General features: G+C 49.9%; 73 protein-coding genes, 1 tRNA gene and 1 pseudogene. 13 read left to right on the top strand and 62 right to left on the bottom strand.

From position 1 onward, the window contains the following. Positions 1-217: 217 nt before the first annotated feature. From recQ to KTH89_RS13715, 11 genes are all read right to left on the bottom strand, one after another. Positions 218-2,611, bottom strand: a complete 2,394-nt coding sequence (gene recQ, locus KTH89_RS13765) for a DNA helicase RecQ (RefSeq protein ID WP_238722091.1) — start codon at positions 2,609-2,611, stop codon at positions 218-220. 579 nt (positions 2,612-3,190) lie between these two features. Next, the gene (locus tag KTH89_RS13760) at positions 3,191-3,946 is read right to left on the bottom strand and encodes an N-acetyltransferase (RefSeq protein WP_238722090.1); all 756 of its coding nucleotides are present in this window, start codon (positions 3,944-3,946) and stop codon (positions 3,191-3,193) included. Positions 3,947-4,068: 122 nt separating this feature from the next. Then, positions 4,069-4,704 (bottom strand): ABC-2 transporter permease, encoded by a 636-nt coding sequence (locus tag KTH89_RS13755; protein WP_238722089.1) that lies wholly within the window; start codon positions 4,702-4,704, stop codon positions 4,069-4,071. Between the two features lies 1 nt (position 4,705). Next, positions 4,706-5,344 (bottom strand): ABC-2 transporter permease, encoded by a 639-nt coding sequence (locus KTH89_RS13750; protein ID WP_158348767.1) that lies wholly within the window; start codon positions 5,342-5,344, stop codon positions 4,706-4,708. Further along, positions 5,341-6,201 carry an ABC transporter ATP-binding protein gene (locus KTH89_RS13745; protein ID WP_158348768.1) on the bottom strand — a complete coding sequence of 287 codons (861 nt, stop codon included), beginning with the start codon at positions 6,199-6,201 and terminating at the stop codon, positions 5,341-5,343. The genes KTH89_RS13750 and KTH89_RS13745 overlap by 4 nt, the downstream gene beginning before the upstream one ends. Positions 6,202-6,346: 145 nt before the next feature. After that, the gene (locus KTH89_RS13740; RefSeq protein WP_158348769.1) at positions 6,347-6,724 is read right to left on the bottom strand and encodes a GntR family transcriptional regulator; all 378 of its coding nucleotides are present in this window, start codon (positions 6,722-6,724) and stop codon (positions 6,347-6,349) included. Positions 6,725-6,912: 188 nt separating this feature from the next. Next, complete coding sequence (locus KTH89_RS13735) at positions 6,913-7,344, bottom strand: PD-(D/E)XK nuclease domain-containing protein (protein WP_238722088.1); 432 nt, start codon at positions 7,342-7,344, stop codon at positions 6,913-6,915. Positions 7,345-7,414: 70 nt separating this feature from the next. Beyond that, positions 7,415-8,995: a putative ABC exporter domain-containing protein gene (locus KTH89_RS13730; protein WP_238722087.1), complete on the bottom strand. Its 1,581-nt coding sequence runs from the start codon at positions 8,993-8,995 to the stop codon at positions 7,415-7,417. A 64-nt stretch (positions 8,996-9,059) separates the two neighbouring features. Further along, entirely contained in the window at positions 9,060-9,758 is a 699-nt protein-coding gene (locus tag KTH89_RS13725; RefSeq protein WP_158348772.1) for an ABC transporter ATP-binding protein, read from the bottom strand. 1,091 nt (positions 9,759-10,849) lie between these two features. Further along, entirely contained in the window at positions 10,850-11,515 is a 666-nt protein-coding gene (locus KTH89_RS13720) for an acyltransferase (protein WP_158348055.1), read from the bottom strand. Positions 11,516-11,562: 47 nt separating this feature from the next. Beyond that, positions 11,563-13,701 carry a DNA topoisomerase gene (locus KTH89_RS13715; protein WP_238722086.1) on the bottom strand — a complete coding sequence of 713 codons (2,139 nt, stop codon included), beginning with the start codon at positions 13,699-13,701 and terminating at the stop codon, positions 11,563-11,565. A gap of 288 nt (positions 13,702-13,989) precedes the next feature. Here KTH89_RS13715 and KTH89_RS13710 point away from each other — a divergent pair, with 288 nt between their 5' ends. Together KTH89_RS13710 and trhA are read left to right on the top strand one after the other, a co-directional pair. Continuing rightward, entirely contained in the window at positions 13,990-14,811 is an 822-nt protein-coding gene (locus KTH89_RS13710; protein ID WP_238722085.1) for a MerR family transcriptional regulator, read from the top strand. 200 nt (positions 14,812-15,011) lie between these two features. Then, on the top strand, positions 15,012-15,725 hold the full coding sequence (gene trhA / locus KTH89_RS13705) for a PAQR family membrane homeostasis protein TrhA (protein ID WP_238722094.1): 714 nt from the start codon (positions 15,012-15,014) through the stop codon (positions 15,723-15,725). Between the two features lie 96 nt (positions 15,726-15,821). On the opposite strand, the gene KTH89_RS13700 is transcribed toward trhA, so the two are convergent. From KTH89_RS13700 to KTH89_RS13665, 8 genes are all read right to left on the bottom strand, one after another. Continuing rightward, positions 15,822-17,093 (bottom strand): redoxin domain-containing protein, encoded by a 1,272-nt coding sequence (locus tag KTH89_RS13700; RefSeq protein ID WP_238722084.1) that lies wholly within the window; start codon positions 17,091-17,093, stop codon positions 15,822-15,824. Between the two features lie 592 nt (positions 17,094-17,685). Further along, positions 17,686-19,494 (bottom strand): glycoside hydrolase family 36 protein, encoded by a 1,809-nt coding sequence (locus tag KTH89_RS13695; RefSeq protein ID WP_238722083.1) that lies wholly within the window; start codon positions 19,492-19,494, stop codon positions 17,686-17,688. A 7-nt stretch (positions 19,495-19,501) separates the two neighbouring features. Beyond that, complete coding sequence (locus KTH89_RS13690) at positions 19,502-26,104, bottom strand: Ig-like domain-containing protein (RefSeq protein ID WP_238722082.1); 6,603 nt, start codon at positions 26,102-26,104, stop codon at positions 19,502-19,504. A 13-nt stretch (positions 26,105-26,117) separates the two neighbouring features. Beyond that, positions 26,118-26,336, bottom strand: coding sequence for a hypothetical protein (locus KTH89_RS13685; protein ID WP_238722081.1), 219 nt, complete (start codon positions 26,334-26,336; stop codon positions 26,118-26,120). Continuing rightward, positions 26,309-28,138 carry a hypothetical protein gene (locus KTH89_RS13680; RefSeq protein ID WP_238722080.1) on the bottom strand — a complete coding sequence of 610 codons (1,830 nt, stop codon included), beginning with the start codon at positions 28,136-28,138 and terminating at the stop codon, positions 26,309-26,311. Before KTH89_RS13680 ends, KTH89_RS13685 begins: the two co-directional genes overlap by 28 nt. Before the next feature lie 60 nt (positions 28,139-28,198). Then, a complete protein-coding gene (locus KTH89_RS13675) occupies positions 28,199-29,029 on the bottom strand; it encodes a carbohydrate ABC transporter permease (RefSeq protein WP_158348039.1) in 831 nt (276 codons plus the stop codon). Then, entirely contained in the window at positions 29,029-29,925 is an 897-nt protein-coding gene (locus KTH89_RS13670; protein WP_158348037.1) for a carbohydrate ABC transporter permease, read from the bottom strand. Before KTH89_RS13670 ends, KTH89_RS13675 begins: the two co-directional genes overlap by 1 nt. Positions 29,926-30,078: 153 nt before the next feature. After that, positions 30,079-31,464 carry an ABC transporter substrate-binding protein gene (locus KTH89_RS13665; RefSeq protein ID WP_238722079.1) on the bottom strand — a complete coding sequence of 462 codons (1,386 nt, stop codon included), beginning with the start codon at positions 31,462-31,464 and terminating at the stop codon, positions 30,079-30,081. A gap of 212 nt (positions 31,465-31,676) precedes the next feature. Here KTH89_RS13665 and KTH89_RS13660 point away from each other — a divergent pair, with 212 nt between their 5' ends. Both KTH89_RS13660 and KTH89_RS13655 read left to right on the top strand, forming a co-directional pair. Beyond that, on the top strand, positions 31,677-33,452 hold the full coding sequence (locus tag KTH89_RS13660) for a sensor histidine kinase (protein ID WP_238722078.1): 1,776 nt from the start codon (positions 31,677-31,679) through the stop codon (positions 33,450-33,452). After that, on the top strand, positions 33,445-34,986 hold the full coding sequence (locus KTH89_RS13655; protein WP_158348033.1) for a response regulator transcription factor: 1,542 nt from the start codon (positions 33,445-33,447) through the stop codon (positions 34,984-34,986). The genes KTH89_RS13660 and KTH89_RS13655 overlap by 8 nt, the downstream gene beginning before the upstream one ends. Before the next feature lie 218 nt (positions 34,987-35,204). Here the strand turns inward: KTH89_RS13655 and gltA are convergent, their stop codons facing one another. The 19 genes from gltA to KTH89_RS13560 all read right to left on the bottom strand — a co-directional run bounded on the left by gltA (position 35,205) and on the right by KTH89_RS13560 (position 56,319). Continuing rightward, the gene (gene gltA / locus KTH89_RS13650; protein ID WP_158348031.1) at positions 35,205-36,593 is read right to left on the bottom strand and encodes an NADPH-dependent glutamate synthase; all 1,389 of its coding nucleotides are present in this window, start codon (positions 36,591-36,593) and stop codon (positions 35,205-35,207) included. Next, entirely contained in the window at positions 36,593-37,483 is an 891-nt protein-coding gene (locus tag KTH89_RS13645) for a sulfide/dihydroorotate dehydrogenase-like FAD/NAD-binding protein (RefSeq protein WP_158348029.1), read from the bottom strand. The genes gltA and KTH89_RS13645 overlap by 1 nt, the downstream gene beginning before the upstream one ends. Positions 37,484-37,759: 276 nt before the next feature. Continuing rightward, entirely contained in the window at positions 37,760-38,941 is a 1,182-nt protein-coding gene (locus tag KTH89_RS13640; RefSeq protein ID WP_238722077.1) for an iron-containing alcohol dehydrogenase, read from the bottom strand. 179 nt (positions 38,942-39,120) lie between these two features. After that, positions 39,121-40,056 carry a LysR family transcriptional regulator gene (locus KTH89_RS13635; protein WP_238722076.1) on the bottom strand — a complete coding sequence of 312 codons (936 nt, stop codon included), beginning with the start codon at positions 40,054-40,056 and terminating at the stop codon, positions 39,121-39,123. Between the two features lie 20 nt (positions 40,057-40,076). Continuing rightward, complete coding sequence (locus KTH89_RS13630; protein WP_238722075.1) at positions 40,077-41,438, bottom strand: MATE family efflux transporter; 1,362 nt, start codon at positions 41,436-41,438, stop codon at positions 40,077-40,079. A 34-nt stretch (positions 41,439-41,472) separates the two neighbouring features. Beyond that, complete coding sequence (locus KTH89_RS13625; RefSeq protein ID WP_158346889.1) at positions 41,473-42,837, bottom strand: PFL family protein; 1,365 nt, start codon at positions 42,835-42,837, stop codon at positions 41,473-41,475. 26 nt (positions 42,838-42,863) lie between these two features. Further along, positions 42,864-43,136, bottom strand: a complete 273-nt coding sequence (locus KTH89_RS13620; RefSeq protein ID WP_158346891.1) for an ACT domain-containing protein — start codon at positions 43,134-43,136, stop codon at positions 42,864-42,866. Between the two features lie 40 nt (positions 43,137-43,176). Beyond that, positions 43,177-43,974 carry an MBL fold metallo-hydrolase gene (locus tag KTH89_RS13615; RefSeq protein ID WP_158346892.1) on the bottom strand — a complete coding sequence of 266 codons (798 nt, stop codon included), beginning with the start codon at positions 43,972-43,974 and terminating at the stop codon, positions 43,177-43,179. Between the two features lie 25 nt (positions 43,975-43,999). After that, the gene (gene coaE / locus KTH89_RS13610) at positions 44,000-44,617 is read right to left on the bottom strand and encodes a dephospho-CoA kinase (RefSeq protein ID WP_238722074.1); all 618 of its coding nucleotides are present in this window, start codon (positions 44,615-44,617) and stop codon (positions 44,000-44,002) included. Between the two features lie 11 nt (positions 44,618-44,628). Beyond that, positions 44,629-47,295 (bottom strand): DNA polymerase I, encoded by a 2,667-nt coding sequence (gene polA, locus KTH89_RS13605; RefSeq protein WP_238722073.1) that lies wholly within the window; start codon positions 47,293-47,295, stop codon positions 44,629-44,631. A 461-nt stretch (positions 47,296-47,756) separates the two neighbouring features. Then, positions 47,757-48,764, bottom strand: coding sequence for a carbohydrate kinase family protein (locus KTH89_RS13600; protein ID WP_238722072.1), 1,008 nt, complete (start codon positions 48,762-48,764; stop codon positions 47,757-47,759). A gap of 15 nt (positions 48,765-48,779) precedes the next feature. Further along, positions 48,780-49,367 carry a 6-phospho-3-hexuloisomerase gene (gene hxlB / locus KTH89_RS13595; protein ID WP_238722071.1) on the bottom strand — a complete coding sequence of 196 codons (588 nt, stop codon included), beginning with the start codon at positions 49,365-49,367 and terminating at the stop codon, positions 48,780-48,782. Beyond that, positions 49,348-50,028: an orotidine 5'-phosphate decarboxylase / HUMPS family protein gene (locus tag KTH89_RS13590; protein WP_238722070.1), complete on the bottom strand. Its 681-nt coding sequence runs from the start codon at positions 50,026-50,028 to the stop codon at positions 49,348-49,350. Before KTH89_RS13590 ends, hxlB begins: the two co-directional genes overlap by 20 nt. A gap of 70 nt (positions 50,029-50,098) precedes the next feature. Further along, positions 50,099-50,527, bottom strand: a complete 429-nt coding sequence (gene rbsD / locus KTH89_RS13585) for a D-ribose pyranase (RefSeq protein WP_238722069.1) — start codon at positions 50,525-50,527, stop codon at positions 50,099-50,101. A 69-nt stretch (positions 50,528-50,596) separates the two neighbouring features. Continuing rightward, positions 50,597-51,562 carry a carbohydrate kinase family protein gene (locus KTH89_RS13580; protein ID WP_238722068.1) on the bottom strand — a complete coding sequence of 322 codons (966 nt, stop codon included), beginning with the start codon at positions 51,560-51,562 and terminating at the stop codon, positions 50,597-50,599. A gap of 12 nt (positions 51,563-51,574) precedes the next feature. Then, positions 51,575-52,534 (bottom strand): ABC transporter permease, encoded by a 960-nt coding sequence (locus KTH89_RS13575; RefSeq protein ID WP_158346900.1) that lies wholly within the window; start codon positions 52,532-52,534, stop codon positions 51,575-51,577. Then, positions 52,531-54,051, bottom strand: coding sequence for a sugar ABC transporter ATP-binding protein (locus KTH89_RS13570; RefSeq protein WP_238722067.1), 1,521 nt, complete (start codon positions 54,049-54,051; stop codon positions 52,531-52,533). Before KTH89_RS13570 ends, KTH89_RS13575 begins: the two co-directional genes overlap by 4 nt. Positions 54,052-54,072: 21 nt before the next feature. After that, a complete protein-coding gene (locus KTH89_RS13565; protein WP_238722066.1) occupies positions 54,073-55,140 on the bottom strand; it encodes a sugar ABC transporter substrate-binding protein in 1,068 nt (355 codons plus the stop codon). Between the two features lie 18 nt (positions 55,141-55,158). Beyond that, positions 55,159-56,319 carry a mannitol dehydrogenase family protein gene (locus KTH89_RS13560; RefSeq protein ID WP_238722065.1) on the bottom strand — a complete coding sequence of 387 codons (1,161 nt, stop codon included), beginning with the start codon at positions 56,317-56,319 and terminating at the stop codon, positions 55,159-55,161. A gap of 298 nt (positions 56,320-56,617) precedes the next feature. On the opposite strand from KTH89_RS13560, the gene KTH89_RS13555 reads away from it, so the two are divergent. Then, positions 56,618-57,397 (top strand): DeoR/GlpR family DNA-binding transcription regulator, encoded by a 780-nt coding sequence (locus KTH89_RS13555; RefSeq protein WP_238722064.1) that lies wholly within the window; start codon positions 56,618-56,620, stop codon positions 57,395-57,397. An 86-nt stretch (positions 57,398-57,483) separates the two neighbouring features. Here the strand turns inward: KTH89_RS13555 and KTH89_RS13550 are convergent. Then, positions 57,484-57,566 (bottom strand) — tRNA-Leu (locus KTH89_RS13550). Between the two features lie 237 nt (positions 57,567-57,803). On the opposite strand from KTH89_RS13550, the gene KTH89_RS13545 reads away from it, so the two are divergent. Next, positions 57,804-60,293, top strand: coding sequence for a DsrE/DsrF/DrsH-like family protein (locus KTH89_RS13545; RefSeq protein ID WP_238722063.1), 2,490 nt, complete (start codon positions 57,804-57,806; stop codon positions 60,291-60,293). A 139-nt stretch (positions 60,294-60,432) separates the two neighbouring features. Continuing rightward, positions 60,433-60,573 carry a hypothetical protein gene (locus tag KTH89_RS13540; protein ID WP_238722062.1) on the top strand — a complete coding sequence of 47 codons (141 nt, stop codon included), beginning with the start codon at positions 60,433-60,435 and terminating at the stop codon, positions 60,571-60,573. Positions 60,574-60,726: 153 nt separating this feature from the next. Here the strand turns inward: KTH89_RS13540 and KTH89_RS13535 are convergent, their stop codons facing one another. Then, the gene (locus KTH89_RS13535; RefSeq protein WP_158346906.1) at positions 60,727-61,377 is read right to left on the bottom strand and encodes a potassium channel family protein; all 651 of its coding nucleotides are present in this window, start codon (positions 61,375-61,377) and stop codon (positions 60,727-60,729) included. Between the two features lie 18 nt (positions 61,378-61,395). Then, entirely contained in the window at positions 61,396-62,787 is a 1,392-nt protein-coding gene (locus KTH89_RS13530) for a TrkH family potassium uptake protein (RefSeq protein ID WP_238722061.1), read from the bottom strand. Positions 62,788-64,082: 1,295 nt separating this feature from the next. Between KTH89_RS13530 and KTH89_RS13525 the strand changes: the two genes are divergently transcribed. Together KTH89_RS13525 and KTH89_RS13520 are read left to right on the top strand one after the other, a co-directional pair. Further along, positions 64,083-64,949 (top strand): shikimate dehydrogenase, encoded by an 867-nt coding sequence (locus KTH89_RS13525; RefSeq protein WP_238722060.1) that lies wholly within the window; start codon positions 64,083-64,085, stop codon positions 64,947-64,949. A gap of 81 nt (positions 64,950-65,030) precedes the next feature. After that, entirely contained in the window at positions 65,031-65,606 is a 576-nt protein-coding gene (locus KTH89_RS13520) for a xanthine phosphoribosyltransferase (RefSeq protein WP_158346909.1), read from the top strand. 291 nt (positions 65,607-65,897) lie between these two features. On the opposite strand, the gene KTH89_RS13515 is transcribed toward KTH89_RS13520, so the two are convergent. From KTH89_RS13515 to KTH89_RS13440, 16 genes are all read right to left on the bottom strand, one after another. Next, entirely contained in the window at positions 65,898-66,785 is an 888-nt protein-coding gene (locus KTH89_RS13515; protein WP_238722059.1) for an FN3 associated domain-containing protein, read from the bottom strand. A gap of 21 nt (positions 66,786-66,806) precedes the next feature. Next, positions 66,807-67,643 carry a bifunctional methylenetetrahydrofolate dehydrogenase/methenyltetrahydrofolate cyclohydrolase FolD gene (gene folD, locus KTH89_RS13510; protein ID WP_238722058.1) on the bottom strand — a complete coding sequence of 279 codons (837 nt, stop codon included), beginning with the start codon at positions 67,641-67,643 and terminating at the stop codon, positions 66,807-66,809. 21 nt (positions 67,644-67,664) lie between these two features. Beyond that, positions 67,665-69,335 (bottom strand): formate--tetrahydrofolate ligase, encoded by a 1,671-nt coding sequence (locus KTH89_RS13505; RefSeq protein ID WP_238722057.1) that lies wholly within the window; start codon positions 69,333-69,335, stop codon positions 67,665-67,667. Positions 69,336-69,369: 34 nt separating this feature from the next. Continuing rightward, positions 69,370-71,970, bottom strand: a complete 2,601-nt coding sequence (locus tag KTH89_RS13500) for an FtsK/SpoIIIE family DNA translocase (RefSeq protein WP_238722056.1) — start codon at positions 71,968-71,970, stop codon at positions 69,370-69,372. Between the two features lie 13 nt (positions 71,971-71,983). Beyond that, on the bottom strand, positions 71,984-72,859 hold the full coding sequence (locus KTH89_RS13495; RefSeq protein WP_158346914.1) for an undecaprenyl-diphosphate phosphatase: 876 nt from the start codon (positions 72,857-72,859) through the stop codon (positions 71,984-71,986). 516 nt (positions 72,860-73,375) lie between these two features. After that, on the bottom strand, positions 73,376-73,909 hold the full coding sequence (locus tag KTH89_RS13490; RefSeq protein ID WP_238722055.1) for a hypothetical protein: 534 nt from the start codon (positions 73,907-73,909) through the stop codon (positions 73,376-73,378). Positions 73,910-74,191: 282 nt separating this feature from the next. Beyond that, entirely contained in the window at positions 74,192-75,010 is an 819-nt protein-coding gene (locus KTH89_RS13485; RefSeq protein WP_330656692.1) for a ClpP family protease, read from the bottom strand. 457 nt (positions 75,011-75,467) lie between these two features. Then, entirely contained in the window at positions 75,468-76,751 is a 1,284-nt protein-coding gene (locus KTH89_RS13480) for an O-acetylhomoserine aminocarboxypropyltransferase/cysteine synthase family protein (RefSeq protein ID WP_238722054.1), read from the bottom strand. A gap of 34 nt (positions 76,752-76,785) precedes the next feature. Continuing rightward, positions 76,786-77,730 carry a CFI-box-CTERM domain-containing protein gene (locus tag KTH89_RS13475; RefSeq protein ID WP_158346916.1) on the bottom strand — a complete coding sequence of 315 codons (945 nt, stop codon included), beginning with the start codon at positions 77,728-77,730 and terminating at the stop codon, positions 76,786-76,788. Between the two features lie 110 nt (positions 77,731-77,840). After that, entirely contained in the window at positions 77,841-78,569 is a 729-nt protein-coding gene (locus KTH89_RS13470; protein WP_158346917.1) for a YebC/PmpR family DNA-binding transcriptional regulator, read from the bottom strand. 99 nt (positions 78,570-78,668) lie between these two features. Further along, positions 78,669-79,601 (bottom strand): AEC family transporter, encoded by a 933-nt coding sequence (locus KTH89_RS13465; RefSeq protein WP_158346918.1) that lies wholly within the window; start codon positions 79,599-79,601, stop codon positions 78,669-78,671. Beyond that, positions 79,602-80,963, bottom strand: a complete 1,362-nt coding sequence (locus KTH89_RS13460) for a hemolysin family protein (protein ID WP_158346929.1) — start codon at positions 80,961-80,963, stop codon at positions 79,602-79,604. 182 nt (positions 80,964-81,145) lie between these two features. Then, complete coding sequence (locus KTH89_RS13455; protein WP_158346919.1) at positions 81,146-81,493, bottom strand: type II toxin-antitoxin system PemK/MazF family toxin; 348 nt, start codon at positions 81,491-81,493, stop codon at positions 81,146-81,148. A 142-nt stretch (positions 81,494-81,635) separates the two neighbouring features. Further along, positions 81,636-82,805 carry an alanine racemase gene (alr, locus tag KTH89_RS13450; RefSeq protein WP_238722092.1) on the bottom strand — a complete coding sequence of 390 codons (1,170 nt, stop codon included), beginning with the start codon at positions 82,803-82,805 and terminating at the stop codon, positions 81,636-81,638. Between the two features lie 118 nt (positions 82,806-82,923). Then, complete coding sequence (locus KTH89_RS13445) at positions 82,924-84,411, bottom strand: NAD(P)H-hydrate dehydratase (RefSeq protein ID WP_238722053.1); 1,488 nt, start codon at positions 84,409-84,411, stop codon at positions 82,924-82,926. Next, the gene (locus tag KTH89_RS13440) at positions 84,412-85,074 is read right to left on the bottom strand and encodes a redox-sensing transcriptional repressor Rex (protein WP_158346921.1); all 663 of its coding nucleotides are present in this window, start codon (positions 85,072-85,074) and stop codon (positions 84,412-84,414) included. 303 nt (positions 85,075-85,377) lie between these two features. On the opposite strand from KTH89_RS13440, the pseudogene KTH89_RS25280 reads away from it, so the two are divergent. The 4 genes and pseudogenes from KTH89_RS25280 to KTH89_RS13425 form a co-directional block, all read left to right on the top strand. Beyond that, positions 85,378-85,830, top strand: a pseudogene (locus KTH89_RS25280) (ATP-binding cassette domain-containing protein); the annotation flags it as partial. A 69-nt stretch (positions 85,831-85,899) separates the two neighbouring features. Beyond that, positions 85,900-87,231, top strand: a complete 1,332-nt coding sequence (locus tag KTH89_RS13435) for an ABC-F family ATP-binding cassette domain-containing protein (RefSeq protein WP_456298706.1) — start codon at positions 85,900-85,902, stop codon at positions 87,229-87,231. Between the two features lie 158 nt (positions 87,232-87,389). Further along, a complete protein-coding gene (locus tag KTH89_RS13430; RefSeq protein ID WP_158346923.1) occupies positions 87,390-88,256 on the top strand; it encodes a DeoR/GlpR family DNA-binding transcription regulator in 867 nt (288 codons plus the stop codon). A 643-nt stretch (positions 88,257-88,899) separates the two neighbouring features. Continuing rightward, a complete protein-coding gene (locus KTH89_RS13425) occupies positions 88,900-93,630 on the top strand; it encodes a beta-L-arabinofuranosidase domain-containing protein (protein ID WP_238722050.1) in 4,731 nt (1,576 codons plus the stop codon). Between the two features lie 146 nt (positions 93,631-93,776). Here the strand turns inward: KTH89_RS13425 and yqeC are convergent, their stop codons facing one another. From yqeC to KTH89_RS13400, 5 genes are all read right to left on the bottom strand, one after another. Then, the gene (yqeC, locus tag KTH89_RS13420) at positions 93,777-95,003 is read right to left on the bottom strand and encodes a selenium cofactor biosynthesis protein YqeC (protein ID WP_158346924.1); all 1,227 of its coding nucleotides are present in this window, start codon (positions 95,001-95,003) and stop codon (positions 93,777-93,779) included. A 3-nt stretch (positions 95,004-95,006) separates the two neighbouring features. Beyond that, complete coding sequence (gene scpB / locus KTH89_RS13415; RefSeq protein WP_275061627.1) at positions 95,007-95,567, bottom strand: SMC-Scp complex subunit ScpB; 561 nt, start codon at positions 95,565-95,567, stop codon at positions 95,007-95,009. 25 nt (positions 95,568-95,592) lie between these two features. After that, entirely contained in the window at positions 95,593-96,333 is a 741-nt protein-coding gene (locus KTH89_RS13410; protein ID WP_158346926.1) for a segregation and condensation protein A, read from the bottom strand. A gap of 477 nt (positions 96,334-96,810) precedes the next feature. Beyond that, a complete protein-coding gene (locus tag KTH89_RS13405; RefSeq protein ID WP_158346927.1) occupies positions 96,811-97,395 on the bottom strand; it encodes a hypothetical protein in 585 nt (194 codons plus the stop codon). 768 nt (positions 97,396-98,163) lie between these two features. Continuing rightward, a partial coding sequence (locus KTH89_RS13400; RefSeq protein ID WP_238722049.1) for a hypothetical protein occupies positions 98,164-98,388 on the bottom strand: 225 nt, incomplete at its 5' end.

Raw genomic sequence — 98,388 nt, 5'->3', positions numbered from 1 at the left:
TCGGTTCCTGAACCCGGCTTTTCGATTTCACTTAGCGTATTCCAGCGCAAGCCCTCCGCGCTCCCAGGGAGATACAAAAGAACCCGGCCGCCCGGAGCGCCCCCGTATACCGCCCGCGGTTCCAAGCCCTAAGCAGCGGGCATACGAAGCCCCCAGGAAGGACGCTATCACTAAGTGAGTGCGACAGCCCCCGGCAGTTTCCGTATCAGTTCGGATCTTAATCCTCGGATAGCGGCAGGCGCCATTCATCCAGCAGCTTATCCACGATCGCTCTCTGGGCGGATTCGTTATAATACAGCACCTCGTATTCATTGCCCTCACGGCTTACTTTCTTTTCCATAAATATACCCAGACCTGCGCCTTTTTCCGTAATTATTTTGCGCTGGATATCATTGATTACCGTTTCCTGCACATATCCCCCGCCGATCAGGCGGTCCATGATCGTCTTATTTTTTATTTGTTTCATCACGCTGGCGTCCCGCTGATCGTTCATCTGCTGTACCAGCTCGGACAGCGTGCACTTTTCGGAATAATATATCTGTGAAGCGATTCGTTCACTCATCATGAACTCGGCCTTTAAGCGGCGTCCCGGTTTTTTGCCGGAATCCTGGTCGTCTTCTGACGCTAAGCCGCTATCACTCTTCGTCTCCACTATCACCGCTTTTGCCTGCGCACCCTTTTGATAACTCTCTACCGAAGGGGCCTTCCCATCTTCTTCCTCAAAATAAAAGACCTGATGCACCCCGCCGGTGAACTCCCGGATGAACTCGATAAATTGTTCTCCGTAGCGTTCATATTTATTTTGCCCCACACCGGTTACATTTAACATTTCCTCCCGGTTTAACGGCACCTTGACACACATGTCCGTCAGGGTCTTATCTGAAAAAATAATATAAGGGGGCATACCTTCCTGGCGGGCGATCTCCAGACGTTTTTCCCGCAGCCGATCGAACAGCTCCAATCCCCTGGAATTCAGTATATCGGATATCCGCTGTTTTCTTCTCTTCTGCCGCGTGCCGTCCGCTGACGCTGGCTCTTCCTGCCTGGGCTTATACTTCATGGTTACTTTTCGTTCACCGTCCAGGATCTCTTTCGCTTTGCCGGTTAATTTCAACAGCATATATTTATCCCGCGTCACCAGAAGGATCTCGTCCATCAGCATCTGATTGATTAGGCTCTTAAGCTTTGATTCGTCCATGCCCCGTCGCAGGCCGAAACTGGCCAGGCCGGTAAGACCGTAGGAGCGCAGCTTGGCCCGGTTCTCCCCCCTCAGCACGCCGACGATCACATTGATGCCATAGCGCTGCCGGCACTCCCGGATACAGGTAATCACATCCGCCGCGGCATCCGTCATATCGGTTTCCTCATAATCCGTCAGGCAGTTGGAGCAGTTGCCGCAGTACCCGCTGCCCGCCTCCCCGAAATACCGCAGTATGTAATCTCTCAGACAATCGTTGGTAAAACAGTAATAGGTCATTTTTCGGAGCCGGATTCTGTCCTGTTCCTGCACCAGCTCCCGCTCATCCTGGGAAAGCGCCTCATTTTCCGGCTCCTGATCCATCATAAATTCATGAATCCGCACGTCCTGGCCGCTGTAGTATAAGATACACTCCGACGGCTCGCCGTCCCGCCCGGCACGTCCCGCCTCCTGGTAATAGCTTTCGATATTCTTCGGCATATTATAATGGATCACATAGCGGACATTGGATTTATCGATCCCCATTCCGAAAGCATTCGTCGCGACCATAACGGGACTGCGGTCATAGATAAAATCATCCTGGTTCTCCTGTCTTTCCCGGTCGCCAAGCCCCGCATGATATCTGGTCGCGGCCACACCGGCCGCCCTTAGCTTCTCACATACCTCTTCCACATCTTTCCTGGTCAGGCAGTATATAATCCCGCTCTGATCTTCGTGTCCCACGACATATTCCTTCAAAGCGTCGAATTTATTCTTGGGCGTTTGTACGCCGAAATACAGGTTCTTCCGGTCGAATCCGCTGACTAAAACCGTAGGATTCCAGAGTTTCAGCATACAGATAATATCATCCCGCACTTCCTTCGTGGCGGTAGCCGTAAAAGCGCCGAGGACCGGTCTTATATCCAGCGTATCCACGAATCTGGATATTTTCAGATAACTGGGCCTGAAATCCTGTCCCCACTGGGATACGCAGTGGGCCTCGTCCACGCATACCATGGAGATCTGCGCCCGGGACGCAAACATCCGGAACTCTTCCGTCTCCAGACGCTCCGGAGCCACATAGATAATCTTATATCTCCCCTGCGCCGCGTACTGCATGGCCATCCGGTACTGGTTCACAGTCAGGGAGCTGTTCAGATATGCCGCATGAATCCCCGCCTGGTTCAAGCTACTGACCTGATCCTTCATCAGGGAAATCAGCGGAGAGATGACCAGCGTAATTCCCGGAAGCATCAGGGCGGGAATCTGATAACAGATGGATTTCCCGGCGCCGGTCGGCATAATTCCCAGGGTATCCTGCCCTTTTAAAAGGCTGTCGATCAGCATCTCCTGCCCTTCCCGAAACTCCGTGTATCCAAAATACTGTTTTAACAACTCGTATTTTTTTCCATACTTCGTACTGAACTGCTCCAATTGACAGCCTCCTTTGTCCTCTATTCTATTTCTTATCCATGGTGGGGCTCTGTAAGAAAAGTGATCAGAACTATCTTGATTTGTACTGAAATACTACCATATTTCTCTTAAAATTACAAGTTATGGGCTGTCGCACTAACTTTGCGTTCTTCTCCGTGGCTTCCAATGCCCGTTACTCAGAGCCTGAAACCGTGGGCGGTATACGGGGACGCTCCGGGCGGCGGGTTCTTTTGTATCTCCCTGGGGGCGCATAGGGCGGCTGCGTCTCCGCTTAGTGGAATCGAAATGCCGGATTCAGGATGCACGGCGGACTTCACGTCCGACGGGCAAGAGCCTCTGAACCGGGAACACATCAGGTGTTCCTGGTGAATAGGCTCGGTTCCTGAATCCGGCATTCCGATTCCACTTAGCGGAGACCAGCGCAAGCCCTCCGCGCCCCCAGGGAGATGCAAAAGAACCCGGCCGTCCGGAGCGTCCCCGTATACCGCCCACGGTTCCAAGCCCTGAGTAACGGACATAGGAAGCCCCGGAGAAGAACGCTAAGTTAGTGCGACAGCCACATAATTTATAAACGGCAGGTTACAATCCTTTATCTGCAAGGATTTTATCAAATTTCTTTTCCGATAGTATCTCATGGGTTACAAGCTCCCCATTATAGAACAGAGAAAATGTTGTAAATGGCGACGGGACGTTTTGCGCGTCTTCTTTTGTCCGGATATGCACGGTTTGAAGCTTCGCCTGTCTTTCTTGGGCCATTTTTTCAAGAAGGGGCACATACTTTGCTGTAAAAGGGCATTGGTCTGTGTAATACAGGACGAAGCCCTCCGGCAGACTGTTCTGCGTTTTTACAACCTTTTTAAAACACGGCTGATCCGCATTTTGGGCAAACGGAAGATACAGCAGTTCAAAATACGGCGCCGCCGCGTCAGCTCTTTCAAATCCTTTATATTTCATGTATTTTGGGTCCGAAAGGAAGCCCCTTTTCTTTTGTGAGGATAAGATGACAAGTCCTTTTTTCCCCTTCGCCTTACTGTCTCTGATACATTCCTCCAGCAAAAGGGTTGAATAACCCTGTCCCTTGAATTGTCCGGAAACCCACAGGCAGTCTATATACATGTATCCGTCTGCCTCGATCGGAACCCAGGCATACTCCGCCGGAATATATTCAATAAAGCACTTTCCACGCACATTCCCTTTTAAAAATACAAGCCCCTCGTCAAGTCTTTCTTGAATCCATGCCTTTTTTGTCATGACCTGAACGTCTTTGTTGTTTGATATCGCACAACAGATATGCTCCTGTTCAAGATTTTCGTGTGTTATTTTTATAAGTTCCATAAAGCGGTTCCTCCCTATCGTCCGATATACCGTATTACGTCTTATCGGTCTGCGTATCATTATAGCACAGATGAATCCGTTTGTATTGAAATATATGACACGAATGAGTTCCGCCACGGAACCTATATTTCTTTTCCCCTATATATCCGGCAGGAAATCAGATAAGAGCATGCCACCCCCGCAGCCAGCAGCGCCAAGGCAGCAGGGAAGATCCATTTCTGCCCGCTCCATCCGCTTATTAGCGCATATAGCTTTTTCAGCCAATTGCCAGATCTCACCATCAGAAAGGAGGGCACTACAAAGATCGCGATTAATGCCAACCGTCCCTTTTCCACACCCAGCTTGAATATTACCGGAAGCGCGATGCTGTATAGTATGATAGAAACGCCTGCTACCACCGTCTGGCTCTTCCAGGTAACCAGGATCTCCGCTAAGGGCTGATGCCGGACCAGCAAAAATATTAAGGCCGCCGCGCATCCTAAAAAAACGGCTATGCATTCAAAGAGTATCAGCATCACATACTTTTCCTTTACTGCTGTGTGCGGTTTCAAAGGCATAACCCTGGTATACTGATGCCAGTGATAGTAATCATCATAAGACATGGATGTGAGCACGGTCATGGGAAGCAGAATGGCCAGCATGCTGCCCATGATCCCAGGCGAAGCAAAGCTCAATGGGATGAAAATCACCATGGCAGCCAGTAATTGTTTGAAATATGTCCTGATCACCATCAGATCCTTGGTCAGTAAACCCATCATATCAATCCGCCCCCTGCTTTTCAAATATTTTACAGGATATCTGATAAGAAGCCCATACAATGAGTAAAATGATCAGCGGGCTCATGTATAAAAGCAGCTTTAACTGCCCCTCTGACGGAATAAATCCGGTCAGTTTATCCTTCAGGCTCAATAGCAGATAGATCGATGCGGTCAAAACGCCGATCAGGCCGATCATAATAAATCTGCCCTTTTCCACGCCAAATTTGTAAAGCAGCGGCAGCACAAAACTATAGAGCAGAATGGCGATTCCAACCGATCCCAGAGCGCCTCCCCAGATCACCGGTAATTTTTCCGCGGCCATGTTCTGAACGATACTCATCACAGAACCGACGACTCCGGCCACCGCCGACATGGCGGCGGAGAGCAGCACCAACAGGATATACTTGGATTTTACAATGGTGCGGGAGCCCATGGGCAAGGCTTTTGCATACCGGTTCCAATGATAGTAGTCGTCATAGGACATCGTATTGATCACAGCCATGGGGCTCATGACCGCCATCACGCTGCTTAAGACTTCCGGTGTTTTCAGAAAGCAGACTATAAAAATCAAATACATGATTCCGAAAGATTTGAAATACGGTCTCAGGCTGTAAAAATCTTTTAATAACAGGGCACTCATAATCTCACACCTTTCACATAGAATAAAATAATATTTTCAATATCCGCCTGATCGATCACCAGGTCACGGTATATCTTCCCGATCTCTTTGCGTTTACCGGTCAGCACCTCATAGCCGAACTGATTCTTCCGATAGGAAATACAAAGCTTGGGATCCAGTTTTCGGAACTGTTCCTCGCTGCATCGGATAATCCCGTATTCATAGAGCAACTCATCTTTGTTTTTCTGAAACAGGATTTTTCCGCCGTGAATGAAAATGATATAATCCGCTATCTTCTCCAGATCGCTGATAATATGGGAGGATACCAGAATGGTATGTTCCTCGTCCTGTATAAAGTCCAGGAACAGTTCCAGTATCTCATCCCGCACGATCGGGTCCAGCCCGCTGGTAGCCTCATCCAGTATCAGCAGTTTCGCCTTGTGTGACATAGCAACCGCGATGGATAGTTTCATTTTCATACCCCGGGAGTATTCCTTGATCTTCTTCTGTGCCGGCAGCTGAAAGCGTCTCAGAAACTCGTCAAACTCCCTTGGCTGCCATTCCTTATAAATCTTTGACATTACTTTACCGATCTCCGGGGCGGTCAGTTGTTCGTGGAAGCAGCTCTCGTCAAACACGACTCCGATCTGTTCCTTTATGGCTTGTTCCTGCTCCACATGATCCTGTCCAAACACCTGAATCTTGCCGCTGTCCACAGTGATCAGATTTAATATGGCTTTGATCGTGGTCGTCTTTCCGGCTCCGTTTTCCCCTACGAACCCGACCACACTGCCCTTCGGCACATTCATTGTCACATGGTCCAGTTTAAAATTATCATAATTTTTACACACATTTTGTAATTCAATCGCGTAGTCCATACTGGTTTCCTCCAATTATTTATTTTCAAATGATCGTGTTTACCACATTCTTCCGGCCACTCATATTTCCGGTCACTCATTCTTCCGGCATTTCATCCTTATTTCCTGCGCCCGGTGTTCTAGTATCCTTGGTATTCCTGCAAGATTATCCTTCGTCTTCATATAACATTTTCAAAATATCCTGCAGCTCCTGCAATTCGATATGGCTGATCCTTGCCGCTTCTACCGCATTTTGCAGGTTTTCTTCAATCCTGCGTAAATGTTCTTCCTTCATCAGTTCCATATTGGCGTCCGCTACAAAACTGCCTTTTCCCACCACGGAATATATATATCCGTCCCGCTCCAGATCTTCATACGCCCTCTTAGTGGTAATCACACTGATTCTGAGTTCTTTCGCCAGAAGTCTCATGGACGGAAGCGCTTCCCCCGGTTTCAATTCCCCAGCCACGATCATATTCTTGATCTGTGATGTGATCTGTTCATAAATGGGCTTTCCGCTGGAATTGCTGATTATAATATTCACTTGCTCACCTCTTATCGAAATGTATATATCGTTTATATACATTATTATACACAATATATACAATCTGTCAATAGTTTTTTTAATTGAAAAATATAAACTTGCTAGTTCTTTCTTGATAATAATAACGGAGAAAGATGGTGTCGTTAGCCATCTTTCTCCGTTTACAGAAAAATTGATTTGAGTTACAATTAATCCTTTCTTCCTGGTTCATCACCCATCCGACAGACAATCTCCACTCGTTTTTTGTAAAAAGCAATTCCAAATTTCATTATCTGCTGTACACCTTGCTCCCGCATAGAGACCGCATAGTTTTTTGTCTCGATCTGCTGGAGCGCAGCGTGGCACAATTTTTTTAGCCTTTCGGAAATTTCAGTTTCCGGCACAGTTTCGCGCAATACCTTCAGTTCGATCAAGATACCAGGGAGAACCTTATTATGCGGGAGCAGCTGCACATCATACCGCCCTGCACCGGACTCTCGATTGGAACTGACATAGTACATGTTGTTCATTATGGCACATAGCCCTATGACCATCCCATGATAAAAGCTCTCGCTGGCCGCGTCGTGAGAGCTGATGGTCTGAAGCAGGAACTTTTGCAGCTGTTTTTGAAGCCCTGACACATCCTGCTATCCTGAATCCGGCTTTCCAATTTCACTAAGCATATTCTCTGCCACCCTAAGCGTCCTAACGTTATTGCAGCGACTCCATCTTCGAGAACGCAATGGAACCGCCCCAGGCCACAAGCCCGGTCAATATCACGGAACTTAAGATCAATGCAAAAAAACCAAACTCCACATTTACCAAAAGTGTCCCGGCCACACAGGCCAGTACCGCTATCATAATAACAATCCCTTCGCCCAGCAGACGCATCATCTGCTTGCCGAAATTTCCAAGGATATTACCCAGCAAGGCTTCACTGAGCACATTGAAATACAGCTTCGTCGCCTGCAAGCACACATAGATCAGCACGGTAAGCACCGCCTGGACCGGTGTCAGGCGCAGTACAACCGCCGCAGGTATCGTTATCAGGCAGCCGTCAACCAGCGAACGCATGTGTTCGATCAGAGTAGCGTACCAGACTTTTCGTATAGTACTGTCCGGGATTAAATACGTATAGGGATTCTCTAACTCTTTAGACCATTTTGTGGCATAGCTGGTGAAGATAAACACCATATAGGCCATAACGCCGGGAACGATAAAAAACCGATAAGGGCTGGCTGACAAATGATTCAAATATGCAAAAATTGCAATTCCAACACCAAGGGCCAGGGATATCAGCGTAAATATCCCAAAAATAAATGTTTTATTTTTCTTATATTCCAGCAGCTGTCTGTAAAAAATCGCTTTCGCTCCGCTCCCTTTGTACTCCACCTGGGCTTTTCCGTATTTTTTCTTTTTCCCGATGGACACGCCTGAGGTTTCGCCCTTTTTCTTCTTCTGCATAATTTCCTGGTAATCATCGGCGAATTTCATAGCATCCTCATAGTAGTCGCCCGCACACCGCATCCGAATTGAAATCACTAACAGCAGAAGGGCGAATACCACATACAGAAGCGTACATACCACATTCAGCACCGTAGGCCCCAGAATCAACAGCCGGATAAACGCAATATTCCATCCGATAATCGGAATGCACTGCAGGAACGGGTGGTCCAGAACCAGCGGCAGCACGTTCCACGATGCTTCCTGCGTAAAGAACATATAGGCGGCGAACAGCACCAGCACCGCCACGACCAGCCACACCGCCCGGCACAGCAGGCGCACTGTCCTCTCTTTCAGCCGTTCATTTCCATATAACACAACCACCAGGCCGGCTTCCAACACATTTTCCACCACATAGGCCAGGACAAAATACAGCAGCATTTTCCAGACCGGTATCCCAAACAGCGTACATCCAAGCACTGTAACCACCAGTGTTAACACCAGATTCATCATATTGGATTTCATCTGTTCATACAGGAGAATCAGCTTCGGAGATATCGGCGCGGAGAAGAGGAAATGCACCTCGCTTTGCCGGAACAGAAGCCCTTTTCTCTTGGCGTACTGCAGCAGGCTGGAGGGAATGCTTAAAAATACCAACGCCGACAGCGCATAGACCAGATAGATGGGTGTATTCCAGTTATTGGCCATAACCAAGCTGCCGATGCCGGTCAGAATCATGGCCACATAGGCAATCCCCAGAATGATATAAATATAGGTCACCGGTTTGCTCAAAGCCTTTCGGATCCGGTTCACCATCGTTCTTTTCCAAAGATAAATTAATGATTTCATTGTATCCTCCACGCGTGCGTCATCCCGCACATATAGGCATCCCCATCAGTGTACAAGCATTTACTCAACCTTCATCACCGCCCGTAATATCGAAGAACAGATCTTCAATGTCCTGATCTTTTGCTTCCTCTTTGGTATACTGCCCGATGATCTTCCCTTTTTCCATGACAAACATGACATCCCAGAGTTCTTTTACCATCTCAAGCATATGGGTGCTGATCAGAATCGTCACGCCCTGCTCCCTCTGCTCCAGGATCACCTGTTTTAACTCCTTAATGGCTCTGGGGTCCAGTCCCACCATAGGTTCATCCAGCATCAATACCTGGGGACGAATCAAGAGGGCGCAGCAGATACTGACCTTCTGCATCATCCCTTTGGAGAGCTCGTTCCCCAGCTTATCCTGTTTATCCTCCAGCTCAAAGCGGGTCAGCAGATCCATGATCTCCTGCTCGCTCACCGATACTCCGTAAGCTCTGTGTATATACTCCAAATGTTCCCGGACGGTCAGCGCGTCGAACATGGCCGGAATCTCCGGCACATACCCGAACTGTTTTTTTGCCTCCAGTTCCCGATTGGAGATTCCCTGTATCCCCACACCGCCCTCGAAGCGGAGCAGACCGGCAATGCTCTTAATAATAGTAGATTTTCCCGCCCCATTGGGCCCCAGCAATATTCCCACTTTCCCATTCGGTACCGTGAAACTGACATGATCCACCGCCAGATTTTTCCCATATCTCTTTGTCAAATCCTGTATTTCCAGCATAGCAACTGCTCCTCTCATAATTGCCCATGTATTATTGTACTAATCCTTTAATACAATAATACATACCCTCAAGTTATTTGTCAAGATTTTATTTCACAAAGCGCTGGGGCGGGAGCACGAGGGCCGGAGGGGGCCGGCACGAGGGCAGTCTTGCGGAGGGCGTCAAAAGCTGCGGGAGCCAAATCGCTTCGGCCGGGTCTAAGAACGGGTAACTGCGAAGAGACCGAAACCTCCGATTAGCAGAACCCGGGGCAAACTCGCCAAAATGCGGCTCAAACAGTGCCCCGGGTTCTGCCCGGTTTCGATCTCTTCTCCGTAACCCGTTCTAAGACCCGGCCTCAAGCGATTTGGCTCCCGCAGCTTTTGACGCCCCCGCAAGACCGCCCTCGTGCCGGCCCCCTCCTACGTTGGTGATACTTCTACTACAAGACTTGTGGGCCAAAGTATTTGAGGCCGGGATTTTGAAAGGGTTATCCAAAAATAGTGGGGTTTTTACTTGGCATGAACCGGACTAAGTTGCCGGAATTCGGCTCTGACAGTACCCCGGGACGGTTCTTCCTCAGGGGGCGGGTATGCCCGCTTCTTAAGGCTGGGGACAGCGGCGGTATTCGGGGAGGCTTTGTTTGTCCGCTGCTTACGGCTTGGAACCGCAGGCGGTATTTGGGGACGCTCCGGGCGGCCGGGTTCTTTTGTATCTCCCTGGGAGCGCATAGGGCGGCTGTGAATACGCTTAGTGGAATCGAAAGGCCGGGTTCAGGATGCACGGCGGACTTCACGTCCGACGGGCAAGAGCCTCTGAACCGGGAACACATCACGTGTTCCTGGTGAATAGGCTCGGTTCCTGAACCCGGCTTTTCGATTTCACTTAGCGTATTCCAGCGCTAGCCCTCTGCGCTTCCAGGGAGATACAAAAGAACCCGGCCGCCCGGAGCGTCCCCAAATACCGCCCGCGGTTCCAAGCCGTAAGCAGCGGACATACAAAGCCTCCCCGGATACCGCCGCTGTCCCCAGCCTTAAGAAACGGGCATACCCGCCCTGAGGAAGAACCGTCCCGGGGTACTGTCAGAGCCGAATTCCGGCAAATTCCCCATTTACCGCTTTTCGGCAATTTCTCCTTGTTTTTTGTAGATTGAATTGCTTGGAATGAATCCTCGGACCATGGAGAGCGGATATATGTTGCTATGTCTTCCGATTACTGTTCCGGGATTTAGGACGGAATTACATCCCACTTCTACATAGTCGCCTACCATGGCGCCGAATTTTTTTAGTCCTGTGGCAATGTCGCCGTCTTCGGTGTGAAGGACTACCAGGGTTTTATCGGATTTTACATTTGATGTAATGGAACCTGCGCCCATGTGGGATTTGTAGCCTAGGATGGAATCGCCTACGTAGTTGTAGTGGGGTACTTGTACGTTGTTAAACAGGATTACATTTTTTAATTCTGTTGAATTGCCGACTACACAGCCTTCGCCTACCAGAGCATTGCCCCGGATGAAGGCGCAGTGCCGCACTTCCGTATTTTTACCAATGATGACGGGGCCGTTTAATGATGCGGTGGGCGCTACTTTTGCCGAACGGGCTACCCAGATGTTTTCTCCCCTTTTTTCGTATTCCTCTTCCGGCAGTGTTTCTCCCAGCTCTTTTATAAATGCTCCGATTTCTGACAGTACTTCCCACGGATATTCGGCTTTTTCCAGCAGTGAGGCTGCCTGGGTCTGGGTTAAGTCATAGAGATTCTTGATTTTCATTGCTTCCATTTTATGGTTTCCTTTCCGATGTTTGATTTTTCGGTGTGATTGTTACCTCATGTATTAGACGTTTCCATTTTCGGTTTCATTTCGGGCGGGGCTGTGTTGGCTGTTCCGGCTTTTTTCGCCCCGTTTGTGTCCTTCTGGTCCGCACTTTTTGGATCTTTGGCTTTTGTCTTGCCGGTTTGGCGGGTGGCGCTCTGCTTATAGAAGGCGGCGATTCTGTCGTAATTGCCCCGCAGCGCATACTGGTTCTGCAGCCCCAGCACGCCCTGGGTTCTGGATCGGATAAATTTATCCAGCTTCTCCATGTACTCATCCGGTGTTATGGTTCCCTCCGCCACGTAAGTTAATCCCTTTTCCCAGCTGGCCGTCAGCTCCGGGTTCAGCAGGGAGCGTATGGAGGCGTTCACCACATCGTAAATCATTTCTCCCAATTGTGTGGGCGTGATGATCTGTGTTTTTTTATTCAGCCCCAGATATTCGATATTGACCAGTTTTTTCAGTATCTCCGCTCTGGTCGCGCTGGTTCCGATGCCGCTTCCTTTGATCTGGGCACGCAGTTCTTCGTCCTCGATCAGCTGGCCCGCATTTTCCATGGCCAATATCATGGAGCCGGAATTGTAGCGCTTCGGCGGGGACGTCTCCCCTTCCTTGATGTCCAGGCTGCTCACCGGCAAGCGGGCGCCTTTTTTCAGCGCGTGAAGAATCGCCAGCAGTTCCTCATCGCTTAGGTTTTCTTCCTCCGTGCCGTCCTCCTCGGCCTTTTTCTTTTGCTGCGGCCGGCCAGCCACCTTCAGATATCCTTCCGATAACAGGACCCGGAAATTGGAGAAAAATTTTTCTCCCCGGATATCCGCAGTCAGCTGAACCTTCTGATATACAGCCGCCGGATAGAAAATACTGAGGAACCGGCGCACGATCAGCTCATAGACTTTAGCCGCGTTGGCGTGCAAAGACCCAAGCGCGCCAAATCCCTGGCCTGTCGGTATGATCGCATAGTGATCCGTGATCTGCTTGTCATTGACATAGCGGGTCTTGGCCAGATTCTTATAGGAGCCGTTCTCTAAGATCTCAGCCGCGAAGGCTCCTGTCCTGGCATAGTTTTTAAGCCCATACAGATTCTTCTGAATTACTTTAGCCACCGCTGTGGACAGCACCCGGGCGTCAGTTCTTGGATAGGTTACCAGTTTTTTCTCGTATAATTCCTGGGTGATGCGCAGAGTCTCATCGGGGCTTAACTTGAACAGCCGGGAACAGTCGTTTTGCAGCTCCGCCAGGTTAAAGAGCAGGGGCGGATTCTTATTTTCTTTCTTTTTCTCAATCTTATCTACGACCGCCGTAATAGGCTCTTGTTCACTCAGGAAGCGGATCAGCTCTTCAGCCTTTTCCCGCTCTTTGAACCCATTTTCCTTATACAGGTCCCGGGAGCCAAAGTAACGCGTGCCCTCTACCGCTTTCCATTCACCCTCAAAGGGTTTTCCTTCGTGGTCATAGGTTCCGACTACCCGGTAAAACGGCGTTTTTACAAACTCACGGATCTCCCGTTCCCGTCTTACCACCATCCCCAGCACGCAGGTCATCACCCGGCCTACGGATACCACGGTGCGGTTTACCCGCAGATAATTCGCTATGGAATTCCCGTATTTTAAGGTCAGCAGTCTGGAAAAATTAATCCCCATCAGATAATCTTCCTTGGCCCGCAGATAGGCGGACGCCGACAGATTATCATATTCCGACAGGTCCTTCGCCGTCTCGATTCCCTTGCGGATCTCTTCCTCCGTCTGGGAATCGATCCAGACCCTCCGGCGCTTCTTGCCGTGTACCTGTGCCATCTGTTCCACCAGCCGGTAGATGTATTCTCCTTCCCGCCCGGAGTCGGTACAGACATAGATCGTATCCACATCCTGCCGGTTTAACAGCCCGCTGACGATCTGGAACTGCTTTGCTACCGACGGAATTACCTCATATTTGAATTCCTTCGGCAGAAACGGCAGGGTTTCCAGACTCCATCTTTTGAACTTGATATCATATACCTCGGGATAGCTCATGGTTACCAGGTGCCCCACGCACCAGGTGACGACCGCTTCCTCTGATTCCACATACCCATCATGCCTCACCGTTCTAAGATTCAACGCTTTGGCAAATTCCTGGGCCACACTGGGTTTTTCCGCTATGTATAATGCCTTCGACATGTACTTCCAACTTTCTTATGTATCCGTGCAAGGCGTGCCCGCGCTGCAGACAGGCGCTCACATCCTGCAAAACCGTACCGGTTTTGTAATGTTTTGCAATTATGATATTATTTTTCCTTTCATTATATTACATCCTCCGCTTTTTTGGCAACTGATTTTGAGATCCGTTCCGGGCAATGGTTCCCGGCGGTAAAACAGACAGGCATAGCGGTTGTCATTTGTGTTATACTGGTAATGTTGATAAACAGGCAGATGAATCATACGGAAATATTGAAGAGGGGATACATTATGAAAGAATTGTTCACCGTGGGGGAACTATCGAAATTATTTTCCATGAACATCCGGACGCTCCGTTATTATGACCAGGCCGGTATCCTGAAACCGGAAAAAACGGACAGCAAAACCGGTTACCGTTATTACTCTACCAGGCAGTTTGAGCGTCTGAATACGATTAAGTATCTTCGGGCGCTTAATATGCCTATTGAAAAAATCGCTCATTTTTTTGACAATAAAGACACGGAAACAATGGTGGATCTTCTGCGGGGACAGCAGGAGGATATCTGCCGTAAAATCGCCGATCTTCAGATTATCAGCCAGAAAATAGACAACCGGCTCACCCAAATCCAGGATGCCGTATGTTCCAGCATGAACCGTATTGAAATACGCCGTATGAAAAAGCGGGCGGTCTTAAGCCTGCGTAGGGAAATTTCCCGGGATACGGATCTGGAATATCCAATCCGGGAGCTGGAGCGGCTCAATGAGTTAAGTCCGGCCATGTTTCTTGGAAAAGTCGGGGTATCGATCTCTTCCGCCGATCTGCTGCTCCGGAAATTCGACCGCTTTTGCGAAATCTTTGTCTTTGTGGAGGATGAAGACCGCTATGAAGGAAAACTGGACTTTCTAAAGGAACAGGACTATCTCACTATCCGTTTTTCTGGAACCCATGCAAAATCCGATGACTCTTATAACCTCCTGCTGGATTATATGGAAAGGGAAAATCTTCGGATTACAGGCAGTTCGGTTGAAGTCACCCTGATCGACTCCGGGCTTACCAATAATCAATCTGAATTTGTCACGGAACTTCAGATCCCCTTTGCGCGCGAAATATAAAATGAAAGGTCTGCACAAAGAATATCCTTTTATGCTTTCACATATATCTCTTGATACTTCTATGTTAAATATCGGAAATTTCACAAAAAATTATTGATTTTTTTGAAAGATGGGTATAGTATTAGTATATGCCATATGTAGTTTTTAAAACTATATGTCGTGATATCATTTCATTATCAGGAGGTTTTTATATGAGCACAATGACTGCTACTGCGTTACCCGAACGAACAAAAGAAATACAAAAAACAAAAGATATACGAAAATCAAAAGAGCCCGGCAGTGCAATCACGCATTTTATCGGTATGGTGCTGGCCCTGGCCGGAGCCATCCCCCTTTTAATCCGGGGAGCCGGGAATCCGAATCCATATCATGAACTTTCACTGGCCGTCTTTATCATCAGTATGGTGCTCTTATATGGCGCCAGCGCCACCTACCACTCCCTGGATCTGTCTACCGACCGGGCGAACCGCATTCTCCGCAAAATGGATCATATGATGATCTTCGTCCTGATCGCCGGTACTTACACCCCTATCTGCGTCATCGTATTAAAAGGAGCGACCGGATACGGCATGCTGGCTTTCGTATGGGGCATTGCCCTGGCCGGCATGATAGTCAAAGCCTGCTGGATCACCTGTCCGAAATGGTTCTCCTCCGTTATTTATATCGCCATGGGCTGGGTTTGTGTCCTGGCGTTTAGCCAGATCTTCCATACGCTGACTGCCGCAGCTTTTGGCTGGCTTCTGGCCGGCGGTATCATTTACACGGTGGGCGGAATCATCTACGCCTTAAAATTGCCGCTTTTCAATTCCCGGCATGAGAATTTCGGCTCCCATGAGATCTTTCATCTGTTCGTAATGGGCGGAAGCCTCTGCCATTTTATCCTCATTTATCAATACCTTGCCGTTATGGCATAGATACCGAAGCTCCCCAAATAAGAATCCGTCTTCTCATTTGGGGAGCTTTCGCTCATGTTCACCGGCACTCCGGCATTGAATGCTAACCCTGACTTGTCACGCTCCACCGTCCTTCGTTTGCTGGACGATATTGTCCATAATACTTCTGGTCAGTGTCCCACGCACATAACCGAACACCTGTCCGTTTGCGCCGATCATAAAGGTGGTCGGGAACGCCTGGATGCCATAAGCCGCAAACACCTCCCCTGTGGTGTCCATTACTACCGGATAATCGTAACCTCCCTCTTCCAGGAAAGCGCTCACTTCTTCCACCGTACCGTCCTGATTTCTCGGATTCTCTGCCGTTTTCGGATTTGCCACTCCAAGAACAATCAGATCCTCTTTGTTTCCTCCCGATTCCTCATACAAAGCCTGGATATCCGGCATCTCTTTCTTGCAGGGTCCGCACCAGGTCGCCCAGAAGTTCAGAAATACTACCTTACCCCGATAATCCGACAACGTATGCTCTTCCCCGAATTGATCCGTCAGCGTAAAGTCCGGGGCGTAATTCACCTCCTCTGACTGCGCATCCGGATTATCCGCGCCATCCGCGTGATCCGATGCAGATCCATTTTCCGATGCAGAAGCGGTATCCGTAATCTTGCTGTCAGAAAGATATCCGGTAACCCCATTCATCCATCCGGTAAACATCATGACTCCTATAAAAATCATCAGAACTCCGCCAATTTTTACCGTATACTTCACAATTTTCTGGTGTTTTCGGAAGAAGTCCAGGACCGTACCTGTGAACAGTCCTACCGCCAGGAACGGAAGAACGAACCCCAGCGTATATACGCCGATTAATCCAAATGCTGCTGCAGAGCTTGAAGCCGAGGATGCCATCAACAGCACGCTGGCCAAAGCCGGCCCGACACAGGGCGTCCAGGCAAAACTGAACGTAAATCCCAATACCAGGGCAACCAACGGGTTCATGGCAAACCGGTCCAGGCGGATCGGCAGCCGGTGTTCCCGCTCCATTCCCAGGCCCCCGAACAGGCCCAGCTGGAACAGTCCGAACAATACGATAAGCGCCCCGCCCACCCGAGCGATCAGCACCCGGTATTCGGAAAAGAACTGCCCCGCGGCCGTAAAGCCGAATCCCAGCAGGAAGAAAGCAAAACTGATACCGATCACGAAGAATAATGTATTGAGCAGAACCTTTCCTTTCTTATAAAATATCCGTCCGTTTTCATCCACACTCTTCGTACCGCCGGCCAGATACCCTATATACAGGGGAACCAATGGCAAAACACAGGGGGAGAAAAAACTCACGATTCCCTGTAAAAATACCGTCAACGCTGAAACTCCCACATTAATATTAAATCCCATTCACCGTCACCTCATCTTTCCTGTCAGGCAAAAACTGTCAGACAAAAACTTTCGGGCAGACATTTTTTTATCCGCTGAAATCATTTCTCTTATCTGTTGGAATTATTCCTTTTAATCACGAAAATCATTCTTACATCTTCCGAAATCATTTCATTCTCTGCCAGAATCTTTTATTTCACATTTTTTAACAGCCAGCTTATGTGTTTATGTGCTATGCCTGATCCTTATATCTGTATTATTTTTTTGGTTTCAATCTGTAATTGCTTTAATTACAGTTAGGAATAGAATTATAATATCAGTAACGGTTCGTTTTGTCAACAATTATCTAAAAATCCCCCTCCCCCGGACATTGAAGCGGGAAATGTAGTAACAGTTATTTTCAAGGATATGTCACGTTTAGGCCGTGACTATCAAAAAAAGGCGCCGCACGGAAAACTGCCAAAAATTTATTCCGGGTACGGACGCCTTTCTCTATCTTAAGTTTTATTACCTCATCACAGCATCTTGTTATCCAATTACATTACCTGCATACCATCCCCTATACTCCTTCTAATATGCACTTTCCATGACCTAACGTTCTTTTTACGGATTCCTATAGACGTGTCATCACAACCGTCCCACTGGGCGTAACGTCGATCACATGGACTCCCGGTTTGATCTCTATTTCCGCTTCCCGCTTCACCTCGCCGCAGCAGTCATATACCGTCGCCAGGTATTTCGGATTAATATCTCCAACGGCGCCGGTCTTCCCTGCCATACGCTCCCTTTGATCCGCACCTCTATATTCCAGATACAGCTTATCTCCAGCCGACCCATTCACAAATACCATGTCGTCATACAGAGTTTCCATAAGAATCACCTCACGGGTATGCCAGGTGCACACAAACTGTTCTTTAAAACTTCCCTGCACCACATTATATCTGGCGATGGGATTCAGCGGTTGAAAGGTTCCTCCGATAAACGCATCCCGGTATTTTTTCCATAGGCCGCAGTAAAATCTGAGCATCCTCCGGTGATCCTCCGGCAATTCGTTAAGCCGCATGGAGATCTGCGGAACGCTGAACAGGATATTGATGATCTGCAGCGCCGCGCTCTCTGCCGTATCCTGCGGATGCCACATGATCATATCCGAATGCACCGCGCTGTCCCCGCAAAGGAGCCTGATATCCGTCACCCTTACATGATTTTCCACCGCGTCAAAGGGGCAGTCCACCGCACGGAAAATATTTCCGTAGCTTCTCATCAGCGGCCCATTGTAAGTCTGCCGGAATTCCAGCAATATATCCGGTTTCCGTTCTTTGAGTCTGGCGATGCAATCCGTCATCAGCCGGTCCGCCGCATCATGGAAGGATACGGTATCTCTTCTCTCATCGGTTTCTCTCCCGCTGAACGGAGTAACAACGAATTCATCCACAAAATCCATCTTAAACCCGTCCACATCCCAGTCCAACAGGGCATTCTCAAACAGCGAGATGATAAACTCCCGGACCTGGGGATATCTGGGGTCCAGCACATGCCAATCCCGGTCCGCGTCCGGATCGATCAGCATATCCGCAAACCTTTGGAAATTCTTAGACTTTTCGCCGATAAACGGCAGGGAGTACCAGGGAATCACCTTCATCCCCAGACTGTGGACTTTTTTTACAAAAGCCGCCATATCCGGAATCTTGGATGGCGCGGGTTCCCAGTCCCCGCAGTAAGCATAGCCCCGGCTGCTGTCATCCGTCTGCCACCCGTCGTCCAACAGAATCGCTTTGCAGCCCAGTTCTTGGCAGAGACGGCATTGGGTCAGCAGCGCCTCCTCCCCGATCATCTGATGGTAACTGTACCAGGTGGAGTACATAGGTTCTCTGGCTGGTCTTGGGACAAAAGCCGGCCTGTTCCGCCCGTCCTCTTCCCACCAAAGCGCCATTCCCCGCAGGACGTCATAATACGGGATTTCACGCTGATCCAGCCGCAGGGTTACATCGTATGATGACCTGGCGGTGTGTTCCTCGCCGAACATTTCCACGGTAAACGCGTACTCCCCGGTTTCCTCCACCGGAACCACCTGGAACCCAAACGTATTCAGGGTGTCGGACAGGCCAAGCGCCGCGCAGTTTTGATTGTTCATGCCGATCAGGGCCTGCACCGGCGCGCCGGTAAATCCGTTTGTCTTTTTTAAATATTCAAACCAGTCCTGGTTCAGCGCCTTGATCAGGTGTATCTTAGGATTCCATATCTCATGTACTTCACAGGACGAAACGGTCACTGTACACGCCACAGGCTGGAAAATCTGTTTTCCCCCGCTTTCTACATGAATCTGAATGTAGGTGATACCGCCGTCTTCCGTTATCTCGTGGGAAATTGTTAAATTTCCCACGTTTTTTGCTACGGCAAATTCATAAGCCCGTCTATTCATAATCCTGCTAAACCTGCCTTCTCTTTCTTAAAAGTAACACGATACCCGCTGTCAGGCTGAGCAGCATTAATACTGCCAAAGCCGCCGGCTGCGCCGAATCCCCGGTATTCGCCCCGCCGCTGACGGTATTCGCGTTCCCGTCGCCTGAATCCTTATTCTGATTTGTATCTTTGTCCGAATTGTTCTTATCCGTATCTTTGTCCGGGTTTTTCGGATCATCTTTTCGAAGCGCTTCCGCCGCATCCTTTAGTTTCGCAAGGGCTTCCTTGTAATCAGCCTCAGAAGCCTCCTGATTATTCAGTACGGCTTTTGCGTAGATCAGTGCATCCTGGAAAGCCTGTACGCTCTGGGTCGTATATCCCTTCAGATCTTTCGCCTCCGCTGCTGCGATCTCATCTGCGATGGTTTTCTTATATTCGCTGCGGTTCGGCCCTGTCTTAATCAGAGCCGCAACTGCCGCACTTAGCTTTCCGCGTGCAGTTATAAGATCTTGCGTACTGGAAGCCGGATCATTCAGCACGCCTTGTACCAAAACTAACGCATTCTTTAATGCCTGCACGCTCTCTTCGGAATAGCCCATAAGATCTTTGTTCTGTGCCTCGGCGATCTCGATTCTCAGGGAATCCAATTCTGTCTGCCGGTCCGGGTCTTCCGGTTCGGGTTTCGCCAGCGCGTCATAGGCCGCTTTCAGGTTCTCATAGGCCGTCCGGTATTCCTCTTTCGTCGTACCCGCGTCCAGCGTGTCTTTTGCCGCCTGCAGGGCTGTACTGAATCTCTGCGCGGATTCCTGTGTATATACGGAGAGATCTGTTCCGCCGACCTCGCTTATATAGTCGGAGAGAACCTTGCGCTGCGCTTCCCTCGCCGCTTCCTCCTCTGCCTGCCTGTACAGCTCCGCAAGCTCAGTTACCGCATTTTCAACCTTTGTCTTCATGTCATCCACAACGGACTGAAGGGCTTCCTCATTGTTTGAAAGATCCGTGGCATTTGTCAGCAGATCATTATATTTCTGCTGTTGTTCTGCGGTGAGCAGATTCCAGCTCTCTAGCGCCATCTTATCCGACAGATTCTGTATCTGTTCCTTCAACGCCTTGGTATTCGCCTTTCTTCTCAATCCGTCCACGGCGACCGCCAGGTTGGCGGCTGCTGTATTGATGTCAGCCTGGGTGGCGTCGTCCCTGCCTATCACATCTTCGATATCGGAGAACAGTGCCGTTAGGATATTCCACGTATCTTTTGTGTAGTCATCCGGGTTAAGATCCTTCGCCTCCGCAAGCGATGTGCTCAGTTCATCCTTTGTGGGGATGAAGGTTCCGGTCACCTGGATCTCGGAGAAATTCACTTTGTTGCTGAAACCACCCCAGGAACCCTGATGTCCCCTTCCGCTGACTCTGATGTACCTGGCTTTTACCGGGTTGTTCAGTGTAATCGTCTGTGGAGCGGTCTGCCCGGCCTCCGTCTGAAGCGTCTCATCATCAGCCAGTACCGTAACCGTTCCTTCTGAGAAATCAGCATCCGTGGACAGCTCGATTTTACAGTTTTTCCAACGGATATAGCCTCCGTTATAATATATGGTCCGGTACACATTTACCGTGCTAACCAGATACTCTGCCCCGAAATCATACTGCAGGTATACATTCTCCCAATTGCTGTAGCCATTGTCACTTCCGCCGGTCTCCTCCCCTGCGGACATCTGGGTAAATTCTTCATGCTCATCCGAAGTATCCGTATTGCCATCCGTGGCTTTCTCCGGTCTGGTAACGCTTGTATTGGAGGCAGGCATTTTTCCTTCGATCAGACTCTTGTTTGTATCCTGGGAAACTGCCACCAGGCCGGCCGCCGCCGTTTCCAGATTCCGGTAAGCTTCGATCTGCGCTTCCTGAGAAGCCCCGCCATCCGCCAATACGTTTTGCGCCCGTTTAAGCGCTACCGCAAACGCTGTCCAACTGGCAGTCGAATAATCACCGATTTCGGACAATTTTCCCTCCATCGCGGTCACCAGTTCTTCCAGATTGACCATCAATACCAGGTTGTCAATGGCATTGGAAAGCGCTTCGTAAGCATCCTGCACCTCCTGTGCTGTTGCTTCGTCGTTAATGAGGACGCTCTCAGCCACCGACTTGGCCTGCGCGTAATCCGCCCAGGATTGATCGGTATACCCGTCTTCTGTAAACGGCCGGTCCACCAGAGCCTGCAGCGCTTTCTTATCAATGTCATAGCGTACCACACTGTCCAGAGTTGCTTCTCCTTCCGACACATAGAAACGGATCGGAGTCTTGCCCGCCTGCAACGTTTCCATGATCTCCGCTTTTGTCTGTGATGCCGGCAGAGCCACCGTCTTGGACTGATCCCCTATTATATAAGTAAGAGTGCTGTCGGTATTTGCCGCATAGTTCACCTCCAGCTTCGTCATTCCCGTGCTCTCCTTGCCTACGGGAACCGTTACGCTGTTTGCCTCCCCGGCAGCTCCGCTAACCAGGCGGCCATTGGACGCGTTGCTTTCTTTGTTGATCTTTGCCGTACCGCTCAAGGTGTTCAGGTAAGATTCGAATTCATACGTCTTGTCTTCTTTTTGTTCCTGTGTCCCGCTTAATACGATCCCTGCAATCGACCAGGAGGTAATCTCAGGAATTTCCACAGTTACCGAGCCGTCCGCTGCGACAGCCGCCTCCACAGTCAGAGGCGTCTGCTCCGTGTCGTAGGTCGTCCGGTAGATGGTGGCTGTAACCTGGCTGCCTGCCGCGTAAGGGACATTTTTCATATTAACGCCCACATTATCATAGGATTTGGCGGAATAATTATTGATAAATACCACCGCGTCACCGGCCATATTTACCGCTCCGATGGCTTGTGACATAGAACCGTTGATGTCCGTGGATTTCACGGCGTAATCTCCGTCTCCCAGCCCCAGTTTTACCGAGAGCATTCCCCAGGTCCTGGTGAAATTGGCCAGATACGGGTCGCCGCTATTCCAGGTATACATGCCTTTTCCGCGCTCGATCCATCCTGAGCTGGCCTCGTAATCATCCATGGGCACATCCGCCGGATAACAGGTATAGTAACCGCCTCCCGTGTAACCGTCGATCATCATGTCAATCAGGTTCTTGGCATGCCAGCCCACACTTTTGTAGCCATATGTTTCATCCGTCGGCTGGCCTGTGCTGATATTATATTCATTCAGGAAGAGCGGAATATCCTTTCCGGTCTTCTGTCTGAGCCAATATTTCAGATTCCGGCTGTTGGCGCCGCCGTTGCTGTCATCCTGGTTCGCCGGCCGGTCCCCGTATTTATGTATGGAAATAAAATCGATCCGGTCAATCCAGTTACTGAACTTATCGGAAAGGATCGTGCCCAGGACGCCGTAGTCACCGCCCCAGCTGTCATCCGCGCCGCCGCCCAGCTTCACCTTCGGCTTCGCATTGGGATCCCCGGTAAGCTCGGCTTCCGCCTCGTAGATTGCGTCGATCGCCTGGTAGAACTGGTCCGCCGCAATATCATTCACGATATTCCCGCCGCTGTACGCCGTACCGTTCGGATCTATCTGATTGCCGTGAGTAGGGATATACCAGTGTGGTTCGTTCAGGAATTCATAATAATCAATCTTATCCCGCAGCATTAAGTAAACTTTTTTCACAATATCCCTGTAAACCGCCCAGTCTTTAGGCGCCCCGTTACACACTTTCTTCGTGTGCGGATCACCTGATACGACTTCTCCGGCCGACAGCCACTCCGGTATCTGGAAGGTCATGACCATAACCTCGTAGTTCTGCGCGTTTGCCGCGTCTACCCAGCTCATCAGTCTGTCGGTATTCCAGTTTTCCGGATTAGAGAGGCCGTTCAGGTATACCCCATTCTCCTGGTAATATTCCATGTCCGCCTTGTAGCCATCCAAAGTGAATTTTCTCGCCTGGCCATCCGGTCCCGTCACATAATAATAGTCCGATTTTACATAGTCCGGCTGATCCGGATTATAGGAAGAAGGCCTTTGCCAGTTGGTATCCGGTGTTTTCGTCCAGATCGGGAGGATCTCCTGAAGCCTGGCATCCGCTCTCATAAACCGCACTCCCGCCTGCTCTGTCAGCATCGGCCATACCTGAGAATGATCCCCGACGTCGCTGTCATTCTTATTGACGCTGGGATAATGGGTAACGCCGAATATACCAGGATGTCCGGTCGATATGGTATTACCATAATCGACATTGACGCTTCCGCCCGATACCGGTTTTACGATGGTGACCGTACAGTTCGAGGTCTTCTTGCCATCCTCTGTGGTAGCGGTGATTGTCGCCGTACCGCTCTCTGCAACCGCCTCTATGGTCGCGCTTACGTTATCCTGAGCCGTAATCTTGACAATCGACGGATTCGAGCTCGTCCAGGTAATATTCTTATTCTCCGCATCTGCCGGTGAGATCTCCGCCGCCAGTGAAGCGGTATTTCCCTGTTTTAGGTTCAGCGTGCCCGGAGTCACCGTAACCGATGAAACCGCATTTTTTACCGTCACATCAAAAGAATTCGTCACGGCGGGATTAGTTCCGGCAATCTTTGCCGTGATCGTACACTTTCCGATCTTTTTCGGGGTCAGGAGGCCTGAATCCGCATTTACCTCAACCACCGCGGAGTCAGAAGACTCAAAGCTGATCTGTCTGCCCACGGCAGAGGATTCCGGGAATATCCTGGCATCCACCGTAAAATCTGTTTTTTTCAGCGGAAGGACATAGCTGCCGTCCTCCAGCTTTTCCAATTGGTACAGATTCTGCAATCCAATGGATAACTGGACATCTTTCGCCTCCAGCACTAACTTGTCCGGTTTTAATTCGCCGCCGGTGGTATAGAACTGAATGGTATTACCGCTGCCGGCCTCCAGCGTAACTTCGAAATCCACAGGCTGTGTCAGCGAGGCGCCGGAGCCGTCAACCTGGAAAGCCGTATTTCCGTTTACGGATACCATAATATTGCTGTTTCCGCTGGCGGCATATAAGTGGGCGGTATAGGTCCCCGCTCCGTCCGCGGCCACCTTGCGCAGCGTGACAAAGTTATCTTCTCCTCCGAAACCTGAGACTGTCCGGTTAAAGGAAGCTCCTGTGGTCCAGCCGATCTCCATGTTACCGCCAAAATGGTTGTCCTGGCTCTCGAATTCGTACATGGTCTGGGCCGGCAGATTCTTCTGGTTCCCGCCCTTCACGACCAGGCCCATGGCACAGTCGGCGGGAATGGACGGGATGACGGCCGATATGATTCCGTTGGTCACCTGCGCGCTGACCGTCTGCCGGGGGCTGGAACCGTCGTCATCCGCGGACGCCACATACAGCTCCAGTTCAACCGCGCCGTCCTCATAGGGCACATTCTTAAGCTCAATTCCCACATTACTCTTGGCGGAAGAAAAGTTGGTCAGCAGCATGATTGCCTCATTCTGATTATTCACCATGGCAATGGAATCATCCACCGGCCAGCTGCTGCCCATATCCGTGGATACCACCTTAAAATCTCCCGCGTTTAACCCCAGCTTGTTGCCCAGCAGGTTGTACACCTTGGCAAACGGGTTCAAGGTAGCGTTCTTATCCGCATCCAGCGTATAAGTATAGCTTCCCGCCTGATCCGCGGAGGAAACCGTCCCGTCAAACAGAACGACGTCCCACCCGTCCCGCATCGCTTTAAACAACGCGCTGGTATGGTACTTGATACCGTCCGTGCCTGTGATCTTACTATCTGCGGCAGCGGCATTCTTGGCGGCCGTAGACCACCCGGTCATATAAAGCGGCATATCCTGGTTGGACAATGCGCTGCGGATCGCCTTGCGGCCGGCCTTGAATTCCCCGAATATATCCTGATTGGAATTCCCGTCCGTGGGTTCCGCGCTGTATCCTCTCACCGACACATACTGAAGAAGCGTCTGGTCGGCCTCCTCCTTATTGTGGCTCAGCGCTGCCTTCACGTTCGTGGGCAGCGTATCGTTTTTATTTGACAGGGAATAACCGAACCCGCCGATGGTTACCGACGGAAGTACGGCCCGCACTTCCCGCGCCGTCGTATAATACATATCGGTAAAATCGGCGTCGGACAGGCCTGTGGGCGGTGCGATCTCCACATGGCTGATGATATCTTCGTATCCCCCTTTGGCATCGCCCAGGAACTTACGAATCATTTTTTTGTAGTCCTCTGCTTTGCCGGAATCATACATGCCGTTCCCATCCGCGTCCAGCCAGGAGGGGAGATTGGTAAACTCCAACATGGCCTTCATGCCGGAACCCCGTACGCTGGTCAGGATGCTTCCGGCCACATGCGCGTAATTTTCATATGCTTCCGTGTTCATCGTGTCCGCATCGTCCGGGAACAGTGCATTCAGGTCCACATCTACCTTGACCAGCTTGATTCCCATGGTGCCGGCCAGTTTCGTCCAGGCATCCCCCTGATCCTTCGCGGGCGTCCCCACCCCGCCGAATAATTCCGGCGTACCGCTTCCGATGCTCGTATTATAATCCACCACGATATTTCCGCCGGCAGCGCGGGGCATCGCCTGCTGCGTACCCGAGGCAGCTGCGGTTCCTCCCGTTCCGAATATCAGCACAGCGGATAATATGCCTGAAAGTATACTCTTAAATTTTTTTCTCATATTTACCCCCGGTTTATTCATCATCAAAATTTGTAATACGGTCTAACATTCTACGATAGCGAAATCTCGCCATTTCATTTTTCTCCAGCACATCCTCTTCACTTCCCGTGTACTGGCAGCGGATACAATAGTATTCCTCTTTCTCCTTATCGTAGAACATATCGATATCCAGGTCCCTCATGAAGCAGGAGGGACATCTGTAATTCAATCTGCCTTTTCCACTTTGAGCCATGAGTTCAGCACCTCCCCTTCTTTCATCCTTTTCTTAAGCCCCAGTGTATACATCGGGGAAAATGCGTAGCCTTCGCGGATATAACCGGTGACATCCTCTTTTGCTCCCACGCTTGCTTTGGTGTTAATATCCGGAATCAGCACCTCCGCTTTTTGGGCATGCTCTGCTTCCGCTTCCCGGCATTTATACGCGTAACGGATACTCTGCTCCTCTTCGGGGCCCGTTACGCTTAAGATGATATCGCTCATATCCTCGGGATACTCCGTAGTGCCGTAGCAGCCTGTAAAATATTCCTGGATTTCCACCTCTGCGCCCGGATTGCTCATTTTCAGGATCTCCCTTTTTATTCGGATCTCAGAGCTTCCCTCCACGAAATAAAATGTGGTCTGCATCTTGACCGTCAGGTCATAAAATTCTATTTCCACCGGTTCCAGGGTCAGAATCCGCGTATCATCATCCTCGCTGAAATGCGCCTTGGTTCTGCACAGGCACATATCTACCTCTTCCCCCTTGTACACGATCTTGCAGCTCTTGATGGTGCCTTCCCCCGCGTAATGAGTAAAGTATCCGGCACGGTATTTCTCCTGGATCAGAAACGGATAGGAAGCATCCTGCACATGCCGGGTGCCAATTCCCACCGGCCAGTCAATCTTGGCGGCATAGGGCCGCAGATCCACCAGCGCGCCGCCCTGGTTCATGTCCACACAGGTACGCATATAGGGGTCCGCGTACCAGAACAGCTGTTTTTCCGATCCGTACAAAATATCTCTCCAGAGTGCGCATTCCGGCTGGCTATAGGTCTTATTCGCACGGTAAAAGTCCGCGAATTCCGCCATTGTCATGGCTTCCAGCCCGCCCTCATCCCGCAGTTTCGCATAGTAGGCCATCCCGTCCTCATAGCTTTTCAGCAGTAACTCATACGGCGCCTCCCAGCGGCCCATTTTGTTCATCCAGCCCGGGCCCACAAACATCATGTTATAAGCGTATCCCCGGTTATACTTTTTCAGGGAACGGTACTGGTCGATCAGGTTGTACAGATACGGATACTGTCCGTCCTTGTATATCATGCCGCGCAGCACGTTCTGGGGATGGGTGCCGAAGTTGGAACCATTGCCGTCAAAGCAGGCGATCAGGTCTCTGGACAGATGCGGGATCGCGACGATACCGGAATCCTGTTCCTCATTTTCCGCCGGCGCATGCGTATTCTGTTTCGACGGAATCCAGGGATTCCAGGGACCGCCGTCAAACAGGGTATACCAGGAATTGTTGCAGGTGTGGTAGGCCTTCGGTCCTTCTTCCCAGCAGGTGGCCACCGCGCACTTGACGGTTGGATATTCCGCCTTTATATAGTTGGTCAGCTCCGCGTCCATATAGTAGGAACCGGTAGATTCCGGGTAAAACCCGAAGCAGTCATGGAATTTTTCGAACACATCCCGGACAATGGTTTTCTTATCTTCCAAGGAGAACATCCAGATGCAGAAATCTTTGGTCTTGTATTTTTCCCGGAATTCCTCGCAGGGCAGTCCCAGCAGGGTCAGTGATATCTCATCTCCATATTTGTCGTGGTGTTCCTTCGCAAGGGACACCGCCTCTTCATTAAAGAGACTCGCGTAGGTCATCTGTATCGTCGTTTTAAAACCGTTTCTGTGGGCGATCTCCTGCTGCGTCCGGAATATATCCAGGGATTCCGTCAGCAGGGTCTCCCGGCCCAGGTCTTCCTCCTTTCCATGCCCCGTCACTTTTTCTGCATACTCCGGCACCATTTCGGGACGGTGTATAATATTCAGTATAAATTTATCCATAAATACTTGTGTCTCCTTTATCCTTTCATTTCCCTTTTTTGAAACATCCGTGATCCAAAGTCAGCTTTTGACCGCTCCGGCGATCATACCGTCGACGATATATTTCTGCGCACAGATGTACACGATCAGAATCGGAAGTATCGACAAGACGATGAAGGCGCAGACATAGTTCCACTTGTACGTCATATAGCCCACGAAACTGTAGATACTCAGAGGTATCGTATTCTTAGCCACATCCGTGACAAAGTACAAGGAGATCTGGAAATCATTCCAGACGCCCATGAATACGATAATGATATTCGTAAACACCGCGGGTTTTAACAGTGGGAATATCACCTGGAAAAACATACGGCTGAAACCACAGCCTTCTAACATAGCCGACTCATCCAGCGACCTGGGGATACCTTTGATGACGCCGGAATAGATCATGATACTCAGCGGCATCCTGGATGCCACATGAATCAGGATGATCGAGAGATAGGTACCGCTTAATCCAAGCGTCTTCACAATGATAACTTCCGGGATCAGGGAAAGCGGCGCGATCATACCGATCAGGAAGTAGTTGGACAACAGGCCGCTCAGTTTGTCGCTTCTTCTCGTGAGGGTAAAGGCGGTAACCGATGAGACCAGCACGGTCAGCAATACGGAACAGCCCGTTATAATCAAACTGTTTTTAAACGCGCGCAGCAGTTTTCCCTGCTCGATCACGTAGGAGAAATTTTCCCACAGGAACTTCTTCGGCATCGTCAGATTCACAATCGCCGCTTCCTCCACCGACTTAAAGGAAGTCAGGATTACCAGGAAGAATGGAAAGAGCACCAGAAAGGTCATCACCAGGCAGATGATATAAACCGCGGTATGTGACATTGCTTTTTTTGTCTTATAATTCATCAGATATCCGGCTCCCTTCTTCTCAGGAAATTCAGCAGCGGCGAAATTACAATGACGATCAGCAGGAATTGTATCAGGTTAATGGCTGACGCATAGCCCAGCGTTCCCACACGCATGGCGTCATAAGACAGCTTGCTGATCACCTGCGTGGCCCCGTTGGGACCGCCGTTGGTCATAGACATGACTATATCAAAAATGTTAAATCCGCCGATCACACAGAGCGTAATCGTCGTGTTGATGGACGGGGTGACCAGCGGCAGCGTAATCGCTCTGGTCGTCTGCCATGCACTGGCTCCGTCGATTCTCGCAGCCTCATACACATCCGTGGATATGGACTGCAGCCCTGCCAGGATGATAGCCGTGTTAAAGCCGACCCACATCCAGGATTCCACCGCGCACACCACATACAGCACAATGTTGGTATCCCCCAGCCAGTTAAGGGCCAGGCCGCCAAGCCCGATGCTGCGGAGCGCCTCGTTTAAGATTCCGGTATCCGGCTGCAGGATAAAGGTAAATACATAACCGATGACCAGCGCGCCAATGGTGCAGGGTAAGAAAATCACCGCCCGGAAAAAATTCCTTCCCCGGAACGCCCGGTTCAAAAGCAGTGCGAAGACCAGTCCCAATCCTACCTTCAGGACCGTCGTTACCAGCGCAAACAGGAAGGTATGTCCCAGCGCAGGTAGAAAGCTCTGGGACGCGAACAGGTCTTTGAAATTGCTTAAGCCCACGAACCCGGGGGATTCAAAATTGTAAATGCTCCAGTCTGTGAACGAAAAGATAAATCCGCCAACGATAGAGCAGACATAAAACACGGTAAAGATGATAAGTCCGGGAACGGCAAATTGGAGCGGATAATATTTTCGTTCCAGTTTGCTGACATTATTTCGCTTCACGTTATTCCTCCATTTCTATATAATAGGATTCTGTCACCAGAGTTTCGCAAGCAAAACTCCCGCCTGTTTTCCTATCGCATAAAAAAGGGGTGTCACAAAATCCAGCCCTGCTGAAATTCTGTAACACTCCTTTCTCAATCCGGTCTGTGAGATTTACTTGAATCCGTCGAATCCGAGCTGTTTTCCAACCGTAATCACAGAGTCGCTCCAGATCTTGGCGCACTCTTCAGGCTCCTTCTGGCCCAGAAGTACGGACAGGAATGCACTGTTAGCATCGTCGGAAGGTGTGATTACATAGGTCTGGTTGTAGTGGATCTCGGTATTGCCGGCATCCACATAGGTCTGCGTATCGGCCAATGTGCTGCTGAGATTGGTAGCTTCGATGTCTTTCCATACGGAGGTACAGGCTCTGGTCTCAAGGTTCAGCTTGATGTTATCTTCCTGTGCCATGAAGTTCAGGAAGTCTTTCGCAGCGTCCACATTTTTACACTGGTTGGATATGTAGTATCCTCCGGGTCCGGCGATGGCCAGTTTGCTGTTACCGTCTTTGGTGGGAGCCGCAAACATACCGATCTTGCCCGCCGCTTCCGGTGCAACTTTCGCGTACTCAGGATCAGCCCAGTCGCCCATATACATCATGGCAGCTTCTCCGGTTCCGATTGCTTTCTGTGCCATCTCATATTTAGCGGTAGCCATATCCGAGTTGATATATCCCTTATCCACATAGCTCTTCAGGCGTACAAACATCTCGTTGAACTCCGGCAGGGAATCCCAGCGGATCTCATTCGTGTTCAGTTTTTCCAGACAGTCCGGGTTTGCGCTTAAGATATTCGGCCACTCACCGTTCATGATCTGGTTCACGGTCCAGGCATCCGCCATGGATACGTACAGAGGCGTGATTCCGGCGCTCTTCAGCTGCTCGCATACCGCGTCGAACTCTTCAAAAGTTTTCGGAATTTCGATGTTGTTCTGCTCAAACACATCCTTGTTGTATACGATACCAAAGGAGTTGACGCCGCCATTTGGGAAACAGTAGATTTTTCCGTCGGAATGTGTCACAAATTCTTTTCCGGTGTCGGTCAGTTTCTCTACCCACGGTTCCGCGGACAGATCTACCAGATTCTTCTCATGCTGGTAGGAGGTCGCCTGTGTTCCGGTATCCCCGATGAAGATATCCCACATACCGCTGGTTGACATCTTTGTTTGTAACAGGGAATCAAACTGGTCGTCATCGATGGCCTGTACGTCAACTTTGTTTCCGGTTTCTTTTTCCCATGCGTCTTTATAGGTGTTAATATTGGAGATTTCCACATGAGAAGCTTTCAGTCCCACCGTAATGGTTACGCCGCCTTTTTTGTCATCCGTGTTCTCCGGTGCAGCCTGATCTGCCGTTTCGGTATTGCTGCCGGCGTCGCTTTCCGTATTATCAGTGGTTGCGCTGGCCGCATCGCTGCCTTTTCCGCAGCCGATCCCCGTCATGGCGATAGCCAGCACAAGGCTTATGGCTGCAGCATGTTTAAGTACTGTTTTCAATTTCATAATTTTTCCCTCCGTTCATTTGATGGCTCCATTTTATCGGTAATACCACAAAAAAAGAATGTGATTTTTTTCCTTTCGTTATGTATTTTTTTGACCTTGGGTTGATATGCCCCTATTTTCTTTTTTTCTTATCTGTCAATTTTTTTCATTATTCGATATAATGAAGAAGCTTTATTACCAAAGAATTTTTTACATATACAAGGGGGACTGCTATGAGCCGGCTGAAAATACAAAATATCCCGTTTAAGACAAAACTTTTTCTAAGTGTAGGCATTCTTTTTCTGACACTAACCCTGATCGTCTCCCTTTTGTTCTCCAGAACCTCCATTCAGAATACGATCACAAACGAACGGACATCCTCCGACATCATCCTGGAACGCATCTCTACCCAGATCGACTCCCTATACGAGCAGATGAATATTGCAGCTACTTCCATTACCAAGAATCCTTCCCTTCGTTCCATTGTTCTGAATCTGAACACTTCGGAGAGCGAAACTGCTCAGGCGTATATCTCGCAGCTCCAGCAGGAAAGGACCATTCAGACCGCCCTCGGCAACATGATGTTCTCGCCAATTATCTCCAACGTTATTCTTTATAATCGGGAGAAAAACTATTTTTATTACACCGGTACCTATTACGATGATATGGATTATGTCGATCAGGTACTCTCAACAGACCGGGCCGCCGAATCTTTTAACACCGATTCGGTCATCTACCGGGCGCCCGCTCAAAGCCCCTGGACGCTGGATGAGCGCATGGTGCTCTCTGTCCTGCGTAACTTCGCGGACGCGGCTACCACGCAGGACACCATCGTGGAGATTCAGGTATCAAGCCAGCGTCTGAAGGACCTGTGTACCCAGGATACCTTCCGGGATGAGAAGGAGATTCTGATCTTCGACTCCGACGGCCGTATGGTATATCCCTACGACCGCGGCATTACAACCCTTCCCGTTGATTCCGTAGCCAAAATCCAGTCTCAGATCAGAGCCGGGGAAAACCGTTATTATTCCTATGATTACGCTTACTATGCCCGCCAAAGTGACACTACCGGATTTACTGTGGTACTCATTTCCAACAACGAAACGGTCCACAGGCAGACCCGCACCTACATATTCACCACGGTAATTACGGTACTGCTCACCCTGATCCTGACCCTTGGTATTATCTTCACGCTGATCACCCAGTTTACCCGGCCGCTGAACCAGCTGATCTACCAGGTCAACAAACTCAGCCTGGATTCAGACACCAAACTGACCCTGCCGTCGGACACCTTCAACGAGTTCGAGATCCTGAATACCTCTTTAAATCAGATGGTCGTCAAATTAAAGGCTTCCATACAGGAAATATACGAACTGGAGATCCGTGAAAGCAACGCGAATCTGGCGGCGCTGCAGGCACAGGTAGACCCGCACTTTCTATATAATGCGCTGAACAGCATCAGCGCAGCCAGCGAAGTGTACGGCAGCGATGTGACCACCGTCATGTGCCAGGACCTCTCCTCCATGATGCGCTATGTAACCTCAAAAAAGACAGAAGTGCCGCTGATTGAGGAACTGACGCATACGAAAAACTATCTGGAATTTATGAAAATCTCAAATGACACAAACTTTGACTATATCATCGACGCTCCAAGGGAGCTTTATGACCTTCTGATTCCCAGGCTGTCCATCCAGCCATTTGCAGAAAACAGTTTCCGGCACGGCTTCAAAAATACACTGCCGCCCTGGCATCTATCCCTGGTCTGCCGCGCGGCCCCGGACGGATGGGAAATAGAAATCACGGACAACGGCGGCGGATTCAGTCAGGACGCCCTCTCCCATATTTCGGAGGAACCCATGGAGGCCACGGAACTGGAGATCAACGGTCTGGGCCTGAACAACACCTTTTCCAGATTATCCCTGTATTTTGGGGAACAGTTTTCTTACAAAGTGGAGAATCTCTCCCGGGGATGCCGTATCACACTGAAAGGAGCTTTTAAGCATGATTAAGGTACTGGTCGCAGAGGATCAGGTATTAATTCAAAAAGATATCTGTAGAAAAATAGAAAAAACAGAAAAAAACGTAGAGATTGCAGGTACCGCTATGAACGGCCAGGATGCCTATGAAAAAATTCTGGCTCTTCATCCGGATATTCTGATCACCGATATCCGAATGCCCATACAGACCGGGCTGGAGCTGATCCGAAGGCTGAAAGAAGAAGCCATCTCCATAAAAACCGTTATTTTAAGCGGCTACAGGGATTTTGAATACGCGAAAGAGGCCATTCAGCTGGGTGTGGATGAATATCTGCTGAAACCGGTCAGCGTGGAGGACCTAAGATATGTGCTGGACACATTGGAAGAAAAGATCATTTCCGAACAAAATTACAGCTACCAGCATGCGCTGTACCGGATGCTGAATTCCGGCACGCCGATTCCCGGCTATCTCCTGAACGCCATAAGTTATAACATATGTCAGTTGATGTTGATCAATCTGAATTCCTGCGCCACCTTCTCTTTCCAGGACTGGCTGCCCTACGAAAACGAGCTGGAAGATATCCTGAAAGGTCCTGTAGTAAACAAATACTTAAAAAAAGGGGAGACCGTACGGCTTTGCGGCGGAAATACCTACAATCAAAAGCTCCTGGTATTTTTCCTGCATAAAACTCCTCCGGAAAAAATAGACATGATGGCGCTGGAGCTGCAAAGACAGATCATGAAGCTTACGGATGCCGTCACCATCTGTATCTCCAAATCTGTATACAGCGTCAACGATCTTGCCGCTGAATACAAGCTGTCCAAAACGCAGTTGACCAACCAGCTGATATTCGCCCATTCTGCCATTCTGCACAGCAGAGATTTCCTGGAAAACTCCCAGGACCCGGCCGTCACTTTGCAGGACCAGCAGCTGGAAAACTTCCGTTTTTGCATCCACACCCAGAATCTGGACGGCCTGTTGGAACATCTGGATCATTTTCTGGATCACTGCGATCACAAACGTACCACCCAGAAGCAGCTTGGCAACTGCCTGAAACTGCTGCTCCTTGTATGCTACGACGATACCGGCGGCAGGCAATTAAGCAGCCGGGAACTGGAAATCGATGAGTATCTGTCAAATTCCAAAACATACGCGGAACTAAAGCTCTCTCTTCACCTGCTGTTCGAACAGCTATTCCGCCAAAGAGTCCTCAATCTGGCGTCCTCCGTCAATCCGGAGTCCCTGGTCACGGAAGTAAAGGAATATATTCGTAACAATTACGGAAGGGACATTAATATAAACGATATCGCGGTCCACTTCTCCATAACCCCGGCATACTTAAGCCGGCTGTTCAAAAAACATTCCGATGTGCGCCCTATCGAATATCTGACCAGTTACCGGATCAGCCAGGCCTGTGATTACTTCGCCCATTCCCAGCTCACCGTGCGGGAGGTTGCGGAACTGTGCGGCTACTCCAACCAGTTCTACTTTAGCAAGGCGTTCAAACAGATTACCTCCATGTCCCCATCGGAATACCGGATACAGCATCAGGGAGAAGGACTGTAATAATAAACCATATATAAAAAGAGTTTCGCTTGCGAAACTCTCCGCCTGCGGCGGGCCGCGTAAGCGGCTTCTTCCTTTCCGCCGCAGTGCGATCCCCCGGAGGGCTTTTATTCCATAGGCGCACTTTCCTATGGAATAAAGAAAAAGCGGGCCGGATCAAGGGGCCGCCCCTCTCTGAGGCAGCTCTGTTCCGGCCCGCTCCGGCCTGTTTCTAATATTTATTTCCCGTTCAGGAATTCATCGATTCCCTGAGCTGCGGATTTTCCGGCCCCCATGGCCAGGATAACCGTAGCCGCTCCGGTGACCGCGTCACCGCCGGCATATACGCCTTCTTTTGTAGTCGCGCCGTTTTCTTCCTGGGCTACGATACATTTTCTCCGGTTCGTCTCCAGTCCCTTCGTGGTGGAAGAGATCAGAGGGTTCGGGGAGGTTCCCAGGGACATGATCACAGTATCCAGCTCGATCTCGAACTCAGAACCTTTTATTTCTACCGGCCTGCGTCTGCCGGATTCGTCCGGTTCGCCCAGTTCCATTTTAATGCAGCTCATACCGCGGACCCAGCCGTTGTCATCCACCAGAATCTCAAGGGGATTCGTCAGCAGGTCAAAGATGATGCCTTCCTGTTTTGCGTGGTGTACTTCTTCCACTCTGGCCGGAAGTTCCGCCTCGCTTCTCCGGTATACGATATGCACTTCCGCACCCAGACGCAGAGCTGTTCTCGCCGCGTCCATCGCTACGTTTCCGCCGCCCACTACCGCTACTTTTTTGCCGATCATGATCGGGGTATCGTAGTTTTCGTCAAAGGCCTTCATCAGATTGCTTCTGGTCAGATACTCGTTGGCGGAGAATACGCCGTTGGCATTTTCTCCCGGAATACCCATGAATTTGGGGAGTCCGGCGCCGGAACCGATGAATACCGCGTCAAAGCCTTCGTCATTCAGAAGCTCATCGATGGTTACGGATTTTCCGATGACTACGTTGGTCTCTATTTTTACACCCAGTTTTTTCACATTTTCGATTTCCGGAGCCACTACGCCCTTCTTAGGCAGACGGAACTCAGGAATTCCGTAGACCAGCACGCCGCCGGGCTCATGAAGGGCTTCAAAGATCGTCACTTCATATCCCATCTTTGCCAGATCTCCGGCGCAGGTTAAGCCTGCGGGGCCGCTGCCGATTACGGCTACCTTTTTGCCATTGGTGCTGGCGGGCTTTTCAGGGGAAATGCCGTGTTCCCTGGCCCAGTCGGCTACAAAACGCTCCAGCTTTCCGATGGAAACCGGTTCTCCTTTGATTCCCCGGATACATACGCCTTCACACTGGCTTTCCTGAGGGCAGACACGTCCGCATACGGCGGGCAACGCCGACGATTTACCGATTACCTTGTAGGCTTCCTCGATATTGCCTTCCTTCACCTCGTGGATGAAGCCCGGAATATTGATAGCCACCGGGCAGCCGGTGATGCATTTTGCGTTTTTACAGTTAATGCACCGCGCCGCTTCTTCCATGGCTTCTTCCTGATTATATCCATAGCATACCTCCTCGAAATTGGTGGCACGCACTTTCGCATCCTGTTCCCGGACGGGAACCTTCTTCAATACATCACCCATTACTCGTCACCTCCGCAATGTCCACAGCCGCCATGATGCGTATCGCCTTCCTGCAATTTCAACATCGCTCTGCCTTCCTGAGTCTTGTAGATCGTCTGACGTTTCATCGCCTCATCAAAATTCACCAGATGGCCGTCGAATTCAGGACCGTCCACACAGGCAAATTTCACCTGATCTCCTACGGTGACACGGCAGGCGCCGCACATACCGGTTCCGTCAACCATAATGGGATTTAAACTAACAATGGTGGGAAGTCCCAGTTCCTTGGTCAGAAGACAGACAAACTTCATCATGATCATCGGTCCGATCGCAACCACCTGATCATAATGTTTTCCCTGGTTCTGAACCAGATCCTTAATCACTTCCGTTACCATGCCTTTGCGCTCATAAGAGCCGTCATCCGTGGTGATATACAGATTTCCAGCCACTGCCCTCATCTCGTCTTCCAGAATCAGCAGGTCTTTCGTCTTAGCTCCGACTATCACATCCACGGCAATGCCGTTTTCTTTCATCCATTTTACCTGCGGATATACAGGAGCGGTTCCGACACCGCCGGCTACGAACAGATATTTTTTCTCTTTCAGCTCTGCGGCCGGCTCGTGTATGAATTCCGACGCCTGGCCAAGCGGCCCGATCACATCGCGGAAGCTGTCTCCCGCCTGAAGTTCGGCCATCTTCTTCGTAGACGCTCCGACAATCTGAAATACGATGGTAACAGTGCCGTCTTCACGATGATAATCACAGATCGTCAGCGGAATCCGTTCCCCTTTCTCATCCATTTTAACGATGAGAAACTGTCCTGGCTCACAGGACTTTGCGATTCTGGGCGCTTCCACGTCCATCAGAAAAATATTTTCTGCCAATTTTTCTGCCTTGCGTATTTTGTACATGCTATTCCTCCTCAAACTTACTATTTGCTCCCCTTAGCTTTGCAAATAGGTACGTCCTTTTTACTATAAGCCAAATCGAAAAAAATGGCAACACTTGATCATAAAATCACACAGAAAATAGAATACGGTCCGGGAGCCAGATCAGCGGTTATCCGGTAAATCTCCCCTTCCATATTCTATCTTCCGTATCGTTCACTATATATGGTAAAACTAAAGAGTGCCGTCTTCAGCAAACCAACATTAGAAATATGCTTCTGTGACTTCTATAAGAATTTATTAGAAATCAACTTCCGTTCCGTAGTAAGTGCAGTTTAATAATTTTTCCATCTCAGCCGGGGTGATTGCTCTCGGGTTGGAACCTGTGCAGGCATCTCCTACAGCCAGTTCGGCGATCGCTGCCACTTTCTCTTTGAATTCCTTTTCCTCGATCCCGAATTCTTTTAAGGTCTTCGGAATACTGAGTTTTACATTGTAGGCATCGATCTTATCGCAGAGTGCTTTCACCAGTTCGTCATCATTTGCTCCGGTTAATCCGACTTCTTTTGCAATGTCGGCGTAACGTTTCTTAGCGGTCTCATCCTTCGCATTGTACTGAATTACATAAGGAAGGTAGATAGCATTGGCGCATCCGTGAGGAATATGTCCGGTAGAGAACGCTGCCCCCGTCTTGTGAGCCATAGAATGTACGATTCCAAGCAGGGCGTTTGAGAATGCCATTCCGGCCAGGCACTGCGCGTAGTGCATCTGCTCTCTTGCGCTCATATCCTTCTGATAGGATGCCGGCAGATATTCAAATACCATCTGGATCGCTTTAATCGCCAGAGGATCTGTAAACGGGCTGTTCAAAGTGGATACATAGGCTTCAATCGCATGAGTCAGCGCATCCATTCCGGTATGAGCCGTCAGCTTCTCAGGCATAGTCTCCGCGATAACCGGATCCACGATAGCCACGTCCGGTGTAATGTTAAAGTCAGCCAGCGGATATTTGATACCCTTTTCGTAATCTGTGATAACAGAGAAAGCGGTTACTTCGGTTGCCGTTCCGGATGTGGAAGGGATCGCCGCAAATTTTGCTTTCTGACGCAGTTCCGGGAAATTAAAGGGTGTAATCAGATCTTCAAACGTAGTCTCCGGGTATTCATAGAACGCCCACATTGCTTTCGCGGCATCAATAGGAGAACCGCCGCCCATCGCTACGATCCAGTCCGGCTCAAACTCCTGCATAGCCTTCGCTCCGCGCATAACTGTCTCTACGGAAGGGTCCGGCTCTACATTTTCAAACAACTGCACTTCCATACCTGCATCTTTCAGGTAATCCACTGCTTTATCCAGGAAACCGAAGCGTTTCATAGAGCCGCCGCCGACTACAACGATCGCTTTCTTTCCCTTTAAGGTTTTCAGCACCTCCAGTGTGCCTTTTCCATAATATACGTCTCTGGGTAATGTAAATCTTGCCATGTTATACTCATCCTTTCCCTTGTATGTTATTTATTTAACGAATTTCTGTTATTATTTTAACAAACTTCCGGGAATATGGGTAATATAAAAATGGAATACCGATATGTAAGCCAACACATGAGGGCAGCTTGTCCCGTTCCGCCAAAATTGCCAAAAGGGACATGTCCAAATTGATTGAGTCAATTTGGACATGTCCCCAATTCTGTTTTGACGGTTTCTAATTTTTCTAAAAACAGCTTATCCAGCTCGGTAAAATGATAGTCCCGGTGATAGATCAGAACGTCCCGATAGCGATGGCCGGATACTTTGCAGGATTTCTGCACCAGGCCATACCGGTCCAACACCTCCCTGGGCATGGGCGAAACCCACATGTAGGTGCCGGGCACGTTGACCAGCAGGTCAAACTGACTTCCCCGCTCATACACGTAGATGCGCCGCTTTGTCATCTTTTCGCACCCGCTCTCAGTCGGATTCGTCACCGGCAGGAACGGAACAGCCAGGTCGCCGTGCATGATTTCTGTGTACCCGCAGATCTGCTGATCGTTTACCTGTTCTTTTCCGGCCAGAGGGTGGTCTTTGGACATCAGGGCCTTGTACTCATATTCCAGTACCGGCCGGCTTTTTAAGCCCCGGTCTTTGATCATGTTCTGAAAGTAATCTTCGTAGGAAGCCTGGTAACGGATAATCCCCAGATTGCATTCGTACTCCAGCACACCGTTCATAATGGCCATCGTGTTGGTCTCTTTGAAGTTCAGTTCCAGCGCCCGGTCAAAATCCAGCTCATTTACAAACCGCGTGAACGCGGTGGCAATGTAACTGCCCCGCGGAACAAATGCGGAAAAGCTCTGATTGTCTTCCTCCTGCTGCTTGTAATGGGATTCCAGATTATCGATCTGGGCCAGGATATTCCGGGCATAAGCCAGGAATTCCTTTCCCTTTTGCGTGGGCACCACTCCCCTGGGCGTCCGCTTGAAAATCACGATCCCCAGCGTGGATTCCAGTTCTTTTACCGCCTTGCTCATATTCGGCTGGCCCATATACAGATTATCCGCCGCCTGTGTAATGGAACCTGTCTTGGCAATCTCTACCGCATACCGTAAATGCGCGATATTCATCTAACCCCTCCTGTCTCCCGCTAATCTTCGGGTAAAGGCGTTGTATCTACCAGTGATTTTCCTTTCCATTTTCCGCTCTTTAACCGGATCAGGGAGATGACAAGCCCGATGGACCAGCCGATCGGGATCGCCCACCAGATCGCGGATTTTCCGATCACATAGGCCAGAGCGTATGCTAAAATCACCCGGCTGCCCAGATTGCAAAGGGCGCTGACCAGGAACACCTTGATATCTCCGGCGCCCCTTAACACTCCGTTTGCCGTATTCATAACTCCCATGACCACATAGAAGGTACTGACCACTCTTAAATATTCCACACCGACGCCGATTACTTCCAGGTTACTGGCCGTATCCACAAACGCGCCCACGAACACATCGCCCCAGAGGAATAGGATAACCGTGACGATCAGCCCGATTACCCCGCTCATGACCCAGCCGGCCCGCAGCCCTTTGGTCACCCGCTCCGGCTTACCGGCCCCTATATTCTGGGCGGTAAAGGTGGACATGGCATTTCCCACATTCACCATTGGCAGGATCGCTATACTGTCTATCTTGCCGGCTGCCGCGTAACCCGCCATCACCACGGAACCATAACGGTTTACAAGCGCCTGTACCAGCACGAAACCGATGGACACGATGGACTGCTGAATGGTGGAAGGAATCGCGATCTTCCAGATCGTCTTAAGGGTGCGGTAATCAAAATAGGAAAATTCTTCCCGGATCTGCATTCTGCGAAGGCGGATCATCAGCCAGATAAAAGATAGTACCGCAGAGATCCCCTGGGAAATCAAGGTGGCATAGGCCACGCCGGCCACGCCCATCCCGAAGCGTATGACAAAGACCAGGTCCAGCACTATATTCGTAATAGACGAAAATGCAAGGAATACGAGCGGAGATCTGGAATCACCCAGCGCGTTAAAGATGGAGGTGAGGGTATTGTAGGTAAAAAGAAAGAACATACCCGCGAAATAGATCTTCAGATATGTGGAAGCGTCCGCAAACACGTTATCCGGGGTATTCATCAGGCGCAGAATCACACCGCTTCCGCCCACGCCGACCACCGTAAGCACGGCGCTTAACACAGCGGCGAACAGAAGGATCGTGTAGATACAGGTCTTGACCTTCCCCATCTGCCTGGCTCCGAAGAACTGGGAGATCACTACGGACGAACCCACGCTCATACCGGTGGCTATAGCCACAAATAAAAAAGTAATAGACGCAGACGCGCCGACAGCCGCCAGCGCATCCGAGCCTACAAAATTTCCCACGATCATCGAATCGACGATATTATAAAGCTGCTGGAACAGATTGCCCAGCACCATGGGTACCGCGAAGAAGAACAGCGTCTTCCCGGGTTTCCCCACTGTCATATCTTTATTCATAACAAAATAACCCCTTTAAGTTCCCCGCGTCCGTTTAGTTTTTGAAGCTGTGGATCGGCGCGGGAATCCGGCCTCCCCGGTTCACAAACCTCTCGCAGGAAAAACCATTTACCGGCATCACCGGCGCATAACCCAGCAGGCCGCCGAACTCCACCGTATCCCCCACGGTTTTCCCGATCACAGGAATCAGCCGGACCGCCGTTGTCTTCTGGTTCACCATGCCGATGGCCATCTCATCCGCGATAATACCGGAGATCGTGGATGCCTTCGTGTCTCCCGGCACCGCAATCATGTCCAGGCCCACGGAGCAGACACAGGTCATGGCTTCCAATTTTTCCAGGGTCAGCGCCCCTGCTTCCACCGCGTCGATCATTCCCTGGTCTTCGCTGACCGGTATAAACGCGCCGCTTAAGCCTCCCACATAGGAGGACGCCATCACGCCGCCTTTTTTCACCTGATCATTGAGCAGGGCTAACGCCGCTGTGGTACCGGGCGCTCCCGGATATTCCAGGCCGATCTCCTGAAGAATTTCCGCTACCGAGTCCCCGATGGCAGGCGTGGGCGCCAATGACAGGTCCACGATTCCGAAGGGAATGCCCATGCGTTTTGACGCTTCCTGGGCCACCAGCTGGCCCACTCTGGTTACCTTAAAGGCGGTCTTTTTAATAGTCTCGCAGAGAACCTCGAAGTTTTCCCCCCGTACCTGTTCCAGCGCCTGCTTCACAACGCCGGGACCGCTGACCCCCACATTAATTATGGCATCCGCTTCCGTAACCCCGTGAAAGGCTCCCGCCATAAACGGATTGTCATCCGGCGCGTTGCAGAATACCACCAGCTTCGCGCAGCCCAGGGAATCCTGCTCCTTTGTATATTCCGCCGTCTTTAATACAGTTTCTCCCAAAAGCTTCACAGCATCCATATTGATCCCACATTTTGTAGAACCCACATTCACGGAACTGCACACCCGGTCGGTGACGGAAAGCGCAGCGGGAATCGAGCGGATCAGATACTCGTCCGCCGCCGTCATCCCTTTGGAGACCAGCGCGGAATATCCGCCGATGAAGTTGACCCCTACGGTCTTAGCCGCCCGGTCCAACGTCTTTGCGATCTCCACGAAATCCTCCGGGCATTTGCAGGCCGCCGCTCCCACCAGGGCGATGGGAGTCACGGAAATCCTTTTATTGACGATGGGAACCCCGAATTCCCGCTCGATCTCTTTTCCGGTAGCCACCAGCTTTTCCGCCAGAGTTGTTATTTTACGGTAAATATTCTCATTTACTTTCTGCAGATCCGCGTCTGCACAGTCCAGCAGGCTGATGCCAAGCGTAATCGTACGCACATCCAAATTCGCCTGCTCGATCATCCGGTTGGTTTCATTTACTTCAAATATATTAATCATCCTGTTATCCCTGTGCCTTCCTCTCGTTAAATCCGGTGCATTTTGTCAAAAATATCTTCATGCTGGCATTTGATGGTTACCCCGATCTCATCTCCGATCTGGTCCAGCTCCTTGCACAGATCCGCAAACGGCTTGGGGGATTGGTTCGTATCCACGATCATCATCATGTTAAAAAATTCCTGCACGATCGTCTGAGAAATGTCTTCTATATTAATATTGTTATTTGCCAGGTACGTGCACACTTTTCCGATGATACCCACGGTATCCTTTCCTACAACGGTAATGATTGTCTTTTTCATCCTCAGGTTCTCCTTTTATTCTATTTCTCAAATCATTTTTTCAAACTGCGATCAATTCCGATACACAGTCCCTTTTGGCCACCTGGATTTTAAAATCCCCGGACTGATACGGGCAATTATCCAGGTCAATTTCCAGCTTTACCGTCTCATAGGCCAGTTCCGCATAGTTATTCTCCTTGCTCAGATGACCCAGTACGATCGATTTTAATTTATCATGCAACAGCCTGCAAAGCAGCTGACCGCTGGCCTCATTGGACAGATGGCCCCGCTCTCCCAGAATCCGCCGTTTCAGCGGATAGGGGTAAGCGCCCACCTCCAGCATATGTATGTCATGGTTCGCCTCCAGCAAAAGAGCATCTAATCCCTGCAGGTTCTCCACGATATAATCCGTATAAATTCCCATATCCGTGGCCACTCCAACCGCCTTCGCCCCGCATTCCAGCCGGTAAGCCACCGGGTCGGCGGCGTCATGGGAAATGGAAAACGGACGGATCTGCAAATCCTCGATTTCAAACACTTCGTCCGGACAAATCGGACAAAACAGCTCATCCGGTATCTTTCCCACGGAATTCATCCGCTTCACCGCCTCAAAGGTGGCCGCTGTCCCATAGATCGGCAGTCCGTACCTTCTGGCCAGCACTCCCAGGCCCTGCACGTGATCGATATGTTCATGGGTAATCAAAATCCCTTTCATATCCCCTGTGGTCAAATCCAGTTCGTTCAATCCCTGTTCGATCCGTTTACCGCTGATTCCCGCGTCCACCAGCAAATGCGTTTTTTCACTGCCCACATAGATACAGTTCCCGCTGCTGCCGCTGGCTATACTGCATAAATTCATGCTGTTCTTCCTTTCTGATCCTGTTTTACATTTTCTGTCTCTTATGGATACCGCGCTTTTTCATTATCTGATCAATCTGGCCATATACATCCGAAAGCTCCCCGTTATTGTCAATCTCTTCCTCACAATGCCTGCGGTATTCCTCGGCCGACATCTGATGGGCCATGATCCGGTCCACCTTTTCATCGCTGTAGCCCCGCCAGCGTTTCAGCCGTTCCCTGCGTATCTCATCCGCCGCGTAAATATACCAGAATTCATCGCAGAGCACGCGGTAATTGTCTTCAATCAGCAGCGCCGCTTCTACCAGCACCAGTGAAAGCTTTCCCGCGGTCCGCTCCTTATCGATCTCTTCCACAATATAGGCTTTCACCGCCGGATGGATAATCTTCTCAAGCTTCGCCAGCAGTTCCGGCTTTTCGAATACCAACGCCGACAGCTTCGCCCGATTGACGGTCTGATCCCCGTTCAGGATGCCGCTTCCGAAGGTCTCCACCACCTGATAATAGCCCGGCTGCCCTGTCTCCATCATCAGGTGGCCCACTTTATCGGCCTGGATCACCCGGGCGTTATAGACTCTTCCTATATACTCCAATATCGTACTTTTCCCGGAACCGACACCTCCGGTAATTCCAATCACTTTCATATGCTCCGCCCCTACTTCGCTTCGTACCAGTTTTCCCCTTCGTGCATATCGATTTCCAACGGCACGCTTAAGTCCGCCGCCCGGTGCATCTCCTCCGACAGAATCTTCTGCACTTCTTCCACTTCGCTTCTGTCCGCCTCGATCAGCAGCTCATCATGCACCTGCAGGATCAACCGGGACTTTAACTTTTCCTTTTTTAACCGCTCGTTCACATGGATCATAGCGATCTTGATAATATCCGCCGCCGTTCCCTGGATCGGCGAATTCATAGCCACCCGCTCTCCGAAAGAGCGCTGCATAAAATTGCTGGATTTTAATTCCGGCACCGGCCGCCTGCGGCCGAACATGGTGGTCACATATCCCTCTTCTTTTGCGTGGACTACCAGGTTATCCAGAAACTTCTTCACACCCGGATAGGTTTCAAAGTATTTCCCGATATAATCCGCCGCTTCCTTTCGGGTAATGCTAAGGCCCTGGCTTAACCCGAAGGAGCTGATCCCATAGACGATCCCAAAATTCACCGCTTTGGCGTTGCTCCTCTGCTGCGGGCTGACCTCATCAAAAGGAGTGTGGAACACCTGGGAAGCGGTCATCCGGTGGATATCCGCCGCTTCTCGGTACGCGTGAATCAGATTCTCATCCTCGGACATATGCGCCAGCACTCTCAGCTCGATCTGGGAGTAGTCCGCGTCGATAAAGACACAGCCGGGCGCAGGTATGAACACTTTTCGAATCAGCCGGCCCAGTTCCATCCGGATCGGTATATTTTGAAGATTCGGCTCCGTGCTGCTGATTCTGCCGGTAGCCGTAATCGTCTGGTTAAATGTGCTGTGGATTCTTCCGTCCGCCGCGATGTAGGCCGCAAGCCCATCGGCATAAGTGGATTTTAATTTTGTCAGCTGGCGGTATTCCAGAATCAGCGACACGATCTCATTTTCCGGGGCCAGCTTTTCTAACACATCCGCCGCTGTGGAGAATCCGGTCTTCGTCTTCTTTCCTCCGGGAAGCTTCAGATGTTCAAACAGCACCACGCCCAGCTGTTTTGGAGAATTGATGTTAAACTCCTCTCCGGCCATCTGATAGATGCTCTGTTCCAGCTGCGCGATCCTGACTCCTAACTCTTCCCCGTAGATCTTAAGCTCTTCCGACTGCACCAGGATGCCGGCCTGTTCCATATCGTAAAGGGTATACACGAGCGGCATCTCCACCGTTTGAAAAAGGCGGAGCATGTCCGTGTCCTTCAGGCCCTCCATCAGTTCTTTTGCAGCCCTCCAGGCGGTATAAGCCATATAACAGACACAGGTCAGAAATTCCTGGGGTTTTTCTTCCTGCGCGGCCGTCCACCCTGATTTGCCCAGCAGATCCATCCGGGACGGAATCATCAGTCCCAGATATTCCTTCGCAAGATCATCATAAGAATAGCTGTCCTTAAGCGGATTCAGCAGATACGCGGCAATATTACAGTCAAACAGCCGCTCCTTCCCTGCATCTGTCAGGGTGATCCGCCCCAGCTGGCTTTTCAGATCCAGCGTCGCAGCCGCATCCGCTTTTGCTATCAGATTTCCCAGCTGTTCCTTCAGATACTCTTCCGTCACGAAACCTTCCGCCGGGATATAACAGATCTCCTTATCCCCGCAGGCGAGAGCAAGCCCGAGAGGCTCCTCCTCCCCGATCCACACGAAGCCGATCCGGCTGTCTTTCTTTTCCGAATCCGCCTCCAGAATCTTTTGAATATTCTGAAACACTTCCTCCACATCCTGCAGCAGCGTGACTTTCCGAAAATGTCCCTCTACTTTTTGCGCGGGCACTTCCACATGGAACCGGCTCAGCATGTTTTTAAATTCCAGCTGTTTAAACAGATTATACGCCTCCGGCGTATACAATTCGCCAAGCTTTGCCTTGTCTAACGAAAACGGAACATCGCAGTCCACGCAGATCGTGGCCAGGGTTTTACTCATCTGAGCCATATCATAATGATCCCGCAGCGCTTCTTTCGCCCGGTTCGGCTTGATCTCCTCCACATGTTCATAAGCGTTTTCGATACTGCCATAGTCCACGATGATCTTTGTCGCCGTCTTTTCCCCGATTCCCGGAACCCCCGGGATATTATCCGAAGCGTCGCCCATCAATGCCTTGACATCGATAAACTGGGTGGGCGTCACCTGGTAACGCTTGCATACATCCTCCGCGTAATAATCCTCGACCTCCGTGGTTCCCCGCTTTGTCTTGGGAATCCGGATCTTTACCTTGTCCGTAGCTAACTGCAATAAATCCCTGTCTCCGGACACCACCGATACGTCCAACCCCAGCTCCTCGCAGTGTTTGGATACGGTGCCCAGCAGGTCGTCCGCCTCATACCCTGCCTGCTCGATCACCTGAATCCCCATGGCGCCCAGCACTTCCTTCATCACCGGCACCTGCTGGTGCAGTTCATCCGCCATCGGTTTCCTGGTTCCCTTATATTCCCCAAACATCTCATGCCGGAAGGTGGGAGCATGTACGTCAAACGCCACGGTCAGATAATCCGCCTGCTCCTCCTCCAGAATTTTAAACATGATATTTAGAAATCCATAAATCGCATTCGTATGCAGCCCGTCTGAGTTCGTCAGATCCGGCACCCCGAAAAAGGCCCGGTTCAGGATGCTGTGCCCATCTATCAATACAATCTTTTCGCTCATATTTTCCTCCAGTGACGCACTTGCTGCGTCATATAATCAGGTATGGATGAACATTTTTTTGTTCAGCCGTTCCTCCGGTGACGCATTTACTGCGTCATTTATTCAGGCTTAGGGGAACCCTTTGTTCCGGCTAATTCACCCGAACCGCTTGTGTCTATCCCGGTTGTCCTGCTTGTGCCGAGGCGCTCCCTGAGGCTTGCCCTATAATACTATACACTAAATACGGCTATTTTTAAACCTCTTTTGGAAAAAGAATTTCCCACAGAAAGTTCAAAAATAGAATCCCATTAGGAATTGTTCCCTGTCCGTCAACCTCCGAATCCGTAAAAAAGGCCGGCACAAAACAGGCCGGAAGTAACCATTCACCAAAAACCGGCGGTCCCTTCTGGCTGTATGGAGCCAAAAGGACCGCCGGTTTTTTATTTATCATATACTTTTGCCAATCAATAAGCGCCTCTTCCTCAATCGGAGCATAGGAGCCGAGCCGAAGTGCCGTTTCTGCGGGTCTGCTCCACTTCTTCCATAGTGGGCATTACCAGCAGCGACCCTCTTTTTGCCGCGCAGGCAGATCCGCACGCGTTGGCAAAATCGATTCGCTCCCGGAGTTCCTTCTCCGACAGTTCCTCCGGTTTTTTTGAGACGCGGCTCAATCCGTACAGCAAGCCTCCCATGAAGGAATCCCCTGCCCCCGTCGTGTCAACCACCCTGGTCTGGTATGCCGGCAGATGTCCGGCCGCCTGTTTGGTCCGGTAATAGCAACCCCTTTTTCCAAACGTAACCGCCACCAGTTGGACCCCTGATTCAACCAGCTTCGCAGTCACCTGCTCAAGAGGCCGTCCGTCAAAGAGATACTTAAACTCCTCACCGGAGATTTTCAGGACGTCCACATGTCGGATAAAGTCCAGCATGATCCGCGTCTGTTCTGAATTATACCCAAGCACCTTATTCCAGTTGGGATCATAAGAAATCAGTTTTCCCTTTCCTCTGGCGTATGTGACAGCCGCCTCCACCGCATCCTTCACAGGTTCATCATACAAAATGCTGGAAGGAATGTGAAGAATCTTAGCGCTGTCCAACAGGTCATAGCGTATGTCTGCCGGAGAAAATACAATCTCCGCCCGCGGGGAACGGTAGCTGGAAAAGAACCGTTCGTGTTCCTCATTCAAATAAACAAAGGTAATCCTTGTGGAACATTTCTCTGTCTGAATCAGCCCGTCGGTTAAGACTCCCAGATCCCGCATTACGCGGCAGAGATATTCCCCGTGTTCATCCGTCCCTACCGTTCCCATAAAAGCGCTTCTCCCTCCCAGCCTGCAGACCTGGGCCGCCACGTTGGCTGGCGCGCCGCCGGGGTTGCGTTCAAACAGCATTTTCCCATCCGCATTGATTCCCAGAGAGGTAAAGTCGATCATCAGATCCCCCATGGAGATTACGTCTATGCCTCTATTGTCTTGTTCGTCCCTATCCATGTAACCCTCAACCTTTCATTCCAGATTCGCGTGGTTGCGGCTCAGGACATCCAGGGCCTGTCGGGTCTTTGCCATAAGTCTGCAGATTACGCAGTCCAGAAGAACCGCCATGGCTATTTCCAGAATGTTTCCGGAAGGACGGATACTGTTAAATTCCTCACCGTTCCACCCGTCCGGATCTCCTGCCCCTTCCCTGATCATGTCATTTCCCACCTTAACCACACAGTCCGCCATCTGCGAAATGGTTCCCTGCTCGTTCATTGTGATGACGGCGATCCGCGCGCCTGCTGCCTTAGCCTTCTGCGCCATAGCCAGTATCACCGGAGTGGAGCCGGAGATGCTTCCCAGGATCAGCAGGTCCCCTTCACGGATACTGGGGGTACATACTTCCCCGACCAGATAGGTGGGAAATCCAAACTGCATCAGCCGCATGGCAAAGAATTTCATCGATAACAGGCTGCGGCCTGCCCCGCCCACCAGTATTTTTTTCGCCTTTAGAACTTCACTCTCCAATTTTTCTGTCTGTGCCGGATCGGCGCCCTTTAATACTTCTCTTATCTCATCCACTGCCTCGATGGAATAACTAACGGCATTCAGTCCCATGTGTTTCCTCCGTTCTTTCCTGCTTTTTGTGCTCCTTAGACCTGCCGATTTCTTTCAGTTCGGTAAGTACCGCCAAAGGATTCGGCGCACCGGTCAGAACGCTTCCCATGATTACAAGATCCGGATTATAGGGCGCTATTTCCCCAAGAGTCACCGCATCAATCCCTCCCGCGATCGCGGCTCCTGCGGTTGTCAAGGTTTCCTTTAATATCTTAAGGCCCGCAAGCGGACTGGTTTTAATCCCGATTCCTCTGTGTATGCACACATAATCCACCCCTATCTGTTCTACTCTCAGGGCAGTCTTTGCAATCTCATCCACAGGAACAGCCATCAGATCGGCCAGTACCTTCCGGTTCTTTTCCCTGGCCGCCGCGACGGCGCCTTTTATATTTTCGTCCAGAGACAACGCGGACACAGTTACGATATCCGCGCCTGCATCAAATGCCATATTGGCACAGTATGCGCCTCCGTCCATGATCTTTAAGTCTGCCAGTATCTCCACATCCGGGAACTCATTTTTGAATTCACGGATGACATCCAGGGGATACCTCCATAGAAAAGGTGTCCCCAGCTCCACAATGTCCAGTTCCCGGTGTATCTTTCCAACGATTGCCTTTGCCTGCTGCAGTTCCACAGCGTCTAACGCCAATTGAAATTTCATATGACCCTCCATGTGTACGTTTTTACCCGTATCGTTACCGGTGAGAAATTTTTACTGTCACCGTTTCGCCTTATTCCTCGTATGATTTTTCTACATAGGTACATCCCGCCTGTATCACCACGTTCGGACAATGCAGCCAATACTGGCCGGTACGTATGGCTCCCTTGCATTCCTTTACTTTTGCGCGGAAAGCGCTGCCATCCACATCCGGTATGAATACGATTTTTTCCGGCGGGAATCTCTTTTCATATTCCTTTAAGAATTCCGGGGCATACTGCTTAATCGGCTCACATAAATAGATCTTTTCAATCTCGATCTCCTTCATTACCAGATCCAGCACGGTCATCAGATCCGGCAGATTCGGCTTTACCGCCAGATCCACCACTTCGACTCCCTCCGGGATATTAAATCCGGCGTCCGTAATCGCCAGATAATCCAAATGCCCTAAGCGTGCCAACAAATATTTACCCTGCGCGTTCAATAATCCTCTCTTTAACATACTGCTGCCTCCTTCTTTTTTATGGAATCTCTCTTTCCTGTCTATATATTCGCTTCGTATCTTCAGGAGTCATCTGTGAGCGTTCCTGAACCGCTCGACCTCGTCTGCGTCCGGGATGGCCATAAGCGACCCGCTTTTGGTGGTGCACAGCGCTCCCGCGGCATTGGCGCGGTCTACGATCTCCCCGATCTCCTCCGGCGGGATCTCCCCGATCTCTTTCCCTTCTTTCAATTGCTTCCAAAGACCCGCTAAGAGGTATCCTGTAAAAGCATCCCCGGCCCCATTGCTGTCAACCGCCTGAATCTCATAAGCCGTTACAAGCGCGCCGCCATTTGCATACCGGTAATAACAGCCTCTGGCTCCCATAGTCACCGCCAGGAACTTAACCCCGCCATCCAGCAGCATCCGGCTTCCCGTCTCCAGATCCGTCGTTCCGGTACACAGCTCAAATTCTTCATCGGACAGTTTCAGGATATCAAACTGCCGCACAAACGGCGCCATTTCGCGCACCGCATATTCCCTGTCACTGAGCACCGGCCTCCAGTTCATGTCGCAGCTGGTGAGCTTATGATTTTTCTTCGCATATGCAAATGCCTTTTTCACCGCATCCATCGGTTTTTCCCAGCACATCATGGAGCCTGCGATATGCAGAATACCGCACTCGTCGATCAGGGAATAATCAATATCCTCCACGGAATAATCCGTCAGCGACATATCTGTCTGAATGCTGAAAAAACTTCTCTCTTTGTTCTCATCCAGATCCACCCAAGCGGTTATGGTTGGTTTGTTCTGCGAGTAACGAAGCCCGCAGGATTCCAGGCCATTCTTCTTAAGGACACCGGCCAGATAAGTTCCGAACGGGTCCTTCCCCACTTTCGTCAGCAGAGCGCCTGTCATCTGGTTTTTGGCGGCGGCTACCAGCATATTCGCCGGCCCTCCTCCCGGATGACGCTCATAGAGTGTGTTTCCCACTTCCGAAAAACCGGCGGGGGTAAAATCAATGACAATCTCACCAATCGCAGTAATGTCCAGCATGTTATCTCTCCTTTAATCTCTTTTTTTGCGGGAGTCCTGCAGATAATTTACTATAATCGTAACCATCAGCAATATCGCAGTGACGACAGCCTGCCAAAATGTATTAATTCCCAGAAGGGTCAGTCCATTTGTCAAAAGCGTCATCAAAATAATACCGAACACAGCATTTAAGATCGTCCCGCTGCCACCCTTGAAACTGACGCCGCCTATGACGATGGCAGATAAGATATCCATCGGCCAGGATACTCCCAGGGTCGGCTGTGCGGACCCCATACGGCTGGTTATCAGGATACCGCCAAAAGCGGCGCAGAACCCGCTGATCATATAATACACCAGTTTCATTTTCTTTACATTAATACCGGACAGTTTCGCCACATTGGCATTGCCGCCGATGGCGTAGATATAACGTCCATAGGTGGTGCCTGTCAGGACGAGGGATGCAACTACCACGATTACGAGCATTGCCAGAACCTGAATCGGAACCGGCCCCAGATATCCCCTCCCCATGACCTGGAAAGATGCCGGCAGGTTAGAGATCGCGGTGCCGTCCGTGAGCAGATTGGCAATACCGGTTGTCAGGTTCATCATGGCCAGCGTCGCCACCATGGATGGGAAATCAAACCTGGCAATCAACGCTCCGGAAATGATACCGCATACACCTCCGAAGAAAACCGCCACCAGCACCGCCACAGCGATGGGAAAGCCCTTCACGATCAGTAATCCGGCGATCACGGATGTCATACATGCCACCCCGCCTATGGAAATATCGATGTCCCCGGCAATCATTACAAAAGTGGCGCCGCTGGCGACGATAATCATAACTGCCGACTGGCGGATAATGTTGGTGATATTCGCGGCCGAGATAAAGCGGTGTTCCATCAGGGAAAAGAACACAATCAGTCCGGCGATAATAATTAAAATGGAATACTTTCTCAACAGATTCGGTGATTTGAATTTTATTTGTCCTCTCATATCTTTTCCTTTCCTACCGCACAAGCCATAATCGCTTCCTCGGTAAATTCTTCCCGCTCAAACTCCCCGCTGATTCTGCCGTCATGCATTACCATAATCCGGTCACTCATCCCGATCACCTCCATGAGCTCCGAGGAGATCAGGATAATGGCCATGCCCTGTGCGGTTAATTCATTGATCAGCGTATAGATCTCATGCTTGGCATTTACATCGATTCCCTTGGTCGGTTCGTCCAGTACCAGTACCTTAGGCTCACTGGCCAGCCATTTGGCCAGAACTACCTTTTGCTGATTTCCACCGGACAGATATCTGGTCAGCTGCCCGCTGCCGGTCGTCTTAACGTTTAGTCTGCCGATATATTTTTCCACCACGGCATTCTCCGCCTGTTTGTTTACAAAGGCCCCTCTGGCCAGCCGCCGCTGGATCGGCAGCACCATGTTGCGTTTGATATCAAAATCCAGAATCAGCCCTTCGTTTTTCCGGTCTTCGGTTACCCAGGCCAGCCCTTTTTCATATGCTTCCCGGCAGCAGCCCAACTTCACCGGTTCTCCGAAGAGATACAGTTCCCCGCTCTCTTTTCGGTCTTCCCCGAAGATCAGCCTGGCCAGTTCGGTCCTTCCGGCCCCCACAAGGCCTGAGATGCCCAGCACTTCCCCTTCTTCCACATGCAGATTTACATTCCTGGGAATATGTGCGTTGCGGGACAGATTCTTATCCTCGATCCCGGAGAAATTTTCAAGCCGCAGGGCCTCTTTGCCGAAATAAGTTCTCTTCCGGTCATAAAAATCATCAAAACTGCGGCCCACCATTTGAACAATAATCTCATCTTCATCTGTTTTCTCAGGCTCCAGTCCGGTTACCAGACGGCCGTCCTTGAGCACATAGATGTAATCGGATATCTCAAGTACCTCCTTGAGACGGTGCGACACGAAGATGAAGGAGATCCCCTGCTGTTTCAGGGACTGCACTACCTGAAAGAGTTTCTGTATCTCCGTATCTGACAGGGAGGACGTGGGTTCGTCCAGCAGGATAATACTTGCCCTGCCTGATATCGCCCTGGCGATCTCTATCATCTGCCTGCCCGATATATCGATGTCCTTCACCAGGGTGTCCGGACTTATGGACATTCCCAGCGTCTTCAGGATAGCGGCCGCCTTCTCCCTCATTTTTTTCTGAAACAGGACCCCTCTCTTCTGATATTCCGTCCCTATGAAGATATTGGCAGTGATATCCAGCTCCGGAAGAACCATCAGTTCCTGATGCACCATACTGATTCCGTACTCCCTCGCCTGGCGGATCGACAGCTCCTCACAGATCTTTCCCTCAAAATACAGCTTTCCGCTGCTTGGCTTTAAGCTGCCGGAGATAATGTTCGCAAGCGTACTTTTTCCGGCCCCGTTTTCTCCGACGATGGAGATTACCTGCCCCCGGGGGATAGACAGACTGATATCTTCAAGCACCACAACCCCGGAAAACGCTTTGGATATATGTTCAAGCTTCAAAAGCTCTTCTGACATCGCAATCCTCCCTTTCAACGATTAGTTTAACTGCGAGATGATGGATATGTAATCCGAAAGCGCTTCGATGTTTTTGCTCCGCTCGGCCAGGTATCCGTCCACGTTATCACTTGTGACAAGGACGCCGTCCACGCCAATCGTTCCCAATTCTTCCCCGTTCAGGGCCGCAAGGGCCGCCCGCATCATTTCTTTCCCGATCTGGAACGGATTCTGCGCTATCGTGGCATAGTACAGATGTTCCCCTTCCTTTTGAAGCGCCGCCAGCTGATCCTCCTCATCGTCGATTCCCATTACCTTAAAGTCATAGCGTCCGGCCGCCTCGGCCGCTGAAACACATCCAAGGGCGTTGTAGGAATTCGTCCCCAGCACATAATCGATCTCGCCTTCGGCCTTGCGGACCAGCAGATCGTCCCAGAGACTTACCTTTCCCGCCAGATCCACTTTGCTGTTGGAAGCTTCCTCCACATGAATCTCCATGTCATCCACCGCTTCGATCGCTTCTATCATTCCATCCTTCCGGTCAATCTCGGATTGTACCGTGGGCGTGAACGTCAGTATTACATTGTAGCTGTCTTTCCCTGCCGCTCTCATATCATCGATCATATGCTCCGCTAACAGTCTTCCCATCGCCACGTTATCAGTGGAAATCCAGGCGCTTTGCAGCTCCGGGTTTACAACGGCGTCAAAACCGATCAAAACGATATCTCCCTGCACCTCCTCCATTGCGGATTTGGCTGAACCTGTCGGATCGATCACAAACATCAGATCATATTCCTGTTCCTTGGCCATCTCCACAAGATCACCAATCTTGGACACATCTCCGTTGATATCCCACATGGTCAGATCCACATTCGCCTGATCCGCTTCGTATTGTAACTGTGCGGCAATAAAATTAAAGAAATCCTGGGTTGCCAAAGGCATGATCATTGCCATTCTGACCTTCTCCTTGCTGTTATCCAAAGAGTCCCCTGCCGGCGCTTCTGCCGCGGGTTTTTCATCTGTGCCGGCTTCCTGTTTGGGGCTGCTTCCACACGCCGTCAGGTTAAGGATGCATACTAAGCTTAAAATAACTGCAATAATTTTTTTCATATCTTCCCTCCATAAACATTATTTGCTATTGTTTCCTGTTCTTTCGTTTGAGATCTCCCGGTATACCGCTGACACCTGTTTGACCAGATCATGCTCTAACGGAACTCCGGTTACCTGAGATACTGCTTTTTCAATTCCCTGTGAGCGGATCAGCTGCTGAATCTCAACCGCCTTCTCATCTTTTGCCTCATCATAAGCCATGCCATTGGCGATAGAGCGAATGAGCGCTTTGGGATAAATGCCATATTTATAACAGAACATCGCGTTTCCTGTCAGCCGGTCATCCCTCCCCAGCTTTCGCATCGGATCCTTCGCCACTCTGTATATAGAATCGTCCATCTTATCTTTCGTCTGCGGTATATTGCAGAAATCACGGATTTCTTCGGCAGGGATCCGGAACTCTTTGCTCAGTCCCTGTATGGCCTCCTCCAGCACCTCACCCATCAGCTTGGCGATCTCAGGGTCGTCCTCAGACTCATTTATCATACGGTAGCCTTTTAGATGTCCGGCGTACGCGCAAGTGGCGTGAGGGGCGTTATAGGTGTAGAGTTTGATATCCTTTAATTCCTCTACCTGGTCTTTTAATTCCATGAACTCCACATCCTCGATATCTACTGTGATCGGTTTCTGGATCAGCATGGACATCACAGCCAGAGATACCAGCTCACGGCTGGAGTTAGACTCGGCATCTGTGGAACGCCGTACGATGACATCCCGGATCACCGCATTTTCCCGAAACCATTCCAGTGAAGCTTCATCCTCCATTTGACGCTCGAACATCTCCTGAATATCAGGAATCAGGTGATTGATATTGGTACAGCTTAGGATCGTCACCTTCCCGTAATGCCCGCGCGCTCTCTCTACAAGCCCTCTGCCCAGATATCCGGCGGCCTCCCTGATCTGTTCCGGATACAAGCTTAAAGCGATCAGATCCGCATGTAAGACAGCCTCCAGACAGCTGTACTCCTCGTCACACGGAAAAACATTGTATTTTTCTACAATCCGTTCCGTCATCCCCTCCTTTCTGTAAAGTTTCACTTTGTACGGGCCGGCCCTGAGCGAATCGATCACCTTGATATCGCAGTCCAGGAAATTCACTTCCCAACCCGCAGCTTCGAAAACTTCTCCGAGAAATCCCTTTCCCTGTCTGCCGGCTCCCACGATTAGTATGGATTTCATAAATTGTGCTCCTTTCCCATTTTTTCAATTGCATTTGCACTTTTTTCGAAGTGCTTATGGGTTGATATTAGCATTTCCGCAACTTATCCGCAAGCTTTTTCTTGCACTTGCAAGTTTTTTCGTGTATTTTCACAACTTAAAACCAACTAATTTGTTTAATTCTAACAGAACTTGCTTTTTCTCCAATTAAAAGTTGGCATTTTATTGCAAAAAGCAAGAAATGCGTGTATATTAGTAATATCTCAACAAAACAAAAACAATATTTTGATGTTCTGAATTGGAAATAAGGGGAGAAATCATGTCCACAAAAACAGAAAAAAGAAGAAGTGAAATAGCAAGACTCATTCAGGAATACGGGTCTTTTACAAGTTCACAGCTTATGGAGCGCTTCCAGGTCTCAAGAGAGACCATCCGAAAAGACCTGCATCATCTGGATCAGATGGGATTGATCAATAAGACCCATGGAGGAGCCGTCATGACCACGACAGCCCTGGAAAATCTGTACATTCCAAGCGTCGAAAACATGTCCGACGAAAAAAAAGCCATTGCACGGGAGGCGCTGGCCCTGATACCTGATACGGAAACGATTATCTACGTAGACGGCGGGAGTTCTGCCGGAATCTTTGCCTCTATGTTAGGGGAGCATCCGGGTCTGACTGTTGTCACCCCTTCCCTTCTGGCTGCCAATTTGATGAAAGGGATGCCGCAGCACAAAATCTTTCTGACCGGCGGTTATATCATACAGGTCGGCGAAATGCTGACAAACTATAACATGGAGCAGGTAATTAAAGACTTTCGATTTTCCTGTGCTATCTTCGGCACTTCCGGTATCCGCTTTCACAACGGCCCGACCGTGAGTGAACACTCCGAAACCAACTATAAGTCCATCGTGGCCCAGAATAGTGATTTCTGTACGGTTCTGTGTGATCATACCAAGTTCTCTGCCGGAGGCATGGCCAGCTATCTGTCCTGGCCTCAGGTGGACTATCTAATCACGGACTGGAACGCTCCTGAAGATGAGCTGGCTAAAATACATGCGAAATCCATCATCGTTGCGCCGGAGGCCACGGATCAATAAGTTAGATCCAAATTCTTTGTTCCATAAAATTACTTATACAAAACAAAAAGACTGATTGCCTTTGAGCAATCAGTCTTTTTGACTCATGCGGATGGAGGGACTTGAACCCTCACGCCCTTGCGAGCGGCAGATTTTGAGTCTGCTGCGTCTGCCATTCCGCCACATCCGCTTATATTATCACACAGCGCTTACCAACTATGTGAACCGAAATTTATTTTAGCATAAACTTCCATCCATGGCAAGCACTTTATAAAATTTTCTCCGCTCAATTTTCTCGTTCCCATTTACTCCGCCCATTATCTCAATCCAATAATTCCCGGCAGCCGTCTTATGTAACTTAGTCACATAAGTTCTTTCCGGCAAACGCTATAATAACGGTATCAATTGAAAAAGGAGATGCGCAGGCATGAAAATATGTATAGTGGGCGGAGTAGCCGGAGGCGCCAGCGCCGCTACCAGGCTCAGACGTCTGGATGAAAAAGCGGAAATTGTATTGTTTGAAAAAGGTGAGCATATCTCGTATGCAAACTGCGGACTGCCTTACTATCTGGGTGGGACGATCCGGCAGCGGGACTCTTTGATTGTTACCAAGCCGGAGTTGTTATGTAAACGCTTTCGGGTGGATGTGAGGACCCGGAATGAAGTGATACGTATCAACCGGCAGGAGAAAAAAATAGTAGTGCGGGATTTAAAGAGTGGAACCGACTATGAGGAATCTTATGACAAATTGATTCTGTCCCCGGGCGCCGGACCAAAAGTGCCGCCGCTTCCGGGTATGCATTCCGACGGTGTATTCACCCTTCGCAACGTCACGGATACTTACCGGATCGATGATTATCTGCTGGAAAACACACCTAAGACCGCTGTGGTGGTAGGCGGCGGCTTTATCGGTGTGGAGATGGCTGAAAATCTTGTGGACCGCGGCCTTTCGGTAACCCTTGTGGAATACGCAGATCAGGTGATCGCATCTCTGGATCCGGAGATGGCTAATATCCTGCACCGGCATCTGTCGGAGCACGGGGTAAACTTAATGCTGGGAACCGGAATCACCGGAATATCCCGTGATTCTAAGGGGCTTCACGCCGGCCTCACCTCCGGCGAAGAGGTGGACGCCGGTTTGGTCCTTCTCTGTATGGGTGTGGCTCCGGACTCTCATCTGGCAAAGGAAGCCGGTCTTGATCTGGGGGTAAACGGCAGTATCGAAGTTAACGAATATTATGAAACCTCCGATCCGGATATTTACGCAGTGGGTGATGCGATCAGCGTAACCCATCTGGTCGGACAGACGAAAACGCTGGTTCCTCTGGCAGGCCCCGCCAACAAACAGGGCCGCACCGCCGCTGAAAATGCTCTGATGGGCCGCAAGGTAAAGGGAAGCCCGGTACAGAGCAGTTCCGTGCTCAAAGTATTTGATCTGACAGCCGCCTCAACGGGATTAAATGAAAAACAGCTGCGTCAAATGGGCATTCCCTACAAAAAAACATATGTACATCCCCAGTCCCACGCGTCTTATTACCCGGGAGCGTCTCCGATTTCCATGAAAATGCTCTTTGGGGACGACGGGCGCATATTAGGCGCTCAGGCCGTCGGCGCAAAGGGAGTAGAGAAGCGCATCGACGTTCTGGCTGCGGTAATCCGTCTGGGCGGAACCGTATACGATCTGGAACAGCTGGAATTGTGTTACGCACCGCCTTATTCTTCCGCCAAGGACCCGGTCAATATGCTGGGTTATACCGCTGTTAATATTCTGAATGGGGATATGCCGGTCTTCTACGCGGAAGAGGTCTCCTCTCTGGATCCGCAAACAGCAACCCTGTTAGATGTTAGCACCCCGGATGAAATCCTGATGGGTACCATTCCCGGCTTCCGGAGCATACCGCTTGATACATTGCGGGAAAACTTAAACCGTCTGGACCCTGATAAACCCGTTTATGTCACCTGCCGGGTAGGGCTGCGCGGATATCTGGCCACCCGGATCTTACTGCAAAACGGCTTCCGCGCTTATAACTTAAGCGGCGGCTACCGGACTTATTCGCTGACCGGCCCATATACGGCACCGGCCCCGGCAGAATCACAAAGGCTTCAAAGCGTCCCTCCTCATCCGGCTGTGCCTGACGCAGCCAAACCAAATGCCGGTGCGGCCGGAAACCCTGTTCCGCCTATGAAACTTTTGACCGTGGATGCCTGTGGACTTCAGTGTCCGGGACCGATCATGAAAGTGTCGGAAAACATGAAGACATTAAAAGAGGGAGAACAGTTATGTGTTCAGGCTACGGACCCCGCTTTTGCTTCTGATATCGGCGTCTGGTGTCAGAGGACTGGTAACTGTTTGATTCATACATCCTGTGAAAAGGGAATCTATCAAGTTGTGCTCCAAAAGGGGGATACCGCCCTGCACGCCGCCCAATGCGATCTCCCGTCTGCAGGGAATGATAAAACCATGGTCATTTTCAGCCAGGATCTGGATAAGGCCATCGCTTCCTTTATTATCGCCAACGGCGCGGCGGCTATGGACCGGCGAGTAACCATGTTTTTCACCTTCTGGGGATTGAATATTCTTCGGAAGCCCCGAAAAGTATCCCTCAAAAAAACTTTTATGGAAAAAATGTTCTCAGGAATGATGCCCAGAGGAAGTCAAAAATTGAAGCTGTCTCATATGCAAATGGGGGGAATCGGCGCCCGCTTGATTCGCAAACTCATGAAAGACAAAAATGTAGCTTCCCTGGAAGAACTCATCGCATCCGCTCAGCAAAACGGCGTACGAATCGTAGCCTGCCAGATGTCTATGGATCTCATGGGAATCCGCAAAGAAGAGCTTATAGACGGTGTGGAAATCGGCGGCGTAGCCACTTTTCTGGGAGCTGCGGAGACTTCGGATACTAACTTGTTTATCTAAAAATTTGAACTTTTCTTTGTCGTAAAATGCGACATTTTCAATGCTTCAAAACGGGGTAAGTGCTTGACTTTTTCTTCGCTTCTATCTAAAATCAAATCTGCACCGTAAAATTTGATACCATGATCGGGGAGGGGAAATCATGTCAACAACAGATCTGCAAGAAGCGCTGAAAGAAAAAGAGAAGGAAATCCTCCGTTTGCAAGCAGATAATACGTATCTGTATCAGACTGTCTGTACGTTGAATCAAACTTTAAATCGTATGAACGACAAATTTATCTGAATTGCAAAAATCTTTCTCCCATTAACTGGAGGACATTCCTATCGTCTTTCAATCACATAACAAACGCCACGAGGGCCGTTCCTGACTTCGTGGCGTTTTCATATGAATATTGTCATACTAAATTTTCATCTTATTTTTTATGCTATTTCACTCTTAATTACTGTACAGCTTTTCCAACGCCTCATTTTCGCCCAGAATAATATAGGTATCGTCAACCTGGGCACTGCGGTCAGGGTCGGGAGTCGGGATAATCCGTTCTCCATCTTTTCTGGCAATTACATTCAGGCCAAAGCTGCGCAGATCCAGCTGCCGCAAAGACTTTCCGATCCAGTTCTGGGGCGTAACCACCTCAACCATGCTGAACGAGTTGGATAATTCCATCGTGTCTATAAAATTACCGGATATAATATTGCGGGCTGTCCGCACTCCCATGGCGCGTTCCGGGAAGATAACCTTATCCGCGCCCACTTTCTGCAATACCATCCCATGAATATCGTTGTGTGCTTTCGCAAGGACATACGGAACCCCGCATTCCTTTGTGACAATCGTCGCCATAATACTGGCTTCCAGATTTTCACCGATGGCGATAATCGCACCATCCAGATTATGAAGTCCCAAAGAGCGCAAAGCCTCCGCATCCGACACATCCGCCCGGAAGGCATGCGTCACATAATCCGCGATATCCTGCACCTTTTCCACTTTCCAGTCCACCGCAAGCACCTGACAGCCGTTCTTTGCCAGCGTAAGAGCCACGCTGCGTCCAAACTCTCCCAACCCGAATACTGCAAACTCTTTCTTGGCCATGACCAATTCTCCTTTTATTTATCCAATAATAATCCGACGTTCCGGCAGTTCCCGCATCGTATCCTTTTTGGAATGGCGGACAGAAAAAGCAACTGCCATGGTGATCGGTCCGATTCTGCCTATATACATTGTAATAATCAATATAATCTTGCTGAACATACACAAATCCGCGGTCACACCCCGGGACAAGCCAACCGTTCCGATCGCGGATACGACCTCAAACAGGGTATCTACCAGAGAAATATCCTCCACAGCACAAATAAGCAGGGAAGCGGACAAAACAACCCCGATGCTGATCACCACCACCGCCAGTGCCGTCCGAAGACTTTCCTGGGCAATCTTGCGCTCGAACACTTCCGTATTCGTCTTACCGCGCACTACTGCCAAAACGGTTAATACTACCATTCCCACAGTAGTCGTTTTCATACCGCCTGCCGTACCGGCCGGCGAGCCGCCTACGATCATCAAAAGCAAGGTAACCAAAGTGGAACCTTCCCGCATATTCTCCTGCGGAAAAGAAGCAAACCCTGCAGTCCTGGTCGTCACAGACTGGAACATCGAAGCCATGAATTTCTGAAAAACATTCAAATTTCCTATAGTTCCCGGATTATTAAATTCCAACACAAAATACACAAGCGTTCCGAAAGCGATCAAAATGCCCGTAATCACCAGAACCAGCTTGGAGTGCAGCGCCAGATTCTGAAACGGTTTATAATTTTTTACGTCCTTCTTTCTGGATTCCTTAAATACCCGGACCACATCCCACCAGACAATGAATCCCAGGCCTCCGAGCACAATCAAGAGCATCGTCGTAATATTGATCAACGGATTCGTCATATAAGGGATGAAACTGGCTTCCCCGATCAAATCAATCCCCGCGTTACAAAATGCGGATACCGCATGAAAGATCGAATAGCCCACGCCCCTTACAAACCCAAATTCCGGTATAAACTGAAAACTATATAAAACAGCTCCGGCCAGTTCCACCACCAGCGTCCCCGCCAGGATCTTCTTCACCAGCTTCACCAGCCCCGACAGCGTATCCAGGTTATAAGTCTCCTGAATCAGCATCCGGTCCCTGAGGGTGATCCGCTTTCCAACGATAATAAACACACTCATCACCATCGTGATGACTCCCAGCCCGCCCAGCTGGATTAAGATCAAGATAATAATCTTACCGAATATGCTCCAATGGCTGGCCGTCACAAAGGTGACCAGTCCCGTCACGCAAATACTCGTCGTGGACATAAACAGGGCGTCTATGGGGTTTGTCCAGGTCCCGTCTGCCGAGGAAACCGGCAGCATCAGAATAACTCCTCCTATCACAATCGCTGACAAAAATCCGAACGCTATCGTCCTGGTTGTATTCATTTGGAGTCTCTGCATAAACTTCTTTAAACTGATTAACATGATCTTCCTCTGCTCACCGAAACACGGTTCTATTTTGCACATCTCATGCTCTGGTCCGGTACTTTACAAAGCCTAATTATAACCTTTCATGCCTCCGGTTGCAAGTTATATTTGCATTTATATTTGAAATTAGGGGCCGGGGAGGACAGGAGCGGGGTTCGGGGCCGGGCGCGGAGGCGGATTGCGGCGGGGGCGCTCTCTGTCCGGGGTAAAATCGCTTCGGCCGGGCCTAAGAACAGGTAACTCCGATGGCGGGAGAACCTCTTATTAGCAGGGCCCGGAACAAACTCGCCAAAAATCGGCTCGGACAGTGTTCCAGGCCCTGCGAGGTTCTCCCACCATCTGCGTAACCTGTTCTAAGGCCCGGCCTCAAGCGATTTTACCCCGGACAGAGAGCGCCCCCGCCGCAATCCGCCTCCGCGCCCGGCCCCGAACCCCGCTCCTGTCCTCTCCTACTCTGGTAATGGCATAGATCTCTCTATATGATATTTAGATTCGGATATTCTGAGCTTAATCAAAGAAGTACGAATGATACATACATATCTTGCTCAAATGTTGGCCGTTTTATAGGCTATTCTGCCAGCTGTATAATATATGTTTTTCTGTATCTTATTCTGTATCTGCTTTATCTTTTTTCTTTTTTATTTCTCATATACTTTCATATTTTGTTTCATACGTCTTTATGTCTTATTGTATCTTTTCCTTTTTACTAATAATAACCGGTCATGCTTCTAAGGTAATATCAAAGTATGCAGAAATGTGCAGGGGCAGGGAGGTCTGACGCTTAAGGCCGGGGTGGGGGCGGTATCCGGGGAGGCTCCGGGTGGCCGGGTTCTTTTGTATCTCCCTGGGAGCGCATAGGGCGGCTGCGAATACGCTTAGTGAATTCGGAAAGCCGGGGTCAGGATGCACGGCGGACTTCACGTCCGACGGGCAAGAGCCTCTGAACCGGGAACGCATCACGTGTTCCTGGTGAATAGGCTCGGTTCCTGAACCCGGCTTTTCGATTTCACTTAGCGTATTCCAGCGCAAGCCCTCCGCGCTCCCAGGGAGATACAAAAGAACCCGGCCACTTGAAGCGTCCCCCGGATACCGCCCCCACCCCGGCCTTAAGCGGCAGACCTGTCCAAACCCGTGAAAGAGCCGTTCCAGGTATCCAGCGGTTTTCGCCGCCTTCCAATATTCCTGTTCAAAAGCCAGGCCGAAGCGATTGCCCGTCCCTTAGCAGCTCCCCATTGACATAAAGATGGGATTTGGTTAAGATGAATATAATTCTGGAAAAGGAGTAGAAAAACATGGAAAAACAGATTACCGGGCATACCCGGTTAACCGGTTTATTGGGCAGTCCGGTTGCACATAGTATTTCTCCCATGATGCATAACGAATCTTTTGCGCAGCTGGGGCTGGACTATGTTTATCTGGCGTTCGATGTGGGCTGTGAGGATTTGAAAACCGCCGTGGAAGGCCTGAAGGTTTTGAATGTCAGGGGCTTTAATCTGACGATGCCGGATAAGAACCGGATGTGCGAACTGGCGGACCGCCTTTCCCCCGCGGCAGAGATGATCGGCGCGGTGAATACGGTTGTTCATGAGGATGGGGTGCTCACCGGACATAATACGGACGGCGTGGGATATATGTGCGCTGTAAGAGATGCTGGTCATGATATTATTGGAAAAAAAATGACTCTGCTGGGAGCCGGCGGCGCAGCCACCGCAGTCTGCGTGCAGGCGGCGCTGGACGGCGTGGCGCAGATCGACCTGTTCAGCATCAAGGATCAGTTCTGGCCCCGGGCACAGAATCTGGTCGATAAGCTGAATGCCCAGACGTCCTGTCAGGTGTCGCTGTATGAACTGCCGGATGACCGGATGCTTGCAAAGAGTATCTCCGAGAGCGCGATCCTGACGAATGGCACGTCGGTGGGTATGAGCCCTCATGTGGATGGGTGCATAATATCGGATTCCGGCATGCTGCGCCCGGATCTGATCGTCTCGGATGTGATCTATAATCCCAGGGAGACCAGATTGCTGCAGATGGCCCGGGAACGTGGCTGCCAGGTCTTTAATGGTCTGTATATGCTGCTGTATCAGGGGGCGGAGGCCTTCCGTATCTGGACCGGACAGGACATGCCGGTATCCTTGATTAAGGAGAAATATTTTTCCTGATTCGGATCATATTCTTATGGATTCCTTTTTTATTTAATCTGTGATATGATGGAAACAACATAAAATTAAGAGGTGAATATCGTGAAATTACTGGAAGAAAAAATTCTGGCAGAAGGACACGCGTTAAATGAATCAATACTGAAAGTGGACAGCTTTATTAATCATCAGGTCGACCCACAGTTGATGTATGAAATGGGAAAGGATATCGCGGATCATTTTCGCGGACAAGGTGTTACCAAAGTATTCACCATCGAAAGTTCCGGTATTGCTCCGGCGGTCTATGCTGCACAGGAATTAGGGGTTCCCATGGTTATCCTGAAAAAACAGGTTTCCAAGACTCTGAAAACAGATGTGTGGCAGACACAAGTCACCTCTTTTACCAAGGGAGTGGATTACGAGCTTACCATGGCCAAGAATTACATATCGGAAAATGACCACATCCTAATTGTGGACGATTTTCTGGCTAATGGGGAAGCTGCCACGGGCGCGGTTCGTTTAATCCGAAAAGCGCATGCTACGATCGCCGGTATCGGCATCCTGATTGAGAAATCCTTCCAGCCCGGAAGGCAGAAACTGGAGGAGCAGGGATTGGATGTCTATTCCCTGGCCCGAATAGGTAAAATGGATGTGGACCTGATCGAATTTATTCACGAGTAGTTACATATTTTGTACATTATTGGACAGCGAACGCTGCAAATCTGTCCGCAGGGCATGTATTCATGGGATACTGTTAAATATACAATATTAAGCAGCGTACGCTGCGAATCCGCCCATAGGGCATGTATTAGTGGAATACTGTTATGATAGTTATTTAAAGAGCTTATGAAACCAATAGAAATACGGGCCATGATTTGGCCCGTGTTTTTTCATTCTATAGCGATCTATATGCTATAGCGCTCTATATGATTCCAGGTAAACCGTATACCGGAAATGCTTGATGAACTTCTTTTACTGATCCAGTTTTATCTCATATTCCAGTGTTATATCCTGGCTATAATAGCCGTCCCCGTTGACCGCCACCGCCCGGATGATATTTTTTCCTTCCCGCAGCATGATGGGCCTGACATACAGATGGCTCTTATGGGTGGGCTGCGAGCCGTCAAAGGTATAATAGATCTCCCCTATGTCCGCCAGCAGTTCGATCTCCACATTTTTATAATAGATTCCGGGGGCGAGATCGGCGTCGGGAGCGGGCACCGTGTAGTCGGAAAGTGCTTTTCTGATATTCTGATCCGTACAGTTTAGTATCAGATCGGGAATGTCGCTCATACGCTCAGCCTTTTTATAAAACCCAATGAGTTCTTCGTACTCTTCCACCGTCGCCAGCTCTTGGTCTATCATATGCTCAAGCACTGCGACAGCCTCTTCATCCTTATGCTGCTCTGTATAGATCTCTACCAGCGTTTCATAGGCTGCCGGATCCTCAGGCTTTAATTCCACCGCCTTTTCCAGATATACGACCGCCCTGTCTGTGTTCTGCTTATCCCTGTATTCCTGCGCTTTCTGGATTTGATAGATGTAGGAATTACTCCTGTAGGTGAGAAATCCCACGCCGCCTCCTGCAATCAGTAAGACCGCCGCAATACCCAGGATCCATAATTTTCTTCGCAGGGTCAGCTTCTCGGCCTGTGGCTTTGTATGGGTGTGTACAGGCGGCGCCTGTACCGTTCTCCGGTCTGAGGTGGATTTTTCCTCCGGATTCATCATACCGGCCACATTTTCCAGTACCGCTTCATCTAACGGATTAAAATCCGGTACGATCTGTACCGGTTCTCCGCACTTCTCGCAGTACACATGTCCATCTTTCAGCTTAGCCCCGCATTTTTTACAAAGCATGGTCATTACCGCCTGTTCCTTCTATCTTTTCGCTGATTCCACGCAGTTACGCATCAGCATGGCGATCGTCATCGGTCCTACGCCGCCCGGAACGGGAGTAATCGCGCTGACATGATCCACCACATCATCAAAGTCCACATCTCCGCACATCTTACCATTTTCCCTGTGTATGCCAACGTCTATGACGACGGCTCCTTCTTTGATATATTCATGATTGATCATTCTGGGTTTTCCGATGGCTGCGATCAGGATATCCGCCCGCTTTGCCACCTCTTTTAAATTCCTGGTCCTTGAATGGCAGACTGTGACGGTTCCATTTTCCCGCAGGAGCAGTAAAGCCATGGGCTTACCGACAATATTACTGCGCCCGATCACCACGCACTCCTTGCCTTCGATCTCCACGTCGGAGCGCTTCAGAAGCTGGATAATCCCGGCCGGCGTACAGGACAAAAAGCCTGGCTGGCCGATACACATGGCTCCGACACTGGCCGGATGAAAGCCATCCACGTCTTTTAGAGGCGAGATCGTTTGGATCACTTTATCCTCATCGATGTGCGCGGGCAGCGGTAGCTGCACCAGGATTCCGTTCACATCCTCCCGCTCATTGAGCTCTTCCACCAGAGCCAGCAGTTCCTCCTGTGTAGTCTCCTCCGGCAGTTCGTAGGCTAGCGACTCGATCCCGATATAGGCGCATGCTTTTTTCTTGTTATTCACATAGATGGAGGAGGCCGGATCGGCGCCCACCTGTACTACGGCGAGGCAGATATGCTTTCCCTGCTCCGTTAAAACCGCTACCTCTTCTTTACACTCATCCTTGATCTGCTGGGAGATCATTTTTCCGTCTATAATACGTGCCATTCCCATACACTCCTTTTTCTCCTAGAATAATCCCGTTATCTTACCGTTTTCCTCTACGTCTATGCTGTCCGCCGCCGGTTTCTTCGGCAGCCCCGGCATCGTCATGATCGCACCGGTAATCGCTACCACAAAACCGGCCCCCGCTGATATATATACCTCTCTCACATTGACTGTGAAATGTTCCGGCCTTCCTAACAGGGCAGCGTCATCCGACAGGGAGTACTGGGTTTTCGCCATACAGACCGGAAGATTTCCAAAGCCCAGCTCCGTTAAATGCTTCAGTTCTTTTGCCACCGCGGCGGTAAATACCACGCCGTCGGCGCCGTAGATTTCTTTGGCTATGGTCTCAATCTTTGCCGCCAAAGGCTGCTGGTCATCATAGAGCACCTTAAATCGGCTTTCTTTTGTGGACAGGGTTTCCAGAACCTTTTCCGCAAGGGCGATGCCGCCCTCTCCTCCTTTTTCCCATACCTCGGAGATGGCGAATTCACAGCCTCTGTCTTTACAGAATTTTTCTACAAACGAGATTTCCGCTTTTGTATCGGTAATAAAGGAATTCAGGGTTACTACTACGGGAACTCCATATTTCTGAAGATTTTCAATGTGTTTTTCCAGGTTGACGATCCCTTTTTCCAATGCCTCCAGGTTTTCGCTGCTTAACTGGTCTTTGGGGACGCCTCCGTTATATTTTAACGCGCGGACCGTAGCCACAAGCACGACGGCATCCGGCTTAAGTCCGGCTTTCCTGCATTTGATGTCAAAGAATTTTTCCGCGCCCAGATCTGCTCCGAAGCCTGCCTCCGTAACGACATAATCCGCCAGCTTCAGGGCGGTCTTGGTCGCTCTCACACTGTTACAGCCGTGGGCAATATTCGCAAACGGCCCTCCATGGACCAGCGCCGGGGTATGCTCTAACGTCTGGATCAGATTCGGTTTCAGCGCATCCTTTAACAGAGCGGCCATAGCCCCGGTGGCATGCAGTTCCTCCGCCGTTACCGGCTTGCCCTCTCTCGTGTAAGCGACGATCATGCGGCCCAGACGCCGTTTCAGATCCTCCATGTCGTTGGAAAGGCACAGCACGGCCATGATCTCCGACGCAACGGTGATGACGAAATGGTCTTCCCGGACCACGCCGTCTCCCTTGCTGCCAAGTCCCACGACCACGTTTCTCAAGACCCGGTCGTTCATATCCAGACAGCGTTTCCAGACCACCTGCCTGGTGTCGATTCCCAGCGCATTTCCCTGCTGAATATGATTGTCCAGCAGAGCCGCCAGCAGATTATTGGCGGAAGTGATGGCGTGGAAATCCCCGGTAAAATGAAGGTTCAGATCCTCCATCGGCACTACCTGGGCATATCCGCCTCCGGCCGCGCCTCCCTTGATGCCAAAGCAGGGCCCTAATGAGGGCTCTCTAAGAGCGATCACCGCTTTCTTTCCCAGCCTTCCGAATGCCTCTCCAAGACCTACCGTCGTGGTTGTCTTTCCCTCGCCCGCAGGGGTGGGATTGATTGCCGTTACCAGGATCAGCTTTCCGTCGGGCCGGTCTTTCACCTTCTCCCAAAGTTCATCGGAGAGCTTTGCCTTGTACTTTCCGTAAAATTCCAGGTCCTCTTCTTCGATTCCCAGCGCGGCCGCCACCTTCTGAATGGGCTCCATACTGGCTTCCTGTGCGATCTGAATATCCGTTTTCATAATTACTGCCTCCTTTGACATCATTTTCCATGATTTATACATATTCTTCTATGTAAGTTGCAAACTCTTCCATCGACATGAGAATCTTTCTGGGTTTGGTCCCCTCTTCCTCTCCCACTACTCCGGCATCCGCCAGCTGGTCCATAATCCTGGCCGCCCGGTTGAAGCCTATTTTAAACTGTCTTTGCAGCATCCCGATGGACGCCTTGTCTTTGTCTATGATAAATTTGCCGGCCTCCTCAAAATATACGTCCCGCGCGCTGCCCGAATCCTGGGCCGAAGCGCCTCCTGCCCCGCCGGACGACGCGCTGTTGATCCGGCTCTCAATATTGGGATCGTAGGCCGAAGCGGTATTTTGCTTCTTGAGGAATTCCACCACATCTCCCACTTCCCGGTCGGATACGAATGCGCCCTGCACCCGGATCGGCTTTTGATATCCGGTGGGATAAAAGAGCATGTCTCCTTTTCCCAGCAGCTTCTCCGCGCCGTTCATATCGATAATGGTCCTGGAGTCTACGCCGGAGGTCACGGAAAATGCGATTCTGGACGGCATGTTCGCCTTGATCAGGCCTGTGATGACATTTACGCTTGGCCGCTGGGTCGCCAGGATCAGATGCAGGCCCGCCGCCCTCGCCAGCTGGGCCAGACGGCAGATCGATTCTTCCACCTCACCCGGGGAAACCATCATCAGGTCCGCCAGCTCGTCCACGATTATCACGATCTGCGGCAGCTTCTGGGGCTTATTTTCATCCTCGATGTCTTCGATGGATGCGATCTTTGCATTATATCCCTTGATATCCCGCACGTTCAGCTCGGCGAACTTCTGGTAGCGGTCTTCCATCTCCGCCACCGCCCAATGAAGCGCTCCCGCCGCCTTTTTCGGATCGGTAACCACCGGTATAAACAGGTGGGGAATCCCATTGTAAACGCTTAACTCCACCACCTTCGGATCGATCATGATCAGTTTCACATCCTCAGGCCCGGCCTTATAGAGAATACTCATAATCAACGTATTAATACACACCGACTTACCGGACCCGGTAGCGCCGGCGATCAGCAGATGCGGCATTTTGGCGATATCTGTAACTACCGTCTGCCCGGAGATATCCTTTCCGACCGCGAACGCGATTTTGGAGGGATGTTTCTGAAAATCTTCGGTTTCCAGCAGATCTCTTAACATAACGGGATTATTTTCCTTGTTCGGAACTTCGATCCCCACCGCCGCTTTTCCGGGAATCGGCGCTTCGATCCGGATATCCGCCGCCGCCAGATTAAGCTTAATATCATCCGCCAGATTTACGATCCGGCTGACCTTTACTCCCTGCTCCGGCTGCAGCTCATATCTGGTAACCGCCGGTCCGCAGCTGACATTCGTCACCGTCACATTGACGCCGAAATTGTGCAGCGTCTGCTGCAGCTTTAAAGCAGTCTCTTTGAGCGTCCGTTCCGAATCGCCGAATCTGCCCCCGTTGCCCTTCTTCAAAAGTCGGAACGGAGGATATACATACTCCACCTGGAACGCAGCCGACGCCTGATCCAGTTCCTTCTCTGTCTGCATCGCCACATTTTCTCCCCGGATCTCCCCGTCTGCCTGATCCGGCTGTGCCGCCGTCCGGCCCGAAGACGGATTCCGCATGGTATCCTGCGCACGCATGGTTTCCTGGGCACGGGACGCATCTTTGAAGTGTTCTTCCACATTCCGTTTCGTTTTTTTCACAGGTACCGACGGCATCGGCTGTTCTTCCTCGATCTCTGCCGCTGTCTCCGGGAACGCCGTCAGTTCCGGCTCCGGTTCCATGCCCTGGACAGGCATCTGTTCCTGCTCGAAAATATGAAAATCAAACTGATCCAAGAGCTCTGCCTCTTTGACGTCTTCCATGGTCAGCTCTCTTAGCGTACTTTCTTCTTTCTTCTTTTTTTGTTCCTTCTTATCAAGTTTCGTATTCAAAGAGACCCCGGATACCTTTTTATCCATCCGTTTCTCCCGCTCTTCGCGCTTTTCAGCGGCGCGCTCTTTTCTGCGTGCCACATCCTCCTTCGCGGAGTCGTAGACTTTCTTACCGCCTTTTTTTACACCGCCCAGGAAAGAACGCTCCGTGATGACCACCAGACAGATAATCATTAAGATGACCAGGAAAATATACACGCCGGCAGTCCCAAGGGCAGGACTTAACAGATTGACAATCAAACCTCCCGTAAGTCCTCCGGACGCCGCGCGCTCAGACGCATGCTGATAGATCTCTTTAAAGGGCGTATCTTTGGAATAGCCTACGGATACCTGCTGAATGAACGCGCATAAAAGCAGGAACAGCAGTACGCCCGCTCCCGCCTTTAACTTCGCGATACCGTTGTCTTTGTTGGAAATACAGAATGCGATAACCAAAAACAGAATGACCGGAAATATATATTCCATCCAGCCGAATAATCCGAAGAAAAAGGAGCTGACTGTCTTACCTACAAAACCGCCCACTCCAAAATTGCTTATCATTAGAAATATGGCAACCGCCAGAGAAAATAAAACGGCCACTTCCATTCCGATCGGGCTATTTTTATTCTGTCGTTTCGCAGCACGTTTCTTTTTCGTATTCGCCTTTGACCGCGACGTGCTGCGCTTTCTGCTCGATTGTGAAGCCATTGTCAGGTTCCTCCTATACTATAAAACGCGCTCCGATCACTGCGATCAGCCCTACGGCGAAGCAGTAAATGGAGAAATACTTAAATTTTTTATTCCGGACCACGACCAGCATGGTCTTTATGCAGATGTATCCCACCACAGCGGCCACAAGCGCTCCTACTGCGTAGTTGATCAGATCCTGTGACTGAAACATGGTTTTATCCAGATCTTTTATTTCCAGCACGGCAGCACCCAGGATGGCCGGAATGGACATGATAAATGAGAACTTCACCGCGAACTTGCGGTCAAATCCACTCAGCAGACATGCCGAAATCGTGGTCCCGGACCGTGAAATTCCGGGAAGGACGGCAATCCCCTGGCAGATTCCGATTAAAAACCCATTCGTATAGCTTACGTCCTTCGGTACTTTTCTTCCCCCGCCGGTGGCGTCAGCGATCAGGAGCAGTACCCCGGTAATCATCAGACAGATCCCGGGCACCAAAAGCCCGGCCCCGACGATCTCCACCAGGTCCCGCGATACATAGCCTATAACTCCTGTCGGTATCGTAGCCACGATCACCAGCACTACAAACTTCCGGTAATTCGTCCGCACGATCCTTATGTAGCTTCGGTTGGCTCCGCCGATATTCCGAAAAAAAATGATCAGGTTTCTCACCAGGTCCGCCACGATGCCGCAGCCTTCCGCGATGAGTTTCCGGATATCCTTAAAAAACGCGATAAATACGGCGAGAAGGGTGCCCAGATGCAAAATGACATCGAACAACAACCCTGTTTCCAGCTTTAATCCCAGTAAGTTTTTCAAGATGGCCAGATGACCAGAACTGCTGACGGGCAGGAATTCAGTCAACCCCTGAACCAGGCCCAAAAGCAGCGACTGCCATAATGTCATGTTCTCTCCTCCTGTGTACCTTCACTTTCGCATATACACTAATTATAGCATCGAACGGGGCGGCTGTCACGGAATAATTTGTTGAGGGGGATTTAGGGGCCGGCCAAGGGAGGGGGCGCAGCCTGGGTTTGCCGGGGTGTGGGGGGATGCGTGCCGGTTTCTGGCGGCGGAGGGATCGTTGTGTCGGGAGGCGAAAGCTATCGGCCGGTTCGGGATGTATGGCAGCGGAAGAAAAAGATGCTTTATTACACTTTTTTCCGCTAACTCGCTGCGCTCAGACAAGCTCCAAAAAGTGGGCATCTTTTTCTCCCGCTGCTCATACATCCAACGAACCGGCCTCAAAGCTTTCGCCTCCCGACACAACGATCCCTCCGCCGCCAGAAACCGGCACGCATCCCCCCACACCCCGGCAAACCCAGGCTGCGCCCCCTCCCTTGGCCTACTTTAATTCCGGCTTAGTGCTAATATTGCTGTTTCCTCGGCTTTATGATTTGGATATTTTTAATCGATGCTGTTTTATTCGGCTTCTATAGGGGATTCTATATCATCTTTTATAGATTTTACTATATCGTCTTTTATAGCTGCCTCTATATTGATATCCAGAAATTCATGGCGTTTTTTTGCTTCTTCTTTTGATGGGAAGAATTCGATTCCTTCGCACGGTTTTAATTGTGTTTTCCATGAATGTACCGTTTTTAAAAAAGTTTTACCGTTCTCTGCGATTAGGTGACAGGTTTTGTTTTTGTCTATGTAACATATTGGCGCATCGCTTTCTAAATCACAGGTTTCCCCAATCGTTCCTATGTATCCGCCGTGGCTGTCTGCTGCCATTATATCTATGCGCGGGATGGTGTAGAAGTCTATATCGGGCAGGTTATCTTCAAATATAAAGTGTATGTCGTATTCATCAGCAAATTTTTGATATTCTGCGTTTTTATCTTTGCTTGGCATGGAATAGATGGTTGTCCCCGCCGGAATTACTTTTGTATCCTTTTTATATATTCCTATGCAGTCTGTTTGTTCCATCATATCTAAGTATATTTTTTGCATTGTATTTCACCTCTTTATATTTGTATAAATGGGTTTACTTTTTTTAACTTTAGTAATATCGAGTATTTACGTGAAACATTTTTCTTTTATTTTAGTATTGGCTGATGTTATTGTCAAATTATCCGTATTATTCCTATATTTTGTTTTTATCCTATGAAGACAGCTTGATATAGGATATGCCCCCTTCCGGACGGCAAGCTTTATTCTTTTGCCTGTCTGCCTGAAAGAGAGCATACGATTGATAACGCTCCGGTAATTGGCGGATTTTATCCTATGGGGATATTAATTGCCCCTTCTCTCCTCTATCATGGCATATAATTTTGCCATTGCTTCCTTAATTCCTCCGACTTCATTGATGATACCCTCATCCACGCTCTGGGAGCCTACCAGGATCGTTCCCACATCCTTGGTGAGGATTCCGGTTTCCATCATGAGCTGTTCCAGCCGGTCTTCTGTGGTATTACAGTGAGAGGCGATGAACCCGACGATGCGGTCCTGGATCTTTTTAAAATAATCGTAGGTCTGAGGTACCCCGATTACCATTCCGGTCATACGCACCGGATGAATGATCATCGTGCCGGTGGGGACGATAAAAGAGTATTCGGTGGCTACCGCCAGCGGGACTCCTATGGAGTGGCTCCCGCCGAGAACCAGGGATACGGATGGTTTGCTCAAGGATGCGATCATTTCTGCGATTGCCAGGCCGCTTTCCACATCTCCACCCACAGTATTAATGAGAACCAGCAGTCCTTCGATCTCCTGACTGTCCTCGATAGCAGCCAGCTGGGGAAGCACATGCTCATATTTGGTCGTTTTCGTGTTGGCCGGCAGGCACTCGTGCCCCTCGATCTCACCAATTATACTCAACAGATGAATTTTATAGTTTTTGGCATTTTCATCCAAAGTCATCTGTCCCGCTTCCCGGATCAGCTGTTCCTGATCCTGCTCCTTTTTTAATTCCTGGTCTTTTTTCTCGTCATGGTTTTCATCCTGTCCGCCCTGCTTATTTTCCGGAGCCGCATCCATCCGCTCCCCATTTTGTTGAACCATAATACTTTCTGATCCTCTGCTATCCCAATTTGCCATAAGTAATTCTTCCATGTGGAAACCTCCCATTCTAAACAAAAAGAACCACTTTTTACCATGGTTCTTTTTTGAATAGTATATGGAAATTCCACCATTCTATACAACGAATCCTCTTAGTTTTCATCATTCCCCCTGCTTTTAATCCATCCTCCGCCCGAATTAAAGCAGGGCCTGAAAACGCCGGGACTCCGGGAAATGTACCAGCCTGGCCTGCGCTGGGTTTGGGATGCCGGGGAAAAATTCTTATAGCGCAAAAAGCATGGCCGGATAGCGGAGGGAGACTCAAACGGGGATGTCGGCTCACACGCCAGCATCCCCGCTGTTTTCAGAGGCTCCCGGAGCTGCTTATCCGGTTGCTTTTTGCGCTATAAGAATTTTTCCCGGCATCCCAAACCCAGCGCAGGCCAGGCTGGTGCATTTCCCGGAGTCCCGGTGCTTTCAGGCCCGGCCCCTTTAAATCCCCCAGATCTCATCAAGCAAACTTCAAAGCCTGCTCCAGGTCTTCCAGGATATCGTCAATATTTTCTATTCCAACAGAGAACCGTATCATTCCCGGCGTCACACCGGCTTCCAGCAGTTGTTCATCGTTCAGCTGGCGATGGGTATGGCTGGCCGGATGGAGCACGCTGGTTCTGGCATCGGCCACATGGGTGACGATCGCCGCCAGTTCCAAGTGATCCATAAAGCGGATCGCGGCTTCCCTGCCGCCCTTCAGGCCGAAGGAGATGACGCCGCAGGTTCCTTTTGGCATATATTTCTGCGCCAGCGCGTGATATTTGTCGCCGGGCAGCCCCGCATAGTTGACAAAATCTACTTTTTCATGGGCAACCAGGTATTCCGCCGCCCTGCCCGCATTATAGCAGTGGCGTTCCATACGAAGAGCCAGCGTCTCCAATCCGACGTTCAGAAGAAACGCGTTCTGAGGGGACTGGATGGAACCAAGGTCTCGCATCAGCTGAACCGTAGCCTTGGTAATATAAGCGCCTTTTCCGAATTTCTGCGTATATACGATACCGTGGTATGTAGGATCCGGAGTGGTCAGTCCCGGGAATTTATCCGCGTGAGCTTCCCAGTCAAAGTTACCGCTGTCCACGATGCAGCCGCCTACGCACATAGCATGGCCGTCCATGTATTTTGTGGTGGAATGGGTTACAATGTCCGCTCCCCATTCGAAGGGACGGCAGTTAACCGGGGTAGGAAACGTATTGTCGATGATTAACGGAACTCCATGGGCATGGGCGATTCCGGCGAATTTTTCTATATCCAGAACCACTAAGGCCGGATTGGCTACGGACTCCGCCACGACTGCCTTGGTGTTTTCACAAAAGGCCTGGTTTAACTCTTCGACATCCGCATCCGGATTCACAAAGGTACAATCGATTCCCATCTTCTTCAGGGTCGCCCCGTACAAGTTAAAGGTTCCGCCGTATACGGTGCTGGAACACACGATGTGGTCCCCGGCCTGGCAGATATTGGCCACCGCGTAAAAATTAGCCGCCTGCCCGGAAGAGGTCAGCATCGCCGCCACTCCGCCTTCCATATCCGCGATCTTGGACGCCACGTAATCGTTGGTGGGATTTTGAAGACGGGTATAGAAATAACCGGAATCCTCCAGGTCGAACAGTCTTCCCATCTCTTCGGTGGTGTCATATTTAAATGTGGTACTCTGATAGATCGGTAGGACTCTGGGTTCTCCTTTTTTCGGTTTCCATCCGGATTGGATGCACTTTGTCTCCAATCGATATTCTTTGCTCATTGTATCCTCCTTCAGTCAAAACACATGGGACAGCTTAGAAAAGATATTCTTTCTGTAATTCTCTTACCATCTTGGAATAAATCTCCTGGCACTCTGTGTTTTTATCTTCTTCTATTAGTTTTATGCAGGGAGACAGATATTGCTCCCAAATACTTTCATAAACTTCTCTGCGGTCCGTGCGTTTATTGATCCTTTTGACAATCGTCGGCGCGATATCATAATACTCTTTGATAATCGCATCGCCGCCGTCCTGATTGGCCAGATATTGATCTCTGTAATTACGCAGGAGGGTCAATTCATAGCAGTCATCCGGTTTTCCCAGGCTCTCACAGACTGCCGTAGTAATATAACAGAATTTTCTTCGGAATCCACCGTTGATGTCCGCAAAGGAAGCTTTTCCCACATGGTGCTGCGGAAACTCCTGATTCCATAATTCCAGAATCCGGTCCGCTAACGGGTCGGAGGACTCCCCTTTATATTCCAGAATGGTGGGTATGGCAAAAACGACCAGCCCCATATTGAAATCCATGATTTTCTGGCTCCGGGGACCTTTTCTGGTGATAGGCTCCAGCTCTTTGCGCGCCTTATCCACCACAGCCGCAGACAGGTCGTTTAACACGCTGTCTTTGTCCTCTGCCATCTGATAGACACTTTCAATCGCTTCCAATGTTACGATGTGCTGCATATAATGCTTCCGGAAAGCTCCCTCGTACAGGCCTTTCTTAAAGTTTACCAACGGCTGATCCATATTGAAGAGGATCTGGGGAATTCCCTCCATGGCCATCTGATAATCCCGCTCATAGGCTCTTTCGTCTTTTTTCTTTTTTTCCGCCTCGGCCTGTTTTTGCGATTCTTCCTGCTTTACCGCGGCAGCCGTTTCGATTTCCTCGCCACAGTACATACAGATGATTTTGTCACGATCCCTGGGAATCTGCAGTACTCCCTGGCACTTCGGGCATTTTCCTTCGATAAATTCCATGAGCTTTCCTCCGTAAAATTGATTTCTACCTGTGCCGCATTCACTGCGGCTTAATTTCAGGTATGGTGTAACCATTTCCGCCGGCACAAGATACTTCCCGCTGCTATTTTTTATTCGTCCAGATTGTGATATACATTTTGCACGTCATCATCTTCATCCAACAGATCCAGCGTTTTCTGGAACCATTTCCGGTCTTCGTCGCTGATCGTTTCCACCCAGGTCTGGGGGATCATGGTCACTTCCGCGTTGGCCATGGGGATTTTCGCCTCTTCTAATTTTTCCCGCACGCTGCTGAAATCATCCGGATCTGTGATAATTTCGTAGCTGTCCTCTTCTTCGGAAAAATCTTCCGCTCCCGCATCCAGCGCCGTCATCATGATATCATCCGCGTCCATATCGCACTCTTCTTTGTCGATGATGATCTGGCCTTTTTTGTCAAACATAAAAGACACGCAGCCGGGTGTTCCGATATTGCCGTTTCCTTTTGTAAACGCGCTGCGCACATTGGCCGCGGTACGGTTCTTATTATCAGTCAGCGCATCCACGATCACCGCGATTCCGCAGGGGCCGTATCCCTCATAGGAGACATATTCGTAATTTACGGAATTCGCGTCTCCGGCCGCCTTTTTAATTCCCCGGTCGATGGTATCGTTGGGCATATTATTGGCTTTCGCTTTGGCAATTACGTCCCGCAATCTGCTGTTATTGGCGGGATCTGCGCCGCCTTCTTTGACCGCAACGGCAATTTCTCTTCCGATTATCGTAAATACTTTTCCTTTAGCCGCGTCGTTCCGCTCTTTTTTATGTTTGATATTAGCAAATTTCGAATGTCCGGACATAACTATTCTCCTCTTCTTTCTACAAAAATATCCATTTTGTATTTTAACATCCTTTGTTTTAAATGACAAGATACAATTACATTGCCATCAGCAGGGCCTTTACATCGACAACAGCCAAGCCAGAACCGGTATAGACAAAAATGACATGAGCGTGGTCAGGAACACATATCTGGACGCGGTGTTGGCGTCACTGTTATATTCAATGGCAAACATGGCGGTGATGCTGGCGCAGGGCATACCGGCAATGATGACCAGAAGTCCCAGCACGATGGGGTTCTCGATAAACAGGCGGCCCACCAGCCAGAACAGCGCCGGTATCAGTACCACCTTCATGATACTGAACAGATAGGCTTTACCGTCTGTGAAGACAGACTTCAGGGGGATTCCCGCCATGGTCGAACCGATCACGATCATAGACAGCGGCGTTGTCGCGTTTCCAACGATGGAACAGGTATCCGCGATCACATCCGGCAGCTTCAAATCCAGCAGATAGATCAGCATCGCCAGCACTGCCATCAGGGTCCCCATATTGCAGATTTTTTTCCAGTTGATCTTCCCCGCTGCGCCGTCGGATACATCCTTCTGGATCAGATAGACCCCAAGCGTAAAGGCCAGCAGGTTAAAAGCCAGGTTAAACATGGACGCATAGAACAGGGATTCCGTTCCGAATATTACCTGCGCCACAGGAAATCCCATGAATCCCACGTTGGGAAAGATGGTCATAAACTGAAACAGGCCCTTTTGATTGTCTTTTACATGAAAAAGCCTGGGAACCATAAGGCTTATGACTCCCAAAGCAATATAGAGCAGAAATGCCAGCCCCAGCACCATAAAAGCTTCCGATTTGCTGCCATTCGCATTTCCGCCCGCCACGGCGGATACGATCAGCAGCGGGCAGCAGATATTCAGTATCAGTGCCGATAATTTCTGATTGCCCGTGCCGTCCAGTATTCCCGCTTTGTTCGCCGCATACCCGATTAATATCATCAGGAACAGCGAGATCATTTTTTCGATCACCATTAGCAAATCCATTTACTCATCTTCCCCAGTCGTTTCCGTCTCCGGAATTTTCTCTACGCTTACTTCCTGAATCATCTTATTCTCCACGGACAGCACGTGGAAGAGATAGCCCCCGTATTCCACGGTAAAGGCTTCCCCGTCCTTGGGTATCCGGTCCAAAAGTGATATCAGAAAGCCGTTCAAAGTCTCGTATTCTTCCGCAAATTCGATTCCAAGCAGTTCCTCGATATCCTCAAGTTCGGTCATCCCCTCCATCCGGTAGGTACCGTCCGCCTGCTCTTCGATCTGCTCCTCATCCTCATCATATTCATCCAGAATGCTTCCCACAATTTCTTCCAGAATATCTTCCATGGCTACCAGCCCTTCGGTCTGGCCGTATTCGTCCACCACGATTACCATATGCATTTTCATGGACTGCATGCTCTTAAACAACAGATCGATATTTCTGGTCTCAGGGATAAACACCACCGGACGGACCAGGCCTTCCACCTGGCTGATCGGAAGACCGCGCTGTTCTTCCTTCTGGTAACAAACCATGACATCCTTAAGGTGCAGGATTCCTGTTATATTATCAATGTCCTCTTCGTAAACAGGAAATCTGGATTTGTTCTGCTCCACCACAAAGCGGTAAGCCTCCTCCAGGGTCTGGCTGTTCTCCATCGCCACGATATTTTTCCGGTGGGTCATAATATCTTTGGCTTCTTTCTCTCCGAACTCCACAATATTTGTGATCATTTCCGCTTCGCTGGCTTCCAGGACACCCTGTTCATGCCCTTCATGCACCATGGAAATGATCTCATCCTCCGTCACTCCCGGTCCCGAATGCGGGTCCATCCCCAGTATCCGTACACAGAAATTCGAAGTCTTCGTGATCAAATATGTAAGCGGATAAAGCATCGTTGTCACAGCGTTCATCAGACCTACCAGCCCGTATGCAAAACTCTCGGGCCTTCGTTCCGCTATTTTTTTCGGAGCCAGAACCCCGAAACTCAACAGAAGGTATACAAATACGGCTGTTATAATTACCAGTACGCCTCTCTCCAGCACTACTGGCGGGATTCTATACGTCAGCTCCGGCCAGGCGTCGGAAACCATCCAGCGGTAAATCGTTATGGAACAGATCCGGACTTCATAGAACCCAATGATAATCGCCATCAATGTCACGGATAACTGGTTCGCATTGATAAAGGGAATCGGGTTGTCCATCATCGCCTTCAGTTTCATTGCCTTCTTATCGCCTGTCTGGGCCCGTTCCTCGACCTGCTTGTTATTAATCGCCTGCAGTGCCGCTCCGAACCCGTAAAACAGGGCGTCGATCAGGACAAATACCAGGAAAACCAGAATCCCTATACTGGGACTGCCGCCATCTTCCATTCTTCTCTCAAACTCCTTTTCAATAAGCGCCGCATTTGCTGCGGCTTAATTCAGGTATGGTGTAATCCATTTCATTCAGTGCTGCTGCATCTACTGCAGCTAAATTCAGGTATGGTGTAACCATTTCCTTATTTTTTAAACTATATCATGATGCCTGTACTGCGTCAAGGTACGTCCCCGTCTTATGTATCCAAATCCAAACTGATGAGCAGGGCCTTATCCACCTTCTCCAGGATTTCCTGATCCAGATGGCATACCTTATCCTTTAACCGTTTCTTATCGATTGTGCGCAGCTGTTCCAACAGGATCACGGAATCCTTCACCACTCCGTACTTGTGTGCATCCAGTGCCACATGGGTGGGCAGCTTGGGCTTATTCATTTTCGATGTAATCGCCGCACAGATCACTGTGGGGCTGTGTTTGTTTCCTACGTCATTTTGTATAATCAATACGGGACGGATACCGCCCTGTTCGCTGCCGATCACCGGCCGCAGATCCGCATAAAATATGTCGCCTCTTTTAATAATCACTACATTCACACTCCGCTTTATTCTTTCCCTGTCATCCTATAGGCCTGTGGCCGAATACCGGCCGTTTCCTATAGTATTGCCTGATCTTTTGCGTGTATACTATGTATCCGTGATTTTTCTGCCGACATGTTCTTACACGGTTTTATTCCTCAAAATTATCCCTGGTCTCCACAGTTCTGCCATGCTCCTTATACACCCTGGGAATCCGTTTCCCCAGATCACATACGAACTCATAGTGAAACCGTCCTGAGAGCCCGGACAGCTCCCCTACGCCTATTTCTTCTCCGCCGTCGGTTCCGATCATGGTAACCAGGTCTCCCTGGGTAACCCCTTCGATCCCGGTGACATCCACCATGAACTGATCCATACAGATTCTGCCCAGAATCTTCGCGCGTCTGCCGCGTATCAGGACCTCTCCTTTATTGGACAGGGTCCGCGGATAACCGTCACCATAGCCGACCGGAACCGTGGCCACCACCGTCTTTCGCTCTGTGACAAAAGTGGAACCATAACTGATCCCCACCCCCGCCGGCAGCTCCTTTACATAAACCACCCGGCTGTACAGGGACAACGCCGGTTTTAACCGCACGGTAGTCTTTTCCACTTCCTCAGAAGGGTACAGGCCATAGATGGATATCCCCGCCCTGACCGCGTCCATATTTGCTTCCGGCAGTTCAATGATACCGGCGCTGTTGGAGCAATGTTTAAGCGGTATGGCAACCCCCGCTTCCTCAAGCTGCCGCGTAAAATCCGAAAACCGGCGTATCTGCTCATGAGCCGGTTCCTTCTCCTTTTCATCCGCCCTGGCGAAGTGGGTAAAGATCCCTTCGATGATCAGATTGGGCATAGCCGCGATCTGCTTTATTTTCTCAATGCTCTCTTTTGTATCCGGGAAACCGATCCGGCTCATCCCGGTATCCACTTTCACATGGATCTTCACAGGCTCATTGGATTTTACCGCTTCCTCCGACAGCTGCGCGGCCGTGTCCATACGGAAAACCGTCGGCCGGATACCCTGATCCAGAAGCACCTGATAATGTTCCGGAAACACATACCCCAGAATCAGGATTGGTTTCGTAATCCCATGATTTCTCAAAATCAGGGCCTCCTCCGCGGTCGCCACCGCGAACCCCCACACATAGTCATACCCTTCCACCAGACGGGCGACCGGTACCGCTCCGTGACCGTAACCGTCCGTTTTCACAACTGCAATCACAGACGTTCCCGGTGATAAATTACTGTGCATCTGTTCCATATTATATGCTATCGCATCCAAATTCACTTCTGCAAACACCCTGCTGTAAGTCTTCATGTTTTCCTCCAGTGCCGCATTTACTGCGGCTAAATCCAGGTATGGTGTAACCATTTCCTCCAGTGCCGCATTTACAGCGGCTAAAATTCAGGTGTAACCATTTCCTCCAGTGCCGCATTCACTGCGGCTTTAATATTTCCGAAATACTGTCCACCAGGTCATGCGCCATCAGGCCGTACATTCCGCACCTCTTTGCGGCAGCGTCTCCTGCCCTTCCATGCAGAAATACCCCGAAAGCCGCGGCCTCCTCCACCGGCATATGCTGGGCGATCAGGCCTGTGATCACCCCAGTCAGTACATCCCCGGATCCCCCGGTGGCCATTCCGTTATTGCCGGTCCGATTGATATAGATTCTCTGATCCGGTGTGGCCACAACCGTCCTGGCATCTTTCAGCACACAGGTCAGCTCATTCTCCCTTGCAAACTCTGCGGCTGTGTGCAAAAGATCCGATGAGATATCCGATATCTCTTTTCCCGTCAGCCGGCTCATCTCTCCCAGGTGAGGCGTTATGATTACCTGCTGCTTATGCTCCTTCAGCCATTCCGGGTGCCCAGCCAGCAGATTCAGCCCGTCTGCATCGATTATCAGCGGGATCTGCGCATTTTTCAAGACGTACTCCAAAACCCGCAGCGCCGTAAAGCTTTTACCAAGACCAGGCCCTATCGCAGCCACATCCGCCCACTTAAGGCTCTCCTTCAGAGCTTCTAGTGAAGCTTCCTCTTCCTTATAAGTAGTAAGTACCGCTTCCGGAATCAGATTCTGCAGGATGTGGCGGTTTGTCTCCCCGGTATAGATCCGGACCAGCCCGGCGCCCATCCGATACGCAGCCTTTGCCGAAAGATAGGCCGCTCCGGCCATATTCGCTGCTCCGGCCACCAGAAGAACCTTTCCGAAAGATCCCTTATTCGAATATGCCGGACGTTCCGGCAATCTCTCCAGATCTTCCTTCCCGTACGTATACACGGGGGGAGGGGTTTCAAGTCCCCGGCAGTTAATTCCGATATCCTGTACCGACACCCTGCCTGCATATCCGGCTCCCGGATACAGCAGCAGTCCTATTTTTTCATAAGCAAACGTCACGGTTACATCCGCTTTTACGGCCACGCCCATGATCCGGCCGTCATCGGCGTTTATACCGGAGGGCACATCCACAGACAGGACAAAGGCCTCCGACTCATTAACCATCCGGATGCACTGTGCATAGTCCCCCGTTACTTCTCTGGTAAGTCCGATGCCAAAAATAGCATCCACTATCATAGTATATTCCGACGAAGGCATTTTGCTTACCGGTTCCAGCCCAATCGCACGCAAAATTCCCAACTGCGCAGCCGCCTGGGCAGAACATTTCTCTTCCTCGCCGGCCAGATACACGTCCACCGGTATCCCCTTTTCGTAGAGAAGCCTGGCCACCGCCATGCCGTCTCCCCCGTTATTTCCGGTGCCGCACACCACCAGTACCCGCTTAAGATCACAGCCGCAGGACAAGGCCTCCCGGACTACAGCTAGAGCTGCCCGCTCCATCAGTACCATGGAGGGCAGCCCTACTTTTTCAATCGTATAGTTGTCACAGCATTTCATTTCCTGAGAGTTCAATACATACTTCAATTATTTCTTCTCCTTTTTACCCGACTTATGCTCTTCTTCGTATCTGGTCAGGTTATAAGACAGACGCATAATGCTTTCGGAGAGATGTACATTTTCCACCATCACGCCTTCGGGAACATTCAGATCCGTATGCGCAAAATTCCAGATCGCGCGGACTCCGTAAGAAATCAACTGGTCGGCCACTTCCGTTGCGCTCGTCTTAGGAAGGGTCAATGTCGCGATCTGAATATCATTCTCCCGGATAAATTCCTCCATCTGCTCCATAGGCATAATCGGTATTCCCCGGACCGTTCTCCCGGACAGCTTCGGATTAATATCGAAAATCCCTTTTACAATGAATCCGCGTTTTTCAAATGCCGGATAATTAGCCAGCGCCTGACCCAGATTTCCTCCTCCGATAATGATGACATTATGTTTCTTATCCAGACCCAGCAGGCGTCCGATCTCATCATACAAATATTTGACATTATACCCATATCCCTGCTGGCCAAAACCACCGAAATTATTCAAATCCTGGCGTATCTGCGACGCCGTCACCCTCATCCGTTCGCTCAGTTCATTGGAAGAAATCCGCTCCACGCCGCTTTCCATCAATTCTCCCAGATAACGATAATATCTTGGCAGCCTGCGAATAACCGCCTTTGAAATTTCCTTCTCTTCCACGGTACTTCCTCCTAGCTCATATCATGTTTCCATTATATAATATCTGCCAAATTATTGTCAAACCTTATTGGGGAAAGTTGTGCACTTTTTCCCATTAATAAGGACGGGATTTTTATTTGGCGGGATCGCTTTCCTATGGACATTTCTATGGAACAAGAAACTATTGAATTCAAACAGGGGGCTAGGGTATAATGGGTTCAACTGTATGTGCAAAATGCAGAGTACGAACGAAAGGAATGGGTAGGTATGATATTAGCTTGCCAGAGTATACATAAGGCATTTGGAGAAGAAACGATTCTTTCGGATATTTCTTTTCATATAGAAGAAAAAGAAAAAGCGGCGATCGTGGGAAATAACGGCGTCGGGAAATCCACGCTGCTTAAAATTATTGTGGGGGAGCTGACGGCGGATTCCGGTGAAGTGGTGATGGCCAAGGGGAAGACACTTGGGTATCTGGCACAGCATCAGGAGCTTATCAGCGGGCGCAGCATTTATGAGGAGCTTTTGTCGGTAAAACAGGATATTCTGGACATGGAGCAGCGGATCCGGCAGATTGAGGTGGATATGAAGTCGGTGGAGGGAGAGGCGCTGGATGAGCTGATGGCGGCTTATACCAGGCTCACCCATGAGTTTGAATTGAAGAACGGATATGCCTATAAGAGTGAGATCACAGGGGTTTTAAAAGGACTCGGGTTTGACGAGGAGGACTTTGAAAAAGCGGTGGACACCTTATCGGGCGGCCAAAAGACCCGGGTGTCTCTTGGCAGGCTCCTGTTGTCCAATCCAGATATCCTGCTGTTAGATGAGCCCACCAACCATCTGGATATGCAGTCCATCTCCTGGCTTGAGACATATCTGAAAGGGTATCCCGGGGCAGTGATCCTGGTGGCCCATGACCGTTATTTTCTAAACCGGATCGTAACGAAGGTGGTGGAGCTGGAACGGACCAAAGCCACGGTCTATCAGGGAAACTATACGGATTTTGCCCGGAAGAAGGCGATGCTTCGGGACGCGCTGGTGAAACAGTATCTGAACCAGCAGCGGGAACGCAGGCATCAGGAAGATGTGATTGCGAAGCTTCGTTCTTTTAACCGGGAAAAATCCATCCGCAGAGCGGAAAGCCGGGAAAAGCTGCTGAATAAGATGGAGCTGATGGAAAAACCGGCTGAGGATGCCGCGCAGATGCGGATTCATCTGGAGCCCCGCATTACCAGCGGAAATGATGTGCTGGCGGTTGAGAATCTTTCGAAGTCTTTCCCGCCCCTTATACTGTTCCGCGGGATTCATTTTGATATCAAGCGTGGGGAACGGGTCGCGCTTATTGGTAATAACGGCACCGGAAAGACGACGATTCTAAAGATTATTAACGGGCTGCTGCCGGCGGACGAAGGGGACATTATACTGGGGACGAATGTGCAGATCGGCTATTATGATCAGGAGCATCATGTCCTGCATATGGAGAAGACTCTGTTTGAGGAATTGTCGGACACCTATCCGGATTTGAATAACACCCAGATCCGGAATGTGCTGGCGGCATTTTTGTTTACCGGCGATGATGTGTTTAAGAGGATTGGCGATCTGAGCGGCGGTGAGCGGGGCCGAGTGTCCTTAGCGAAGCTGATGCTTTCCGAAGCCAATTTTCTGATTCTGGATGAGCCCACCAACCATTTGGATATCGCTTCCAAGGAAATTCTGGAAAACGCTTTGAACCAGTATACCGGCACCGTGTTTTATGTTTCCCACGACCGGTATTTTATCAATGAGACTGCCACCCGGATTCTGGATTTGACCGGCCAGACACTGGTCAACTATATTGGCAACTATGATTATTATTTGTCAAAGCGGGAAGAGTTAACACAGATTTATGCCGGCGAAACCACCGCAGACGAGGACGCAAATCCGGTTTCGGAAAACAAGCTTACCTGGCAGCAGCAAAAAGAAGAACAGGCCAGAATCCGAAAACGCGAAAATGATCTGCGTAAGTTAGAGGAACAGATCACGGAACTGGAAACCAGGGATGCGCAGATCGACCAGATGCTTACTTTGGAAGAAATCTACACGGATGTGGAACAATGTATCTTATTAAATAAGGAAAAAACGGATATCGCAGGACAGTTAGAAAAACTAATGATAAGCTGGGAAGAGTTGGCCGAGTAAAAACAGCGGCTCTTAAAAAACCTTGCCGACAATTTTCATGCATCACGCGTAAGCGGATAAAATACAGCCGCTATAAACTCATCGAAAAATTTCATAATTGATTAAAACTTGATGCCTGCCTGATCGTTTTATCACTAATTGTAAGTTTTTGTCATCCAATGAATCATTCATTGACATTTTATAACAATTTATATAACATTTTTTGTGAAGACAAAAGGAATATCTTTCTAGTGATAGCATGGGAGGAATATCAAGTGGTATTGACAGAACGATATTGCCAAATACTGGAATATATTCAGGAAAAAAAGGCTGTAACGGTGCAACAGCTCTGTAAGGAATTATATGCCAGTCCGGCAACCATCAGACGGGATTTAACTACATTAGAAAAATACCATTTGATACATCGGGTGCACGGTGGGGCTATCCTATATGAAAGCGGAAATACGGAACCTGCCTCATCGATCCGCCAGACCAAGAACATCACGGTAAAGAAAAGAATTGGTGATTTAGCCAGTGTGCTGGTAAAAGATTACAGCACGGTCTTTCTGGACTGCAGCACAACGGTTTACTACGCCGCCATGAGTCTGACGCAGATGCAAAAGCTTACGGTAGTCACCAATGGATTGAGTTGCGCGCAGTTTTTATCCCAACAGACGGATTGGGATATCTTTTTCCCGTCCGGTAAGGTAGAGAGCCAGATGGGAAGTACCACCGGGAGCGACACGATATTGGCATTATCTCATTTCTATGCGGATTTTGCTATCATATCCTGCACCGGGCTGATCCCCGACGGAATTACAGAAGCCAGCGTTGATCAGTCCCGCTATAAGCTGGCCATGCTGGAAAACTCCCAGACCCGCATTCTGTTGTGTGACAGTTCAAAATTCGGCAGCCGTTATTTCAGCAGGACCTGCGGTTTTGACCAAATCGATTATCTGGTGACGGATGTAAAGCCTCCGCCCGCTTATGCCGAGTTGTTTGAAAAACAGAATTGCCAGATTATCTATCCGGAGGATGATGTGTAATCTATTCTCTGATCAAATAGCTTCTATTTTTTATAGAGGCTGTTTTTTTATCGCTATGAGCACTTAGCACCTGTTTTTTAGGTGCTTACGTGCGATGCATGAAAAATAGTCAGCGAGGTTTTTTCGAGCGCTACTATTTTTTATCGCTATGAGCACTTAGCACCTGTTTTTTAGGTGCTACTATTTTTTCACTTTTATGATCATTTCTAATCGTTACGTGATCGTTTTTTGATCGTTAGTAAGCATTTCTCATACTGCCGCTCTCGCATTGACTTTTCCCCTGTTATCCACTAAATTTTTAAATATAAACAAATTATTAAGAGACTTTTAAAACTTTTTTGTAATTGTTTTACAATAGTTTTATTTCTAATTTTGTTAAATTACATCGATGTAACTTATAAATCAATTTTTTCACGACGGAGGGTGATCATTTTTACGGATTCAAAAGTAATCATTTCTTTAACATTTTTTAACAGCGTAACAATTTTATAACTTATGAGGAGGTTTTTTATGAACCGAATGTTACGGAAGAGTATCAGTATCTTACTGTCCGCCGCCGTATTATTGCCGTCGCTTCTGACCACCGGTCTTAACGGCTAAGGCGGAACCCTCGGCAGATTTAACGTTTAAGGAAGTCTGGGGATTGGATGGTATATCAGGTGAGGATTTATCAAATTCGATCGCAGACCCGTTTGGAATGCTGGGCGGCGGAAAATACTCCTGGTCTCTCGGTGAAGGGGGCGGCGTAAACGGGAGCAATGCTCTGGCCTTTACAGACCTGGCTGGAGAAGGAGCATACAGCGATTGTGATCTTCGCTATCATATGTTACCGGAAGGTACCAAAAACACAGACTGGAGCGGCGCTCAGGAATTATGGTTTTATGCCGATATGGGTAGTTTCGGTTCTGAGTCTAGCCAGATCCGGTTTGCATTTCAGGAAGAAATATTTAAATCAGACGGCAGCGGCAACGGTCTCCACGCGCTCGCTTTACGAGATGGGGCCACCTATGGGACCAATGACGGCGGCGGCTGGAAAAGCGGTACCGTCAGCAACAGTTGTGTAAATCTGGAGCCCGGTTTCCGGGGATGGGTCAGAATACCTCTGGACAGTTCTACCTTCAGCGCTTACTGGATGGGCGATGACACACTGTATCTCAAAAACGTAAATCAGTTGAATATGCATATAAATGGCAACGGAACCACACAGAATAAAACCGCTATGATCGACAGCTTTGGTGTGGTGGGTAATTTCGAAGACGGAACTTCTCTTCCCACCGATGCAGCGCCCACGATCCGGCAGGCCTGGAGCATTGAAGATATGGATAATTCCATACTGACTACGGCTGAAGGCGGTATGCTTGGAGATTACTCCGGTATGTTAAACGCAGATGCCCCTACCTGTGGCATATCCGTAGGTGAAGGCAGAGGCGTGGATGGTTCTAACGCGCTTGCATGGTCAAGCCTGAACACCCGGGACTGGTATGGCGATCTTGATTTTAAACTTACCGCGGCGCCCGGAGCGGTTATGGACTGGAGCGGCGCTTCTGAAGCCTGGTTTTATGTAGATGCGTCAGAGTTTGGAGATTCCGCAGAAATTCATTTCGCGTTCCAGGAAGGCACCCACAATGATGTGCTCCATGCTATGGAACTGAAGTCCGGAGTGGTCTTCCATGTGCAGAATGGTGATTCCTGGCAGACGAAAACAGTCGATGACAGACACCTGCTCGTTCTGGATCCCGGGTTCAGCGGCTGGGTACGCATTCCTTTGAATAACAGGACATGGTCTCAGTACTTTAATACCCACGGTGAAGATGACGGTAATATATACTTACATAATGTGAACCAGTTAAATATGCGTGTGAACGGCAGCGACGCGAATATCAATACAGCGGTCTACCTCGATGCTTTCTCCTTCGTCGGTGATGTTGGCGGTTCCGAGCTTCCCGTAAAGTCTACGGATAACCCGGCTGATGTTCCCGTATTCAACGGCGTAATTACAGGAGACCCGAATCTGAGTTGCTACAAAAACAGCGCAACTTCCATTATAGACTGCAGCGCAGCCAGTGCAAACGGCAGCTCCGTCAGCTATCGCATCGCTTCCGCACCGCAGAATGGACAAGCATTCATCAACCCGTCCAGCGGAACCCTGGTATATACGCCTAATTCCGGTTATTCCGGCCCTGACAGCTTTATCATCAGTGCCACGGATAATGTATTCCGGACTGCTTCTTTGGTCCTGAATGTAACCGTCAGTGAAGAGACCGATCCGGACCAGGGTGAAGTGATCGATCCTACGGAGCCTGAGTATCCGGCGGATGATGAGATCCCTATGAATCCTCCGCTGATGGCGCCTGATACCAAACGTGCTTCCAGCCATTTGACCGACATGAATCTGGAAGGTTATGTAGGCGGAAATATCCAGGGAAGTATTGATAACTGGCTGCTGCATGCTTTAGAAGACAACCCAAATATCATTGAACAAATCATAAGCACCGGAACTTCGAATCAAAACCCGACCCTGGCATCTTTGATGGGTGATGTTTATGCTATGGTAAGCGGCAATATCTACCAAATTGCAGTAGGTACTACCGGCGGAGACGGCCACACGATCAAATGGACCCACAATAAGAAAAATAGTTCTTACAATGACGTGGATCTCCGGTTCGGCAGTGATCCGAAGGCAGTCACGGACTGGAGCGGAGCAAAAGAGTTATGGTTCCAGTTAGACGCCTCCGAATTGACAGAAGGCACTCTGGATGTACGTTTTGCTTTCGAGGAGAGCAACACCTCTACGGATAACGGCCGGGAATCCTGGCAGTTAAAAGAGGGCCGGACCATCCGCCTGTGTGCGGACGGAACAAACTGGACAGATATTACCGTTAATGCAGACCGCACTTTTTCCGTACCCGCAGGCTTCAGCGGCTGGGTAAATATTCCCTTCAGCGCCGATTCCTTCGAAATATACTGGTCTGAAAAAGGATCTAACGATGTAATCGACCTGAAAGACGTTCACCAGTTCCAGATGCATATCAAAGGAACTGACCATACCTTAGGCAAGAGCTTCTACTTTGATAACTTCTCTATCGTAGGAGATGTAGGCGGTTCCGCGGACTCCCCGGCTCCCATGTCCGGCGGTGATACCTTCAAAACCGTATGGGATCTGGAAAATATCCGCGAAGGCGGAAACAGCTATACAGGCGCATTAGTCCCCTGGTACAGTGAATTTCCCGGAAAACTCTTAACGGGAATGGCCTATACCTACCGCTTATCCGACGATCCCGCCCTCCTGGCGGCCGGCGAGGAACTGGTAGCAGAATTAGCCAACGCGCAGGGGGAGGACGGATACCTTGGTATCTACACCGGCAGCGCACGCATGGGCGGCAACGGAGCCAACTGGGATGTGTGGAACCATTATCACTGCATCTACGGCCTCTATGACTGGTACCGCCTGACCGGCAATGAAACCGCATTGAAAACGGCCATTAAGGCAGCCGATTACGTCTATGATTATTTCGTAGAAGGCGGAAAGACCTTTGATTCCGCAGGCAGCCAGACCATGAATCTTGGCATCAGCCACGTGTTTGCACTGCTGTATCAATTTACCGGCGACACCAGATATCTGAATGCGGCCAAACAGATCATCGTGGAAGACTGGCCAAAATCCGGCGACTGGTTGAATAACGCCCAGGCCGGGAAAGAATATTATGAGTCCAAACTGCCAAGATGGGAAGCATTACATACGATAATCACACTTGGCTTATTATATGAGATTGAGGGAGATCCGATATACTATAACGCGCTGGAGGATATCTGGTGGAGTATCGCCAAGACAGACCGCCACAACGACGGCGGATTTACCAGCGGCGAGCAGGCTGTGGGAGATCCTTATAACACAGGCGCAATCGAGACCTGCTGTACCGTTTCCTGGATGGCTCTTGGAACGGAATACCTCCAGCTTTCCAAGAACTCTTATGTAGCTGACGAGTTAGAGCTCTCCTATTTCAACGGAATGTTAGGCGCCCTGTTGGAAGATGACAAATATGTAACCTACAATACTCCGATGGACGGCAGAAAAGTGGCCTCTCAGGTCGACATTGCCTTCCAGTACAACAGCGGCTCTCCTGACTTTAACTGCTGCCAGGCGAATCTCAGCCGCGGTCTGGGCGAGCTTTCCCAGTGGGGCGTGATCGGGAATGACACAGATCTATACCTGAATTACTACGGTCCTTCCGCAGCCAACACGCTGACTCCCGGCGGAAATGCCATTACCATTAAGCAGGAGACCGAATATCCGAAGGACGGCGCGATTAAAATCACCCTGGATATGGTGAAAAATGAAGCGTTCAACTTTAACTTACGTATTCCGGTATGGTCCTACACCAACACGGTAAAGGTCAACGGAGAGGAAATGAAGAATGTAGTTCCCGGCGAATATTACAGCATCAACCGGGAATGGAAAAACGGCGATGTCATCGAACTGGACCTGGAAATGAGCGTTCATTACTGGCTGGGCGAGAAGAATTACAAAGGTTATTCTTCCGTATACTACGGCCCCATCCTGTTGGCCCTGGATTCCAACTACAGTGACCTTGCAAGGGACGCTGCGAGATTCCAGACCACAGATCTTAAGAAGATGACCGTCTCCGACGGAAGCGGCAAGGGCTGCTGGCTCTTCTTTGAGACCAAGACCGTGAATGGTATCCCGGTAAAACTTGTGGACTTCGCAAGCGCAGGACAGGACAACAGCACCTATTACAGCTGGCTGAAAGTAAACCACAATATGAATTATCTGCCCTATGTAAAAGGCGGGAACCCGATTTGGAACAACTCCCCCGACCTTCCGTCCTACACCGTAACGGCGGGCAAGTCCGACGGCGGAAAAATTAAAATTCAAAAGGAAAAAGTTGCTTTCGGCGGTTCATCCAACTTTACCGTCACTACAGAGAAAGGATACACATTAAAAGACGTAACCTTAAATGGAAAATCATTGGGAGCCATCACTTCCTATGATCTGACCAATATCCGGCAGGATTATAAAGTATCTGCTGTGTTTGTCAAAGAAGGGGAAGAGCCGACACCGACTCCCGACCCCGGCAAACCTACGCCGACTCCGGATCCCGGTAAACCGACCCCGACTCCGGACCCTGGCAAACCCACTCCGACTCCGGACCCCGGCAAACCCACTCCGGCTCCTGGCGGTGACAACGGTTCCGGCAACAACGGCAATAACTCCGGTTCCGGCAACAGCGGTTCGGACAGTACAACCAATGCGCCTTCCACCGGTGACACGTCACCGATTATCCCGATCGTTATTCTTCTGATCGGTTCGGGCGCAGGTATCTTCTGCTTCCTGAAACGGAAATCCCGTGCATAAGGAGGAGCGGAAGAATAACAAAGCCTTTATCTAATTACTCTTCCAAATAATCATGAACGAAAAATCCCCCAAAAGCTTCACCACTTTTGGGGGATTTTTCCATTTATTTTACTCTTTCCGCCTGTCTTTTCAGGCTGCTTTTCCTTCTATTCAATATCCTGTGCCACCCAATAATCCTGTCCGGCCTCAGAATCCAGCAAATCAGCCTTATTAAAGATCACCCGGTATTTTTCACTGCTTACATCTTTTCGAAGCCCCTGAGGGCTTCTGGCGATCTTATTCAGATCTTCCATGGTAATTAAATGTCCTTCTCCAACCCCCAGAAGACCGGAAACCAGTTCCGGGCGGTGGCAGACTTCCCTGACCGGCCGGTTCAGGCTGTCCAGCCCTATAACTCCGATCACTACATCACTCCCGGGGAAAATAACCGGCTCATGTTCCGCCGGAGCTTTCAGAGGAAGTCCTTTTGCCCCGTCAGCCTCCACGATCAGATAATCCGGTATTCGGGCAAGTTCCGGATATAACCCTTCCCCGATGCCGGTAATTTTATTTCCAGAAACGCGTCTACCCACAGTCAGGCGCCGTTCCGACCCGAGCATATCGCTTACACGCTCCAGATCCTTTTTATCCTTAACCTCTACAAACCGTTCCGCCGGACACCACAGATGGGTGGTAGTCGTCATCAAGACACGCGCTCCCAGCTCACCCAGTTCCTCTGCCAGCCGATGCATCGTAGTCGTCTTCCCACCCGCCCCTACGATTGAAAATATTCTGTCCCGCTTTAGATCGATACGCAATTCTTCCAAAAGAGACACTCCATAAGGACGGTCGATATCCCTAAGTTCTCTGTCCTCCTCTGCTTCAACCCAGGTACAATCCTCCATGTGCCTTCGCACCACGGCCTTGCCTCCCCTGTCCCCATTCAGGCATCTCAGTTCCTCCAGATAGGCCGCGGAGAAGACCACCGGATTTCCCGGTTCCTTACCGTTTCTTACAAACGCGATCCCTTTGTCTGATCTTTCATATTCCGCAATGAGCCGTTTCATAGTAACCGCCTGCAGATACGGCTGGTCACAGACTGCGAACAGAAAAGCATCGGAATCCCCTGCCTGTTCAAGCCCCAGGCGTATGGAATGGGAAATACCTAGCTCCGGCTGATCATTGCGTACCACCACCCAATCGGACCGGCACAGCTGCCGCCCGATCTCCTCATACTGGGTAACGATAATTTTCCGGTAAAAAGAAAAACCAATCTCCGGAATCCGGTCCAGGATATTCCGATACATTGGTTTGCCGTTCACCACTGTTAACAGTTTGTTCCCGCCATAGCGCCTGGCGCTGCCGGCGGCCAGCAGAATCACACTTAATTTCATTGCTCATACCTCCAGTTTCAGCTGCGCCTCTTCCTCCGCCTGGGCTTTAAAATCCTCCATCTGTTCCGGATTCACACTGGGCAGGTCCTCGATGGAATGCACTCCGAACGCCCTTAAAAAATCCTCCGTCGTCCCAAACAGGATCGGTCTGCCCGGAGCGTCCAGCCGTCCCACCTCACAGACCAGATTATATTCGATCAGCTTATTCACCGCGTGATCGGACTTCACTCCCCGGATCTTCTCGATATCCAGCCGCGTCACCGGCTGCTTATAGGCGATAATACTGAGCGTCTCCAGCAGCACGTCGGTCAATACATATTTCCTGGGCTGTTTGGCTATCCGGATCAGCGCTTCGTACATCTCCGGTTTCGTGCTCATCTGGAAAGAGTCCTCCAGCTCGATAATCTGGATTCCCCGGTCCTCCGTTTTATATTTGTCCATCATATTATGTATAATTTTTCTGGTTGTCTCTTCATCATGGCCGATAGCCACAGCGATCTTTTTAAGTTCCACGGACTCTCCCATGGTAAATAAAATCGCTTCGATTGTCGCTTCGATTTTCATAAGTTCCACTTCTTACTCCTCTGTCCTATGCCGCACTGATCTGTATATCATCAAAAATATGTTCCTGCATGATCCGAATCCTGCCCATCTTCATAAGCTCCAGAACCGCCAGGAACGTAACGATCACCTGCATCTTCCCCGCCTGCTTCTCCAGCAGCTCCCGGAAGCTGAAATCCGGATGTTCCATAGCGTATTGCTCCACATAGGCGATCTTATCGGTCAGGCTGACTTCTTCCTTCTCTATTTTCCCGAACTTACTGCGCACCGGGTCAATCTTGTCCACCTGTTTCTTAATCACGGATTTGAAAATGTAATGCAGCTTCGACAAGGTCATATCCCCCATCAGCTCTGTCAAATCCACAGGTTCCACATACTCTTTCACTTCATCCGGCAGAGTCGGCGCCTTATAAAGCGCTTTTCCCGCATCGATCTGCCTGTCCCGCAGCTCGTAAGACATATACTTATACATCTTATATTCCAGCAGCTGTTCCACCAGTTCCTGTCTGGGATCTTCCTCTTCGCCCGCCTCGTTGACTTCTTTGGGCAGCAGCATCCGGGACTTGATATCGATCAAAGTGGCCGCCATCACCAGAAATTCACTCATCACATTCAAATCCTGCCGGTGCATTTCCTCTATATATTCCAGATACTGGTTCGTAATCTCCACAATCGGTATATCATAAATATTCACTTTATTCTTATCAATCAAATGCAGCAGCAGGTCCAAAGGACCCTCAAATGCCTGTAACTTAACCGGTATACCCATGTCCCTCTTCCTTTCACTCCTGTTATTGTACTAAGAAATCCATCGGAATGCAAGAAATTAGCGGGATAAGTTTTTGGGAGTTGATAAGGGGCCGGAGCTGGAGGGAGCAAGGGGCGCCGGCAGCGGAGGGCGTCAAGGAACGGGGGCCGTATCGCTTCGGCCGTACCTAAGAACGGGTAACTCCGAAGAGGGCGAAACCTCTGATTAGCAGGACCCGGGGCAAACTCGCCAAAATACGGCTCAAACAGTGCCCCGGGTCCTGCGAGGTTTCGTCCTCTTCTGCGTAACCCGTTCTAAGGTACGGCCTCAAGCGATACGGCCCCCGTTCCTTGACGCCCTCCGCTGCCGGCGCCCCTTGCTCCCTCCAGCTCCTACTTTAATTCATGCTTTGAAATGGTTTTCCGCGTCATGTTTGCGGGTGCAGGTGGCTGCAATGGTTGTCTGGTTGGGAAATCTCGTGTTGGTACTTTTTGCTGTTTAGTATATTAGCAGGACCAGCACCAGGGATATGAGAGGTGTTATGGTTCCCAGAAGAAGCTGCGACGGTGTATGCCGCTTCATTACCAGACACGCCCAGTATACGACCGGCAGAATCAATAAGGCCCAGTATCCGTTGAGTCCGCAGAAATGTACCAGTAAAGCCACAGGCCCCGCTACGCCGCAGGCATGACCGCTGGCTTTGATTTTCACTATTTTGTTTAAGATGGAAAGGATTACGCCGGATATCAGATAGGTCAGATAGATCTGTCGGACCCCTTTCGGCGCGCCTGCTGCAAAGGCGAATACCGTACCACAGATATATCCCACTACCGCCATGATAAACGCTAGCTTTCTCTGCCCATCCCTCCCCTGGTCCCGGAATCCGGGCAGCGCTTTTTGCAGCGGATAAGCCAGCAAAGGCAGCACCGTCAAAAATAAAACCGCCATCAAAAGCTGAAATATCCCTCCAAAAATCACCGGTCTGACCACATACAGTAAAATTAACGTAGCAAACGCCATAATCGGTGCTACCGTTACCGTCCTCACAAATTTTGCCGCCTTACTCTTCCTATCCTTCTCCATTCAATCATCCTTCCTTTCTCTCCCTGAAAATTATCTCCACGAACTCTCTTCCGTAAAATCAAAGGTTACTTCTTGTCCACCAAGTGCTTTGAATTTTTATATACAATATTCATTTCATGTACCTATAACCCTATTCCACAGTGTATTTTTATGTCCAAAAATCATTAAATATTTCTCCCTATGTTTCCTAAATTTCTATTTCGATATATTTTTTATTACGAACCACATTACATAGTAATTAATACTACATGTCATACTTTAACACTTTCCACTGCAATTGTCAATCAGCACGCGTATTCACTGTCTACTATGCTCATCATATCTTCTACTTACTAATACCTATAAATCGCCTATTCATTACTCATCATTTTATCTGTCACTCCATAATTATACTATTTACCAACTTACCCCAATAACAACTCCGATCATAAATGATACAGAAAAGCTTCTTCGTAGACCATATGGACCATATACTGCCAAACGCTCATCCCTAGACAGACCTATTATCCTCTCCATATTATTAACAACAATCTCCACAACCAATCGTAAACAACCACAAAAACTCCCCCAAAAACACGAAACTTCCTCCCGGCAAATACCAAAGCAGGGACTGCTGACCGAAGAGGTTGTGGAGAGGATGGTCTGGCTGCGGGCCTGCCCGTCCGGGCGGGGGGATTGCGGGCTTGCGGATAGGGACGGCCGCGGCTCTGCCGGGGATGAGGGGAGGATGGTCTGTCCTCTGCAGGCATAGGGCGGCTGAGCTGCTGCTTAGTGAAATCCGAAGGATGGATTCAGGAACCGAGCCTGTTCGCCGGGGCTGCCGCACTCACTTAGCATTCTTCCCGGAGGCATCGTATGGCCGCTGCATATGGCTTGGAACCGCAGGCGGTATCCGGGGACGCTCCGGGCGGCCGGGTTCTTTTGTATCTCCCTGGGGACGCATAGGGCGGCTGTGAATACGCTTAGTGAAATCGGAAAGCCGGATTCAGGATG

Source organism: Diplocloster agilis (genome assembly GCF_019042275.1).
In the GTDB taxonomy this organism is placed as follows: domain Bacteria; phylum Bacillota; class Clostridia; order Lachnospirales; family Lachnospiraceae; genus Diplocloster; species Diplocloster agilis.
Note: the sequence above shows the minus strand (reverse complement) of the source record. Positions and strands in the feature narration are given on the sequence as shown.

What these genes read in the sequence shown, in the direction of transcription:
- KTH89_RS13760 (WP_238722090.1), bottom strand. Translation starts at nt 3,946, where the DNA reads ATGGAACTTATAAAAATAACACACGAAAATCTTGAACAGGAGCATATC.
- KTH89_RS13755 (WP_238722089.1), bottom strand. Translation starts at nt 4,704, where the DNA reads ATGATGGGTTTACTGACCAAGGATCTGATGGTGATCAGGACATATTTC.
- KTH89_RS13750 (WP_158348767.1), bottom strand. Translation starts at nt 5,344, where the DNA reads ATGAGTGCCCTGTTATTAAAAGATTTTTACAGCCTGAGACCGTATTTC.
- KTH89_RS13745 (WP_158348768.1), bottom strand. Translation starts at nt 6,201, where the DNA reads ATGGACTACGCGATTGAATTACAAAATGTGTGTAAAAATTATGATAAT.
- KTH89_RS13730 (WP_238722087.1), bottom strand. Translation starts at nt 8,995, where the DNA reads ATGAAATCATTAATTTATCTTTGGAAAAGAACGATGGTGAACCGGATC.
- KTH89_RS13725 (WP_158348772.1), bottom strand. Translation starts at nt 9,758, where the DNA reads ATGCTGGAAATACAGGATTTGACAAAGAGATATGGGAAAAATCTGGCG.
- KTH89_RS13720 (WP_158348055.1), bottom strand. Translation starts at nt 11,515, where the DNA reads ATGGAAGCAATGAAAATCAAGAATCTCTATGACTTAACCCAGACCCAG.
- KTH89_RS13715 (WP_238722086.1), bottom strand. Translation starts at nt 13,701, where the DNA reads ATGTCGAAGGCATTATACATAGCGGAAAAACCCAGTGTGGCCCAGGAA.
- KTH89_RS13710 (WP_238722085.1), top strand. Translation starts at nt 13,990, where the DNA reads ATGAAAGAATTGTTCACCGTGGGGGAACTATCGAAATTATTTTCCATG.
- trhA (WP_238722094.1), top strand. Translation starts at nt 15,012, where the DNA reads ATGACTGCTACTGCGTTACCCGAACGAACAAAAGAAATACAAAAAACA.
- KTH89_RS13700 (WP_238722084.1), bottom strand. Translation starts at nt 17,093, where the DNA reads ATGGGATTTAATATTAATGTGGGAGTTTCAGCGTTGACGGTATTTTTA.
- KTH89_RS13695 (WP_238722083.1), bottom strand. Translation starts at nt 19,494, where the DNA reads ATGAATAGACGGGCTTATGAATTTGCCGTAGCAAAAAACGTGGGAAAT.
- KTH89_RS13690 (WP_238722082.1), bottom strand. Translation starts at nt 26,104, where the DNA reads ATGAGAAAAAAATTTAAGAGTATACTTTCAGGCATATTATCCGCTGTG.
- KTH89_RS13685 (WP_238722081.1), bottom strand. Translation starts at nt 26,336, where the DNA reads ATGGCTCAAAGTGGAAAAGGCAGATTGAATTACAGATGTCCCTCCTGC.
- KTH89_RS13680 (WP_238722080.1), bottom strand. Translation starts at nt 28,138, where the DNA reads ATGGATAAATTTATACTGAATATTATACACCGTCCCGAAATGGTGCCG.
- KTH89_RS13675 (WP_158348039.1), bottom strand. Translation starts at nt 29,029, where the DNA reads ATGAATTATAAGACAAAAAAAGCAATGTCACATACCGCGGTTTATATC.
- KTH89_RS13665 (WP_238722079.1), bottom strand. Translation starts at nt 31,464, where the DNA reads ATGAAATTGAAAACAGTACTTAAACATGCTGCAGCCATAAGCCTTGTG.
- KTH89_RS13660 (WP_238722078.1), top strand. Translation starts at nt 31,677, where the DNA reads ATGAGCCGGCTGAAAATACAAAATATCCCGTTTAAGACAAAACTTTTT.
- KTH89_RS13655 (WP_158348033.1), top strand. Translation starts at nt 33,445, where the DNA reads ATGATTAAGGTACTGGTCGCAGAGGATCAGGTATTAATTCAAAAAGAT.
- gltA (WP_158348031.1), bottom strand. Translation starts at nt 36,593, where the DNA reads ATGGGTGATGTATTGAAGAAGGTTCCCGTCCGGGAACAGGATGCGAAA.
- KTH89_RS13645 (WP_158348029.1), bottom strand. Translation starts at nt 37,483, where the DNA reads ATGTACAAAATACGCAAGGCAGAAAAATTGGCAGAAAATATTTTTCTG.
- KTH89_RS13640 (WP_238722077.1), bottom strand. Translation starts at nt 38,941, where the DNA reads ATGGCAAGATTTACATTACCCAGAGACGTATATTATGGAAAAGGCACA.
- KTH89_RS13635 (WP_238722076.1), bottom strand. Translation starts at nt 40,056, where the DNA reads ATGAATATCGCGCATTTACGGTATGCGGTAGAGATTGCCAAGACAGGT.
- KTH89_RS13630 (WP_238722075.1), bottom strand. Translation starts at nt 41,438, where the DNA reads ATGAATAAAGATATGACAGTGGGGAAACCCGGGAAGACGCTGTTCTTC.
- KTH89_RS13625 (WP_158346889.1), bottom strand. Translation starts at nt 42,837, where the DNA reads ATGATTAATATATTTGAAGTAAATGAAACCAACCGGATGATCGAGCAG.
- KTH89_RS13620 (WP_158346891.1), bottom strand. Translation starts at nt 43,136, where the DNA reads ATGAAAAAGACAATCATTACCGTTGTAGGAAAGGATACCGTGGGTATC.
- KTH89_RS13615 (WP_158346892.1), bottom strand. Translation starts at nt 43,974, where the DNA reads ATGAATTTATGCAGTATAGCCAGCGGCAGCAGCGGGAACTGTATCTAT.
- coaE (WP_238722074.1), bottom strand. Translation starts at nt 44,617, where the DNA reads ATGAAAGTGATTGGAATTACCGGAGGTGTCGGTTCCGGGAAAAGTACG.
- polA (WP_238722073.1), bottom strand. Translation starts at nt 47,295, where the DNA reads ATGAGCGAAAAGATTGTATTGATAGATGGGCACAGCATCCTGAACCGG.
- KTH89_RS13600 (WP_238722072.1), bottom strand. Translation starts at nt 48,764, where the DNA reads ATGGATAGGGACGAACAAGACAATAGAGGCATAGACGTAATCTCCATG.
- hxlB (WP_238722071.1), bottom strand. Translation starts at nt 49,367, where the DNA reads ATGGGACTGAATGCCGTTAGTTATTCCATCGAGGCAGTGGATGAGATA.
- KTH89_RS13590 (WP_238722070.1), bottom strand. Translation starts at nt 50,028, where the DNA reads ATGAAATTTCAATTGGCGTTAGACGCTGTGGAACTGCAGCAGGCAAAG.
- rbsD (WP_238722069.1), bottom strand. Translation starts at nt 50,527, where the DNA reads ATGTTAAAGAGAGGATTATTGAACGCGCAGGGTAAATATTTGTTGGCA.
- KTH89_RS13580 (WP_238722068.1), bottom strand. Translation starts at nt 51,562, where the DNA reads ATGCTGGACATTACTGCGATTGGTGAGATTGTCATTGATTTTACCCCC.
- KTH89_RS13575 (WP_158346900.1), bottom strand. Translation starts at nt 52,534, where the DNA reads ATGAGAGGACAAATAAAATTCAAATCACCGAATCTGTTGAGAAAGTAT.
- KTH89_RS13570 (WP_238722067.1), bottom strand. Translation starts at nt 54,051, where the DNA reads ATGTCAGAAGAGCTTTTGAAGCTTGAACATATATCCAAAGCGTTTTCC.
- KTH89_RS13565 (WP_238722066.1), bottom strand. Translation starts at nt 55,140, where the DNA reads ATGAAAAAAATTATTGCAGTTATTTTAAGCTTAGTATGCATCCTTAAC.
- KTH89_RS13560 (WP_238722065.1), bottom strand. Translation starts at nt 56,319, where the DNA reads ATGAAATCCATACTAATCGTGGGAGCCGGCAGACAGGGAAAGGGATTT.
- KTH89_RS13555 (WP_238722064.1), top strand. Translation starts at nt 56,618, where the DNA reads ATGTCCACAAAAACAGAAAAAAGAAGAAGTGAAATAGCAAGACTCATT.
- KTH89_RS13545 (WP_238722063.1), top strand. Translation starts at nt 57,804, where the DNA reads ATGAAAATATGTATAGTGGGCGGAGTAGCCGGAGGCGCCAGCGCCGCT.
- KTH89_RS13540 (WP_238722062.1), top strand. Translation starts at nt 60,433, where the DNA reads ATGTCAACAACAGATCTGCAAGAAGCGCTGAAAGAAAAAGAGAAGGAA.
- KTH89_RS13535 (WP_158346906.1), bottom strand. Translation starts at nt 61,377, where the DNA reads ATGGCCAAGAAAGAGTTTGCAGTATTCGGGTTGGGAGAGTTTGGACGC.
- KTH89_RS13530 (WP_238722061.1), bottom strand. Translation starts at nt 62,787, where the DNA reads ATGTTAATCAGTTTAAAGAAGTTTATGCAGAGACTCCAAATGAATACA.
- KTH89_RS13525 (WP_238722060.1), top strand. Translation starts at nt 64,083, where the DNA reads ATGGAAAAACAGATTACCGGGCATACCCGGTTAACCGGTTTATTGGGC.
- KTH89_RS13515 (WP_238722059.1), bottom strand. Translation starts at nt 66,785, where the DNA reads ATGCTTTGTAAAAAATGCGGGGCTAAGCTGAAAGATGGACATGTGTAC.
- folD (WP_238722058.1), bottom strand. Translation starts at nt 67,643, where the DNA reads ATGGCACGTATTATAGACGGAAAAATGATCTCCCAGCAGATCAAGGAT.
- KTH89_RS13505 (WP_238722057.1), bottom strand. Translation starts at nt 69,335, where the DNA reads ATGAAAACGGATATTCAGATCGCACAGGAAGCCAGTATGGAGCCCATT.
- KTH89_RS13500 (WP_238722056.1), bottom strand. Translation starts at nt 71,970, where the DNA reads ATGGCTTCACAATCGAGCAGAAAGCGCAGCACGTCGCGGTCAAAGGCG.
- KTH89_RS13495 (WP_158346914.1), bottom strand. Translation starts at nt 72,859, where the DNA reads ATGACATTATGGCAGTCGCTGCTTTTGGGCCTGGTTCAGGGGTTGACT.
- KTH89_RS13490 (WP_238722055.1), bottom strand. Translation starts at nt 73,909, where the DNA reads ATGCAAAAAATATACTTAGATATGATGGAACAAACAGACTGCATAGGA.
- KTH89_RS13485 (WP_330656692.1), bottom strand. Translation starts at nt 75,010, where the DNA reads ATGGAAGAATTACTTATGGCAAATTGGGATAGCAGAGGATCAGAAAGT.
- KTH89_RS13480 (WP_238722054.1), bottom strand. Translation starts at nt 76,751, where the DNA reads ATGAGCAAAGAATATCGATTGGAGACAAAGTGCATCCAATCCGGATGG.
- KTH89_RS13475 (WP_158346916.1), bottom strand. Translation starts at nt 77,730, where the DNA reads ATGGAATTTATCGAAGGAAAATGCCCGAAGTGCCAGGGAGTACTGCAG.
- KTH89_RS13470 (WP_158346917.1), bottom strand. Translation starts at nt 78,569, where the DNA reads ATGTCCGGACATTCGAAATTTGCTAATATCAAACATAAAAAAGAGCGG.
- KTH89_RS13465 (WP_158346918.1), bottom strand. Translation starts at nt 79,601, where the DNA reads ATGGATTTGCTAATGGTGATCGAAAAAATGATCTCGCTGTTCCTGATG.
- KTH89_RS13460 (WP_158346929.1), bottom strand. Translation starts at nt 80,963, where the DNA reads ATGGAAGATGGCGGCAGTCCCAGTATAGGGATTCTGGTTTTCCTGGTA.
- alr (WP_238722092.1), bottom strand. Translation starts at nt 82,805, where the DNA reads ATGAAGACTTACAGCAGGGTGTTTGCAGAAGTGAATTTGGATGCGATA.
- KTH89_RS13435 (WP_456298706.1), top strand. Translation starts at nt 85,900, where the DNA reads ATGCAGTCCATCTCCTGGCTTGAGACATATCTGAAAGGGTATCCCGGG.
- KTH89_RS13430 (WP_158346923.1), top strand. Translation starts at nt 87,390, where the DNA reads ATGAATCATTCATTGACATTTTATAACAATTTATATAACATTTTTTGT.
- yqeC (WP_158346924.1), bottom strand. Translation starts at nt 95,003, where the DNA reads ATGAAATTAAGTGTGATTCTGCTGGCCGCCGGCAGCGCCAGGCGCTAT.
- scpB (WP_275061627.1), bottom strand. Translation starts at nt 95,567, where the DNA reads ATGAAAATCGAAGCGACAATCGAAGCGATTTTATTTACCATGGGAGAG.
- KTH89_RS13410 (WP_158346926.1), bottom strand. Translation starts at nt 96,333, where the DNA reads ATGGGTATACCGGTTAAGTTACAGGCATTTGAGGGTCCTTTGGACCTG.
- KTH89_RS13405 (WP_158346927.1), bottom strand. Translation starts at nt 97,395, where the DNA reads ATGGAGAAGGATAGGAAGAGTAAGGCGGCAAAATTTGTGAGGACGGTA.